The organism is Streptomyces sp. NPDC027185 (assembly GCF_055567035.1).
In genome coordinates, this window is record NZ_JBVHRF010000008.1 from 1 (window position 1) to 113,550 (window position 113,550).

General features: G+C 71.6%; 92 protein-coding genes and 5 pseudogenes (1 of these 97 only partly in view). 52 read left to right on the forward strand and 45 right to left on the reverse strand.

Annotation, left to right across the window (positions count from 1 at the left end; all coding sequences use genetic code 11):
* Positions 1-516 (reverse strand): annotated as a pseudogene (locus ACZ4M8_RS24275) (IS5 family transposase); the annotation flags it as partial.
* Positions 517-709: 193 nt separating this feature from the next.
* Entirely contained in the window at positions 710-1,459 is a 750-nt protein-coding gene (locus ACZ4M8_RS24280) for a TetR/AcrR family transcriptional regulator (protein WP_467610632.1), read from the reverse strand.
* 171 nt (positions 1,460-1,630) lie between these two features.
* Here ACZ4M8_RS24280 and ACZ4M8_RS24285 point away from each other — a divergent pair, with 171 nt between their 5' ends.
* Both ACZ4M8_RS24285 and ACZ4M8_RS24290 read left to right on the forward strand, forming a co-directional pair.
* On the forward strand, positions 1,631-2,221 hold the full coding sequence (locus tag ACZ4M8_RS24285) for an ester cyclase (protein ID WP_467610634.1): 591 nt from the start codon (positions 1,631-1,633) through the stop codon (positions 2,219-2,221).
* Between the two features lie 1,084 nt (positions 2,222-3,305).
* On the forward strand, positions 3,306-3,845 hold the full coding sequence (locus ACZ4M8_RS24290; RefSeq protein ID WP_467610636.1) for a heparin lyase I family protein: 540 nt from the start codon (positions 3,306-3,308) through the stop codon (positions 3,843-3,845).
* Between the two features lie 336 nt (positions 3,846-4,181).
* Here the strand turns inward: ACZ4M8_RS24290 and ACZ4M8_RS24295 are convergent.
* Positions 4,182-4,500: pseudogene (locus ACZ4M8_RS24295) on the reverse strand (DUF6009 family protein); the annotation flags it as partial.
* A 461-nt stretch (positions 4,501-4,961) separates the two neighbouring features.
* Between ACZ4M8_RS24295 and ACZ4M8_RS24300 the strand changes: the two are divergent.
* Positions 4,962-5,996: a chitinase gene (locus ACZ4M8_RS24300; RefSeq protein WP_467610638.1), complete on the forward strand. Its 1,035-nt coding sequence runs from the start codon at positions 4,962-4,964 to the stop codon at positions 5,994-5,996.
* Positions 5,997-6,174: 178 nt separating this feature from the next.
* Positions 6,175-6,612 (forward strand): annotated as a pseudogene (locus ACZ4M8_RS24305) (DUF4232 domain-containing protein); the annotation flags it as partial.
* A gap of 500 nt (positions 6,613-7,112) precedes the next feature.
* Here the strand turns inward: ACZ4M8_RS24305 and ACZ4M8_RS24310 are convergent.
* The 4 genes from ACZ4M8_RS24310 to ACZ4M8_RS24325 all read right to left on the reverse strand — a co-directional run bounded on the left by ACZ4M8_RS24310 (position 7,113) and on the right by ACZ4M8_RS24325 (position 11,966).
* Complete coding sequence (locus ACZ4M8_RS24310; RefSeq protein WP_467610640.1) at positions 7,113-7,505, reverse strand: PIN domain-containing protein; 393 nt, start codon at positions 7,503-7,505, stop codon at positions 7,113-7,115.
* On the reverse strand, positions 7,502-7,780 hold the full coding sequence (locus ACZ4M8_RS24315) for a hypothetical protein (protein ID WP_467610642.1): 279 nt from the start codon (positions 7,778-7,780) through the stop codon (positions 7,502-7,504). Before ACZ4M8_RS24315 ends, ACZ4M8_RS24310 begins: the two co-directional genes overlap by 4 nt.
* A gap of 1,762 nt (positions 7,781-9,542) precedes the next feature.
* On the reverse strand, positions 9,543-10,112 hold the full coding sequence (locus ACZ4M8_RS24320; protein WP_467610644.1) for a nitroreductase family protein: 570 nt from the start codon (positions 10,110-10,112) through the stop codon (positions 9,543-9,545).
* A 525-nt stretch (positions 10,113-10,637) separates the two neighbouring features.
* Positions 10,638-11,966: an aminotransferase class V-fold PLP-dependent enzyme gene (locus tag ACZ4M8_RS24325; RefSeq protein ID WP_467610646.1), complete on the reverse strand. Its 1,329-nt coding sequence runs from the start codon at positions 11,964-11,966 to the stop codon at positions 10,638-10,640.
* 456 nt (positions 11,967-12,422) lie between these two features.
* Between ACZ4M8_RS24325 and ACZ4M8_RS24330 the strand changes: the two genes are divergently transcribed.
* From ACZ4M8_RS24330 to ACZ4M8_RS24360, 7 genes are all read left to right on the forward strand, one after another.
* On the forward strand, positions 12,423-13,361 hold the full coding sequence (locus tag ACZ4M8_RS24330) for a ParB/RepB/Spo0J family partition protein (protein ID WP_467610648.1): 939 nt from the start codon (positions 12,423-12,425) through the stop codon (positions 13,359-13,361).
* Positions 13,362-13,720: 359 nt separating this feature from the next.
* Entirely contained in the window at positions 13,721-14,728 is a 1,008-nt protein-coding gene (locus ACZ4M8_RS24335) for an NAD(P)/FAD-dependent oxidoreductase (RefSeq protein WP_467610650.1), read from the forward strand.
* Entirely contained in the window at positions 14,725-15,024 is a 300-nt protein-coding gene (locus ACZ4M8_RS24340; protein WP_467610651.1) for a 2Fe-2S iron-sulfur cluster-binding protein, read from the forward strand. The genes ACZ4M8_RS24335 and ACZ4M8_RS24340 overlap by 4 nt, the downstream gene beginning before the upstream one ends.
* A gap of 44 nt (positions 15,025-15,068) precedes the next feature.
* Complete coding sequence (locus tag ACZ4M8_RS24345; RefSeq protein WP_467610653.1) at positions 15,069-15,821, forward strand: hypothetical protein; 753 nt, start codon at positions 15,069-15,071, stop codon at positions 15,819-15,821.
* 66 nt (positions 15,822-15,887) lie between these two features.
* Positions 15,888-17,777 (forward strand): ATP-grasp domain-containing protein, encoded by a 1,890-nt coding sequence (locus ACZ4M8_RS24350; RefSeq protein ID WP_467610655.1) that lies wholly within the window; start codon positions 15,888-15,890, stop codon positions 17,775-17,777.
* A complete protein-coding gene (locus tag ACZ4M8_RS24355) occupies positions 17,774-19,750 on the forward strand; it encodes an ATP-grasp domain-containing protein (RefSeq protein ID WP_467610657.1) in 1,977 nt (658 codons plus the stop codon). The genes ACZ4M8_RS24350 and ACZ4M8_RS24355 overlap by 4 nt, the downstream gene beginning before the upstream one ends.
* A 20-nt stretch (positions 19,751-19,770) precedes the next feature.
* Entirely contained in the window at positions 19,771-21,150 is a 1,380-nt protein-coding gene (locus ACZ4M8_RS24360; RefSeq protein WP_467610659.1) for an ATP-grasp domain-containing protein, read from the forward strand.
* A gap of 161 nt (positions 21,151-21,311) precedes the next feature.
* Here ACZ4M8_RS24360 and ACZ4M8_RS24365 read toward each other — a convergent pair whose 3' ends face one another.
* A complete protein-coding gene (locus tag ACZ4M8_RS24365) occupies positions 21,312-21,770 on the reverse strand; it encodes a winged helix-turn-helix transcriptional regulator (protein WP_467610661.1) in 459 nt (152 codons plus the stop codon).
* A 122-nt stretch (positions 21,771-21,892) separates the two neighbouring features.
* On the opposite strand from ACZ4M8_RS24365, the gene ACZ4M8_RS24370 reads away from it, so the two are divergent.
* Together ACZ4M8_RS24370 and ACZ4M8_RS24375 are read left to right on the forward strand one after the other, a co-directional pair.
* Entirely contained in the window at positions 21,893-23,101 is a 1,209-nt protein-coding gene (locus ACZ4M8_RS24370; RefSeq protein WP_467610663.1) for an MFS transporter, read from the forward strand.
* 276 nt (positions 23,102-23,377) lie between these two features.
* Positions 23,378-24,355, forward strand: coding sequence for a tellurite resistance/C4-dicarboxylate transporter family protein (locus ACZ4M8_RS24375; RefSeq protein WP_467610665.1), 978 nt, complete (start codon positions 23,378-23,380; stop codon positions 24,353-24,355).
* Positions 24,356-24,464: 109 nt separating this feature from the next.
* On the opposite strand, the gene ACZ4M8_RS24380 is transcribed toward ACZ4M8_RS24375, so the two are convergent.
* Entirely contained in the window at positions 24,465-26,081 is a 1,617-nt protein-coding gene (locus ACZ4M8_RS24380; RefSeq protein ID WP_467610667.1) for a helix-turn-helix domain-containing protein, read from the reverse strand.
* A gap of 70 nt (positions 26,082-26,151) precedes the next feature.
* Positions 26,152-26,373 carry a hypothetical protein gene (locus ACZ4M8_RS24385; RefSeq protein WP_467610669.1) on the reverse strand — a complete coding sequence of 74 codons (222 nt, stop codon included), beginning with the start codon at positions 26,371-26,373 and terminating at the stop codon, positions 26,152-26,154.
* A 399-nt stretch (positions 26,374-26,772) separates the two neighbouring features.
* Here ACZ4M8_RS24385 and ACZ4M8_RS24390 point away from each other — a divergent pair, with 399 nt between their 5' ends.
* Positions 26,773-27,669: an NAD(P)-dependent oxidoreductase gene (locus tag ACZ4M8_RS24390; protein WP_467610671.1), complete on the forward strand. Its 897-nt coding sequence runs from the start codon at positions 26,773-26,775 to the stop codon at positions 27,667-27,669.
* 219 nt (positions 27,670-27,888) lie between these two features.
* Here ACZ4M8_RS24390 and ACZ4M8_RS24395 read toward each other — a convergent pair whose 3' ends face one another.
* A complete protein-coding gene (locus ACZ4M8_RS24395; RefSeq protein WP_467610673.1) occupies positions 27,889-29,946 on the reverse strand; it encodes a phosphocholine-specific phospholipase C in 2,058 nt (685 codons plus the stop codon).
* Between the two features lie 278 nt (positions 29,947-30,224).
* Here ACZ4M8_RS24395 and ACZ4M8_RS24400 point away from each other — a divergent pair, with 278 nt between their 5' ends.
* Positions 30,225-32,894: an NACHT domain-containing protein gene (locus ACZ4M8_RS24400; protein WP_467610675.1), complete on the forward strand. Its 2,670-nt coding sequence runs from the start codon at positions 30,225-30,227 to the stop codon at positions 32,892-32,894.
* A 582-nt stretch (positions 32,895-33,476) separates the two neighbouring features.
* The gene (locus tag ACZ4M8_RS24405; RefSeq protein WP_467610676.1) at positions 33,477-35,348 is read left to right on the forward strand and encodes an ABC transporter ATP-binding protein; all 1,872 of its coding nucleotides are present in this window, start codon (positions 33,477-33,479) and stop codon (positions 35,346-35,348) included.
* Positions 35,349-35,665: 317 nt separating this feature from the next.
* Here the strand turns inward: ACZ4M8_RS24405 and ACZ4M8_RS24410 are convergent, their stop codons facing one another.
* Positions 35,666-36,202, reverse strand: coding sequence for a hypothetical protein (locus ACZ4M8_RS24410; protein ID WP_467610678.1), 537 nt, complete (start codon positions 36,200-36,202; stop codon positions 35,666-35,668).
* 406 nt (positions 36,203-36,608) lie between these two features.
* On the opposite strand from ACZ4M8_RS24410, the gene ACZ4M8_RS24415 reads away from it, so the two are divergent.
* Positions 36,609-37,505, forward strand: coding sequence for an aminoglycoside phosphotransferase family protein (locus ACZ4M8_RS24415; protein WP_467610680.1), 897 nt, complete (start codon positions 36,609-36,611; stop codon positions 37,503-37,505).
* A 120-nt stretch (positions 37,506-37,625) separates the two neighbouring features.
* Entirely contained in the window at positions 37,626-38,117 is a 492-nt protein-coding gene (locus ACZ4M8_RS24420; RefSeq protein ID WP_467610682.1) for a hypothetical protein, read from the forward strand.
* Positions 38,118-39,280: 1,163 nt separating this feature from the next.
* Here ACZ4M8_RS24420 and ACZ4M8_RS24425 read toward each other — a convergent pair.
* Complete coding sequence (locus tag ACZ4M8_RS24425; RefSeq protein WP_467610684.1) at positions 39,281-40,195, reverse strand: helix-turn-helix transcriptional regulator; 915 nt, start codon at positions 40,193-40,195, stop codon at positions 39,281-39,283.
* A gap of 86 nt (positions 40,196-40,281) precedes the next feature.
* Here ACZ4M8_RS24425 and ACZ4M8_RS24430 point away from each other — a divergent pair, with 86 nt between their 5' ends.
* Both ACZ4M8_RS24430 and ACZ4M8_RS24435 read left to right on the forward strand, forming a co-directional pair.
* A complete protein-coding gene (locus tag ACZ4M8_RS24430; RefSeq protein WP_467610686.1) occupies positions 40,282-41,073 on the forward strand; it encodes an SDR family NAD(P)-dependent oxidoreductase in 792 nt (263 codons plus the stop codon).
* Positions 41,074-41,276: 203 nt separating this feature from the next.
* Positions 41,277-41,405, forward strand: a complete 129-nt coding sequence (locus ACZ4M8_RS24435) for a hypothetical protein (protein ID WP_467610688.1) — start codon at positions 41,277-41,279, stop codon at positions 41,403-41,405.
* 127 nt (positions 41,406-41,532) lie between these two features.
* Here ACZ4M8_RS24435 and ACZ4M8_RS24440 read toward each other — a convergent pair whose 3' ends face one another.
* The gene (locus ACZ4M8_RS24440; protein WP_467610689.1) at positions 41,533-42,354 is read right to left on the reverse strand and encodes a helix-turn-helix domain-containing protein; all 822 of its coding nucleotides are present in this window, start codon (positions 42,352-42,354) and stop codon (positions 41,533-41,535) included.
* A 248-nt stretch (positions 42,355-42,602) separates the two neighbouring features.
* Here ACZ4M8_RS24440 and ACZ4M8_RS24445 point away from each other — a divergent pair, with 248 nt between their 5' ends.
* The 7 genes from ACZ4M8_RS24445 to ACZ4M8_RS24475 all read left to right on the forward strand — a co-directional run bounded on the left by ACZ4M8_RS24445 (position 42,603) and on the right by ACZ4M8_RS24475 (position 51,197).
* A complete protein-coding gene (locus ACZ4M8_RS24445) occupies positions 42,603-43,805 on the forward strand; it encodes an MFS transporter (protein WP_467610691.1) in 1,203 nt (400 codons plus the stop codon).
* Between the two features lie 416 nt (positions 43,806-44,221).
* Positions 44,222-45,196 carry an alpha/beta hydrolase gene (locus ACZ4M8_RS24450; RefSeq protein ID WP_467610692.1) on the forward strand — a complete coding sequence of 325 codons (975 nt, stop codon included), beginning with the start codon at positions 44,222-44,224 and terminating at the stop codon, positions 45,194-45,196.
* Positions 45,197-45,434: 238 nt separating this feature from the next.
* A complete protein-coding gene (locus ACZ4M8_RS24455; protein WP_467610694.1) occupies positions 45,435-46,385 on the forward strand; it encodes an acetoacetate decarboxylase family protein in 951 nt (316 codons plus the stop codon).
* A 21-nt stretch (positions 46,386-46,406) separates the two neighbouring features.
* Entirely contained in the window at positions 46,407-48,005 is a 1,599-nt protein-coding gene (locus tag ACZ4M8_RS24460) for a succinic semialdehyde dehydrogenase (RefSeq protein WP_467610695.1), read from the forward strand.
* Between the two features lie 182 nt (positions 48,006-48,187).
* Positions 48,188-48,790, forward strand: coding sequence for a TetR/AcrR family transcriptional regulator (locus tag ACZ4M8_RS24465; protein ID WP_467610697.1), 603 nt, complete (start codon positions 48,188-48,190; stop codon positions 48,788-48,790).
* Between the two features lie 320 nt (positions 48,791-49,110).
* Positions 49,111-50,070: an NAD(P)H-quinone oxidoreductase gene (locus ACZ4M8_RS24470; RefSeq protein ID WP_467610699.1), complete on the forward strand. Its 960-nt coding sequence runs from the start codon at positions 49,111-49,113 to the stop codon at positions 50,068-50,070.
* A 50-nt stretch (positions 50,071-50,120) separates the two neighbouring features.
* Entirely contained in the window at positions 50,121-51,197 is a 1,077-nt protein-coding gene (locus ACZ4M8_RS24475) for an NAD-dependent epimerase/dehydratase family protein (RefSeq protein ID WP_467610701.1), read from the forward strand.
* Positions 51,198-51,478: 281 nt separating this feature from the next.
* On the opposite strand, the gene ACZ4M8_RS24480 is transcribed toward ACZ4M8_RS24475, so the two are convergent.
* Entirely contained in the window at positions 51,479-52,135 is a 657-nt protein-coding gene (locus ACZ4M8_RS24480) for a GNAT family N-acetyltransferase (protein WP_467610703.1), read from the reverse strand.
* Between the two features lie 250 nt (positions 52,136-52,385).
* Between ACZ4M8_RS24480 and ACZ4M8_RS24485 the strand changes: the two genes are divergently transcribed.
* From ACZ4M8_RS24485 to ACZ4M8_RS24495, 3 genes are all read left to right on the forward strand, one after another.
* A complete protein-coding gene (locus ACZ4M8_RS24485) occupies positions 52,386-53,126 on the forward strand; it encodes a Type 1 glutamine amidotransferase-like domain-containing protein (protein ID WP_467610704.1) in 741 nt (246 codons plus the stop codon).
* Between the two features lie 77 nt (positions 53,127-53,203).
* Complete coding sequence (locus ACZ4M8_RS24490; RefSeq protein ID WP_467610706.1) at positions 53,204-54,604, forward strand: OFA family MFS transporter; 1,401 nt, start codon at positions 53,204-53,206, stop codon at positions 54,602-54,604.
* Positions 54,573-54,725, forward strand: a complete 153-nt coding sequence (locus tag ACZ4M8_RS24495) for an MFS transporter small subunit (protein ID WP_467610708.1) — start codon at positions 54,573-54,575, stop codon at positions 54,723-54,725. The genes ACZ4M8_RS24490 and ACZ4M8_RS24495 overlap by 32 nt, the downstream gene beginning before the upstream one ends.
* 637 nt (positions 54,726-55,362) lie before the next feature.
* Here the strand turns inward: ACZ4M8_RS24495 and ACZ4M8_RS24500 are convergent.
* The 13 genes from ACZ4M8_RS24500 to ACZ4M8_RS24560 form a co-directional block, all read right to left on the reverse strand.
* Positions 55,363-56,139 (reverse strand): GNAT family N-acetyltransferase, encoded by a 777-nt coding sequence (locus ACZ4M8_RS24500; protein ID WP_467610710.1) that lies wholly within the window; start codon positions 56,137-56,139, stop codon positions 55,363-55,365.
* Positions 56,140-56,376: 237 nt separating this feature from the next.
* The gene (locus ACZ4M8_RS24505) at positions 56,377-56,835 is read right to left on the reverse strand and encodes a hypothetical protein (RefSeq protein ID WP_467610712.1); all 459 of its coding nucleotides are present in this window, start codon (positions 56,833-56,835) and stop codon (positions 56,377-56,379) included.
* A gap of 608 nt (positions 56,836-57,443) precedes the next feature.
* Positions 57,444-58,208: a GNAT family N-acetyltransferase gene (locus tag ACZ4M8_RS24510; protein WP_467611299.1), complete on the reverse strand. Its 765-nt coding sequence runs from the start codon at positions 58,206-58,208 to the stop codon at positions 57,444-57,446.
* A 368-nt stretch (positions 58,209-58,576) separates the two neighbouring features.
* Positions 58,577-60,181 carry an ABC transporter ATP-binding protein gene (locus tag ACZ4M8_RS24515; protein WP_467610714.1) on the reverse strand — a complete coding sequence of 535 codons (1,605 nt, stop codon included), beginning with the start codon at positions 60,179-60,181 and terminating at the stop codon, positions 58,577-58,579.
* Positions 60,178-61,035, reverse strand: coding sequence for an ABC transporter permease (locus ACZ4M8_RS24520; RefSeq protein WP_467610716.1), 858 nt, complete (start codon positions 61,033-61,035; stop codon positions 60,178-60,180). Before ACZ4M8_RS24520 ends, ACZ4M8_RS24515 begins: the two co-directional genes overlap by 4 nt.
* A complete protein-coding gene (locus ACZ4M8_RS24525) occupies positions 61,032-61,985 on the reverse strand; it encodes an ABC transporter permease (RefSeq protein ID WP_467610718.1) in 954 nt (317 codons plus the stop codon). The genes ACZ4M8_RS24520 and ACZ4M8_RS24525 overlap by 4 nt, the downstream gene beginning before the upstream one ends.
* A complete protein-coding gene (locus ACZ4M8_RS24530) occupies positions 61,982-63,589 on the reverse strand; it encodes an ABC transporter substrate-binding protein (protein WP_467610720.1) in 1,608 nt (535 codons plus the stop codon). The genes ACZ4M8_RS24525 and ACZ4M8_RS24530 overlap by 4 nt, the downstream gene beginning before the upstream one ends.
* Complete coding sequence (locus tag ACZ4M8_RS24535; protein ID WP_467610722.1) at positions 63,586-64,428, reverse strand: class I SAM-dependent methyltransferase; 843 nt, start codon at positions 64,426-64,428, stop codon at positions 63,586-63,588. Before ACZ4M8_RS24535 ends, ACZ4M8_RS24530 begins: the two co-directional genes overlap by 4 nt.
* 13 nt (positions 64,429-64,441) lie before the next feature.
* Positions 64,442-65,701, reverse strand: a complete 1,260-nt coding sequence (locus tag ACZ4M8_RS24540) for an MFS transporter (RefSeq protein ID WP_467610724.1) — start codon at positions 65,699-65,701, stop codon at positions 64,442-64,444.
* Complete coding sequence (locus tag ACZ4M8_RS24545) at positions 65,698-66,756, reverse strand: mandelate racemase/muconate lactonizing enzyme family protein (protein ID WP_467610726.1); 1,059 nt, start codon at positions 66,754-66,756, stop codon at positions 65,698-65,700. The genes ACZ4M8_RS24540 and ACZ4M8_RS24545 overlap by 4 nt, the downstream gene beginning before the upstream one ends.
* Complete coding sequence (locus ACZ4M8_RS24550) at positions 66,753-67,850, reverse strand: PLP-dependent cysteine synthase family protein (protein ID WP_467610728.1); 1,098 nt, start codon at positions 67,848-67,850, stop codon at positions 66,753-66,755. The genes ACZ4M8_RS24545 and ACZ4M8_RS24550 overlap by 4 nt, the downstream gene beginning before the upstream one ends.
* Positions 67,847-68,713, reverse strand: coding sequence for a Rossmann-like domain-containing protein (locus ACZ4M8_RS24555; RefSeq protein WP_467610730.1), 867 nt, complete (start codon positions 68,711-68,713; stop codon positions 67,847-67,849). The genes ACZ4M8_RS24550 and ACZ4M8_RS24555 overlap by 4 nt, the downstream gene beginning before the upstream one ends.
* The gene (locus ACZ4M8_RS24560) at positions 68,710-69,966 is read right to left on the reverse strand and encodes an ATP-grasp domain-containing protein (protein ID WP_467610732.1); all 1,257 of its coding nucleotides are present in this window, start codon (positions 69,964-69,966) and stop codon (positions 68,710-68,712) included. The genes ACZ4M8_RS24555 and ACZ4M8_RS24560 overlap by 4 nt, the downstream gene beginning before the upstream one ends.
* Positions 69,967-70,129: 163 nt before the next feature.
* Between ACZ4M8_RS24560 and ACZ4M8_RS24565 the strand changes: the two genes are divergently transcribed.
* Entirely contained in the window at positions 70,130-71,620 is a 1,491-nt protein-coding gene (locus tag ACZ4M8_RS24565) for an alpha/beta hydrolase (protein ID WP_467610734.1), read from the forward strand.
* Between the two features lie 258 nt (positions 71,621-71,878).
* Here the strand turns inward: ACZ4M8_RS24565 and ACZ4M8_RS24570 are convergent, their stop codons facing one another.
* Both ACZ4M8_RS24570 and ACZ4M8_RS24575 read right to left on the reverse strand, forming a co-directional pair.
* Positions 71,879-72,727, reverse strand: coding sequence for an SMP-30/gluconolactonase/LRE family protein (locus ACZ4M8_RS24570; protein WP_467610736.1), 849 nt, complete (start codon positions 72,725-72,727; stop codon positions 71,879-71,881).
* Positions 72,724-73,497, reverse strand: coding sequence for an IclR family transcriptional regulator (locus tag ACZ4M8_RS24575; RefSeq protein WP_467610738.1), 774 nt, complete (start codon positions 73,495-73,497; stop codon positions 72,724-72,726). The genes ACZ4M8_RS24570 and ACZ4M8_RS24575 overlap by 4 nt, the downstream gene beginning before the upstream one ends.
* Positions 73,498-73,707: 210 nt before the next feature.
* Between ACZ4M8_RS24575 and ACZ4M8_RS24580 the strand changes: the two genes are divergently transcribed.
* From ACZ4M8_RS24580 to ACZ4M8_RS24615, 8 genes are all read left to right on the forward strand, one after another.
* Positions 73,708-74,862 (forward strand): mandelate racemase/muconate lactonizing enzyme family protein, encoded by a 1,155-nt coding sequence (locus ACZ4M8_RS24580; protein WP_467610740.1) that lies wholly within the window; start codon positions 73,708-73,710, stop codon positions 74,860-74,862.
* Positions 74,859-75,890, forward strand: coding sequence for a zinc-dependent alcohol dehydrogenase (locus ACZ4M8_RS24585; protein WP_467610742.1), 1,032 nt, complete (start codon positions 74,859-74,861; stop codon positions 75,888-75,890). Before ACZ4M8_RS24580 ends, ACZ4M8_RS24585 begins: the two co-directional genes overlap by 4 nt.
* Before the next feature lie 208 nt (positions 75,891-76,098).
* Positions 76,099-77,067 (forward strand): hypothetical protein, encoded by a 969-nt coding sequence (locus tag ACZ4M8_RS24590; protein WP_467610744.1) that lies wholly within the window; start codon positions 76,099-76,101, stop codon positions 77,065-77,067.
* A 1-nt stretch (position 77,068) separates the two neighbouring features.
* On the forward strand, positions 77,069-78,193 hold the full coding sequence (chvE, locus tag ACZ4M8_RS24595) for a multiple monosaccharide ABC transporter substrate-binding protein (RefSeq protein ID WP_467610746.1): 1,125 nt from the start codon (positions 77,069-77,071) through the stop codon (positions 78,191-78,193).
* Positions 78,194-78,243: 50 nt separating this feature from the next.
* Positions 78,244-79,779, forward strand: a complete 1,536-nt coding sequence (gene mmsA, locus ACZ4M8_RS24600; protein ID WP_467611301.1) for a multiple monosaccharide ABC transporter ATP-binding protein — start codon at positions 78,244-78,246, stop codon at positions 79,777-79,779.
* A gap of 8 nt (positions 79,780-79,787) precedes the next feature.
* Positions 79,788-81,086, forward strand: coding sequence for a multiple monosaccharide ABC transporter permease (gene mmsB / locus ACZ4M8_RS24605; RefSeq protein ID WP_467610748.1), 1,299 nt, complete (start codon positions 79,788-79,790; stop codon positions 81,084-81,086).
* Between the two features lie 172 nt (positions 81,087-81,258).
* On the forward strand, positions 81,259-81,711 hold the full coding sequence (locus ACZ4M8_RS24610; protein WP_467610750.1) for an NUDIX hydrolase: 453 nt from the start codon (positions 81,259-81,261) through the stop codon (positions 81,709-81,711).
* A gap of 272 nt (positions 81,712-81,983) precedes the next feature.
* The gene (locus tag ACZ4M8_RS24615) at positions 81,984-82,409 is read left to right on the forward strand and encodes a hypothetical protein (protein WP_467610752.1); all 426 of its coding nucleotides are present in this window, start codon (positions 81,984-81,986) and stop codon (positions 82,407-82,409) included.
* Positions 82,410-82,628: 219 nt separating this feature from the next.
* Here the strand turns inward: ACZ4M8_RS24615 and ACZ4M8_RS24620 are convergent, their stop codons facing one another.
* On the reverse strand, positions 82,629-84,242 hold the full coding sequence (locus ACZ4M8_RS24620; RefSeq protein ID WP_467610754.1) for an FAD-dependent oxidoreductase: 1,614 nt from the start codon (positions 84,240-84,242) through the stop codon (positions 82,629-82,631).
* A gap of 66 nt (positions 84,243-84,308) precedes the next feature.
* Here ACZ4M8_RS24620 and ACZ4M8_RS24625 point away from each other — a divergent pair, with 66 nt between their 5' ends.
* The 5 genes and pseudogenes from ACZ4M8_RS24625 (at position 84,309) to ACZ4M8_RS24645 (ending at position 88,052) form a co-directional block, all read left to right on the forward strand.
* Positions 84,309-84,875, forward strand: coding sequence for a helix-turn-helix domain-containing protein (locus ACZ4M8_RS24625; RefSeq protein WP_467610756.1), 567 nt, complete (start codon positions 84,309-84,311; stop codon positions 84,873-84,875).
* Between the two features lie 204 nt (positions 84,876-85,079).
* A pseudogene (locus ACZ4M8_RS24630) lies at positions 85,080-85,466 on the forward strand (aldo/keto reductase); the annotation flags it as partial.
* Positions 85,467-85,718: 252 nt separating this feature from the next.
* Positions 85,719-86,376 (forward strand): annotated as a pseudogene (locus tag ACZ4M8_RS24635) (SDR family NAD(P)-dependent oxidoreductase).
* A gap of 180 nt (positions 86,377-86,556) precedes the next feature.
* Complete coding sequence (locus ACZ4M8_RS24640) at positions 86,557-86,910, forward strand: hypothetical protein (RefSeq protein ID WP_467610758.1); 354 nt, start codon at positions 86,557-86,559, stop codon at positions 86,908-86,910.
* A gap of 308 nt (positions 86,911-87,218) precedes the next feature.
* Entirely contained in the window at positions 87,219-88,052 is an 834-nt protein-coding gene (locus ACZ4M8_RS24645; RefSeq protein WP_467610760.1) for a PIG-L family deacetylase, read from the forward strand.
* A 228-nt stretch (positions 88,053-88,280) separates the two neighbouring features.
* On the opposite strand, the gene ACZ4M8_RS24650 is transcribed toward ACZ4M8_RS24645, so the two are convergent.
* Positions 88,281-88,418 (reverse strand): hypothetical protein, encoded by a 138-nt coding sequence (locus ACZ4M8_RS24650; protein ID WP_467610762.1) that lies wholly within the window; start codon positions 88,416-88,418, stop codon positions 88,281-88,283.
* Positions 88,419-88,652: 234 nt separating this feature from the next.
* On the opposite strand from ACZ4M8_RS24650, the gene ACZ4M8_RS24655 reads away from it, so the two are divergent.
* Positions 88,653-88,796, forward strand: a complete 144-nt coding sequence (locus ACZ4M8_RS24655) for a hypothetical protein (protein ID WP_467610764.1) — start codon at positions 88,653-88,655, stop codon at positions 88,794-88,796.
* Positions 88,797-88,819: 23 nt separating this feature from the next.
* On the opposite strand, the gene ACZ4M8_RS24660 is transcribed toward ACZ4M8_RS24655, so the two are convergent.
* The 3 genes from ACZ4M8_RS24660 to ACZ4M8_RS24670 form a co-directional block, all read right to left on the reverse strand.
* Entirely contained in the window at positions 88,820-89,530 is a 711-nt protein-coding gene (locus ACZ4M8_RS24660) for a DinB family protein (protein ID WP_467610766.1), read from the reverse strand.
* A 374-nt stretch (positions 89,531-89,904) separates the two neighbouring features.
* Positions 89,905-90,678 carry a maleylpyruvate isomerase family mycothiol-dependent enzyme gene (locus tag ACZ4M8_RS24665; RefSeq protein ID WP_467610768.1) on the reverse strand — a complete coding sequence of 258 codons (774 nt, stop codon included), beginning with the start codon at positions 90,676-90,678 and terminating at the stop codon, positions 89,905-89,907.
* A gap of 155 nt (positions 90,679-90,833) precedes the next feature.
* Positions 90,834-93,029, reverse strand: a complete 2,196-nt coding sequence (locus ACZ4M8_RS24670) for an aldehyde dehydrogenase family protein (RefSeq protein WP_467610770.1) — start codon at positions 93,027-93,029, stop codon at positions 90,834-90,836.
* A gap of 32 nt (positions 93,030-93,061) precedes the next feature.
* Here ACZ4M8_RS24670 and ACZ4M8_RS24675 point away from each other — a divergent pair, with 32 nt between their 5' ends.
* Positions 93,062-93,454 carry a MarR family winged helix-turn-helix transcriptional regulator gene (locus tag ACZ4M8_RS24675; protein ID WP_467611303.1) on the forward strand — a complete coding sequence of 131 codons (393 nt, stop codon included), beginning with the start codon at positions 93,062-93,064 and terminating at the stop codon, positions 93,452-93,454.
* A gap of 365 nt (positions 93,455-93,819) precedes the next feature.
* On the opposite strand, the gene ACZ4M8_RS24680 is transcribed toward ACZ4M8_RS24675, so the two are convergent.
* Entirely contained in the window at positions 93,820-94,947 is a 1,128-nt protein-coding gene (locus ACZ4M8_RS24680) for an NADH:flavin oxidoreductase (RefSeq protein ID WP_467610772.1), read from the reverse strand.
* A 75-nt stretch (positions 94,948-95,022) separates the two neighbouring features.
* Positions 95,023-95,991 carry an alpha/beta fold hydrolase gene (locus ACZ4M8_RS24685; protein WP_467610774.1) on the reverse strand — a complete coding sequence of 323 codons (969 nt, stop codon included), beginning with the start codon at positions 95,989-95,991 and terminating at the stop codon, positions 95,023-95,025.
* A 234-nt stretch (positions 95,992-96,225) separates the two neighbouring features.
* Here ACZ4M8_RS24685 and ACZ4M8_RS24690 point away from each other — a divergent pair, with 234 nt between their 5' ends.
* The 3 genes from ACZ4M8_RS24690 to ACZ4M8_RS24700 all read left to right on the forward strand — a co-directional run bounded on the left by ACZ4M8_RS24690 (position 96,226) and on the right by ACZ4M8_RS24700 (position 98,374).
* Positions 96,226-96,765, forward strand: a complete 540-nt coding sequence (locus ACZ4M8_RS24690; RefSeq protein ID WP_467610776.1) for a SigE family RNA polymerase sigma factor — start codon at positions 96,226-96,228, stop codon at positions 96,763-96,765.
* The gene (locus ACZ4M8_RS24695; protein WP_467610778.1) at positions 96,765-97,460 is read left to right on the forward strand and encodes a hypothetical protein; all 696 of its coding nucleotides are present in this window, start codon (positions 96,765-96,767) and stop codon (positions 97,458-97,460) included. The genes ACZ4M8_RS24690 and ACZ4M8_RS24695 overlap by 1 nt, the downstream gene beginning before the upstream one ends.
* Before the next feature lie 89 nt (positions 97,461-97,549).
* The gene (locus ACZ4M8_RS24700; RefSeq protein WP_467611305.1) at positions 97,550-98,374 is read left to right on the forward strand and encodes a pectate lyase; all 825 of its coding nucleotides are present in this window, start codon (positions 97,550-97,552) and stop codon (positions 98,372-98,374) included.
* Positions 98,375-98,661: 287 nt separating this feature from the next.
* On the opposite strand, the gene ACZ4M8_RS24705 is transcribed toward ACZ4M8_RS24700, so the two are convergent.
* Entirely contained in the window at positions 98,662-99,267 is a 606-nt protein-coding gene (locus ACZ4M8_RS24705; RefSeq protein ID WP_467610780.1) for an AAA family ATPase, read from the reverse strand.
* Between the two features lie 167 nt (positions 99,268-99,434).
* Positions 99,435-100,016 carry a TetR/AcrR family transcriptional regulator gene (locus ACZ4M8_RS24710; protein WP_467610782.1) on the reverse strand — a complete coding sequence of 194 codons (582 nt, stop codon included), beginning with the start codon at positions 100,014-100,016 and terminating at the stop codon, positions 99,435-99,437.
* A gap of 86 nt (positions 100,017-100,102) precedes the next feature.
* On the opposite strand from ACZ4M8_RS24710, the gene ACZ4M8_RS24715 reads away from it, so the two are divergent.
* A complete protein-coding gene (locus tag ACZ4M8_RS24715; RefSeq protein WP_467610784.1) occupies positions 100,103-100,984 on the forward strand; it encodes an SDR family oxidoreductase in 882 nt (293 codons plus the stop codon).
* 271 nt (positions 100,985-101,255) lie between these two features.
* On the opposite strand, the gene sbnA is transcribed toward ACZ4M8_RS24715, so the two are convergent.
* The 5 genes from sbnA to ACZ4M8_RS24740 form a co-directional block, all read right to left on the reverse strand.
* Entirely contained in the window at positions 101,256-102,242 is a 987-nt protein-coding gene (gene sbnA, locus ACZ4M8_RS24720; protein ID WP_467610785.1) for a 2,3-diaminopropionate biosynthesis protein SbnA, read from the reverse strand.
* A gap of 36 nt (positions 102,243-102,278) precedes the next feature.
* Positions 102,279-103,331, reverse strand: a complete 1,053-nt coding sequence (sbnB, locus tag ACZ4M8_RS24725) for a 2,3-diaminopropionate biosynthesis protein SbnB (protein WP_467610787.1) — start codon at positions 103,329-103,331, stop codon at positions 102,279-102,281.
* Positions 103,328-104,332: a TauD/TfdA family dioxygenase gene (locus ACZ4M8_RS24730; protein WP_467610789.1), complete on the reverse strand. Its 1,005-nt coding sequence runs from the start codon at positions 104,330-104,332 to the stop codon at positions 103,328-103,330. The genes sbnB and ACZ4M8_RS24730 overlap by 4 nt, the downstream gene beginning before the upstream one ends.
* Before the next feature lie 208 nt (positions 104,333-104,540).
* The gene (locus ACZ4M8_RS24735; protein ID WP_467610791.1) at positions 104,541-107,018 is read right to left on the reverse strand and encodes a non-ribosomal peptide synthetase; all 2,478 of its coding nucleotides are present in this window, start codon (positions 107,016-107,018) and stop codon (positions 104,541-104,543) included.
* A gap of 73 nt (positions 107,019-107,091) precedes the next feature.
* Entirely contained in the window at positions 107,092-109,758 is a 2,667-nt protein-coding gene (locus ACZ4M8_RS24740) for a Pls/PosA family non-ribosomal peptide synthetase (protein WP_467610793.1), read from the reverse strand.
* A gap of 982 nt (positions 109,759-110,740) precedes the next feature.
* Between ACZ4M8_RS24740 and ACZ4M8_RS24745 the strand changes: the two genes are divergently transcribed.
* Entirely contained in the window at positions 110,741-112,240 is a 1,500-nt protein-coding gene (locus ACZ4M8_RS24745; RefSeq protein WP_467610795.1) for an amidase, read from the forward strand.
* Positions 112,241-112,294: 54 nt separating this feature from the next.
* Here the strand turns inward: ACZ4M8_RS24745 and pqqB are convergent, their stop codons facing one another.
* Positions 112,295-113,230: a pyrroloquinoline quinone biosynthesis protein PqqB gene (gene pqqB, locus ACZ4M8_RS24750; protein WP_467610797.1), complete on the reverse strand. Its 936-nt coding sequence runs from the start codon at positions 113,228-113,230 to the stop codon at positions 112,295-112,297.
* Between the two features lie 168 nt (positions 113,231-113,398).
* Here pqqB and ACZ4M8_RS24755 point away from each other — a divergent pair, with 168 nt between their 5' ends.
* On the forward strand, positions 113,399-113,550 hold the start of the coding sequence (locus ACZ4M8_RS24755) for a GNAT family N-acetyltransferase (RefSeq protein ID WP_467610799.1). The gene runs 349 nt beyond the window's last position; the window shows 152 of its 501 coding nt (coding positions 1-152); the start codon lies at positions 113,399-113,401; its stop codon lies beyond the right edge, outside the window.

Genomic DNA, 113,550 nt, shown 5'->3' on the forward strand with positions numbered 1-113,550 from the left:
CGGACTCCGCGAACGCGGGGTATCGCGTCGAGCAGGGGCATCAGTTGGGTGATGTCATGACGGTTTTTGCCGGTCAGCGAGATCGCCAGCGGTGTTCCGTGCCGGTCGGTGATCAGGTGGTGCTTGCTGCCCGGACGCGCGCGGTCGGCCGGCGAAGGTCCGGTGTGAGCCCCCCTTTGAGGGCCCTGACGTGCGAGCCGTCCACTGCCGCGTCAGCCATGTCCAGCAGGCCGGCCGCCCGCAATTCCGACAGAAGCACCTCGTGAAGACGGGGCCGGACACCGGCCTCGGTCCAGTCCCGAAGGCGCCGCCAAGCGGTCCCCGCTGCAAACGATCCTCTCCGCGGGGGCACTCCGCCCAGCTCACGCCCTTGCGCAGGACACACACGACGCCCCGCAGAGCAGCACGATCACCACCGGCAACCGGCCCGGATACCGACGCCGTCGCGGGAGGCCGAGGAGGAAGCAACGGCGCGACACGTTCCCACAGGCCATCAGGAACAAGACCATCGGACACCCGCAGAAGACTGCCGCCTCACACCCCAACGGCCGAGTCCCCACACAAACTCATTCTGAAATGACCAGCAAGGCCTGGAAGACGCCTCCGAAGCGGGGATGTGCCGTCGGCACCTACCGTATCGCTGAAATCGGATCGCCTGCTGAGGCACCAGCTCACGCGAGCCGGTGCCCCGGGGGCTCAGAGGCCGTCTTCACCCCGTGGCCAATTCCGACGACCGCCGGGCCCCATCGTCCGGGAGTCCGCCGGGGGCCTTGATCCTTTCCAGTACGAGTGCCGTGACGGCTTGGACGGTGTACTCGTACTCCGCGTCCCGGTCGAACCGTGCGAGAAGCGGTGCGGCTTCGGCCACATGAGGAAGACCGGAGTTTTCCAGTGTGTTCTGGCGCGCGGCGATGGCGCCCTCGTCTGAGGTGCCGAGTGCGGGGCCCGCCTGGATTTCTCGGAGCAGGGTGCCGATCAGTGAGGCCACGAGAACGCGCATCAGTTGTACGGATTCCTCGATCGGGCATCCTGCTGATCTCAGGACGCCCAGGAGCGCTTCGACCGGTGCGAGTCCTTCGAAGGAGGCGAGCTGGCGGGTCAGCACAAGGGGTGCGGCTTCAGGATGGAGGAGCGCGCGGCTGCGGAAGGCGTCGGCGATCGCGGGCAGATCGATACGTAGGTCGCCGGTCGGCGGCGGGATGGACACCCCGCCGAGCAGATGTTCGGTGACGGCATCGAGGAGGCCATCCTTGCCGTCGACGTGGTGGTAGAGGCTCTTCGCGTCGACGCCGAGGAATCGTGCGACGGAGCGCATGCTGACCGCAGTGACCCCGTCGGTGTCGATGACCTTGAGGGTGGCGTCGACAATCGCATCCTTGGAGAGTTGCGAGGTGCCCTTGGGGGGTCTACCTCGCCGGGCTCTGGCGTTGGCGTCCGCTGGTCGGGGCATGCCGTTCATCGTGCCGGAGCCGATTGTTTAAATCCACGCCGTGGATATAGTGGCGCGGTCCTTGCCGTTCTCCTCTTCCAGCGAACTGACCGGCGCCTGGACCCAAACTCGGCGCGAGACCGACGCTCACCACGGCGCGATCCGGCACGGCACCCAGCCCACCTGATCCAGGAGACAGACATGCCCGCCATCCCCGCCACCCCGTCACCTCCCGCCCGGTTCACACTGCCTGCCGAGAGCGTCCTGCGGGCCCGGGAGCGGATCGTGCTCGACCACTTCCGTGACGAGGTCCTCCAGGACTGGGACGCCACCCTCTCGACGTTCCCTCACCCGCGCTACGAGCTCATCGCGCAGATGCTGGTGCACGACGGTGACTGCGAGGTCCGCGACTACTACCGCGACACCCGGGCTGCCTTCCCCGACCAGAACCACGAACTGATCACCTTCAGACACAGTGCCGATGCGGTGATCGTGGAGTTCTGGCTCCTGGGCACCCACAACGGCTTCCTCGGCAAGATTCCGCCCACCGGGGCGAAGCACCGCACCCGGATGATGGCGTACTTCATCTTCGACGAGAACGAGAACCTGGTCACCGAGCGCATCTACTTCGACCAGCTCACCATCCTCAAGCAACTGATCGCGGGCCTCGACAAGCGCAAGCCCACCGGACTACTCAAGCTCTTCGGCGTCCTCAAAGGAATGCTCATCACAGCCGAGTCGAAGCCCGATCCGCGACTGTCGAACACCACCCCACCGAACCTCAGCACTTGAGGGGACCGAGGAGGCGGAGGGCCTGCGAGCCGGCCTCCACGGCCAACGGGAGCGCCGGGGAGGGCACGAGTCCTCACTCCCGGGCTTCCTCCCGCGCGGTCCGGAACCACCCTGGACGCCGGCCGATTAACGGGGCACTCCACTCGGTCTTGTACGGCGTCCTGAGGGCAGCGGCGCGGACCCTGTCGGGCTGGCGGCGTCGTTCAACGCGGCGCCAACACCGACCTCCACCCTCCGCAGACCGCACTGCCGTCCAGTGCGTCCACGGCCAGGCGGCCCAGCGCCCCGCCTGTATCCAGCTGCAGGACTCCAACGCGATGCAGGCTACTCCACGACGCGCCGCCGCTACGCTACGAAAGAAAGGAAATGCTCCGCATTTCCGCATTCCGGCGAAATCGGAATACCCGGCCAAAGGAGTTGTCTGGGTACCAAATTCTCTCCGTGATTCAGAAGGAATTTTCACAGGCCGTCACATAGCAGAAAGTTGACCGTGGCGGCACCGCCTAAGATACTGAGTACGCGTTACAGGGAGATCAACTTACTGCGCAGCCCTTCTGCATCTTCCAGTATCAAAATCTTAGGACTGTTTTCCTGGGTGCGGACTTCTTCGGACGGGCCGTCAAAAGCCCCTCGGGAGCATGGGCCGGTGACCACCGCCTGACGCCGGAGGAGGCCTACCGGGTCTCCGCGAGTTGCCGCATGCGCTGCGTCCGGAAGTCGAGCACATAAGGGGCCCACCGGATGTTTCCGGCGCACTCTCCACAGGCGTCACGCGCGACGGGTTGTACATCCCTCCATCATTCCGCCACACTTCCTGCACTCTGACACACAGTGCAATCACAGGAGCCCCATGTCTCACGCCCGGCCCGTGCGCAAGCCATCAGCAAGAGCGGCGGCGGCCTTCGGCATCCTGGTGGTTTCGGCCGCGGCCTTCCTCGTATGGCCGGCTTCGGCCGGCTCCGCCGCGAACGGCGCGCCCCAGGCGGCATCCGCCAAGGCAGGCGGGCGGGTGCTCTGGACCCCGAAAATCACCGCCGGCCGGAGGGCGTTTACCAGCGTCCAGTGCGCCACCGGCGGCTTCAGAGTGGTGCGCGACCTGGTCAAGGGCAAGGTCTGGCGCGCGCGTCAGCCCGGCGGTCAGGAGCGCTGCGAGGCGGTCGGGCCGACCTTGAAGCCCGGCAGCACCTTTTACCTGGGCTGGTCGTCCAAGGTCGACATCCGCGACAGCAAGAACCGGTACATATTTCAACTGAAGTGCAGTCCGAGCACCGGAACGGCCAACCACCCGGTTGAGCTCGACGCCTCCAAGGGCCGCATCCGCCTGCAGGCATGGACCCACCGCCACGTCGCGGTGCGGCTGTGGTCCGCCCCGGTCAAGAAAGGCTCCTGGCACTCCTACGTCCTGAAGATCCGTGAGGGCCGTACCAAGGGCACCGTCGAGTTCTGGTTCGACGGTGTCAAGCAGCGGTTCGCCAACGGTACGACGCGGTACACCGGCACCACTTACGACGGCACCAGGAGCTACCTCAAGTGGGGCTCCTACCACCGGTCGCGGCGCGACGCGACCCACTGGTTCACCTCGCCCCGCATGGCCACGACACGGGCAGCGGCCGCCGGTTCGTGATCCCCGCCTGACGCGGGACGGCACGGCTCGTGGCGCCGTCGAGTCCTCCGTATATGCCCTCGGGAGCGGGCCGGCTGTTTCGCCCGTATCGCCACGGCGAGTCGACTCCGGGCAGGCGGAGGTGTCCCTGAACCGAGCCGGCTGCGGGAGTGCGGCCTGCAAGAACTGGCGGCCGACCGGCGGTGCGTCGCCGGTGCGGAAGGAGTGGCCAGTCGCCGCGAACGCCGTCGGCCTGGTGGGCCTTCCCGGGAGTGCAGCGGAAGACTGTGCGAGTTCGTCGGCGACCTCCACGACGACATCCGCCGCCGGGCGCCCTTCGGTGCGGGCGCGGCCGTTGGGGAGCGTTATTCCCATTTCCCTCATGGCGTCGGAGGCCGGTCCGCCTTCTGCGTTTTCGGTCTTGTAGCCCTTGACGCGGGGGCTGACGGTGCGGGGGGCGACGGCTTCGGCGGGTGCGCCGGTGGCGTGGAGGCCGTGGGGACCTTCGTCGCGGTCGTGGGCCAGAAGACGCGGCGCAGGAAGGTGCCGGAGGTGCGGGAGGCTTTGGCGTCGGGGCCGAGGACGGCGGCGTAGCCGATGAGGCGGCCGTCGCGGTGCTGCGGGGGCGTCGGCGGCGGCTGGAGACACGGTCGAGATTTTGGCGTACGTAGTCAAGTGGGCGAGCCATTGCGGCAGTGGCGCGGAGGTGCGGCAGGTGCCGACGGGGGTGTAGGTGCCATCGTGGGTGGTGGGCCGGGGGCGACGATATCGCCGCTGCCGGCGAAGACCGATCCGCAGCCCCTGGCCTCCTCGGGGAGGGCCCGGAAGGCGGCGAACGGGGCGTCGGCCAGGCGCACTGCTCGGTGATGTCGTCGAGGACGTAGGCGGGGACCGCAGCGGTCAGGGTGTCCAGGGTGGTGGTGAGGGTCGCCTGGGCCGGCATGCTGTAGCGACGGATGGTGTGGATGCGGGCGAAGTCCTCTCGGTGCGGGCCGGGCCGTGCTTCGGGGATGTCTCAAGTGGGGCCGAAGCATGGGCGGTTGAGGTTGCGAGAGGTTGACGGAAGCCTTGGTCTAGTCCATTTACGGGTTGAACGGTCATGCCCCTCTCTTCCGTCCTGGAAGGACCGGACATCTGATGAGGAAGTCGATCCGTACAGCCCTGGTCGCGGCAACGGCAGTAGCCGGAGCCCTGTCCACCGCCGGTGTCGGTGTCGCCGACTCCGGCGGCGCGCCCCCGGCCGTCCGCTCCGGCGCGGCGGGGCAGTTCGCCCCGTACGTGGACATGAGCAACTCCGCCGCGAACATGCTTCACACCGCCATCACCGGCCATGGTGTGAAGACCTACACCGCTGCTTTTACCATCGGTGCCGGCTGCGACAACATCTGGGGGGACACGCTCCCTGTCGGCGACGATCCGTACACCGATCCGGAGATCGCCAAGGCGAAGGCGGAGGGCGCGGACGTGATCATCTCTTCCGGTGGGGCGAGTGGGGAGCCGTTGGCCTTCACCTGTACCGATCAGAGCAAGATCGACGCGGGGTACCAGAAGGAGATCACTGCCTACGGCACCACTTCGCTGGACTTCGATATCGAGGGTGCGGCCGTCGCCGACACCGCGGGCGTGGCCCGGCAGATGACCTCGATCAAGAATCTCAAGGCGGCCAATCCTGGGCTTACCGCCTCGGTGACGCTGCCGGTGCTGCCCACGGGGTTGACCGCTGACGGTGTCAACGTCCTGAAGGCCGCCAAGGCTGCCGGTGTGAAGCTGGACAACATCAACATCATGACGATGGACTACGGTCAGGGAACCGGTACCGATATGGGTGCCGCGGCGATCAGCGCGGGCAAGGCCACTTTGGCGCAGATGCGGTCCGTCGATCCCGGTTACACCTATGCCGACCTCGGGCTCACCCCGATGATCGGCGTGAACGACGACGGTTCCACGTTCACCCTGGAGGACGCCGCCTCGGTGGCGAGCTGGGTGAAGAGCAACGAGGTCGGCCGGATGTCCTATTGGTCCGTCAGCCGTGACCAGGCGTGTGGCTCGGGTGCGGGGGCGATGTCCCGGCATGGTGGCGGTGGTGTGCGGGCCGGGGTGGTGGGGGCCTCGCCGGTGTGCAGTGGCGTCGCGCAGTCGCCGTTCGCCTTCACCGATGCATTCCGGGGCTGACGTTTTTCTCTTGTCCCCCTTCCGGGCGTGCTTGGGAGGGGGGTTGAGGTGTCTGGGGAAGTGTGTCTGTGGAATGTGAGTGAGGTGTTCCAGGACGTCAGTGGGGGTGGGGAGGGTGGTGTGCACAGCGCGGGAACGACCCGGAAGTCCCGCTCGATTCGTAGGGGGAACCATGCGTATGTCCCGTCTTTCCCGGTCGTCCCGTATCCGTGCCTCCGTTCTGGCCGCCGCGACCGCCACGCTGGCGTTGAGTCTGACCGCTTGCGGCGGCGCCGACAACGCGAAGGGCGACGACGCGTCCGGTCAGAGCCGGTCCGCCACCGCCGGGCAGGACGTCACGGGCGGCTCCGCGCAGGCCAACAGCGGCACGGACACCAAGGGCCGGACGGAGTCGACGTCGGCGTCGGGCGGCAGCGCCGGTCAGCAGGCAGGTGTCGATCTGTGTGTCGGTGACGAGCTGCTGGTGACCGCCGAGCACGAACTGGCCGGCCAGCAGGGCGACCACCTGCTGCTCACCGCCGTCAACAAAGGCGACAAGCCCTGCCTGATCACGTCCTATCCCACCGTCAAGATCAACGGTGAGGGTGCCGCCCTGCCGCTCTCGAAGAAGGCCGACGGCGGCGACCAGCCGATCACCCTCCAGCCCGAGGACAAGGTCTACAGCGCCGTCAACCTCTTCGACTACGGCAAGGACAACCACACCGGCACCGGCCTCTCCCTCGCCCTCCGCGACAACAACGGCAACGAAAAAGCCCGCCTACTCCGTCGACGTCAAGGGCGACAAACCCCAATTCACCTACAACGAAGCCGACGTCCTCAACTGGAACACCAAGAAGCCCTACGACTTCTGAAACCTGGCCAGCCTCCGAGCCGCCTCAGACCTGGTCACCGGCGACCGGCTTCCGCCGGAGACCACGCCGTGCCCCGGCACGGCAGACAGTGCGGGCGGGAACCCGAGGGGGGTTCCCGCCCGCACCGCCGTTCCCGGCTCTCACACCGTCAGGTGCGGGTTCGCGTACACGGGCGTTCGCGTACCGCTGTGCTCGGGCCGGCTTTTCTTCCGGGGCGGTGCGGTGTCTTCGGGGCAGGTGGTCGGGTGGTGGGTGGCTCGGTGTGTCATCGGGGGGTGGGGCCGGGGATGACTTCGAGTTGCTGGGGGTGGTGGGGGTGGACGGTGGAGAGGAGGGCCGGTCTGTCCAGGCGTTGGGCCAGGGTGGTGTTGAGGGTGTGGGGGTTGTTGAGGAGGTCGCTGTCGATGGTGGCGATGTGGAGGGCTCCGGTGCGGGCGAGGGCTCCTAGGCGGGTGACGGCTGCGGTGGCGACGGCCTCGCCGGCGCGGGTGGTGAGCAGGTGGTCGAGTTCGGCCAGGACCAGGGGTGAGACGACGAGGATGTGGGTGCGGGTGAGGGCTTTCACGGCGCGTTCGTGGTTGTCGTCCGTGCGGTTGAAGGCGGCGAGCAGGACGGAGGTGTCGGCGACGGCGAGGTGCGGTGGGGGTGTGGGGGTCACCGGGTGAAGTCCTCGCGGAGGTGTTCGCGGGTGCGGGCGGACAGGTCGGTGGGGCCGTCGAAGAGGCCCCACTGTGTGGGTGGGAGTTGGTCGCCGATGGGGGTGGTGGGTATGGGGAGGGTGCCGGCGGCCCATTCGGTGGTGAGGGTTTCGGGGGTGCGGTCCAGGACGGCGGCGAGGTCGCGGAGCAGGGCGGCGCGGCTGCTGGTGACGGCGGTGCCGGCGATGATCTGCCGGTCGCCGGTCGGTGTTTCGTCGGCAGTCTGGTCGCTCACGGTGCTCTCCTCGGGTCGGTGTCTTCGGTGTCCGCACCGCGGACCGGTGTTCGGTGTTCGGGCTGTGGGTGGGCCTTCGGTGTCCGTGTGCGGGCCGGTGGCCTCGGTGCCCGTGTCGTGGAGTGGGTTGTCGACTCCTGTGCTGCGGGGCGGGGTTCTCGGTGGCGTGTCCGGACCGGTCTTCGGTGGTCGCGCTGTGGGTGGCCGGGCGGTTTCCCGGCTCGGGCCCTTCGTGCGGTGGCGTCCGCGGCGGTGGGCGGGTGCGGTGGCACGGCGTTCGGGGCGCCAGTACCGCCGTGTTTGGCAGCGCGCTGTCCGTACCGTACCGGCAGCGGCGGCGTGGAGGGGCGGTCCTGGGCCACTCCTGTGCCGAGCGTGGGTGTCTCGTCTGTCGGGGGGTGCCGTTGGCCGTGGTGACCTGCGTGTTTTCTGGGGCTGGGTGGTGGTTGGGTGGGCTGGGTGTGGCCGGATGCGGCGGGGGGTGGCTGGATTTGGGCAGGGTGGGGGTGGGGGCGGCAGAGCGGGGGGCGGTGGGGTTTGTGTCGGCTGTGGCTTCGTGGTGTTGTCCCGGCGGTGCTGGCGTTCGGGCCGGGTGCGGCGCGGCGCGGTGTGCGGCGGGTGGTGGAGCCGCGGGGTGCACGGGCGGGCGGCGGGCACGGCTGTGGTCTGGGTGTCCGTCACATCGTGGAGCACGCCCGGGGAGCCGGTGGTGATGCCCGTCTGCAGCAGGCCCGGGTCTCGATGTCCGGGTAGAGCGCGTGGGCCAGCCCCGTGAAGTCGTCGGTGGGCGGGCGGGCGGGTCTCGTCGCTCGTGTCAGGGCAGGTCGTGGCGGGGGGTGGGGCGGTCGCCTTGCGGTCTGCTGCGGGCTGCTCGTGGCGTGGGCCGCGTCCGGGAGGGGTGCGGGGCGTCGGTTCCGGTCGGCGGGTGGGCGGTGGCGCGGGGCTGGTGGCCGGGGTGCCGGGTGTGCCGGTGGTGGTCGTCACGGCGGGGTGGGCGTCAGCTGCCTGTGGTTCGTGGCTGTGGTTGCGCGGGGGTGGCTGCGCCGCGGCCGAGGTGGGGCCGGCAGTGGTTCGCCGTTGGGCGACGGGGGTGTGGCTCTTGGTGGTGGTCCCCGGGCTCTTGCGCCGGTGGCTCTTCGGTCTCTCACGCTCGCTGCCGACACGTGTTCCCGGTACCGGGTTCAGCCCTTGGCCTCTCCCCACGTCGGCCTGGCCACCACCACCCAGCCCTCCCCCAGCCTCCACCGGCGGCCATTTCCGGTAGCAGCATCGGGCTCCGGGCTTCACGTCGCGGGGAGGGGTGCCCGGGGCGCGCGAAGCGCAGTTCGTGGCCCGCTCGGAGCGCCCGGGGTGTCCAGGGTGCCCGGGGCGTATGACGTTCGACGTACGTCGTGGGGTACGAGGCCGGCTGCTGCGGGCGATGGCGAAGGGCCGGTGCGGTGCTGGTAGGCCGTCGCGGGCGGGGGCCGGTCGGCGCGCCGCCTGAGGCCGGTGCCGGTGCGATGGCCGCCGTGGGTGGTCCGGCCGGAGCGGGCGGTCGGCCAGTACGGGCGGACCGGCCGGCGCGGGTGGACCGGCCGGCGCGGGCGGGCCAACCGGAACGGGTGGATCGGCCAGTACCGGTGGGTCGGCCAGTACGTGCGGGTCGACGCGGGCGGGGCGGCGCGGGCAGACCGGCCGGCGCGGGCGGGCGGGCGGACCGGCCAGTACGTGCGGGTCGGCGCGGGCGGGGCGGGCGGGGCGGCTGTTTCGGGGTGGGGCGTCAGTTGGGGGTGAAGGCGGAGATCCGGTCGGTGATGTTCTCCGTTGCGCGGCGTTTCGGGGGGTGGGTCTGCTGGGGGGTGCCGATGTAGAGCCAGCCCAGGAGGCGTTCTTCTTTTCGCAGGCCCAGGGTGGTGCGGACCCGTTCGGACTCGGTGAATTTGCCGGTGCGCCAGATGCTTCCGAAGTCGCGGGCGTGGAGCAGGAGTATCAAGGAATTGGTCATGGCGCTGGTGGCGGCGAGTTGTTCCCATTCGGGGATCGAGGTGCTGCGGCTGTTTGTGTTCGGTGTGGGTGAGAAGACCAAGGTGGCGAGAAGGGGTGCTCTTTGTGGCTTGGCTTCCATCTGTTGTCGTCGGGAATCGGGCCCGGTGTAGTCGTCGGCGAAGCAGCGTCCCAGGGCGGTGCGGGCTTCGTCCCGTATCAGAATCCATCGCCAGGGTCGGAGTTTGCCGTGGTCGGGGGCTGTGGCGGCTGCGCTGAGCAGGTAGGCGAATTCCTGGTCGCTGGGGGCGGGTTCGGTGAGGTGGTGTGTGCTGCGGCGGGTGAGTACGGCGGTGATGACGTCCATGGGTTCCTCTTCTGCGTCGGCGTCTCGGCTGTTTCTCCGGGGTGTTCGCCATCGTGTGGGCGGATACAGCGGTGGTTGTGATGGTGTGTGTTCCCGGGGTGGTCGGTGCCGGTGGCCGGGTGTGCTGGTTCCGCGGTGTGTGAGGGCGGTGAGGGCGGGTGGCGTGTTTGTCGGTGTCCTTTGGCTCTTGTGGCCCGGTGTTCTTGCCGCTCTTGTCTCTTCGCGGTGTGTGTTTCTCGCGGTGTTGTGTTTCTCGCGGTTTCGCGGTGTGGTTTTTACGGGTGTCCGTGACCCTTGACTTTCCGTATCTTTCCGCTCTTTTCGCATTCGCTCCTTTTCGCGCTCCTTCCTTTTTCGCCCTCGCCTTTTTCTGTTTCTTGTTCTTTTTCGGGCCGTGGTCTTTTTCTGTTGTTTCTTCGTCTGTTGGTTCTGTGTTGTGTGGTGGTGAGTGGTGGTAAAGGTGGTCCGGCCACCCGGTCGCGGTGGTGCGGGTGGCGGGCGGGTGGCCGGGAAGCGGAGTGTGTATCAGGCGAGGGAGCGGATGACCTTGAGGGCGCGGTGGATGTCCTTGGGGAAGTTGACGATGCCGGCGGAGAAGCGGACGTGCGGGACCGCGTACGGTGTTCCGCTGGCGATGACGCGGTGGTCGCGGAGGGTTTGGACGACGTGCTTGGGCTGGTGGCCGCGGACGTCGAAGCAGACGAAGCCGGCGGAGTGCTGGGGGGCGCGGGGGGTGTGGAGGGTGACGTGGTCCATGTGGGCCAGGCCTTCCTTGAGCTGGCCGTTCAGGTCGAGGATGCGGTTCTGGATGCGGGTGCGGCCGATCTGCCGGTGGAAGCGGAAGGCTTCGATGGTGGCCCACTGGTGTTCGTAGGCGAAGAATCCGCCGGGGCTGATCCAGGAGGCTTCGGTGGGGCCGACCGGGGGGCGGTTCTCGCGCCAGGCGTCCTGGGGTTCTTTGGTCATGATGCTGGGGATGGTGGGTTGCAGGAGTGCCCAGTTCTCCGCCTTGGCCCAGACGATGCCGGTTCCGTGGGGGCCGAGGATCCATTTGTGGGTGCCGGCGGAGAAGAAGTCGCAGCCCATTTTCGCGACGTCTTCGTCGATGATGCCGAATCCGTGGACGCCGTCCACCACGAGCAGGATGCGGTCTGTTTCGTCGCGGTTGCGGTTCAGTTCCGCGAGGGTGTCGGCGATTTTTGCTATGGGGAGGCGGACGCCGGTGCCGGAGTGGACCCAGGTGACGCCGACGACGCGGGTGTTGGGGCGTATGGCGGCGCGGATGCGGGCGACGGCTTCGTCTTCGGAGAAGTGCAGTGATGATTCGTAGAGGGAGATTTTGCGGGTGCTGGCGCCCCACCTGTTGACGGCCAGTCGTATGGATTCGTGGTGGGGGTAGAACTCGTGGGTGGTGGTCAGGATTTCCTGGTCGGGCTTGAGGCGCAGGCCGTTGTAGATGAGGGCGAGTCCCATGGTGGTGCTGCTGGTGAGGGCGATTTCGTGGGGTTTTCCGCCGACGTATTCGGCGGCGGCGGCGCAGACTTTGCGCCAGATCATGTCCTCGTCGCGTTGGAACATGTTGTCGTCGAGGTAGTTGTAGGGGTTTTCGTCGAATGCCTTGCGGTATTTGGTGATGGCTTCGCGTACGGGGGTGGGGTTGGAGGCGAAGAAGAAGTTCGAGAGGTGTGCGAGGTCGGGGTCGAGGAGGAATTGCGCGCGGACGGATTTCCAGTCGTGGGGGTTGAAGGGCTGGGGTGCGGCCTCTTGCGCGGCGGCTTTTCCCGCGGCTCCCAGGGTCAGTGCGGAGGCTGCGGCGCCGGAGCCGAGCAGAATTTTGCGGCGCGAAAGAGACATGGTTTCTCCTTCAGGGGTAGGGGTGGTCGCTTATCTTCGGGGGAAGTTTCGCGACGGTGTGTTTGGTGTTTTGGGGGTGAGGTTCACTGATTAGCAGGGTGGGGTTCGGGGGGTCAAGAAACATTATCCGAAACCGACCATCGGGGATGTTTTATGAAACGGTGAAGGGGGGCCCGCAAACGGCGGATCGCTGTAACTTAATGAAATGTTGCGCCCTCGTGAACGGTCCGGGCGGGGGCTGCTGGTCGATACTCGGGGGCCGCCGGTGAAGGGTTCACAGGTCTTGACGGATCACTGCGGTGATCGTTAACTGGCCACCATCTACCCGTAATGTGAAAATATGGGGAGCGGTGGGTGCTGACATTGAGAGACTTATTAGGGACCGGAGACTTTTTAAGAACTGCGGCTCGTGATCTTGAGGCCATGGCGGAGGGCGAGTGTCCCGGAGTCCGTCTGGTGCCGGTCGATTCCCTGGTCGCCGCCGATTCGCCCCGGCTGGGCGGGGTGAGCCGGGAACATGTCGAGTTGCTCGCACAGGCAAATATCGAGCCGATCCTCGTCCACCGGGGCACCCGGCGGGTGGTCGACGGGATGCACCGTCTGCAGGCCGTCCGGCTGCGGGGGGAGCGGCTGATCCCGGTCCGGTATCTGGACGGGCCGGCCAGTGAGATCTTCCTGCGGTCGGTGGCGGCCAACGTCCGTCACGGTCTGCCGCTGACGCTGCAGGACAGAAAGGCCGCGGCGGTGCGGATCCTGGCCTCGCACCCGGAGCTGTCGGACCGTGCGATCGCGCGTATCGCCGGGCTGTCGCCCAAGACCGTCGGTGCCGTCCGCCGTACTTCGACCGAGGAAATTCCCCGGTCGAAGGTGCGGGTGGGGGCGGACGGCCGCAGCCGTCCGCTGGACGCGGCCGAGCGGCGGGAGGCGGCCCGCGCGTTCCTCGCCGAGCACCCGGGCGCCAAGCTCCATGAGATCGCCGCCAGCGCGGGGGTGTCGATCAGCACCGCGTGCGACATCCGCCAGCGTCTGCTGCGCGGTGAGCAGCCTGCCGCCCCGTCGCGTCCGCCGGCCGGGGAGGTGTCCCGGGCCGCGGACGCATCCGGCGCCGGGGGCGGGGACGGCGGGGACGGTGGTGGTGGGGGCCGGGTGCCGGGGCAGCGCATCGGGAGTCTGGCGAAGGATCCCTCGCTGCGGTTCACCGAGTCCGGGCGGGCGCTGCTGCGCTGGCTGAACGCGCGGGCGCCCGACCTGGAGGCGGGGCGGCAGCTGATGTCGTCGGTGCCGCCGCACTGTGCCGTCGCGGTCGCGAACCTGGCCAACTCCTACGCCCGGGAGTGGCAGCGGTTCGCCAGCGCCCTGGACCGGGCCGCCGACGGCGGCGGGGACGGGGCGTAGGCCCGGTCCGGGCGGGGGCGGCGTCGGACCGGCGGCCGACCGGCCGGCACCGGCCCTCTCCCCTTTTTTCTGGTCCGTACTTTTTCCGGTGGAAGTGGTGTTTCCTTCCTGTGTTTTCGCGGTCCGCCGGAATTCCGGGGGCTTTCGTTGACGCCGGTGCCGGGCCCTTGAATGATGAAATCGCACCCCGCGCTCGGCGGCCCTTGTTCATGTACGGGCCGTGCGCGGTGCCGTACGGATCAGCGTGAAATGCCGCAGGAGCTGAGGGAAAAGCATCCGGCGGCCACGGCCGGGAGGCCGATCCGTTTTCCGACCGCCGAAGGGGCCTGGAGTTCAGGATGGATCAAGCGGGAACTCGAGTGGAGACGAGCACGGATGTGGCCGTCGTCGGAGCGGGTCCGGCCGGCCTTTACGCCGCCTACTGCGCGGGATTCCGCGGGCTTTCCAGCGCGATAATCGATGCGTTGCCGCAGCCGGGTGGACAGCTCACTTCCCTGTACCCGGAGAAGAAGATCTACGACGTCGCCGGCCATGTGGCCGTCCGGGGCCGGGAGTTGATCGGCCAGTTGCTGGACCAGGTCGCACCGTTCGGGCCGCAGCACCTTCCCGGGCGGACCGCCGTGTCCCTGACCCCGGCCGGGGAGGCGGGTGAGGGGGCGGGGCGGGGCTGGGTGGTCGGGCTGGAGGACGGCGGGCGGGTGCGTGCCGGGGCGGTGGTGATCGCGGCCGGTCTGGGGCGTGCGGTGCCGCGCACGCTGGCGTGTCTGCGGCCCTGGGAGGGGCGTGGGGTGGCGCATCACGTGCCGCGCCTGGAGGCGCACCGGGGGCGGGATGTGGTGGTCGTGGGCGGTGGTGACAGTGCGGTGGACTGGGCGCTGGCGCTGGCGCCGGTGGCGCGGTCGGTGACGGTGGTGCACCGGCGGTCGGTCTTCCGGGCCCATGAGCACAGTGTCCAGCAGATGTGTGCGGGGGATATCCGGGTGCTGACCGAGGCGGAGGTGACCGGTGGTGAGGGGCGGGAGCGTCTGGAAAGGGTGCGTCTGCGCCGTGGTGGGGGCGGCGGGGAATTGACGTTGCCGGCGCAGGCCGTTGTCTCGGCGCTGGGTTTTATCACCTCTCCGGGTCCGATGGCGCGGTGGGGACTTCGGACCGAGAGCCGCCGTGTGGTGGTGGACGGGGCGATGCGGACGAATCTGCCGGGGGTTTATGCCGTGGGCGACATCTGTACGTACGAGGGGCGGGTGCCGCTCATCTCGGTGGGTTTCGGGGAGGCGGCGACCGCGGCGAATCATGTGGCTCTCGCGTTGTGTCCGGGTTCCCGTCTGGCGCCGGAGCATTCCACCGACCGCGAGGCGTCATTGTCATGACCCTGAAGAAATTGACGGTTCTTCCGGCCGGGACCGAGATCTGGTTGCCCGGCGGATCCCCTCTGACCGAGGTCGAGTACGAGTGTCCGCAGCAGCTCATCCCGTTCGGCTGCCGCTCCGGGGCGTGCGGGGCGTGCGTGATCGAGGTGCTGGAAGGTTTCAGTGCCCTGGGTGAGCCCGACGACGACGAACTCGACTTCCTCGAAGACCTCGGCCGGACCGGCGGCGGCCACCGTTTGGCCTGCCGGTGCCGGCTGGGCGGCGACGCGACCGTTCGCGTCGCCGACGACACCTGAACCACTGACACCGCGAATTCCGGACAACCACGAGAAAGGCCATCATGCCGAACCGCGTGATCAACGCCGGCTACGGGGACCGCACCCCGTTCCTGACCGCGTCCGCCTCCGCGAAGCTGCGCGCCGAGATCGACGAGCAGCTCGACCAGCAGGTCCTGGAGTGGTACGCCAACGTGCCCGAGGCCGCGCACCTGGAGGGCAAGAACGTCGACTCCGCGTACTACAAGCGGAACCTGATCGAGACCGCCTGGCGTATCCGGCTGCTGCGGGTGGCCGAGGCCAAGGCTCTGGTGGAGGTCGCCAAGCGCAGCCCGGAGGCGGCGCAGGTGTGGGCCAACTACGAGCAGGAGGAGATGCTCCACGACGAGCTGTTCATCAGCGACCTGGAGAAGGCGGGGGTCTCGCGCGAGCAGTTCCTGGCCACCGAGCCGTACCTGTCGACCAAGCTGCTGGCCGGCTACTTCTCCTACCTCCTCGACCACGAGGGTCCCCTCGGTGTCGTGGCGTACTCCTACCTCGTGGAGTACGTGAACGTGAAGCTGGAGCCGAAGAAGCTTCAGGCTCTCAAGGGGTCGATCGGCGAGGACAACATCGGCGGCCAGATCAACCACTCGCACACCGACATCAACGACGACCACCCCGGTGAGGTGTGGGCGGCGGTGCGTCATCTGCTGCGCGGCCAGGACGACATCGACGCGTTCAAGCGGTACCTGCGCGAGCACCAGACGGTGCTGGCGCAGTACTTCGAGGAGCTGTACCTGGACACCATCGCCAAGGCGGAGAAGCAGGCCGCCTGATCTTTCGTCCTCGGCGGGGGCGCGGCGCGGTCGCGGCGCGTCCCCGCCCACCGGTGAGGAGGCCGGATGAGCTTGGAAGACGCCCCTGGAGTGCTGCTGCTCAGCCATGTCGGGTTCTCGTTCGTCGAAGACCTCGCCGGCGCGGTGCGGGCTCGCGGGCTGAAGGTCTACGTGATCAGTTCGCTGCCGGAGCCGGGGCATCAGCACGCGCGGCCGCAGGTGCTGGCGGGCCTGGCCGACGAGGTCAAGGTCACCGGCGGGCACGTGCTGGGCCCGCGTGAGGTCGACGGCTTCCTCGACGAGCTTCAGGCCGCGGGCGCTGCGGTGCGGTGCTGTCTGACGGTCTGGGAGGGCTACCGGCACCTGATGGCGCTGGCCAACGCCCGGCTGGGGGTGCCGGACCTGCAGGAGAAGCAGGCGCTGGCGCTGCGCGACAAGCTGACGGTGCGCAACCGGCTGGCGGATGCGGGGCTGAGCCGGGGCCGGGCGGCGGTGCTCACCCCCGCGACGCTCGCCGCGCGGCGGGAGGCGGGCGGGCGGTACTTCGTCAAGCCGGTCAGCGGCATCGCGTCGTTCGGGACGTTCCCGCTGACCGCCGCCACGACCTGGGCCGACCTGGAACGTATCGCCGCCCAGGCACGTGCGGACACCGTCTACGCCAGCGCCTTCGCCACCGGCCCCGGCGACACGGACGACGCGGACGCGGCGGACGACGCGGACGCGGCGGACGCGCGGTCGGGCGCGGCGGGCACGGCAGGTGCGGCGGGCACGGCAGGTGCGCAGTCGGGCGGGACGGGCGCGGCAGGTGCGCGGTCGGGCGGGACGGGCGCGCGTGCGGTGAGCGGGGCGGCGGGAGCCGCGGCGGAGGCGGGGACTGCCGTGCGTGGCACCGGCGGCCCCGCCCACCGGGACACGCACCGGGGAACAGGCCGGGACGCGGACGGGACGGACCAAGGGACGGGACCGGACACGGACCTGGGTACGGGACGGGACGCAGACCAGGACGCGGGCCCGGGAACAGGCCAGGGCGCGGGCCACGGCACGGGCCGGGGCGCGGGCCTGGACGCGGGCCTGGACGCGGACCGGGACGCGGACCTGGGTACGAGACGGGACGCGGGCCCGGGAACAGGCCAAGGCGCGGGACGGAGCGCGGGCCAGGATGCGGGCCTGGGCGCGGACCAAGGCGCGGGCCACGGCACGGGATGGGAAGCGGGCCGGGGTGCGGAGGTTCCGGTGCGGTTCCTCGTCGAGGACTACGTGCCGGGACGGGAGTTCAGCTTCGAGGTCATCGTCGTCGACGGCGGGCCGCAGGTGGTGGCCGTGCACGAGAAGTGCGAGGTGACCGAAGCCGCCGGCACCGTCCTGGAGAACGCCTGCGTCAGCCCTCCCACCAGCCTGACGCGGAGCGAGACCGCCGCGGGCCTGGCATGGGTGGGCAAGGTGCTGCAGGCACTGGAACTGACCTGGGGCTGCTTCCACATCGAGGCACGGCACCACACCCGCGGCTGGGACCTGATCGAGATCAACCCGCGCGTCGGCGGCAGCCTGATCTCCCCCAGCGTCGCGGCACTGACCGGCGGCCCCGGACTGCTCGACCTGTGGCTGGACTCCCTCCTCGGCGCCCACCGGCCCGCCGCCCTGCGCACCACGCTGGAGAAACTGTCGTACACGGCCGACGGCACGGCACCGGGCGGACAGGCGACGTTCTTCCGCGTCTTCTTCGCCGACCCCGGCACCCTGACCCGGGTGGAGCTGAACCCCGCGCTGCGGCCACGCCCCCTGGTCGCGCAGATCCTGCTCAAGGCCGGTGACACCGTCGAGCCGTCCTCACGGGAGGTGTTCCTCGGCCAGGTGCTGTGGCGGATGGACCTCGCCGGCCGCGAGGCCGTCCTCGCCGAACTGATGCCCGCCTCCGAGCAGGCGATCGAGGTCACCTACGAGGAGGGACAGGCATGACCGCCCCGCTCTTCCTCATCGTCGACTACAACCTGAGCCGGATCGACGAGGTCCGCCACCTGAGCGACCACGCACGCCAGCGCCACGGCGCGCGGGTGATCCTCATCCGCGCCGCCCCCACCGCAGCCGACCGCGCACTGGCCGACGAGGTCATCGACCTCGACCCGCTGCGCGACGACTTCGCCGAAATGGGCCTCAAACTGCTCGACGGCCGGCGCGAGCACATCGCGGCAGGCGTGGTCTTCTCCGACAACGCCGTCCGCAGCGGCGCCGAACTGCTGGCACGCCTCGGCGTCACGGTCGACGCACCACACCTGGCGGACGGAGCGTTCTCGAAGTTCCGCTACCGGCTGGGCGAAGCACACGTAGCACCACTGCTGGCCACCCAGCGGATCATGGTGCCCGCCTTCGCCGAGATCGCCTCACTCGGCCAACTCCGCGCCTTCGCGCAGCAACACCCCGGCGGATTCGTCGTCAAACCCTCCGCGGAAGGCAACAACCGCGGCGTGGTGGTGGTACGGCCCGGCGACGACCTGACCGACGCGTTCGCCGAAGTCCTGCCCTACCTCGAAGGCGGAGTGATCTGCGAGGAGCTCATCCCCTACCGGCGGGAATACTCCTTCGACGGCATCGGACCACTGTCGTTCCTGACCGAAAAGATCAGCGCACCGGGCCGGTACCCCGTCGAGATCGCGCAGGTACTGCCCGCCGTACTCGGCGAACACGAACGCGCCACCCTGGAGCGCGCCGGACGCTGGGCGAACGCCCTCGTCGGCCAGTGCGACGGACCGTTCCACAACGAGATCAAACTGAGCGAGGACGGCCTGCGAGCCGCGGTGGTCGAACCCAACCGCCGCCCCGGCGGAATGAAAATCTGGTCCCTGGCACGCTGGGTATACGGCATCGACCTGCACCATCACTGGGTCGACACGGCCTTCGCCACCGGAACCACCACCGGCATCGGCACCAGCACTGCCGCTGACGCTGACGCTGACAGCACAGCCACCGGCACACCTGCCGGCAACACTGCCGATGCCACTGACGGCAACACTGACGGTGCCGCCTCCGGTACCACTGACGGCAACACTGACGGTGCTGCCTCCGGTACTGCTGCCGACACCACCGACAGCACCTCTGCCAAGGCCCCTCCCGGCGCCTTGGCCGATGCCACTTCCCGCACCACTGCCAGCCCTGCCGCCGGAACCACCGACGGCGCTGACGGCACTGTCGGCGCTGCTGCCGATGCCCCTCCCGGCATCACCGCCGGCACCGCCCCCGGCACCGCTGTCGGCACTGCTGCCGCAACCACCGACGGCACCGGCCTCGACGCCCCCTCCAGCACCTCTGCCGATGCCACTCCCCGCACCACTGCCGACGCCACCGCTGCCGCAACCACCGACGCCACCGGCCTCGACGCCCCTCCCGGCATCACTGCCGGCACCACCAGCACCGCTGCCGGTACCACCGACGGCACCGCTGCCGACGCCCCTCCCGGCGCCACCACCGGAACCGCCCCCGGCACCACTGCCAGGGCCACCACCGGCACCACTGCCGACACCACCACCGGCATCACTTCCCGCATCACTGCCGGGGCCGGTACCGCTGCCGGTGCGGGGCGGCTGGTGGCGGGCTGTTCGGCTGCGACGGTGCTGCTGGGCGTCAGCAGCGACCGGTCGTTCGCCCCGGACGACATCACACCCGGCGCGCAGCCCTTCGCCGAGGCCGTGCGGGCCACCGCCGCCCAACTCTCCCTCACCGCGACGGAGTTGGAGGTCACCGCGTTCTCCTGGCTCTCACCCGACCGCCGTGACCTGCACGCCGTCGCCCGGGACAACGCGGACTTCGCAGCCCAGGGCTGCGTCGTCCTGCACGCCCGGCACACCGACATCCGCACCGTCGTCCACACCCTGCGCACCGCCTGGCTCCACGCCCTCGACCGGGCCCTCGCCCCCGCCGTCAGGAAGGCCTCATGAAAATCCTCATCCTCCACCGCGTGCCCTACTTCAAAATCGAATACGCACGGGGGATCCCCCACGACCGCCACGAAGTCACCTACTTCGGAACCGACCAGGCCCTGGCCACCCTCCCCGACGACCTGCCATGCGAACGCGTCCCCCGACCCGGCACCGGCACCGCCTTCGACGAAGCCCGCCGCTGGCTGACCGCCCACCCCCGCACCTTCGACCGGATCATCTCCATGTCGGAGTACGAACTCCTCGACGCCGCCCGCCTACGCGCCCACCTCGGCGTAACCGGCGCACAAGTGGAACAGGTCACCCTCACCCGCGACAAAGTGCTCATGAAACAAGCCGCCCACAACGCCGGCATCCGCGTCCCACGGTTCGCACCACTCCAAGACCTGCTACAACCAGGCGCACAAGCCCCCTGGCAAGGCCGCACCGTCCTCAAACCACACCGCGGCGCCTCCAGCGAAGACGTCCTGGTCTACGACACCCCCCACCAAGCCCTGACCGCAGTCACCGAACGCCGCACCGGCATACCCGCCCTCGACACCGGCACCGGCCGAGCCGACTTCCAAGCCGAAGAATTCATCACCGGCCCCATCCGCCACTTCGACGGCCTCATCCAAAACGGCCAACTCCTCCTGCTCACCGCCAGCCAATACATAGGCACCTGCCTCCACTACGCCCAAGGCCAGCCAATCGGCTCCTACCACATCCCCTACGACACCCCCACCCGCACCTGGGTCACCCGCGCCCTCGCCGCCACAGGCATCCACAACGGCAGCTTCCACCTCGAAGCCATCGCCCCCGAAAACAAACAAACAACGAAGACAAAAGAAACAAACCAGGACCAGACGAACAGACAGAAACAGGCAAACAGACAGGACCAGACGAACGGGCAGGACCAGGAAACAAGGCAGGACCAGGAACAGACAGAAGAACTGGTCTTCCTCGAAGTAGGCAACCGCGTCGGCGGCGCCGACGTCGTAGCCACCGTCGAACTCGCCACCGGCATCCACCTCCCCACCCACGAACTCCGCATCCACCTCGGCGAACCCCCCACCCTCCCCCCACCCCCCAACAACCCCCACCACCACGGCTGGTTCGCCCACCCCGGCCACCACCTACCCGGACACACCTACCACCGACTCGACGGAACCGAACCCTTCCGCACCAGCCCCCACACCCTCACCTGGAACGAACTACAACCCGGCACACCACTCCCCCACCACATCACCTACCAAGCCGGAGAAACCATCCTCACCGGCATCATCGCAACCCCCACCCCCCAACAAACCCACAACTGGATCACCCACCTCTTCACCACCCTCACCCTCCACACCCACCCACCCACCCCCACAACACCAGAAAAGCCGCGCCCGCAGCGCAAGGAGATTCAGCGGCGGTAATTCACCACCGCCGGCCCGGCCGCCCCACGGAGCAGCGCCGCCGGGCACGCAACAGTCGACCGCGGTGCGCGACGGACGAACGACCGCGCCCCGGGACCCGCGACGGACACCCGAGGGCGGCGCCTCCCTGCCGGCCCCGGAGAGCCGGGCCCCGCGCCGTACTACGCAGGCTTCTGCACGTGGGTGGTGTCGACGCCGAGCGCGACGCCGTCCGCTCCGGTCGGCGCGACTTCGGGGACCGGGACGCCCTGCTGGTCAACAAGGGTCGAATGGGCCTCATCAGGGCCGAAGGCATGACGCTCGCCCCACTGCCGCAGCGTGAGGATGGCCGGGAAGAGGTCACGGCCGGCGTCGGTGAGGACGTACTCCTGGCGGCGGCCCGTGGGGGTGGGGCACTGGGCGAGGAGTCCGTGGGCGGTGAGTTTGCGCAGGCGGTCGCTGAGGATGTTGCGCGCGATACCGGTCCGCCGCTGGAACTCGGTGAACGACCGCGCCCCGTCCATCGCGTCACGGACGATCAGCAGGCTCCACCTGTCCCCGACGAGGTCGAGCGTGCGGGCAACGGGACAGCCGGGGTCGGTCCAGTCGGGGTTCGAGGCGCGCAGGGTGGTGCGCGACATGAGACCTCCTACGGGTTGCGGTTCAAAACCATCATGCCCCACCCGGTAAAGAGTTGCAATCTGCTACCAAAATGCCGTACGGTCATTTCAGTTGCAATCTGCTACTGGATGGATGATGCGCAATGGACAAGTGGCGACGGTTACTCCTCGCGGTGGTCTGCGGTGTCGCGGTGGCGAGCGTCTACGCCGCGCAACCTGTTCTGGAGGTGATGGGACGCGATCTCGGCGTGCCGCCGGATCTCACCGGATGGATCGTCTCGGCCGCGCAGTTCGGCTACCTGATCGGGCTGCTGCTGCTGGTGCCGCTCGGTGACGTGGTCGCCAACCGGCGCCGGCTCATCGCCGTGCATCTGGCCGTCACCGCCGTCGGCATGATCCTGACAGCGGCCGCGTCATCCCCCTGGATGGCCTTCGCGGGGCTCGCGGCGGCCGGACTGTTCGCGGTCGTCGTACAGACCGTGGTCGCCTACGTCGCCTCCGTGTCGCCCCCCGCCGAGCGGGGACGGAACATCGGCATCGTCACCTCGGGTGTCGTGGTCGGCATCCTGGGTGCGCGGGTCATCACCGGCGCGATCGCCGAAGTGTGGGGCTGGCGGGGCATCTACATCGTGCTCGCGGTGCTGTCGCTGGCGCTCGCCGCCCTGGTCGTGACCGTCCTGCCGCCGGAGGAGCACACGCACCGCGCCGCCGGATACGGGCAGGCCCTGACCTCGCTCGGCCAGCTCTTCGGTCAGCGCCTCTTCCTGACGCGCGGACTCATCGCGTTCTTCCTGTTCGCCTCCTTCGGCACCTTGTGGAGCGGCCTTTCCCTGCCGCTGGCGGCCGCGCCCTGGCACCTCGGCGAGAGTCAGATCGGGCTCTTCGGCCTCGTCGGACTCGCCGGCGCACTCGGCGCCGCACGGGCCGGCCGCTGGGCCGACGCCGGGCGTGCGATTCCCGTCACCGGTATCGCGCTCACCCTCCTCATCGCCTCCTGGGCCGCCATCGGGCAACTGCCCTGGACGCTGTGGCTCCTCGTCATCGGCATCGTCGTCCTCGACTTCTCCGTCCAGGCCGTGCATGTCAGCAATCAGCACCTGCTCACCAGCGCGCACCCCGATCGCACCAGCAGTGCCATCGGCGGCTACATGCTCTTCTACTCGCTCGGCTCCGCCCTCGGCGCGGCGGCGACCACCTCCCTCTACACCCACCACGGCTGGGGCGCCTCCAGCCTTCTCGGCGCCGCCTTCGCCGCCTGCGCCCTCATCATCTGGGCGACCAACAGGAAGTTCCCCGACGCCCACGCCTCCGCGGACACCGCTGCTCCGCAAACCCAGAAGGCACCCGCGTAGGAGCACACCGCACCCCCCGGAAGGCGGCACAGCCTGCGGCGTCCGCACCCGGCGGACGCCGCAGTCGCGCCCACGGGCCCGGTGCGGCTCCGGAGTTCGGCACGAATCGGGGCGCCGAGCAGAACGAAATAGCAATTGTCCGTAATTGCGCGATCAGTTGAGGCGTACGTGCGCCGGGCCGCCGTAGCCGGAAAGAGGCCGGATCGCCGGGTTCGCCCCTCAGTGGTGATCAAAGGCGTACTGGCACGGCGGCGGTGATCCCGCTGTGATGGACGCATGACAGAGCAGCGTGACGCGTGGTGGACCGGCCTGCCTCCAGCGACCGGGGCGGCGGTGATGGCGACCGGCACGCTCTCCGTCGGGCTGCACCTCACCGGATTCGCCGTGCTCTCCTCCGTCGCACTCACTCTGGCCACCGCGCTGTGGCTCCTGCTCGCGGGGGTCTTCACCGCGCAGCTTCTGCGGCGCCGGGACCACTGGAAGAGCCAGACCCGTACCCCGCCCGCTCTCACCGCCGTGGCCGCCACGACGGTTCTCGGTGTGCGCTACGCGCTCCTGGGCGCGACCTCGCTCGCCGCGGCGTTGCTGCTGGTCGCCGCCCTGCTGTGGCCGGGGCTGCTCGGCTCGGCCCTGCGGCATGTGACGCGGCGTGCGCCGGGTTCCGTGTTCTTGGTCTGTGTCGCGACCCAGGGGCTCGTCGTACTCGCCGCCGTCCTCACCCCCGCGGTCGGCGGCTGGCTCGCTCGGTCCGCGGCGGCGGTCTTCGTCCTGGGGCTCGTGCTGTACGCGGGCGCGCTGGTCCGGTTCGACCTGCGTCAGATCGTGACCGGTGCGGGCGATCACTGGGTGGCGGGCGGGGCCCTGGCGATCTCCACGCTCGCCGCCTCCGAACTCGTGGCGACGCGGGTGTGGTCGGGCGGCGCGGCTGCGGCGTTGCGGACGGCGGACTCCGTTCTGCTCGTCCTCGCCCTCGCCTGGTACTCGGTGCTCCTGTGCGCGGAAGCCGTCCGCCCGCGTCCGGCGTACGACGTCCGGCGCTGGTCCACCGTCTTCCCTCTCGCGATGACGGCGATGGCCACCCTCACCGCCCCGGCCACCGCCACGCGCCCCTGGCTGAACGTCCTCGGCCACGTCCTGTTGTGGGTGGCCGCAGCCGCGTGGCTCCCGGCCGCGTACGGGCTGCTGCGCGCTCTCGTCCCCGCCCTGAGGTGCGCGGGACGGCAGGGCGGGGGCTCCCGGGCGGAACGGTTGTGAATCGGCCGGGCGCCGACGGCACGTACTGCGGTTCCGCGTCCCGGTAACGGCGGAGTTTCTCCCGTCATCGGGAATTCGGTTTTCCACGGCGCCGCCGCGTTCTCCGCGGCTATCGCCCCTGTGTCTCTTTCTCCTGTGCCGTGTTCTCCGTGGCGTCCGTGGCGGTGCCGGCGGTGTAGACGTCCTTGACCTTGACCTCGGTGACCGCTCGGCCTTCGGGGAAGACGCGGCGCCAGTCGCCGATGACGTGGAGCTCGTCGGTGCCCATGGCGCGTACGACGGTCAGGCCCTCTTCGTGGGCCTTGAGCGCCTTCATCCAGAGGTTGGCGAACGCCTGGGAGCGGATGAGGTGCATCCAGTCGGGGCGGTACAGCTCCCGGTTGTAGTTCGACTCCCCCATGGTGGAGACGAATTTCGCGTACATCGCTTTGACGTATTCGAGTGTGACCGGGTCGTCGGTGGCGATCGCGGTGTCACGGGCGTCCTTGAGGACGGTGCGGAATTTCTCCAGGAGATTCTCGGTGGCGCCCGAGGTGTAGGACTCGTGGATCTCGGGCGGGTCGCACAGGCCGTATTTCGGGCCGGAGAGGCGCTGGAGGAGGCGCAGAGTGGGTTCGGTGACCCAGAGCGGGCCGGGCTCGTCGCGCTGGCCGAGGGGGTTGGGGAGGGTGTCCCCGTGAGCCCAGTGCGGTGGGGTGACGAGGTGGACGCCGGCGCGGCGGCGGTCGTGGTGGAAGCCGGTGGAGTGTTCCAACTGGCCGATCGGCAGGTGGGTCTTGAGGGCGGAGAGGTACGCGCCGTTGATGTCGAGCGCGGTGACCTGGTGTTCGCCCGGCGGGAGCGCGCGGCGGGTCCACCTGGGGCGGGCTTCCCAGATCTGGTCGGGGCCACGGGACGTCTGCTTCTTGAGGATGTCCGGCATCCACGGGTGCGCGATCACGTCGTAACGGGCGCCCTTACGGGTCTCGTCCAGCAGCGCCATCGCGTCCGGGATCGCCTTCCTCACCAGTGCCGCCGTGGCCGCCTCGACGTCCCCGTCGTGCTGGGCGAGTGCGGCCCGGACCGTACGGCCGATGAGGTCGGCCGGCCCGGACGACGGCTGGAAGGCGCGGTGTGCCGGAGCCTTGGCCTGGTGCCCGGAGTGCTGTGGGGGGCGGCCGTGCCGCGGCGCGGGTTCGCGGCGCGGGGTGGCGGGGGCCGCTGCCGGTGGGACGGGGCCGGGGGCGCAGTCGGCGGCGTCGAGGTGCTGCGGGAAGCCGGCGACGCGGTGGGCCGCCGGCCGGCCGCACAGGACACAGGGTTCCGGCGTGGCCAGGGTCTCGACGTCGTCGCAGCCGCCGGCCTCTGCGGTGTGGTCGCCGTGGTCGTCGTGTCCGGTGTCTTCGCCGTCGTGTCCGGTGCGTTCGTCGTCGTGGGGGGCGGGGGCGGAGGAGGCATGGTCGGGGTCGTCCGCCGGGGCGCGGGTGTCCGGCGCCGGGGTGGGCGGGGTGAGTTTCGTGGCGAGACCGTCGAGGAGGTAGGCGTACTTCGCGCGGGTCGCTCCGGCGGGGTCACGGCCGGATTCCCAGCCGGTGACCGTGGAGGGGCTGACCCCGAGGGTGCGGGCCACCTGCGCTTTCGACAGTCCGGCCTGCTCACGGAGGGCGCGGCGGGTCGCGGCGTCGGGAAGGTGGGCCTCGGGGGTGAGGGAGGCGAGCAGGGAGTCGATCGCGTCGAAGTCGCTCATCACTGCACCTCTTCCGTGGCGGCGCGCTTGGCGCGACGGCGTTCGGCGAGGGCCGGGGTGACGGTTTCCTTCACCGCTGTTCGCCCCAGCCGGTGATCCGCGCCGCGCGTCCGATCCGTCCGTGGGCGGGACGGCCGGTGACGGGGTCGCGGGCGAGGTAGGCGCGCAGGGCGCGGGTGACGCGGTCCTCGGCGGCTCTGAGCGCTTCCACCGCCGCGGCGAGTTCGTGTGCGTCATCGATCACCGGATCCGACATGACGTTGATGCTGTCAATTATCGGTGTGGTGGTCAAAGTGGGGATGGTCGTGGGTTTGGGAGGGGCGGTACGGGGTGTTCCGCGGCGGGGTTCCGGTGCGTTTCGGCGGCGCGGGCCTCGCGGGCTTGCCCGGGGACCGGGCAAGCCGCCGCGCTCACCGCGGCGCGGCGACCGGCCGCCGCCCTTCCCGGATGTTCCCGGTTCCCTGCGCGGGCCCCGAGCCGGAAACCATCGTCCCGTCCCGAAGTACGGAAGATATTCAATCGGGCCCACCGGAAGACCCCACCCCTGTAGTTTTTTTGACGGAACTCCCGCCTGCCCGGAGCACGTCATGGGCGTCCCCGGAGAACGCGAAATGCGAAGCGTCTCCGGCGTCGGAAAAACACCTTCCGCGACCCGAACCACACCATCGCGGGAAACTTTGAGGAGGATGAATTGGGCGACACGGAAATCCAGGCCAGGGAATCGGTGAGCGTCATCGGGCTCGGCATGATGGGCCGGGCACTGGCAGGGGCCTTCCTCGGGAAGGGCCACGCCACCACCGTGTGGAACCGCTCGGCGGCCAAGGCGGACGAACTGGTCGGCCGAGGAGCGCTGCGGGCGGATTCGGTCTCCGCCGCGGTGGCGGCGAGCGGGGTGGTGATCGTGTGCCTGTCCACCTACGAGGCCGTGCACACCGTGCTCGCCGAGGCCGAGGACGGCCTCCGGGGCAAGACGCTGGTGAACCTCACCTCGGGTACTCCGGCCGAGGCCCGCGAGACCCAGGCATGGGCGGCCGAGCGGGGCATCGCGTACCTGGGCGGAGCCATCATGGCCATCCCGCCGATGATCGGACTCCCCCATGCGCTGATCTTCTACGGCGGGGAGAAGTCCCTGTTCGACCGGCATGAGGAGACTCTCCGGACGCTCGGCGGCCGGGCCACCCACCTGGGGACGGACACCGGCGTCCCGATGATCTACGACGTGGCGCTGCTGGGCATCCTGTGGTCGACGCTGGCCGGCTATCTCCACGCGCTGGCGCTGGTCGGGACGGAGCAGGTGGCGGCGAAGGACTTCCTGCCGTACGCGACGGCGTGGGTGGAGCATGTGGCCCTGCCGAGCATGCCGGGCAAGGCGGAGGAGGCCGACGAGGGCACCTACCCGACCGAGATCTCCAGCCTGGACGTCAACCGGGCGGCGATCGCGCACCTGGTGGAAGCCAGCGTGACGCAGGGCATCAGCCCGGAGGTGTTCCTGCCGATCCAGGCACTCATCGAGCGCAGGGTGGCGCAGGGACACGGGGCGGACAGCCTCGGAAGCCTGATCGAAGCCATCCGTCATCCGATCGACTGAGGCCGGCCGGCGGTTCTCACACAGAAGTTCTGCGAAATGTTCGGCCCGAGGGAATATTCGGGAAGGTCTCGTGTGCGAACGGAAAATCCGGTCGCGCACGAGACCTTCTTCTTTTCCGGGCAGTCCTGAATTCTTTCGCGCCGGGCGGGGCGCGGCAGGGATCGGGCCAACGAATTTCCGGCCCGCGCGGCCTCCCCTCCCCCGCCGCGTCCCCGCCCGTCAGCCGGTGATGATCGCCGGATCGCTGACGCCCGGTGTGCCGTTCTCCACGTGGCCGGCGAGGCGGCGCAGGTAGGAGGGGTCGGCCTCGCTGGTGAGGGTCAGGTCGTACCAGCGTTTCGCGGTGGTGAGGTCCGCGGTGTGCCGGGCGGTGCCGCCTGCGGGGACCGTGAGGGTCGCGGTGGTGTCGTCGTAGGCGTTGGTGAGGGTGAGGCGGCAGTCGGTGGGGCCGGGGTTGGTGAAGGTCAGGGTGAGGTTGCCGGTGGGGGCGTCGTGGCGGGCGGTGACCTCGGGGCCGGTGGTGGAGCCGGTGCCCTTGAAGGTGCGGAGGAAGCCGTTGGGGCCGAAGACGGAGAGGTCGTAGGCGCCGTGGGAGTAGGCGGTGTTCCAGGTGTCGGAGAGTCGCTTGCCGGCGTGGGTGGTGTAGGTCCAGGGGCCGTCGGTGCGGTTGCCGGCGGTGACGGTGAAGCAGGCTCCCGCGGTGTCGCCGGCGCCGAAGGTGAGGGTGTACCTGCCGGTGTCGGGGGCGGCGCTTCCGTCGACCAGCGGTGCGTACGGCAGCGGTCGGGCGGGGCGGGAGCCGGGTTCCTGCACGGGGAGGGCGGGGGTGGCGGGCGGCTCGGGCACGTAGCTGTCGTGGCGGTCCTTGTCCGGCGGCTCGTACGCGCCGGTGCCGGGCAGGGCGGCGGGGGCGGTGTCCTGGAGACTGAAGTCGAAGGCGGAGGTCAGGTCGCCGCAGATGGCGCGTCGCCAAGGCGAGATGTGGGGTTCTTCGACGCCGAAGCGGCGCTCCATGAAGCGGATGACGGAGGTGTGGTCGAAGACCTCGGAGCAGACGTAGCCGCCGGTGCTCCAGGGGGAGATGACGAGCATCGGGACGCGCTGGCCCAGTCCGTAGGGGCCGGCGGCGTAGGTGGCGTTGCCGGGGAAGTGGTCGAGGGTGGTGTCGACGGTCGAGGCGCCCCGGTCGGCGGAGGCGGGCGGGAACGGCGGGAGGACGTGGTCGAAGTAGCCGTCGTTCTCGTCGTAGGTGAGGAACAGCGCGGTCCGGCTCCACACGTCCGGGTCGGAGGTGAGGGCGTCGAGGACCTGGGAGACGTACCAGGCGCCGTAGTTCGCGGGCCAGTTGGGGTGTTCGCTGAAGGCTTCGGGGGCGGCGATCCAGGAGACCTGCGGGAGGGTGCCGGCCTGGACGTCGGCCCTGAGCTGGTCGAAGTAGCCGTCGCCATTCTTGGCGTCGGTGCCGGTGCGGGCCTTGTCGTGGAGGGCGTCGCCGGGGCGGGCGTCGCGGTAGGTGTTGAAGTAGAGGAGGGAGTTGTCGCCGTAGTTGCCGCGGTAGGCGTCGTCGATCCAGCCCCAGCCGCCGTCGGCGTTCAGCCCGTCGCCGATGTCCTGGTAGAACTTCCAGGAGATTCCGGCCTGTTCGAGACGTTCGGGGTAGGTCGTCCAGTCGTATCCGGCTTCTTCGTTGCCGAGGACGGGACCGCCGCCCTTGCCGTCGTTCCCGGCGTGGCCGGAGAAGAGGTAGTAGCGGTTGGGGTCGGTGGCCCCGATCATCGAGCAGTGGTACGCGTCGCAGATGGTGAAGGCGTCGGCGAGGGCGTGGTGGAAGGGGATGTCCTTCCGGGTGAGGTGGGCCATCGTTCCGGTGCCCTTGGCGGCGATCCACCGGTCGTATCTGCCGTCGTTCCATGCCTGGTGGCCGCCGGCCCAGTCGTGGTTGAGGCCCGCGATGAACTGCATGCCGAGGTTCTCGGCCTCCGGGTGGTAGGGCAGCAGGTCCTTGGTGCCGTCGGACTGGTGCCATACGGGTTTGCCGCTCGGCAGCGTCACGGGGCGGGGGTCGCCGAAGCCCCGTACGCCCTTCAGCGTACCGAAGTAGTGGTCGAAGGACCTGTTCTCCTGCATGAGGACGACGATGTGCTCGACGTCCTTGAGGGAACCGGTGGCCCGGCGGGCCGGTATGGACGCCGCGCGGGCGATGCTGCCCGACAGGGCGGCCAGCCCCGCGGTCGCGCCGGCTATCTGGAGGAACCTGCGGCGGTTGAGCTCTGGCATGGTCCTGGACCTCTTGGTGTGGGGGTGCGCGCCGCCGCGCTCGGGCGGTGCGGGGTGGGACGGATGAGCAGAGTGTTCCAAGAGGAACGGGGCGGCGGGAAGGGGGCGGCGGGGCCGGTGACCGGGCGTCGAGGCCCGGTGGAGGGGCGGCGCGTCCGGTGCCCGCGGACGGTGATCCGCCCGGGGCCCCGGCTCCGTCCGGCCGGGCGATGCCCCGCGGGTGATCGGCCATACTCGGTCCGCACGGTCGGGCACGGCGTTCGGGAGGGGACTGCCAGATGGATCCGTCGGTCATCGGGGCGCGGCTGGGGGCGGCCGTACTCCAGCCGCTGGTGCGCAAGTTGCTCGTCACGGAGGGGCCCGGCGCGGGAGGCGTCGAGCGCCCCGTACGGCTGTCGGGGTGGCTGTCCTTCCGCGGCGAGAAGAGGCGGCTGAGCGAGAAGGATCTGCACAAGCTGGCATCGGAGCTGGTCCGGCGGGCGGTCGAGCCACTGCCGGCGGGTGACCGGCCCGCCCCGGAGGAGGCTGCCGCCACCGCGCACGCCCTGGCCTTCACCCTGCACGCGCTCGGCGATCTCGACATGGACGACGTCCAGGCCGTCGAACTGGGTGCGGACGAACTGGCGGAACGCCTGAAGGAGAAGGTCCCCCCGTCCACCTTCCTGTTCCTGTCGCAGGACGCCGAGGTCCTCCATGACGCCGTGCTGCGGGTGGCGTGCCGCCACATTCTCCACTTCTTCACCCAGCGCTCCACGTTCGTGGCACGCACCCTCGTGGAACAGACGCGGCGGCAAGGGCTCCTGCGCGGGGACATGGCGACGCTGCTGGACCGCGTCCCCGGCGTCGGCTCCCAGGACGCGGAATTCGAGGCCCGGTACGCCGAACAGCTCATCCGCCGGCACAGCGAGTTGACGATCTACGGGCTGGATCTGCGCCATGCCCGTGAATGGCAGCTCGACACCGCGTACATCTCCCTGGAGACCGAGACCCGGCAGGGCCCGGCGGTCCCCGTTCCCACCGAGCGCATTCTGGCCGGGCGCGACCGGGTCCTGCTGCGCGGTCTGGCCGGTTCCGGCAAGACCACGCTGCTGCAATGGCTGGCCGTGTCCACCGCGCGCGGGGAGCTCCCGGACGAACTGGTGGCGCTGCGCGGCCGCGTCCCGTTCGTCCTGCCGCTGCGGACCCTCGCCCGCGGGAGGCTGCCGCGCCCGGCGGATTTCCTGTCCGCGGTGGGCTTTCCCCTGACGGAACCCGCGGGCTGGGCGGAGCGGGTGCTCACCGCCGGTCGCGGACTGCTGCTCGTCGACGGGGTGGACGAGGTCCCCCACGACATGCGCGAGGCCACCCGGCAGTGGCTGCACCAGTTGATCGTCTCCTTCCCGGAGCGGAACCTCTGGCTGGTCACGACGCGCCCCTCGGCGGTCCAGGACGACTGGCTGCAGACGGACACGTTCGAGGAACTGTCCCTGATGCCCATGACGGAGGAGGACATCGCCGCGTTCATCCGGCGCTGGCACACCGCGGCGCGCGCCGGGGACGGACCGGCGCAGGCGCTGCTGACGGCCGTCCGCACCAAACCGGACCTGGGCCGCCTCGCCGTCAACCCCCTCATGTGCGGTCTGCTGTGCGCGCTCCACCGCGAGCGGCACGGGTTCCTGCCCGAGGACCGCAAAGAGCTGTACGACGCCGCCCTCGCCATGCTGCTGGAACGCCGCGACCTCGAACGCGGGATGCACCGCCCGGGTGATCTCCGGATCGGGAAGGAACCGCAGATCGGGCTGTTGCAGCGCCTCGCCCACTGGATGGTCCGCAACGACCGCTCCGAGATGGGCCGCGACGACGCCCACGCCGTCCTCGCCGCCCACCTGCCCTCGATGACCCATATCGACGCCGGCGCCGAGCGGGTCCTCCGCCACCTGCTCGACCGCAGCGGCGTCCTGCGGCAACCCACCGCCGACACCGTGGACTTCATCCACCGCACCTTCCAGGACTACCTCGCCGCCAAAGCCATCGTCGAGGCCCGCGACTTCCCCTGGCTGGAGAACAACGCCGACAACTCCCAGTGGGAGGACGTCATCCGCATGGCCGTCGCCCACGGCCGCCCCGAGGAACGCGCCCGCATCCTGCGCGGGCTCGTCCCCGTCCTCGGCGACACACTCCCTCACGAGGAGACCAGCGCCGGACGCCCCCAACTGCGCTTCCAACGCGCCCGCACCTCCGCCGCGACGAAGCCCGCCCGGGGGCGGCGGCTGCCGCTGCGCCGCATCCTGCTCGCACGGTCCTGCCTGGACCACGCGCCCGAGGTGGACTCGGTGCTCCAGGACAGCATCATGCTGCTCACCCGTGACCTGCTGCCGCCGGGTACCCCCGGGGCCGCCCGGCGCCTGGCCGAGTACGGCGGGTCGAATGTGATCGCGATGCTGCCCGGCCCCGACCATCTGGACGAGAACCAGGCCGAGGCATGCGTCATCACCGCCACCCGGCTCGCGTCCAACGCCTCCATCGCCTACCTGACCGGCTTCCGGACGCATCCCTCACTGGCCGTACGCCGGCAACTTGCCTGGTCGTGGCACCGTTTCGACTGCTCCACCTACGCCGAGGAGATCATCTCCCACCTCCCGGAGGACGACGAGCTGTACTTCACCGCCGCGAGCACCGAACATCTCCGGGCGCTGCGCGCGATGGGCGGCCGCGCCCGGATCCAGATCCTCGGGACCCACCACCCGGGGGACCTCGCCGCGCACCTGTCCCCGGAGCGGCTCACCCATCTGTGGCTGCGTGAGGGTTACACCACCGTCTTCCGCAGCATGAACTGGCTCGCCCGCTTCCCCCTCCTGCACACCCTCGTCCTCCCCAAGCCCCCTCACCCGCTCGACGCCCACACCATCCCCGACTCCGTGAGGATCACCTTCGCCCACCGCGACGACCCGGAACCGCTGGGGGCGTAGAGGGGGCCGGCGGTACAGGGCGGCCCCGGACGGGTCGTACGGAAGGGCAGCCGTCCGCCCGGCAACTTCACCCGCGACAAGCGGGGTTGAGCGCGAGGCTGGGTGATGGGGCCGGACAGTTCCCGTCCGTCGGACGGATCAGATCCGCCCGGACCGGGACCCTCGGCGTTTCGGTCACGGAGGCGGCGGAGGCGATCCCCGTGGGGCAAGGGTCGGTGTATCGGGAACGAACACCTTTTCGCTCCGTTGCAGGGTGTCTGCGCCGTCCGAAACACATGTGTTCGAAAGGCCGGGGGGTCTCGTTGGACGCCGTGACAGCTCGACACCTCGTCCGGAGGACGCCATGCATCCCACACCTCGCCTCAATCAGCGCCGCCCGGTGCCCGTGGCGGAGCCCCTCACGGTTCCGTACGGCACCGACGCCGTCCGTGCCCCGGCACGCCTCCCTCGGAGGTGGGCGGTATGAGCGGGGCGGACCATGATGCGGCCCGGCCGGTTCCGGAGCCACGCACCGCCCCGGCCGGGGCGCCGGGTGGCTCCGGCGCGGCGTCCGCTCCGGAAGCGCCCGGTCCCGAGACGACGATGCAGTACGTGGATGTGACCGGCAGCCGGGAAGCGGCCGGGCGGTCGATCCGGATGCGGGACATGGCCCGGCGGCTGCCGCGGCTGGTGCGGCGGTCGTTGGCGCTGGCCTGGCGGGTGGACCGGGCGGCGACCGTCGGGCTCCTGGTGTGCCAGGCGGTCGCCGGGGTGATGCAGGCCCTGGGTCTCGTCGCCATCAGCGGCACCCTCACCGCGTTGCTGACCAGCGGCGACGTCTACCACCGGCTGCTCGACGCCTGGCCTTCGGTGGCCCTGCTGGCGGGCGCGTCCGGGGTGCGTGCGCTGTTGGGGATCACGGTCACCTGGCTCGCGTCGCGGCTGCGGCCGCTCATGTCGCGGGAGGCCGAGCAGATGCTGCTGGCGGGCTGCGCCGAGGTGGAGCTGTCGGCGTACGACGAGCCCTCCTTCAACCGTGACCGGGAGGCCGCCGACCGCGGGGCGCAGGTCACCGGCGATCTGATCGACGAGGGGCAGGACCTCATCGCCTCGTCGGCCTCGTTCCTCGCCGGGGCCGTCGTCCTGGCCGGGGTGCATCCGGTGCTTCTCCCGCTGCTGGTGGCGGCGAGCCTTCCGCAGGCGCTGGCGCAGGTGAGCGCCGCCCGCGTCCGCTATCTGGCGAATCTGCGGAGCAACGGCGCCAACCGCATGCTGTCGGTGCTGCGGTGGCACATCTTCACACGGGAGGCCGCCGATCAGATCCGGGCCGGCACCATGGCCGCGTTCCTCTCCCGCCGCTACCGGGACACGGTCGGCCGTATCAACCGTGAGGACCGGGCCGCGGCCGACAAGGGCGCCCGGATGTCCCTGGTCGGGGCGGTGTGCGGCGGGGTGGGCTCGGCGGTCGTCTGGGCGGCCGTGGTGTTCTTGCTGGCCACCGGACGGATCAGCGTCGGGCACGCCGGGACCGCGGTCTTCGCGCTGCAGACGGTGGGACAGGCGGTGCGCGGTCTGGTGAGCGTCGGCGCCCGAGCGGTACGCACCGGCCTCTACATGGACGACTGGAGCGGCTTCCTCGACAAGGCCGGCGGATTCCGGATGCGGCGGGGCGCCCACCGTCCCGGGCCGCCGGCGAGGATCGAGGTCACCTCGGTCACCCACCACTACGCCGGCAAGGACCGACCCGCGCTGTCCGACGTCTCTCTCACCCTGCGCCGGGGCGAGATCACCGCGCTGGTGGGGTTCAACGGTTCGGGGAAATCGACCCTGTCGAAGCTGGTCAGCGGCTTGTATCTACCCAGCTCGGGGCAGGTCCGGTGGGACGGGCTCCCCACCGGCGACGCCGACCCGCAGGCACTGTGGCAGCAAGTCGCCCTCGTACCGCAGGAGTACGCGCGGTGGCCGCTGAGCGCACGCGAGAACGTCACGCTCGGGCAGCCCTCACCGCGTGGTGACGCTGCGGTGCGGGAGGCGTGCGAGGCTGCCGGGGCCGATGAGGTGATCGCCGGGCTCGGCGCCGGGCTCGACACCCTCCTCGCCCGTGAGTGGCTCAACGGTGAGGAGTTGAGCGGCGGTCAGTGGCAGCGCATCGCCCTCGCCCGCGCCTTCTTCCGCCGGGCGGGCCTGCTGGTCCTCGACGAACCGACGGCCAATCTGGATCCGCTGGCCGAGTTCCGGATCTTCCAGCGGCTACGGGCCCTGGCCCGGCATCAGGTGGTGCTGCTGGTGACCCACCGGCTCACCAACCTGGCCGTGGCGGACCGGATCGTCGTCCTCGACGGAGGCCGGATCGTCCAGGAAGGCACCTACCGGCAGCTCGCCGAGGAGGAGGGACTGTTCCGGGAGTTGCTGGCCTGCCAGATCACCGCGGACACGGCGCGCGGTGACGACGACCGGCACGGGGCGCCAGCCTGAGCCGCCCAGACGTCTCCGGGCTCCGGCCCTCCGCGGCGTGCTCCCGGCCGTGTTCCCGGCCGTACCGCACCTGACACTCCTCGTACCGGCGGTCCTTCCCGGGGCCGCCGGTACGGGTGGGGCCAGCCCCTCCCCCACATGTGACGGAAAGGTGCCCCGTCCGTCTGAAGGGCGTCCGCCCGGCGCCGTCCGCAGACGTCCGGGCCGGCCCCTCGGCGGCGGAGCCGACCCGGACGCTTTCGGCCCGGCCGTCCAAGAAGGGCCGTCGCGGCGGGCGGTGGCGCGCCTGAGGCGGTGGAGGCGCCGCTCGCGGTGGGTCATTCCTCGTCCAGGCGGGTCAGCGCTTCGGTGACGAGGCGGGTGGCGAAGGTGCGGTCGTCGGTGATGCGGTTGATGTACTCGGCGAGGAGGAAGGCGGTGGCCTCCAGGGGGTTCATCTCCGCCTCGGTCCAGTAGCCGTACTGCTTGCGCCACAGGTTGGGGCTGAGGTCGAGTGCCGCGGCGACGAGGAGTCCGGACATAGTGGGGATGGCCTCCGGGCGGATGCTCCTGGTCATCATCCGCATCGTCGCCACGAGGTGGGGCACCACGTACTCGATGACGTCCTTGTCGTGCTCCTCGTGGGCTCTGCGCAGCCACTGCATGAACATGTAGATGAGCGTGCAGGCGCCGTCCAGCACCTCATCGGCGCCGTCGGGGCCCATGGAGGCGGCCAACCGGTCGCTCAGGGCGCGCTGTTCGGGGTCGTCCTCTTCCGTTCTGTCGTAGATCGACTTGAGCCGGGAGTCGATCATCAGAAGCGCCGTACCCACGTCGCCCACCGGAGCGTGTTCGGGGCCGCAGAGCGAAGACACAGATTTCCTCCCCCGCCGCGCGTGGACAGCGCAGCGTAATCTCACAGTAACCGGCTGACACCATCCCGCCGGTGCCGCTCCGGGAGACGTCCGGGGCCGCATGCGGCACAAGCCCCGAAACGTGACGAAACCGTTCCGACACAGCTGCGGCCCCCGGTACGTCTGTTCGGGCTCCAGGGGCCGTCGGCGGACCGTGCGGGGCGCCCTGGAAAGCGAAACACTTCCTCGCCTTCGTCGGCATAGCCGCAACCCTCATCACCGACCGCCGCCTCACCGAATCAAACGGCGTCTCAATCCTCTGATCTGCAGCTCTCCGAACCGAATTGGTGAGGCCCGAGGGATCACCGCGAGATGTTCCGGTGAGCGAGAGTCCGCTCCGTCTGACGCGTTAGTACTGTGACTTCGCATGACCGACACCGAGACCGAGATCACCGCGGACCTGGTCCGCGACCTGCTGCGGGAGCAACATCCGGACCTTGCTGGGCTCGCCATCCGAGAGGTGGCGGGCGGATGGGGCAACCAAATGTGGCGCCTCGGGGACGACTTGGCCGTGCGCATGCAGCGCATGGACCCCACCCCGGAACTCCAGCTCAAGGAACGGCGATGGCTGCCCGTGCTGGCCCCGCGCCTGCCGCTCCCGGTGCCGACCCCGGTGCGGTTCGGTGAACCGTCGGCGCGTTTCCCCAAACACTGGACCGTGATGACGTGGGTTCCCGGCGAGCCGCTGGACCACGGCTCGATCAGCCGCGGCGCCCACGCGGCCGACACGCTGGCGGGCTTCCTCCGGGCGCTCCATGCGGAGGCGCCCGCCGAGGCGCCGACCGCTACGGACCGCGGTGCCCACCCCCGGAACTGCACGGACGGCTTCGAGAACTTCTTCCAGGCCGTAGCACCCGACGATATCGCCGCAGACGTCCGGGCCGTCTGGGACGGCGCCGTTGCGGCCCACGCGTGGGAGGGCCCGCCGGTGTGGGTGCACGGCGACCTCCATCCCGCGAACGTCGTCGTCTCGGACGGAACGCTCTCGGGCATCGTCGACTTCGGTGACATGTGCGCCGGCGACCCGGCGTGGGACCTCGCCGCCGCGTGGACGCTGCTACCCGCGGGCACGGCTTCACGGTTCTTCGACAAGTACGCACGTGCAGACGAGTCGGCGATCCGGCGTGCCCGTGGGTTGGCCGCCATGAAGAGCCTCTTCCTGATGCTCATGGGACAGAACGGAGACCGGGGCCTTCCCGGCGGCAAGCCGAACTGGGGACCTGCAGGCCGGGCGGCACTTGATCGTGTTCTGAAGGGCGTTTGACGCCCACTTCTCGGAACTTGTTCTCGATCTTGGTTGAGGGGCGGGCGGCAGCCCACCTTCGCGGATTCATCGATCACCACGCGTGGTGGGAATGCCAAGGTCCACGGGCGCATGCCGCCCATGGGCCTGATCAGCCTGGCTGAGCCTCTCCTCGGAGCCGGCCAGGCTGATCCGGAGACCTTCGACCTCGCCGAGCCGGCCTTCCCTCTCAGCCATGCGCTCGGCACGATGGTCAAGGACTCCTCGGGGCGTAAGCGCTTCAGCCAGATCATTCCCAGGAATTCGCCACTGCCCTGGAAGGAGCACAAGCGCTATACGCCGCAGAAGGATCACGCGCAGAAACTGTCCGTGGAGATCTGGGAGGGAGGCCCGGACAAGGAGCTCGCCCACCGCGACAACGTGCAACTCACCGAGCTCACCCTCATGTACCCCACGCCGCGGGTCCGCGACGAGTCCCGCTTCGACCGGGAGTACACGTACGGCTCCAACGGCCTGCTCCACCTCAAGGTCACCCTGGAGCACACGGGCGAGGCCGTGGTCGACCAAGAGGTCGAGTGCTTCGGTTCGGGTGGCCCACGCCCGAGGTCCGAGAGGAGCTGGACCGCCTGCTGAAGAACACCTCGAATCCGGGCCCCCTCAGGTCCACCGCATCGGCCGCGTGCACTCGCCCCGTTCCCACGCCGCCGAAGGCGCGATCGGTGCCGCTCGACGGTGGCCCGCACGCCCTGGTCGTCGACGGATCCAACCTCGCCTGGATGCCGTCCGACACGAAGCTCACTGCACCGTCTGCGGACAAATGCGCGGCATTCACTCCGTCTCCGCCGACACCCTCGTCCGCGGTCCCTGCCCTGCACCACACCGGACGCCGAACTCTGGCGCCCCTGACGGACCTGCGGACAAGCTGAGCGACTGCACGCGCCCGGTCCGTGCCCTCGCTGCACTCTCAAGCAACGGCTCCACGAGTCCTCGGCGACGGCTCCGTAACCCGCAGCTGCAGTCCCTCCGCGATGCCCTGGCCGGCACCGAACGGGTTGGCACCGTGATGCGCTGGCGCTCCAAGGGCATCGTCTCCACCGTCCTGTCCGATCTTGGCTCCGGTCGCCATCCCCTCCCACCAGGCCCTGGACCAACTCCCTGAAGGCAAGGTCGTCGAGCACATCCGCAGAGTTCTCGTCGCCACCTCGGTCCTACCCAGGCAGGACGAGCAGATGGTCCGTCTCGAACGGCAAGTGAAGAACCTCGTCGCCTCCCGCACGACGGCCGAGGGGCGGAAAATCCTGCACCGGAGGGACCGCCGGGCCATCGATTTACCCTCGCGGCGTGGAGTACGGGAAGTCGCCGAACGCTGCTACGACCGTGGGGTTTCCGGGACGCCGCATCGGAACGGTCGGGCTCACGATGGTCCCGCCACACGCCGGCCCCGCTGTCGGCCAGGGGCCAGCAGCCGGGCTGAGCGCGCAATGCCCCGTACCCTTGGACCGCCCCCGGCGGTCGGCCGCAGACCGGGCAGGAAGCGGCACGTGCCCCCTGGCCGCCCTGGGGCGGCTGCTGGCCGACCAGGAGACACCGATGCACCTTCGCGTCGCCGGCGTCATCGTGAACACCGCCACCACCCGGCCTCCCGCTGACTCTTCTCCCCGGCCGCCGCGCGGGCCGGCCGTTCCGCCCCGGCCGCCTGTCCGCGCTCCTCGACAAGGTCGGTATCGGGTTCCCCGGGGTCCGACGACCGTTGAACACGGGAGCTGAATAGGGGAGCCCACCGGTAAACCGAGGTCCTATACGCCGGGTATGCGCCCATTGGAGAGTGGATCAGGCGCTGACCTGCTACTGAAGCCGGGCACGTCCATCTGCTGAGTGCCGACGACGGACAGCAGACGCAGTGCCTCTGCCGACGGCGAGCCGGGGGCGGCGGTGTAGATGACGAGTTGCTGGTCCCGGTCGGCTATATCCAGGACGTCGCAGCTGACGGCGACGGGGCCGACGAGGGGGTGCTCGAAGGTCTTGCAGAGGGTGGGGCGGGCGGTCACCTCGTGGGTGGCCCAGAGCCGGGCGAACTCCTCGCTGCCGGCGCGGAGCTCCTCGACCAGACCGGCCACCTCCGGGTCGTCGGGGTAGCGAGCCGCTGCGGCGCGCAGGTGGTGGGCCGAGGTCCGGGCGAACTCGTCCGCGTCCGAGACGCCGTACAGCCGTCGTCCGTGTCGGTGCGGGCCGAGGAAGGCACGTCGGATGAGGTTCCGGTCCCGGCGCGAGAGGGCGGAGAAGTCCTCCATCAGGGCGGCGGCCAGGTCGTTCCAGGCGATGACCTCGTACGTCGCGGACATCACGATCGCCGCGGCCTGCGGCAGCCGCTGCAGCAGGTCGACGATGCTCCGCCGTACCTCCCGCGAAGGCCCCGGCAGCGGTCCGGGCGGGGCACCGGCGAGGTGGTGGAGATGATCGCGCTCGGCGTCCGACAGTCGCAGCGCGCGGGCGAGTTGAGCCAGCACCTCGCGGGAGGGGCGTGGGGCTCGGGCCTGCTCCAGTCGCGTGTAGTACTCGGTCGAGATGAACGCCAGCTGCGCCACCTCCTCACGGCGCAGCCCCGGGGTGCGGCGGCGCACCCCGGCGGGCAACCCCACGTCGGCGGGGGTGATGCGCTCGCGCCTGCCGCGCAGGAAGTCACCGAGCTCTCGTCGTACTTGTCGGTCCATCTCCCCAGTGTGCGCGGTGCCGAGGTGCCCAGCCAGGTACTGCCGGGGCCTGGATGAGCGGGGCGGCCCGGCACAGGCTCGTCGGCATGAACAACGCACCGATCACGTCCCTCACGACTTCAGGGCTGCTGACCGACAAGGTCGCCTTCCTCACTGGTGCCGGTCGCGGCATCGGCGCCGCATCAGCGCGGCTGTTCGCCCGGGAGGGCGCCCGGGTGCTCCTCGCGGCACGCACGGAGCCCCAGCTCAAGGCGGTGACCGAGGAGATTCGGACGGCCGGAGGCACCGCGGACTACGTGGTGTGCGATCTGGCCGACCCGGCAAGCGTCCGTGCCGCCGTCAACCGGTCCGTGGAGCTGTACGGCCGACTCGACGTGGCCTTCAACAACGGCGCGACGGGGCAGCCGCCCGGCCCGATGGACCAGCTGTCGGAGGCCGATTTCGACCGCGTCTGCGCCGTCGATCTCAAGGGCCCGTGGCTGGCCATGACCGCGGAGATCGCTGCCATCCGCGCCACCGCGAAGCGCGGAGCCATCGTCAACACCTCCAGCGTCGGCAGCCTGATGGGCAACCCCCAGCTGCCCGCGTACGGCGCGGCGAAGCGGGCGGTCAACAGCCTCACCGCATCGGCAGCCGTCACGTACGGCCCGGAGGACATCCGCGTCAACGCCATCGCGCCCGGCACCACGCTCACCGAGATGCTGCACGAGTGGGATGAGAAGTCACCCGGCACCATCGAGCAGCTCAACGCCCGGACCCCGCTGGGCCGCGCCGCCGATCCGGACGAGATCGCCCAGGCCGCGGCCTGGCTCCTCAGCGACCGCTCCTCCTACGTCACCGGCACGGTCCTCCGGGTCGACGGCGGCATGCGCGCCTGAGGGACGTCTGTCATCAGGCGGAGGATCGAGGTGCCGGGGCGTGACTGCGTCCGGGCACCCGCGTTCGCTGCGTCTCCGCGACCGGCAGCCATGCCCGGCTCGGGCGACACCGCGCCACCTACCGGGCCGCCCCGCCCGGCCCCGTCTCCCGCCGTGCCCTCGGAGACGGTCCGGAGCTGTCCGGCGCCTGGGCCGACCACATCGTGCTCCAGCTCCTGCCCGCCCTCACCGCCCGGTTCGGCCTGGCGGGTCTGGTGACGGCGTTCCCGCTGGAGGAGCATGCCGCCGCGGTCGCCGACGGATCGGTGATGAAGGCGGTGCTGACGTCCTGACACCAGGCGTCCGGGCACCGCGCGGCACCTGACACCGCGTGTGCCGGAGAGGACGGCCCGGCAGTGGCACCCCGCCGCGGCCGGGCCGTCGTGCCTGTCCGCCGTACAGGCAGCCCGTGGCGCCGGGTCATCCGGTGAGCGCCCGCAGCGCCTTCTCCGTCGCCGGGTCGTCGGGGAGATAGGCCAGCAGATGGTGGCCCGGCTCGTCCACGGCGGCGAGCTTGACGTAGCGCAGCCGCAGATCACCGGCGACCGGATGCCGGAAATGCCGTACGGCGGGATGGAACGCCGAGGTCTCCCGGCGGTCGTACCAGCGGGCGGCGTCCGGATCGGCCAGCAGTTCCTCGGCGACCTCCGCGTACCTGCCGTCCTCCGGATGCCGCGCCGCCTGCGCCCGGAACTGCCCCAGCAGACCCCGCGCCTCCGGCTCCCAACTGGCCAGCAGCGTACGGGCGGGCTGCCAGCGGAAGACCAGCCACAGCAGATTGCGCTGCTTGGGAGCGAGCCGCGCCAGATCGGTGAGGAGCGCGGTGTACCCCGCGTTCCAGGCCAGCAGGTCCCAGTGCGGATCGAGCACCGCCGCCGGATTCGGCGTCAGCGAATCCACCAGCGACAGCAGATTGCGCGACACCCAGCCGGGCGGACGCCCGGTCCGCGGCGGCTGCGCCACGAACGACAGCACGTGCGCGGTCTCGTCGGCGTTCAGCCGCAGCGCCCGCGCCACCGACCGCAGCACCTGTTCCGACGTCCGCACCCGGCCCTGTTCCAGCCAGGCGTACCAGGAGCTGCTGATCCCGGCCAGTTCCGCGACCTCCTCGCGCCGCAGTCCGGGCGTACGGCGCCGGGGCGAGCCGGGCAGCCCCGCATCGGCAGGCGCCAGCCGCTCACGGCGGGAGCGCAGAAACGCGCCGAGTTCACGGCGCGGTCCGCCGGACCCGTTGCCGTACATCCGCCGGCTCCTCCCCCGCCGTCGACCGCCCCGGGGCGGAACACCGTGCCCGCAGGGTGTGAGCAAGGGTAATCGGCTGCGGGACCACGCGATCGGCCCGTGGTGATGGGCTGGAGGTGCCGGGCCGACAGCACCGGCAGGCACGGACACAAGGAGAGCCGGGCGGCCACTCCTCGCAAGCCGCTGGAGACAGAGCCCCATCAGCCACACCCGGCCCTCCCGGGCCGACCAACAACTCACGGAGCCCCATGGACACCACCGACCCACCCCCGGCCACCGCCACGTCGCCCCGCGGCGCGAGCGCCCCGCCGATACCGGCCGCCGCGCTGCGCCTGCTGCGGACCGCCGGTTTCGTGAGCAACTTCGACCGCTTCTGCATCACCCCCATGGTGCTGCTCATCGGCGCCCAACTCGGCGCCCCGCTGCCCACGGTGATGCTCGCGGCCAGCGGCTACTTCCTCGCGTACGGCCTGATGCAGCCGGTCTGGGGTCTGGCGAGCGACCGGCTGGGGCAGGTGCGGGTGATGCGGCTCTCGCTGGCCGGGGCGGCCGTCGCCGCACTCGCCTCGGCAGTGGCACCCGACCCGACGGTGCTGATCGCGGCCCGCGCGGCGGCCGGGGCGTTCTTCGCCGCATCCATCGCCGCGTCCATCACCTACGTCGGGGACACCGTGCCCGCCGCGGTCCGCCAGCGCCCGCTCAGCGAACTGATGACCGCGTTCGCCCTGGGCACCGCCGTGGCGACCGTCATCGCCGGGGCACTGGCGCACTACGTCAGCTGGCGCCTGGTCTTCGCGCTGCCGGGCCTGATCGCCGCCTGGCTGACGGTCGCCCTGCGCCAGCTGCCGGAGCCGCCACGCGAGGCACCCGGTGCGCTGCTCGCCCCGTTCCGCGTCGTGCTGCGCTCCCGCCGGCAGTGGTACGTGATGGCCGTCGCGATGCTCGAAGGCGCCGTACTGCTGGGCTTTTTGACCTATGTCGCGCCGGCGCTGGAGGCCCAGGGCGCCTCGGCGACGCCGGCCGGTGCGGTGTCCGCGCTGTACGGGGTGGGCTCGATGTCCGCGGCCCAGATCGTCAAGCGGCTGGTGGGGCACTGGACGCCGGTGTGGCTGATCGTGGCCGGCGGAGCGCAGATGCTGGTGGCCTTCGGCCTCGCCGCCGCCAGTACGTCGGTACCCGCGCTGGTCGGATGCACCCTGCTGCTCGGCGGCGGCTGGTCCTTCATGCATTCCACGATCCAGTCCTGGGCCACACTCCTCTCCCCGGCGGCCCGCGCCACCGGCGTGGCGATGTTCGGTCTGGCGCTGTACGTCGGCAGCGCGCTGGCCAGCGCCCTCGCCGCCCAGCCGGCCGAGCACCACGCCTACCGGGCCATGTTCCTGACAGCCGCGCTCCTGACGCTCCCGCTCACCATCGCCGCAGCGGTGGGCCGCGCCCGCTACCGCGGCTGAGCGCCGCGCGCCCACCAGGGACCACGACGAAACCCTGCCGGGTAGCTCCGGCAGGTTCCGCCATGCGAAGAGGCCCACCCGCCTCTGCACGTCGCCTGGTCCGGCCTGCGAACGTCTTCACCGGCCGCCACGTGAACGCACCGAAGGCCCACGCCGCGCCGACCGCGGTGGGCGCGGGCATCGGCCTGGGCTGCGCCGCGGCGGTCTGGCCTGGATCGCCCCCCACCGCCGTCGACGCCGCATCCGAGCGGTCGGGCAGGACGGATTACCGCTCGCACCGCACCCGCCCCGCGCGGTTGCGCCCCGCGAAGGCCGTAAGACGATGGATGAGGTGAGTCCCGCCGGGGCCGGGTCGACGGGGGCGTGGCCTCGGGACGTGCGAGCGGGTGCTGGTGCGCCCGCGGAATGGAGTGGCCATGTCCGGTCTTCCGCCTCCGATCACCCCGTACCTCGAACAGGCCGCGAGAGAGCTTGCCGAGGCGACGGATCCGCATCCCCGTATCTACGAGGTGCCGCCCGAGCAGGGCCGGGAGATTCTGCTCGGGCTGCAGAGCGGCAGCGGGGTGGAGCGTCCGGACGTCGACGAGGAGTGGGTCGACGTGGACGCGGGCGAGTGGGGCACCGTCCGTACCCGCATCATCCGGCCCGCGGGGGTGAGCGGGCCGTTGCCGGTGGTGTTCTACATCCATGGCGCGGGCTGGGTTTTCGGCGACGACAGGACCCACGACCGGCTCTTCCGGGAACTCACCGTGGGCGCGGGCGCCGCGGGCGTCTTCCCCGTCTACGACCGGGCGCCGGAGGCCAAGTACCCCACGCAGGTCGAGCAGAACTACGCGGTGGGGCTGTGGGTCCTGGAGCACGGCGCCGAACACGGCCTGGACACCTCGCGCATCGCCGTCACCGGTGAGTCGGTCGGTGGCTGCATGGCGACGGTCTTCGCGCTGATGAACAAGGAGCGCGGCGGTATCGGTCTCAAGGCGCAGGTTCTGCTGTACCCGGTGACCAACGCTGACTTCGACACCCCTTCCTACCTGCAGTTCGCCGAGGGGTACTACCTCACCCGGGACTCCATGAAGTGGTTCTGGGACGCCTATACCACCGATCCCGCCCAGCGCGCCGAGGTCCATGCCTCCCCGCTCCGGGCCTCCCTGGAGCAGTTGCGGGGACTGCCCACCACTCTGGTCATCACCGATGAGGCGGATGTGCTCCGCGACGAGGGCGAGCAGTACGCGAACAGGCTCCGCGAGGCGGGCGTCGACGTCACCTCCGTCCGGGTGGCCGGCATGGTGCACGACTTCCTGCTGCTGGACAGCTTGCGCGACACCCGCGCCGCCAACGTCGCCCGCACGCTCGCCGTCGATGCCCTGAGGAAGGCGCTGCACGGCAGCTGACCCGCGGCGGCGGTGCCGTACCGCCAGGGCCGCGGGGACGCACCCGGAGCCGGACGCCCGCGTGAGGTGGGCGCCCGGCTCCGCTGTCTTCCGAGAGCTGCCGCCCGCCGGGACGGTACGGCGGGAAGGCCCTGCCGGGTCGGCGCGGGAGACCCGCCCACGAGAGTGTTGACGGTGCTTACATTCAGAATTACCCTCATGTGGACACCGCTAACATTCCTCCGAGGGAGCCACACCGATGCCTACGCGTACACGTACGTCCACGTCCACCCCCGTGCCCACGCCGCAGCAGGAGACGATCGAGGTCGAGCTGGGCGGCCGTACGGTCACCGTCCCGAAGGGCGGTCTCTACGACCGGTTCCGGATGGACACCGATCTCGACGAGGTCGCCCGTGATCCGCGCGTCAGCGGAGTGGACTTCTTCCGGCGCCTGCCGAAGACCCGGGTCGACTCCCCCATCGGTCCCACGCTCACCCCGAACTTCTACTACCGCGTCTCGACCGCCCGGCTGACGATGCTCGCCCGCTCCCGGGCGATCCGCGGCCGCCTGCCCGAGGAACTGGCGCCGCTGGAGGTCGCGCCCGGACTCGGGCTGATCTCGGTGATGTTCTTCCGCTACGACGTGTGCGACATCGACTTCTACACCGAGGCGGCCGTCGGCATCGCGGTGAAACCGGCCCGGCACGGCAGGCTCGGCTTCTTCGACCTGGTCGCCGCCCTCAAGAACGAACACCTCGACTCCTACGTGCTGTCCCTCCCGGTGAGCACGGAGATCGCACAGGTCCGCGGCCACGACGGCTACGGCTTCCCCAAGTGGGTCACCGCACTCGACGTCGGTATCGACGCCCACCGCACCACCGCACGCGTGGCCAACGACACCGGCGGCACCGACCTGTCCCTGTCGGTGCCCACACCGGCGCAGGACATTCACCGCAGCGGCGAGCGGGTCTCCTCGCTCACCTCGTACACCTCGATCGGCGGCGCCTGGCACTCGACCCTGAGCCAGACCCACGTGCTGTCGGCGGGGACCGCGCGCTTCCCGCGCGGCGTCGCCCTCCGGCTCGGCGAGGGCCGCATGGCGGACGACGTGCGCTCCCTCGGACCGGTCAGGACCGTACAGCTCGACGTCATGACCGAAGGTCAGGTCGCGCTGCACATGCCGGTGCCCACCTCGGTCCGCGGCCGGTAAGAGGAACAGGAGCCCGTTGCCATGATCACCGACCACGCCACCCCGCCCACCGCCACCCGCGGCCCCGGCCTGCCCGACTCGCTGACCCCGGCCCGGATCGAGCGGCTGGCGGCTCGCGTCGCGGCCGCACCCGGCGCCGGGCGGGTCACCACGAAGGCCCCGTACACCGGGGCCCCGCTGGCCGACCTGCCGGTCTCCACCCCCGAGGACGTGGAGCACGCCTTCGCGCGCGCCCGGATCGCGCAGCGGACCTGGGCCGCCACCTCGCTGAGCCGGCGCAGGAAGGTCTTGCTGCGCTTCCACGATCTCGTCCTCGACCGGCAGGACGAGGCGCTGGACCTGATGCAGGCGGAGAACGGCAAGACCCGCCGCGACGCGTACCTCGAAGTGCTGGACACCGGGATCACCTCCCGCTACTACGCGCGCAGCGCCGCCAGGTATCTGGCGCCCAAGCGCCGCCGCGGCGCGATCCCGGTGCTCACCCACACCACCGAACTGCGCCACCCCAAGGGCGTCGTCGCCATCGTCTCGCCGTGGAACTACCCGCTGAGCATGGCCGCCGGCGACGCCGTAGCGGCACTCATGGCCGGTAACGCCGTCGTCCAGAAGCCCGACACCCAGACCGCGCTCACCGCGCTGTGGGCCCGGGGTCTGATGGAGGAGGCGGGCCTGCCGGCCGGGGTGTGGCAGATGGTGGTCGGCCGGGGCAGCTCCCTCGGCGGCGTGCTGATGGACAACGCCGACTACATGATGTTCACCGGTTCCACCGCGAGCGGACGCCGGATCGCCCGGGACGCCGGCGAACGCCTCATCGGCGCCTCGCTCGAACTCGGCGGCAAGAATGCCATGATCGTCCTCGACGACGCCGACATCGAGAAGGCCGCCGAAGGCGCCGTCGCCGCCTGCTTCCCCTCGGCCGGTCAACTCTGCGTCTCCATCGAGCGGTTGTACGTGGCCGAGGAGATCCGTGACCGGTTCGTCGACGCGTTCGTCGCCCGCACCCAACGGCTCAAGATCGGCGCCGCCTACGACTACAGCTGCGACGTCGGCAGCCTCACCAACCGGTCCCAGCTGGACACCGTCACCGCGCACGTCGCCGACGCCGTGTCCAAGGGCGCCACGGTGCTCGCGGGCGGACAGGCACGACCGGACCTCGGGCCGCTGTTCCACGAGCCGACGATCCTCACCGGTGTCACCCCGGACATGACGCTGTACGACCACGAGACCTTCGGCCCGGTCGTCTCGGTCCACGCCTACCGCGACGTCGAGGAGGCGATCGCCCTGGCCAACGCGTCGCCGTACGGACTGAACGCCAGCGTCTGGAGCCGCGACGGGGCGCGCGGCCGGGCCGTCGCCGCCCGCGTCCACGCCGGCACCGTCAACGTCAACGAGGCGTTCGCCGCGGCGTGGGGAAGCATCGACGCCCCGATGGGCGGCATGGGCGACTCCGGGCTCGGCCGCCGCCACGGCGCCGACGGAATCCTCAAGTACACCGAGCCCCAGACCGTCGCCCACCAGCGCGTCCAGGGGTTCACCCCGCGGGCCGGCATTCCGCCGGAGACGTGGGCCGGTCTCCTGACGGGAGTGCTGAAGGCGCTGAAGGCGGCCGGTATGCGCTGAAGCGCACACCGGCGGGCGGCGCGGTTGCGATGGCCCGCGCCGTCCCCGCGGACGCGGCCACGGGGGCCTGCCCGGCCCGCGCCCCACCTGATCGCCTCGCGCGTTCCACGTCACCTAAGATGTATGCATCGTTTACATGGAAGAAGGTATGTAAGCGCCGCACAGACGAGGGAGCGTGACCCATGCCGCAGACCAGCGGCTCGTACCACCACGGCGATCTGCGGGCGGCCTGTCTGAGCGCCGCGCGGGAGCTGCTCGAAGAGGGCGGCGGCGCCGGACTGTCACTGCGGGCGGTGGCGCGGCGGGCCGGCGTGTCGGCGACGGCCCCCTACCGCCACTTCCCCGACCGGGAGGCACTCGTCTCCGCGGTCGCCGCGGAGGGCTACCGCGAACTCGCCGGCTCCCTGGCCTCGGCACACCCCGCGCCGGCGACCGCCGACGACCTCGCCGCCGTCGCCGTCGCCTACGTACGCTTCGCGATCGATCATCCGGCGCTGTTCCGGGCGATGTTCGCCGAGCCCTGCGACCCGGACAACGAGGAACGCGTCCGCGCGACCACCGCCATCACGGAGTACGTCCTCGACATCGTCCGCCGCGCCTTCCCCGACGCCGAGCCGGCGAACGCCCTGGCGACGGCGGTGTGGGCCCTCGTCCACGGCCTGGCCTTCCTGCACCTCGACGGCAAACTCGACACCTCCACGCCCGAGATCGTCGCCGGTCAGGTCGGCGCCGCCGTCCACGCGATGCTCGCCGCCTCACGCGCGACGACCCCGTCGCCGGAGTGAGCGGACGCCGCACGCCGACCACCCCGCCCCGCCCTTCGGCGGGCGCGGCGTAGCCACCCTCACCCCGCCCCGCAGGCGAATGTTGACACTGCACACTCTCCACCCGTAATGTGTGGACTGTAAACATTCGATCGCTGGGGCCTCGTACCTCGCTGGGCATTCAGAGCAATAGCTCTCATTTCGCCCACCTCTCGGTAGGGTGTGCGTCACGCCGCAGTACCCATTCCGCGCCGGAAGGCCGGCCCCCGGCAGGTGCGCGTCGATCGCACCGTCCCGGACACCCGCGAGAGCCCTCGCCCCAGCCATGTGAACGGAGCGCCATGAAGGCTGTGTCGATCAAGGAACCCGGCGGCCCCGAGGTCCTGGAGTGGACCGAGGTCGAGGACCCGACGCCCGCCGCCGGTGAGGTGGTCATCGAGGTGGTGGCGAGCGCCCTGAACCGCGCGGACGTCATGCAGCGGCAGGGCCTCTACCCGCTGCCCCCGGGCACCTCGCCGTACCCGGGCCTGGAGGTGTCGGGCCGCATCAGTTCGCTCGGCCCGGGGGTGACCGGATGGCAGGTGGGCGACGAGGTCTGCGCCCTGCTCACGGGCGGCGGTTACGCGCAGCGGGTCGCCGTCCCCGCCGGGCAGCTCCTCACGGTGCCGAAGGGCATCGGCCTGGTCGAGGCCGCGGGTCTGCCCGAGGTCACCGCCACGGTCTGGTCCAACCTCGTCATGACCGCCGGACTGAAGAAGGGCGAGACCCTTCTCGTCCACGGCGGGATGGGCGGCGTCGGTACCACGGCGATCCAGATCGCCAAGGCGCTCGGCGCCCGCGTCGTCACCACGGTCGGCGGCCCGGAGAAGGCCGAGCGGGCCCGGGAGCTGGGCGCCGACGTGGCGATCGACTACCGCACGGAGGACTTCGCCGAGCACGGCCCCTACGACGTGATCCTCGACGTCATCGGCGGGGCCTACCTCGAACGCAACATCCGCTCCCTGGCCGCCGACGGACGCCTGGTCGTCATCGGCCTGCAGAACGGCCTCGAAGGCCAACTCAACCTCGCCGAACTGGTCTTCAAGCGCATCTCGGTGTACGGCACGACCCTGCGCACCCGGTCCGCGGCACAGAAGGCGGACATCGTCGGCGAGGTCCAGCGGCACGTGTGGCCGATGATCGAGCGGGGCGACGTACAGCTGCTCGTCGACCGGACCGTTCCCCTGGCCGAAGCCGCCGAGGCCCACCGGCTGATGGAGGCCGGCGGTCACGTCGGCAAGATCCTCCTGGTGAACGGCTGACCCGCGCCCGCCTCCCCTTCCGCACACCGCGGGAGAGCGAAAGGAAGCTCATGGACACCCAGCTCGGCCTCGGCGGCGTCCCCGTCGACACGAGTGCGCCGGTCCTGGTCACCGGAGCCACGGGCTACGTGGCCGGCTGGATCGTCAAAGCCCTGCTCGACGCGGGGGCGACCGTCCACGCCGCGGTCCGCGACCCGGGCAGCACGCACAAGGTCCAGCACCTCCTCGACGCGGCCGCGTCCTCACCCGGGACGCTGCGCCTGTTCGCGTCGGACCTGCTGCGCGAAGGCTCCTACGCCGAGGCGATGCGGGGGTGCCGGATCGTGATCCACACCGCCTCGCCGTTCGTCCGGACGGTCAAGGACCCGCAGCGTGATCTCGTCGACCCGGCCGTCCGGGGCACCCGCAACGTCCTCGGCACCGCGAACGAGACGGCCGCCGTCGAGCGGGTGGTGCTCACCAGCTCCATCGCCGCGATGATCGGCGACGCCGAGGACACCCTCGCTCTCCCCGGCCGGAGGGTGACCGAGGAGAGCTGGAACACGACCTCGTCGCTGACCCACGAGCCCTACAGCTACTCCAAGACCCTGGCGGAGCGGGAGGCGTGGCGGATCGCCGAGGCCCAGGGCCGCTGGCGCCTCGTCACCGTCAACCCGGGGCTGGTGATCGGCCCCGCCCTGAACTCCGCCCCGACCAGCGAGAGTTTCACCATCGCCCGGCAGTTGACGAGCGGCCGGATGCGTTTCGGCGCACCCCGCGTCGCGCTGGCCGTCGTCGACGTCCGCGAGGTCGCGTACGCGCACCTGGCGGCCGCGTTCCTGCCCGAGGCCCAGGGGCGCCACCTGGTCGTGGCGGAGAGCACCGACATCGTCGACCTCGGCCGCCGGCTGCTGCCCGCCTACGGTTCACGCTTCGCACTCCCCCGCCGCGGCCTGCCCAAGACCCTGGCCGTCGCGCTCGCCCCCGTCACCGGACTGGAACGCGACTACCTGCGCCGCAACATCGGCTTCCCCCTCCGCACATCCACCGCCAAGAGCCGCGAAGCCCTCGGCGTGCGCTACCGCCCCGCCCAGCACTCCATGGAGGACATGATCGAACAGCTCGTGCGGTCCGGGACGCTGCGGTAGAGCGCGTACCGGAAGCGTTGCGGCGGCGGACGTGCCGTAATACTTCCGGGGGCGTGCGGCGGTTCTTCGTCCGCGATCCCAGCGGGCAGGTGCTCAACGTGCTGGGCCACCGCTGACGGACCGGCACCGCCGCGCCCGGAGCTTCGGCGTGACTCACGCAGGGCAGCGTCCAAGGTGCGCATGAGGTGGGCAAGGCGGCTTTCGCCCGTCGGCGCGAACGGGAACACCTGCCGCCTGCCGGCGCCGTGTGGAGCCGTTCTGGAGGTCAGACGCCGGGTGTGTCAGAGCCGTATCGTGGTGAACAAGGTGGTTCCGTGCACGGCATCCACTTCCTTCCGATCGGTCTCGGTGAACCCCACCTTGGCCAGTACTCGGCGAGAAGCGGTGTTCCAGTCCCAGACCGTGGCCCACAGACGTTCATACCCGGACGATCGCGCCCATTCCACAACCGCCAACGACGCCTCGGTCGCGTATCCCTGACACCAGACGCGGCGTAGCAGCTCGAATGCCAGTTCCGGCTCCCGTACCGCCCCTCGCCCGTTGTCGACCAGTCCGCAGTAGCCGATGACGTCGCGAGAGGTCTTCCGCTCGACCGCCAGCAACCCGGCCGACCACACCTTGTCGGTACGGATCGAATCCTCAAGCTCCGCAACCGTGGGGTGTCCGTCCGGATCGATCCGCCGGTGCGGCGGCACTCGTGGATCACGTTCGGTCCACAGTTCACGCTGGACGACAGCCTCGTCCACCCGCCACGGCCTGAGCAGCAGGCGACTCGTCTCGACCACAACTTCGCTGCCCGGCGCGCCAACTGTCATGACAGAAACCCTTTCACGGATGAACGCGCTGCCGTGCGCCGGGGCGCGGTCCTGCCTGGGAAAACCGTCGGCAAACGCTGTCCTGGACATCGACGAAGCCAGTTGTACGACCTGTTTCACCATTGATAGCGGGATGGAGAGGACAGCCGGGCCGGCCGCATGCACCTGGCCGCTTCGCTCCGGCGGGCCGGGCACCGTCCTGGCCGTCGCACCAGGACGCCGTCCGCCGTCCGCTGTCGGCCCTGGCCGCCTGCCCTGGACGGCCGGCGCATCGGGCCATCAGAGGAACTATTCGTTTGCGGTCGTAGCCGATGGCTCGGCACGGTTCAGGGCATCGTGCGCGTTCGGCTTCTGATCTCAAGGAGGCGCCCTCGTGGCTGTTGTTCCGGAACGTCGGCTGGCTCTCCTCGGAGGCGGTTTCTCCACCGACGCCGACGGTCTCCTGGATGACTGGGTGCTCGATCAGGTGCCCGTTGCTCGCCCCAGGGTGTGCTTCGTCCCGACAGCCAGTGGCGACGCCCCCGCCTACATCGAGCGGTTCTTCGGGGCATTCCGGTCACGTTCCTGCGAACCCGGCGTCTTGCGTCTCTTCCGGCGGGAGCTCGATGACGACGCCCTGCGCACGTTCCTGCTCTCTCAAGACGTCATCTACGCAGGCGGGGGCAGCACCGCGAACATGCTGGCGGTCTGGCGCGCGCACGGCGTGGACCGGCTGCTTCGTGAGGCCTTCGACCGGGGGACCTTGCTGTGTGGCATCAGTGCTGGTGCCAACTGCTGGGCCGAGGGCTCACACACCGATTCCTTCGGACCGCTGACGCCTCTCCCGGACGGGTTGGGTCTGCTGGCCGACTCGGTGTGCCCGCACTACGGCAGTGAGCCCGGCCGGCGATCGTCCTATCAAGCGGCCGTGGCACATCGCGCGCTACCGGCCGGCTGGGCAGTCGAGGACGGCGTCGGCGCCCTCTTCACGGACGGCCTGCTGACGGACTCCGTGACGCGCACACCTCAGGCCCGCCTGTACCGGGTGGAGCCCGGTGAGGGTGGCGGAGTCAAGGAACAAGCCGTGGAATGCCGCCTGCTCGTCGCACCGCGGCAGCCGGCTTCGTCCGCATGAAGTGGTGAGGGGGCGGCCCGGCCCGGTGCGGGTCAGGAACCTGTTCAACCGCAGGGGATCTTCGTAGGGTGCCGGGCATGACGTCGCCCGGATTCCTCGCGCGTTCACGTACCCTCGCTCCGCCCGGTTGGAGCCGGTGGCTGGTGCCGCCCGCCGCGCTCTCGGTGCACCTGCCGATCGGGCAGGCGTACGCGTGGAGCGTCTTCAAGCCGCCGCTCGAATCGTCGCTCGGGCTGTCGGGGACGGCGAGCGCGCTGCCGTTCCAGCTCGGGATCGTGATGCTCGGGCTGTCGGCGGCGTTCGGCGGGACGCTCGTCGAACGGCGGGGGCCGCGCTGGGCGATGGCCGTGTCGCTGGTCTGCTTCTCGTCGGGGTTCCTGCTCGCCGCGCTGGGCGCGTACACCGGACAGTTCTGGCTGATCGTGTTCGGCTACGGCTTCGTCGGCGGTATCGGGCTCGGCATCGGCTACATCTCCCCCGTCTCCACGCTGATCAAGTGGTTCCCCGACCGCCCCGGGACGGCCACCGGCATCGCCATCATGGGCTTCGGCGGCGGTGCGCTGATCGCCTCGCCGTGGTCGGCGCGGATGCTGGCGTCCTTCGGGGACGACAGCCGGGGGATCGCGGCGGCCTTTCTCGTGCACGGGGTGACGTACGCCGGGTTCATGGCTCTCGGTGTGCTGCTGGTCCGGGTGCCGCCGGAGGGTTGGCGGCCCGCCGGGCGGGGGCCGGCGCGTGCGGAACGGTCGCCGCTGGTCACCACGGCGCAGGTGTCGGCCCGCAACGCCGTACGGACGCCGCAGTTCTGGTGCTTGTGGGTGGTGCTGTGCATGAACGTGACGGCCGGCATCGGCATCCTGGAGAAGGCCGCCCCCATGATCACGGACTTCTTCGCGGGCACCCCGGCCGCGGTCGGCGCCTCCGCCGCGGCGGGCTTCGTCGCCCTGCTCTCCCTCGCGAACATGGCGGGCCGGCTGCTGTGGTCCGCCGCCTCGGACATGATCGGCCGCAAGAACGTCTACCGCGTCTACCTGGGTGTCGGCGCGCTCATGTACCTGGTGATCCGGCAGGCCGGGGACGTCTCGAAGCCGCTGTTCGTCTGCTGTGCGCTGGTGATCCTTTCCTTCTACGGGGGCGGCTTCGCGACGGTCCCCGCGTATCTGAAGGACCTGTTCGGCACGTACCAGGTCGGCGCCATTCACGGACGGCTGCTGACGGCCTGGTCCACCGCCGGCGTCCTCGGCCCGCTGATCGTCAACCGGGTCGCCGACACCCAGAAGGACGCGGGCCACTCGGGCCCCGGCCTCTACTCCCTCTCCCTCGGCATCATGATCGCCCTGCTGGCGGTGGGCTTCGTCGCGAACGAACTGATCCGCCCCGTCCATCCGCGCCACCACGAGCCCGCGCCCCGGACCGGACACCACCCCGCACCGAAGGAGACGGCCGATGACGAACCCGGCCCCCGGCACACGCCCTGACCCCGAGCCCCCCTCCCCTCGCCGCGCCCTCACCCTCACCGTCTGGCTCTGGGTGGGCCTGCCGCTCGCCTACGGGCTGCACGAGCTGATCAGCAAGGCGACGCAGCTCTTCACCGGCTGAGCGGCCGGGGGCAGATCCGGTACGGCAAGGGCCTCGGCCGGGCTCCCTTCCTTTTCAGCACACCGAGATGGGCTTCGTGGGGGCGATCACGTATTTTCCGTAGAACCACCCTTTCTGGTTTGTTCCGATGACTCGCCCGTAGACCCAGGTGGGTTCATCGTGCTTATTTACGGCCCAGCACCAATGGTCAATGCTTTTCCCCTTGCCGACCTGCCCCAGGGCCGCACATTTACTTGAAGGTCCTCCGCGGCGAATGACGGTGGTCCGCGTCGTGCTGCGGGCCTTCATCTTGTGCGAGTGCTTGTGACCGCACTTCGCCGCAGTCTGCGCGGGTGCGCCGTCCGAGGCGGAGGCGGCGGGGGCGCCCACCGGAGAGGTTGCGAGGCAGACCGTCGCCGCTGCGGCGAGAGCATATTTGACCGTGCGCAAAACCATTCCCTTTCCACAAGAAATCCCGCTGCTGCCGATCTCTGAAATATGTCATCGAATGGAATCAGGTGGCAGCCGCATCACTCAATTGTCGTCAGCTCCTCCCCCAAGGGAGCAGAGGAATACGAGCCAAGTGGCGGCGGGCGGTCAGCTCTCGTCGGGCTCGTCCCCGTATGCGCGGGGAGCGGTCCTGGCAGTTCCGAGGAGGTCAGCGTACGTACGGGGTGGTGGTGGCCAGCGGTACGAAGCCGAGGCGCCGCAGGATCGGGCGGCTCTGGTCGGACGCGTCGACCTGGAGGTAGCGGTAGCCGTGTGCGGCCGCGATACGGGTGCGGAAGGCGACAAGGGCCCGGTAGACACCCCGACCGCGCCACTGTGGAACCGTGCCCCCGCCCCACAGGCTCGCGAAGGACGTACCCGGGTGCAACTCCATCCGTGCGGCGCTCACCGGTATGTCACCGGCCATGGCGACGACCGCGGGAGGCGAGCCCGTGGCCAACTGGCTGAGCAACAGTTTCCGGTGGTGCGGCCGGGCTTCGCCGAAGGCTCGCTCCTGCGCGGCCACCGCGAGCTCGACGCCGGCGGCATCGGTCACCGGGAGCAGGCGGACGCCCTCGGGCAGTTCGACGCTCGTGGGCAGGTTTTTGATATCGGCGACCATCAGCGTCTCCTCGGGCTCGGGTACGAATCCCGCTGCCCGCAGCCGCCCGGGGAGGTCGGCAGGCTGGTCATGTCCGTACAGCTTCCACTCGAACTCGCGCCCGAGTGAAGTGAAGTACTCCACCTGTTCCGCGATGGCGGCGTCTGCGGTGGTTTCGTCCAGATCCGACCAGACGACCGCGTTCCAGCCGTCGGCGTCTGCGCCGATATGGCGTACGACGCGGCCGGTCCGCTCGACCCGGGCTCCTGGCCCATCGGCCTGGATGTCCAGTCGCATCTCGCGATCGAAGAGCGCCAGCAGCGGCGGCGGTGTGTCCTGATTCATCCGCTCACTTCAGCACCACCGGGGGCGCGGGGCAACGGAAAAAGACCGGACGGGGTCGGCCCGCCCTGAAGCGGGGCCGAGTGCCGGCGAGGGCGGGGGCGAGGGCGATGAACCGCGTCCTGGACGAGGCCGGCATCGAGTGCCCGGAGCCCGTCGAGTCGGCCCCGTGGCGAAAGATACGGACGCCCCGCCCTTCGACTCCGGGAGGCAGGGCGTCGTCGTACCTACCTCACGCACTCACGTCTGGCACTGCTTCGTCGCGGCTCCGCTCCAGTTGCTCCACGCCCCGCCGGCCGGCCTCACATGTACCCGGATCTCGGCGGTGACGTTGACGGGGCCGCAGACGCGGTCGGAGTTGCCGATCTCGATCGGGCCGATCGTGGACCTGCGCTGGACGGCCGTGCGGCCGTTGCCGAGCTTGACCCAGTGGCCGCCTTCACGGGCCCGGAAATACGCCTCGTAGTCGACGTAGGTGGCGTGGGCCCGGGAGTTGGTGATGACGGCGTGGGCGGTGATGTTCCGCATGAAGACGTGGCCGTCCTTCCACCGTTCTGCGGAGACGCAGCCCTGAGCGCCGATGTTCTGGGTCGAGACGGCGCCTCCGCAGGCAATGGCGGCGGCGTGCGCGTCTGCCGGCAGGGCCAGCGCGGTCAGCAGGGCTGCTCCTGCTGCGGCGGCGAGCCGTTTCCGTTTCATGGGTTCCTCTCGGTCGGGATGTACCGAGGAGCAGACTGCCAGTCGGACCATGCGCCGGTACTCATTCCCTGCAGATGTGCGGCGGTCGGCATCCCGGCCCTCCACGGCTCCGGTGGTCAGCGGTGCGCTCCTTGCGGACGCCGACGGTGACCGCCGCACGCCTGCGCCGCGTCAGCCTTCCCGTCCGGGAACAACCCGGCGGACGAACCGGGCCCCAGGACGCGCTGACGCACACCGGCCGTCCCCGCCCGCAACCGGAACGCCCGCGCCCTTCCTCCGTCGCCGCGCGGCCCTGATCACCCGGCGGGCGGCCCACGGCGGTTGCGCGACCCGCACAGCGACGGCGGGACGGACGACGGCGAGGACGAGCAGCCGCATGACCAACGGCCGGCAGCAGTTCGGCCCGGCGCCCCCACCTATGACTTCGAACGGGACCGCCTGTGCGCGGCCCAGCACGTGACCGCCTCGTAAGGAACCGAGCTGTGGCCGCGGGATACGACACGCTCGATGGCCGCTACGAGGCCACTGTCCTCGTAGCGGCCCTCGATGAGCGGCTGTGACCGGTCCGTTCATCGATGGCGGACGGACAGCCCGTGGAGTCTTGGCGGTCAGGGGGTGATGGCATGTTCGACGAACTGGCCGCAGGCGCGGAACCCCAGGCGGCGGTAGACGGGCTCGCCGTCGGCCGACGCCTGCAGGACCGCGATGCGGTGGTCCCGCTCGCGGGCCGTGCGGAGGGCCGCGAGCGTGATGGCACCGCCGTAGCCGCGCCGGCGGTGGGCGGCCAGGGTGGAGATGTTGTAGATGCCGGCGACTCCCGCGTGGTGGAACACCTCGGCGGAGCAGACCGGACGGTCTTCCACGTAGCCCACCAGGTACCGGGCCGGGCAGGTCGCGGCCAGTGCCTGCGGGGCGGATCGAGCGAAGAAGCCGCGGACGGTTTCGGCGGGCGGGTTCCAGTTCGCGGCGAGGACCGTGGCGTAGTCGGCGAGCTGCTCGGGCGTGGTCACGATGCGGATGTCCGGTCCCGGGACGGCGGGAGGAGGCAGGGTGTCGTCCAGTTCGGCCCACATCGCCGTCTCGCGTTCAGACACCGGCAGACCGGCCGCCGTCAGGCGGGTGGTGAGGTCCAGCGGTGTCGAGGCCGGCCCCACCCACCAGGAGAAACGGCGGCCGGTGCCGGCCAGTGTCCCAGCGGTTCCGGCGATGCGGGCCGCGGCGCCGGCGGCGGTGAAGCGGGCCGAGGCAACGATGTTGAACGTGTCGTCGTCCAGGCCGCTGTCCGCGATCAGGAGGTCACCCGCCTCTGTGACGGTCGCGCCAGACATACTCCGGTGCAGGTGACAGGCGTGTTCCGCCAGGTTCCGTTCCATCCTGTCCGTCACGTCGGCTTCATCAAAGGAATGATCATTCATAGCGGTTGATCCCAGCACGACCGGACGAGGAGCGCATGTCACTTCAGGCGATGCCACGGCGGTGACCGGCACTTTCGATATACGCCCTGGCAGCGTTCTCTCAGCCCCCCGGCGTCCCGGCAGGTCGCGGCTCGGCGCGGAACGGGCGCAGGGGTTGAAGGGCGCGCTCCCGGCGGACGGTCTCTTCTGCCCCCTTGGCGCAGTCGGCGAAGGAGCCGACCGTGGAACGGCTGATGCGCTTTCACGGTGCACGCACCGGTGCCCCTGCGCGCATGCGGCGCACAGGGGCACCGGTGCGTCCGAGCCGCTGCATCCGCGAGGGCTCATCAGGCTCCCGGTGAGACCGTCCCGGCCGCCAGGCGTGCCGTCGTCTCCGTGAGGGAGACGGTGAACGGGTGCTGCGGCTCGGTCAGTACCCGGTCGGCCGGGCCCTGTTCGACCAGCTCGCCCGCGTCCATTACGGCGATGCGGTGGGCCGGACGTGCGGTCTCCAGATCGTGGGTGATCAGCATCAGGCACATCTCCGGACGCTCGCGGAGCAGATCCGTGAGGGCGTCGAGGATGCCGCGGCGCGTGACCGCGTCGAGGCCGGAGGTGATCTCGTCACAGATCAACACCCGGGGCCGGGCCAGCAGGGCGCGAGCCAGGGCCGCCCGCTGGAGTTCGCCGCCGGAGAGTTCCGCGGGGAGGCGGTGGGCCGTTCCGGGCCGGAGGCCGAAGCTGATCAGTGTGCTCAGCGCTTCCCGGACGGCCTGCGGACGACCGGCGCCGCGCAGGCGTACCGCGGTGCGGGCGACCTGGTCGAGGACGGGACGGTGCTCGTCGAAGGCGGCCCGCGCGTCCTGGAAGACGTACTGCACGGCCGCCAGCTCCGCGCGGCTGCGGTGCCGTACGCTGCGCGGCAGCGGGGCGCCGTCAAGGCGGACCCGGCCGTCGTGGTCACGGTGGAGCCCGGCCAGGCAGCGGGCGAGCGTGGTCTTCCCCGAGCCCGAGCGGCCGACGACCGCCAGCGACTCCCCGGGGTGCAGGGCGAGTTCCGGCACCCGTAGCACCGCAGGGGCACCGCCGGCGCCGTCGCGGTGGCGCGCGGTGAGATCGCGTACGTCCAGCACGGCCCGCCCGGTGCCGGGCGGAGGCCGGTGCCCGGTGGGTGACGACCGGGCATCGAGCAGGTGGCGGGTCCCTTCGTGGCGCGGTGTGTGCCACAGGCGCCGGACCGGGCCCGATTCCACGACCCGGCCCGCCCGCATGACGAGGACCTCGTCGGCGAGTGCGTGCACCACGTCGAGATCATGGCTGAGCAGCACGACCGCGACACCGCGTGCCGCCAGCGCCGCCAGTTCCTCGACGATGCGGTTCCTGGTCAGCGCGTCCTGGCCGGTGGTGGGCTCGTCGGCGACGACGACACGGGCGCCGAGCAGCAGCGCCTGCGCGAGGACGACGCGCTGCTGCTGGCCGCCGGACAACTGGTGCGGGTAGCGCGGCAACAGGGCCTCGGCGTCCGGAAGCTGGGCGTCCGACAGCGCCCGCAGGACGCGTGCGCGCGCCGCCGCCCGGCGCCGGCCGCGGGGCAGGACGCGCACCTGGGTGCGGGCGATGTCGTTCAGCAGCGCCGAGACCCGGCGGGCGGGGTTGAGGACGGCCGCCGGATGCTGGGGCACGTGGCCGACCGGGCCGTCCCCGGCCACGCGGACGTCGCCAAAGACCCGGGCACCCGGCGGGTACGCGCCGAGCAGGGCGAGGCCCGTGGTGGTCTTACCGCTGCCGGAGGGCCCGACGAGCGCCGTCACCTTGCCGGGCAGCGCCCGCAGCCGCACGCCGTCCACGATCGCCCGGCCGCCGATCTCCACACGCAGGTCCCGGATCTCCGCGGCGCAGGCCGGCCCGGCGCCGGTGGCGGTCGGCGCGGTCGTCTCGTTCCGGTCGGTCACGTCCGTGGTTTCCTCTCTCCCCGGCGCCGGCCGGGCTTGTGGAGTGCCGCGTCGAAGAGCAGGTTGCTGCCCATGGTCAGCGCGACGATCAGCAGGGCGGGGACCACCACGGCCCAGGGCTGCACGAACAGTCCGGTGCGGTTGCGGTCCACCATCACCGCCCAGTCGGCGGCGTCCGGTGCGACGCCGACGCCGAGGAACGCGGCGGTGGCCACGAGGTACAGCACGCCGGTCAGCCGGATGCCGGCGTCGGCGGCCAGGGTGCGCAGTATCGAGCGGCCGACATGGCCGACGGCCGTACGCCACCAGGTCTCGCCCTGCATGCGCAGGGCCTCGACCGCCGGGCGCGCCGCGGCTCCGGCGGCGGCCGACCGCACGATCCGTGCCGCGTCCGGGACGTTGACCACCGCGACGAGCAGGGCGAGCCCGGCGGCGCCGGGTGTGAGCACGGCCGCCACGAGGAGGATCAGCAGCAGGGACGGCACCGCCAGCACCACATCCAGCGGCCGCATCAGTGTCTCCTCCAGCCAGCGCCGGTGGGTGAGCGCGGCGGTCAGGCCGAGGGGCAGCGCCACGAGGTAGGCCGCGGCCGTCGCGGCCAGCGCGGTCAGCACCACCGGCCGGCCGCCGAGCAGGACCTGATCCCAGACGTCACGGCCGACGAAGTCGGTGCCCAGCCCGTGTCCGCCGCCGGGTGTGAAGGACGCGGTCCGCGCGCCCGGCCCGCCCGCGAACACCGGTCCCAGGACGGCGAGGACGAGCGGCACCGAGAGGACAGCGGTCCCGAGGGCGTAGCGGCCCGCGCGGCGCGGCCGTACGCCCGCGCGGAGAGCGGATACGGAGGGGCGGGTCACGCGGCCACCCCCGCCCGGGGTGTGAGCCGGTGGGCGGCCAGGTCGGCGCCGAGGTTGAGTGAGACGGTCAGGACGCCGAACACCACGGCGAGGCCCTGCACCACCGGTACGTCGCGTTCGGCGACGGCGTTGAGCAGGACGGTGCCGAGTCCGGGGATCACGAAGAGGGCCTCCACGACGATGACGCCGCACAGCAGCCAGTCGATGGTGCGGGCGAGTTGCTGGACGGCCGGGGCGAGGGCGTTGGGCAGGGCGTGGCCGTAGCGGACGCGGGCGCCGCCGACGCCGTAGCGGCGGGCGTGCACCGTGTACGGCGCGGCCAGGGCGTCGGTCATGCCGGCGCGGACCAGGCGGGCCAGCGAGCACACGGGGCGGGAGAGCAGGACGAGGACGGGCAGGACCAGCGCCGCGGGGTGCGCGAGCAGGTCGCTGCCGTAGCCGACGGCGGTGGGTGGGAGCCAGCCCAGGCGGAGGGCGAAGACGGTCACCAGCAGTACTCCGAGGGCGAATTCCGGGACGGCGTGGACCGCGAGCGTCAGCGAACTGATCAGCCGGTCGACGAGCCGCCCTTCGTGGCGGGCGGCCAGTACGCCGAGGCCGAAGCCGGCCGGGACGAGCAGGGCCGCGGTGAGGGCGGCCAGCAGCAGGGTGGGCCCGAAGCCGTCGGCCAGGTACTGGCTGACGGGCCGTCCGGAGGTCACGGAGGTGCCGAGGTCGCCGTGGAGCAGGCCCGCCGCCCACTCGCCCAGTCGCTCGTACGCCGGCCGGTCGAGGTGCATGGCCTCGCGGAGGGCCGCGATACGGGCGGGGTCGGGCTGGTCGCCGGCGAGGGCGACGGCGGCGTCGCCCGGCAACGCCTCGGTGAGCGCGAAGACCAGCAGCACCACGGCCACGGTCTGTACGGCGCCGAGGAGTACCCGCCGGACGACGAAGGAGCGCAGTCCCCTCACGCGAGCCACACCTTGTCGAAGCGGGCCCAGTCGAGCGTGTTGGCGGGCGCCTGACGGTCGACCCCCTTCACCGTGCGTGCCGTTCCCAGGATCCAGTCGGCGAAGCCCCAGATCAGGAAGCCGCCTTCGGTGTACAGGCGGCGCTGCATGCGCGCGTACACGGCTGCGCGGTCCTTGCTGCCGGGGGTGGACTGCGCCTGCCGGTAGAGGGCGTCGAAGTCCTTGTGGTGCCACGCGGTGGCGTTGGTGGTGGAGCCGGTCAGCAGCCGTTGGGAGAGATGGGCCTCGATGGGCATGGCTCCGGAGCGGTAGCAGCACAGGGTGCCGGAGCCGAGGATGTCGCTCCAGTACGTGTCCTTGCTGCCCGTCCTGACGTCGATGGTGACGCCCGCCTCGGCGGCCTGGTCGCGGAAGATGCTCGCGGCCTCGGTGAATCCGGCGGCGACGGCCGAGGTGTCGAGGGTGACCTTGAGGTTCTCGGCGCCGGCCTGCTTCAGCAGGGCGCGGGCGCGGCTCAGATCCTGCTCACGCTGGGGGAGGCCGTCCGCGTAGTACTCGTAGCCCTTGCCGAACAGGTCGTTGCCGATCTCGCCGGCGCCGGAGAGGGCGCCGGCGACGAGTTCCTCGCGGTCGGCGATGAGGAAGAACGCCTGGCGCACCCGCTTGTCGTCGAACGGGGCCCGGTCGGTCTTCATCGCGAAGCCCTGCATGGCGCTGTTGCGCAGCCGGACGATCTCGATCTGTCCCCTGCCTTCGTGCGCGCGGGCGGTGGTGGGGGCGAGTTCGTGGGCGTACTCGACCTGTCCGCCGAGGAGCGCGTTGACGCGTGCGGACTCGTCGTTGGCGATGACGAATTCGATCGCGTCGAGGTGCGGGGCGCCCTCCCAGTAGTCGTCGTAGCGGCGGAAGACGGCTGAGCGTCCGGGGGTGAAGGAGACGAAGCGGAAGGGGCCGGAGCCGATCGGACTCCGGTCGAAATCGGTCGCGTTCCTGGGGACGATGTACGCGCCGGACGCGGCCAGGATGTTGGGGAATTCGGCGGTGGGGCGCTTGAGGACGAATTCGATGCCCCGCTCACCGGTGGCGCTGCTCGCGTCGAGGTCGATGGGTTCCAGGGAGGCCCTGGCGCGGAACGCCTTCTTCGGGTCGGCGATCCGGCGGTAGCTGTACAGGACGTCCTGGGCGGTGACGGGCTCGCCGTTGTGGAAGGTGGCCTCGCGCAGGGTGACCTGCCAGCGGTCCAGGGCCTTGTTCGGCTGCCATTTCGCGGCGAGGCGGGGGCGCGCGGACAGGTCGGCGCCGTGGTCGGCGAGCTTGTCGAAGAGCGCCTTGGCGCGGGCGACATCGGCGAAGAGGTTGGCCAGATGGGGGTCGAGGGTCTCGCTCGCGCCGCCCCCGGCGAAGGCGGCGCGCAGCCGCCCGCCCCGCCGGGGCCGGCCGTCGCCCGTGCCCGTGCCGTCGTCGGAGCCGGGCCCGCCGCAGCCGGTGAGCGCGAGTGCGCCGAGCGAGGCGGCGCCCGTGGCGGCGAGGAAGCCGCGGCGGCGCAGTCCCGGGAAGGGGTGTCCGGCCGGTGCGGGGAGAGGGTGGGCGGATTCTTCGTTCATGCGGGTGTCCTGGTGGTGTGGAGGGGGCACGGTGCCGGCTCGGTGAGCCGGGCGACGACGTGCAGCCGGTCGGCGTCCGTCGCCTCGCCCGGGGGCATGCCTTCTCGCCAGGGCGGCTCGGTGCGCGGGCCCGGACCGTCGTGCAGGTCGAGGACCTCGAAGCCGTGCGCCGCGAGGAGACGGCGGAGTTCCAGCGGGAGGAGCAGCCGCCAGGCGGAGCGCTGTCCGACGGGCGGGGATCCGTCGTCCGCGGTCCATACGCGGGTGCGGCGCAGCAGTTGGGCGGTGCGGTCCACGGTGAGTGTGGTGGTGGACCGGTAGACGGTGCCGCGCCAGGTGAACTCGTGGACGGCGGGGGTGTCGAGCAGGTCGGTACGGCCCAGGAAGTAGGCGCCGTTGCGCATCTCCGCGACGAGCAGGCCGCCCGGGGCCAGCGCGCGGCGGCAGGAGGCCAGAAAGCCGTCGAGCTGGGCGTCGGTGTGGCAGTACAGCAGGGAGCTGTCCAGGCAGACGACCGCGTCGAAGACGCTTCGGCCCAGGTCGAACCCGTGCAGGTCGGCACGGACGTACGCGGGTCCGGGGTGGTGGGCGCGGGCGTGGGTGAGCATCGCCTCGGAGAGGTCGGCGCCGGTCACCGTCCGGCCGCCGCCGTGCAGGTGGGCGGCGTCGCGGCCGGTGCCGCAGCCGATGTCCAGCACACGTGGGCCCGCGCCGTACCGCCGCAGGCGGTCCTCCGTCCAGCGGGCGGCCAGCCGGTCGGCGTCGGGGAACCGGGCCTCGTACAGCTCGGGGTTGTCGGTGAGCAGGTTGTGCGTGTCCTCGGTGGCGGTGCGGGTCATGTCGTCTCCTTCCTCAGGCCGCCGCCGTCAGGGCCGGCCGTGGTGTCGCCGGGAGCGCGTCGCGCCGGTGCAGCCAGGCCACGCCGCACGCGGAGGCGAGACCGAACAGGGCGCAGCACGCCCAGGGCAGCCAGGGGGCGCCGCGTTCCCCGGTGTCCATGGCCCACCCGACGGCGGTGTTGCCGGCCGCGGCGGTGACGCCGGAGACCGCGTAGAAGATCCCGTAGTAGGTGCCGGTCAGCTCCGTGCGGCCGAAGCCGGGGATCAGCTCCAGCACGAACGGCTGGGCGATCATGACGCCGAGGTAGAGCAGGAGGGCGCCGAGCAGGACGGGCAGCGCGCGCAGCACCGCATCGGTGGGGCCGTCCGGGGCGCCGGGGCCGTCTGCCGCCAGCGCCGGCGGCAGGAAGGACAGCGCCATCACCACGAGTCCGGTGCAGATCCAGCGTGCCCGGGACCCACGGCGTTCGAGGGCGCGGGTGAGGCGCAGTTGCAGGGTGAGGTTGGTGACGGTGCCGACGAGGAAGACAAGGCCCGCCGCGCCGTCCCAGCCGGTGGCCCGCCGGGCTCCGTCCGGCAGCAGCAGGTAGAGCTGGTTCTGCAGGGTGAACATGCCGACCATGGCGAGCGCGAAGGCCAGGAAGGCGCGGTTGCCGAGGACCTCGCGCCAGTCCGCGAGGACGCCGCCTCCGCCCGGCTCCGCCTTGCGCGCGGGCAGGACGACGGCCTGGGCGACGGTGAGCACGGCGAAGATCCCGGCGGCGGTCAGCGCGGAGGTGCGGAAGCCGACGAGCAGCAGTGCGCCGCCCAGCAGCGGGCCGATCAACGCGCCGGCGGTGGCGAAGACGTTGAAGAGGGCGAATGCCTCCGCCTTGCGCTCCCCCGCCTCCTGCGCGAGGTAGGCGCGCACGGCCGGGTTGAACAGGGCACCGGCGAGCCCGCTGAGCACGGAGGCGGCGAGCAGCACGGCCGGCCCGTCGCCGAGCGAGAACAGTGCGAACCCCACGGTGCGCAGGGCGCAGCCGGCGATGATGACGCCGCGTGCGCCGAGCCGGTCGGAGGCGGAGCCGCCGATGAGGAACAGGCCCTGCTGGCTGAGGTTGCGGACGCCGAGGACGATCCCCACGACGGCCGCCGACATGCCGAGGTTCTGGCTGAGGTGGGTGGCGAGGTAGGGGACGAGGAGGTAGAAGCCGGTGTTGACTCCGAGCTGGTTGGCCAGCAGGACGCGGACGGCCAGGGGGAATCGGCGCATCTCGTGCCAGATCCTCATGCCTTCTCCTCCTTTGGACCGCGCCGCCGGACTCCCAGCCCCGGCAGCTCACCCGCCCGTACGAAACCGTCGGTGCCGCCGATGCCGGTCCACGGGTCGTGGGCGAGCAGCAGGTGTCCGTCGAGGTCGGCCCAGCGGGCGCGGTCGACGAGGTGGACGGCGGGTGCGAGGCCGAGGCTGCTGGCGGTGAGGCAGCCGAGCATCAGCGCGGTGCCGCTGCCTTCGACCGCTTCGGCGATGCGCAGGGCCGCGTGGACGCCGCCGCACTTGGCGAGCTTGACGTTGACGCCGTGCACCCGTCCGGCCAGGCGGCGGGCGTCCTCAAGGCTCACGGCGTCCTCGTCGGCGATGACCGGCAGGGGTGAGCGTGCGGCGAGCGCGGCGAGCGCCTCCGGGTCGCCAGGCGCGAGGGGCTGTTCGACGGCCTCGACCCCGAGTTCCGCGAACCGGGGCAGCAGGGCGCCGGCCTGGTCCGGGGTCCAGGCGCCGTTGGGATCGAGGAGCAGGCGGGCCCGGCGCGCGGCGTCGCGGATGGCGCGCACCCGCTCCACATCCTCCTCGGGGTCGGGCGTCCCGGCCTTGACCTTGATGATCTCGAATCCGCTCGCGGTGAGGCGGCGCGCCTCGGCCGCGGCGTGCACCGGCGAGGTGATGCCGATGGTGCGGGCGGTGGCGGCCACCGGGGCGGTGGCGGCGCCGAGGAGCCGGTGGACGGGGCTGCCGGCGCGCTTGCCGGCGAGGTCGAGGAGCGCGGCCTCGACGGCGGCGGTCACGGCCGGCGGGTTCTCCTCCCCGGCGAGTTCGCCCGCCCGCAGGGCGTCCAGCGCGCTTTCGGGGTCGCCGAAGCGCAGAAGGTCCGTGGCCGCGTCCGCGAGGAGGCGTCCGAGCGTGCCGGCGTCGAGACCGTAGTAGACGCTGGTGACGGCCTCGCCGTGGCCGCGCGAGCCGCCGTGTTCGACGGTCAGCCACACGGCGTCGCGGGTGGCCATGGTGGAGCGGGAGATGCGCAACGGCTCGGCGAGGTCGAGACGTACGGTGCGCTGGGTGGCCTTCACAGTGCCTCTTCCTGAGGGCGCGGGGGTGCGGGGGCCCGGAGCGGATCGGTGACGCGGGTGCAGCGGACCCAGCCTTCGGCCTCGGCCGCACGGGGGTGCGGTATCTCCAGGGGGCGAGTGGCTGCGGTGGACGGGGCGAGGCCGTGCGCGGCGAGGAAGTCGTCGTCGTAGACGGTGCCGAGATAGCGGTGCGGGCCGTCGGGGAAGACCGTGGCGACCTGCGCCCCGGGGTGGGTGCGGGCCGCCCAGGCGGCGACGCGGGCGACCGCGCCGGTGCTCCAGCCGCCGCTCACGAAGCTGCTCCGGGCGAGCCGCCGGCAACTGTCCACGGCCTCGGCCGGGCCGACCCAGTGGATCTCGTCGAAGGCGTCGTAGGCGACGTTGCGTGGGTGGATGCTGCTGCCCAGGCCGCGCATCAGCCGGGGACGGGCGGGCTGACCGAAGATCGTGGAACCGGTGGCGTCGACGCCGATGAGACGCAGGTCGGGCCAGTGTCGCCGCAGCGGAGCGACGACGCCCGCGCTGTGGCCGCCGGTGCCGACGCTGCACACCAGGACGTCGAGGTGGTCGAGCTGGGTGATGAGTTCGGCGGCGAGGGAGGCGTAACCGGCGGTGTTGTCGGGGTTGTTGTACTGGTCCGGCCAGTAGGCGTCGGGCAGTTCGGTGAGCAGCTCGCTCAGCCGGGCGAGGCGAGCGGCCTGCCAGCCGCCCTCGGGTGCGGGCCGGTCGACGAGTTCGAGGCGCACCCCGTGGGCGCACAGCAGCTGCCGCATGGACGGCTCCAGTTCCTGGTCGCCGACGAGCACGACCGGGTGGCCGAGGGCCTGCCCGGCGAAGGCCAGGCCGACGCCGAGGGTGCCGGAGGTGGACTCCACCACCGGTGCGCCGGGCCGCAGTTCACCACGTGCCCTGGCGCCCCTCAGCATCGACTCGGCGGCCCGCGCCTTCATCCCGCCGGCTGCGAGCCCTTCGAGCTTGGCCCAGAATCCGGGGTGGGGCCCCGGCAGATCAGCGGTGACGCGCACCAGTGGTGTACGGCCGAGCAGGGCGAGCAGCTCCGGGCGGGCGGTGGGCCGTGCGGCGGTCGCGATCATATGTGGACTCCTTGACAGGAGTTGCCGTGCGGCCCCCTGTAGCGGTGGACGACTCCGGCGCCGCCGTCGAGCCAGAAGAAGGGGTACGGCTCGGCGCACACCGCGCTCACACCGTGGCCGAGGAAGCGGGGCAGCACGGCGCTGCCGGTCTGCGCGAACATCACCAACTGCTTGCCGTGCCGCCGCGCATGCCGCCGCAGCGGTTCGAAGGTGCCGTTGCCCAGCGTCATCCCGGACACGAGCAGCGCCGCGCAGCGGCCGGCCGCCGCGAGCGCGTCGGTGACGACCGGCTCGCCCCACTCGGTGGTGCCGCCCTTGAGGTCGCACGGGACGTACCGGAGGCCGCGGGCGCGCAGCGCCTCCAGGAGGGAGTTGACGACTCCGATCACCAGCACGGTGGCTCCGGGCGGCAGGTCGATCAGCTCGGCGACCGCGTGCGCCCGCGCCCGGGACTTCTCCAGCGACGATCCGGCGGGCAGCGGGAAGGGCTGCGCCCCGCTCTCCGGGCCGTGCGGGGCGGCGTGCATCAGATAGGCGTCCAGGGCGGCCACTCGTACCGGCGGCAGCGGATGTTCCAGGAGCCGGGCCACGTCCGCGCCCACACAGTCGTCGAGCGCGCTGTCGGGCAGTGTGCCGGGCTCGACCGCGCAGGAGCCGACCGCTTCGCCCAGACGCAGGCTGAGCACTTCGTTGCGGTATCCGGTGCCGCGTCCGTCGTGGCGTACGGCCTGCCGGGTGGTGAAGGCCACGGTGATCCGCCGGGTGGCCGGGTCGGGGCCCAGCTCTCCGGCGTGAACAGCGCCGACGAGGTCCGCGTACGTCGGGTACGTCTCGTACGCCGGCGCGCCGGTGACGGCGATCATCGGATCACCAGCCGCGTCCGCAGCCCGGCCAGCAGGGACTCGACGCGGTCGCGGGCCCCTGGCCCGTCGGCGTCGCCTGCCATGACGTGCCCGAGGTACTCGCTGTTGCTGCCCGCCGCCTTCACCGTCTTGCCGGGGTCGGCGAGCTGCACCTCCAGGACGCCGGGTGCGTCCCGCAGTTCGCCGCCGTCCAGCGCGTGCAGCGTGCCGGCGGTCTGCGGCACGAGAAAGCCGATGGCGGCGCTGCGCAGTCCGGTGTCCGTGCGCCGCAATCCGGGCCGGCGGCCCAGTGCGACCTCCACGCAGACCGCCGCGAGGTCGATGCCGGTGACATGGCGGATCAGTTCGGTGATGCGGTTCCCGGCGGGGCGCGGGTTGACCTCGACCACGCGCGGTCCGCCGGAGGTCAGCTTGATCTCGGTGTGCGCCACGACGCCGTCGGCGAGTCCGAGGGCCTTCAGGGCGTGCCGCGCGGTGCGTCCGGCGGCTTCGGCGTCCTCGGGCGTCAGGGCGGCGGGGAACATGTGGCCGGTCTCGATGAAGGCGGGGGCCCCGCCGACGCTCTTGTCGGTCACGCCGACCACGTGGACCGTTCCCTCGTACGAGACGGTCTCGACACTCACTTCCGGACCGTCCAGCAGTTCTTCGAGCAGGACCACGGGCGCGCGCCGCTGCCCGCGCGCATTGACCGGGACGTTTGCCAGCGTCCGGTGGAGAGCGGCGAGTTGCGCCTCGTCGTCCACCCGCCGTACGTACATACCGGCGCACAGGTCGACGGGCTTGGCCACCAGCGGGTAGCCGATCTCCCGGGCGGCGCCCGCGATGTCGGCCCATTCCTCGTGCACGGCGAACCGCGGGCCGGGCACTTTGGCATCGCGGAGGACGCGGCGGGTGGCGTCCTTACGGCAGGCGTTCGCCACGGCTTCGGGCCCGGGGCCCGGCAGACCGAGCCGCCCGGCGATCCGCGCCACGGCCGGCAGGTAGTAGTCGCAGGACGTGATCACCCCGTCGAATCCCCATACCGCGTGCAGACGCTCGACTTCGGGCAGCAGGGCCTCGATGTCGTTGGTTTCGGCGGTGATGACGTTGCGGGCCCCGAGCAGCGGGTGCGTCGTCCCTTCGGGCGCGGAGCGCAGGTAGTGGTGCAGGTCGCGGGTGAGGAAGGTGAACGTGTGTCCGCCCTCCCGTATCGCCCGCGGCAGCAGCCGGCTCATGGCTCCGACCCAGCTCTCGACCACCAGCAGATGAGCCACAACTCCCCTTCCGGGCTTGGACTTCGGGTACGGGCAGCCGGGCGCCCCTCGGGAGAGAGGGGGCGGCTTGCCCGTCGCACACTTTAACGATAATCATTTTCATTGTCATTTCGCGGCCGTCCCCCACGCCGCCCCCTTGTTCACCGAGCCCCCGGAAGGCCCCGTGTCCACTCCCCTACGGCGCACCGCCGTGCTGTGCGCGTTGCTGACCACCATCGGCCTCCTCCCCGCCGCCCCGGCCCGAGCCGCCGACCCGACGCCCCCGCTGCGCTTCGGCGCCTGCCCCGGCTCCCTGCCGGAACCGCCCGCCCCGGAACACCTCGCGTGCGGGCGGCTCCGGGTTCCGCTCGACTGGGACCACCCGCGCGGGCCGCACATCGAGGTGGCCGTCTCACGGATACGCGCGTCGGGCTCCCCCGGCGAGCGGCGCGGCATCCTGCTGGTGAACCCGGGCGGACCGGGCGGCTCCGGACTCTCCTACGCGGTCACCAAGCGGGCCAAGCTGCCGCGGAGCGTGCGACGGGCGTACGACGTCATCGGCTTCGACCCGCGCGGAGTCGGACGGAGCGCCCCCGTGAACTGCGGCCGGATGGGCGGCCTCTTCACCGGCCCAGGCGCGGACCCCGTCCCTGTGGGCGGCCCGGCGGAGAAGAACTACCTCACCGCACTGCGGGAGACGGCCGGCGACTGCGCCACGGGCGCCGGCGCGGCACTGCCCCACCTGTCCACGGAGCAGACGGCGCGGGACATGGACGCGATCCGCGCCGCACTCGGCGAACGCCGGACGAGTTTCCTCGGCGTCTCCTACGGCAGCTACCTCGGCGCCGCGTACGCCGCGCGCTTCCCGCACCGCGTCGGCCGCATGGTGCTCGACAGCGTCGTGGGCCCGTGGGACTGGTACGACTTCGACGTCCTCCAGAGCCGCGCGCTGCTGCGGCAGCGCGACACCTTCTTCACCTGGACCGCCGCGCACGCGGACCACTTCGGCCTCGGCGGGAGCGCAACCGCCGTACGCCGGGCCTACCTGCGTGTGCGCCACGGACTCGCCCGGCACCCCGTGGACGGCTTCGGGCCCGCCGAGTTCGACCGCGCCGTCTACCGCGCGCTGGGCCGCACCGAACGCTGGGCCGGCCTCGCCGAGGGCCTGCGCCACCACCTGGACACCGGGCGCCCCGACGGGCTCCGCCCCACCACCGCCCCCGACGGCCCGGACGCACGCAACTACGAAGCGGCGAACCGCGTCGTCAAGTGCGCCGACTCCCCCGCCCCCACGCCCCGCCGGATCCTGGCGGACATCCACCGCATCCGCCGGCTCGACCCGCAGCCGGTCCTGACCGGCATGGAGGCGTCCACCTGCGCCTACTGGCACCACACAGCCGACCGCCGCACCCCGCTCGGCAGCCCCGGCGCCCCACCCGTCCTGCTGGTGGCCTCCGCGCACGACCCCGTCACGCCCATCGAGGGCGCACGGCGACTACGCCGGCTGCTGCCCGGCTCCCGCCTGATCACGCTCGGCAACGACTATGCGCACGGCGTGTTCGCCAGCCGGGGCAACGCCTGCGTGGACGACACCGTGGCCGCCTACCTCGTCAACGGCACGACACCGGAGGCGGACGTCAACTGCCACGGCCCCGGACTGCCGGACGTACCGTGACAGCGGCAGCGGCAGCGGAACAGCTTCCTCAAAAAGTCGTCGGGACGGGCACGTCGCGCCCCGAGTCGGGCAACCGGCCCGAGGAGAGGCCCGCCTCGCCTGCCCCGTCCGGCCAGGGGCCGTGGGCCCTGCGCGGCCGGACCACCGTGCGCCGCTGCGTACCGCCCCGGGAGCTGGAACCGGAGGTGGACAGCGGCGCGCCGGGGACGGCCCGACCGGCGCCGACCCGCGCCCCGGCGGACCCTTGCGGCTCCCGGCTCACCCGGCGAAGGGCGGGCTTTCGACGCCCTGGCCCGCGTCGGGCAGGACCAGTACCGAACCGGCCGGCGGGCGGGGCCGGTCGAGGCCGGTGCGGGCCGTCGTGATGTAGAGGTCCCGCAGTCCGGGGCCGCCGAACACGCACGCGGTGGGCCGGGCGACGGGCAGCGGCACCGTACGGTCGAGCCGGCCGTCGGGGGTGTAGCGGCGGATCTGCCCACCGTCCCAGAGGGCCACCCAGACGCAGCCGTCGGCGTCGACGGTGAGCCCGTCGGGGAATCCGGCACCGGGCTCGATGTCCGTGAACGCCTTCCGCTCCACGATGCGCCGGCCTTGCGCGTCGGTGCGGAGCACATCGATACGGCGGGTGGGGCTGTCGACGTGGTGGACGCGGCTGCCGTCGGGGCTCCAGCCGGTGCCGTTGCTGACCGTCAGGTCCCCCAGGAGCAGGGTCGCGGTGCCGTCGGGCCCGATCCGGGTGAGGGTGCCGCCGCCGCGCGCCTCGTCGTACCGCATGGTGCCCGCCCACAGGGAGCCGTCGGGGGCGACGGCGGCGTCGTTGCCGCGGCGGCCCGGCACCGGGTCGCGGTGCAGCCAGGAGAACGCGCCGTCGGGGCCGTACCGGCCGATGCCGTCGCGGAGGTTGACGACCAGGCCGCCGCCCGCGCGGGGTTTGGCGGCGCCGACGTGCTGTTCGGTGGCGAGGACGGTACGGCGGCCGGTGGCCGGGTCGAAGGTGTGCACGCGGGAGCCGAGGATGTCCACCCAGATCAGTCGCCGTGCGGCCGGGTCCCAGGTGGGGCCCTCGCCCAGCTCGGCCTCGGCGCGGACCGCGAGTTCGGCCCTCACCGGCCACCCCGGTGACCCAGGCTGAACGAGAGGTCGGCGGCGCCCTTGGCGGCCAGTTCGGTCAGCTCGCGCTCCCGGTCCTCGCTCCAGCGGACCATCGGCACGGAGATGGACAGGGCCGCGACGACGGTGCCGGAGCCGTCCCGTACGGGCGCGGCGACACAGCTGACGTCGGGGTTGGCCTCGCGGTGCTCGACGGCGACGCCCATGACCCTGACCGTGGCGAGCTCCTCGCGCAGCGCGTCCGGGCCGGTGATGCTGTTCGGGGTGAGCGCGACCAGTTCCCCGCACTCCTCCAGACGGGCCTCCAACTCTTCCTCGGGCAGCGAGGCGAGCAGCATCTTGCCGACGGAGGTGCAGTGTGCCGGCAGCCGGCGGCCGACGGCGGAGACCATGCGGACGGCATGGATGGAGTCGACCTTGGCGACGTAGATGACGTCGACGTCCTCCAGGATCGCCACATGCACGGTCTCGTCGCAGGTCTCGGCGACCTCGCGGGCGACCCGCTGCCCTTCGGCGGCGATGTCGAGCTGCTCCGCGTACCGGCTGCCGAGCTGGTAGGTGCGCACGCCGAGGCGGTAGCGGCCGGGCTGTTCGGGCACCGGGACCAGATACGACCGGGCCACGAGCGTGGTGACGAGTTCGTGCACCGTGGTGCGGGGCAGCCGCAGTCCGCGCACGATGTCGGGCGCCGAGAGCGTGCCGTCGCCCTCCAGGAAGAGTTCCATGATGTCCAGCGCCCGGGTCACCGCCGGAACGAGTCGGCCCATGACCGCTCACCCACCCCTTTGCTCGTTCGTCATTCCGGCACATTGCCGAAATGACGAACACAGGCTACGCACAGGTCACTTCGGCGGGCAATCGTCCGTCGGTAATCCCTCTCCGCACCACCCGTTGACACCCCTCGGACTGCCTGTTTACGTTCACGCCACGATCCCGAACGGTTGACGAAATACCGAACAGGCGAGAGGGCAACTGCCTTGCGCATCACCGGAATCAGCACCCACGTCGTCGGAACTCCCTGGCGCAATCTGACCTATGTACGCGTCCACACCGACGAGGGCCTGACCGGCGTCGGCGAGACCCGCATGCTCGGCCGCACCGACGCCCTTGTCGGCTACCTGCGGGAGGCCGAGGCCAACCACATCGCCGGCTCCGACCCCTTCGCCGTCGAGGACCTGGTCCGGCGCATGAAGTACGGCGACTACGGACGGGCCGGCGAGATCGTGATGTCCGGCATCGCCGTGGTCGAAATGGCCTGCTGGGACATCAAGGGCAAGGCGCTCGGGGTGCCCGTCTGGCAGCTCCTCGGCGGCAAGGTCACCGACCGCGTCACCGCGTACGCGAACGGCTGGTACACGACGGAGCGCACCCCCGAGGCGTACCACAAGGCCGCTCAGGAGGTCGTGGCGCGCGGCTACCGGGCCCTGAAGATCGACCCGTTCGGGACCGGCCACTTCGAGCTGGACGCGGAGCGGTCCCGGTACGCGGTCTCCCTGATCGAGGCCGTACGGGACGCGATCGGGCCGGACACCGAGCTGATGCTGGAGATGCACGGCCGGTTCAGCCCCGCCACGGCCGTACGGCTCGCGCGTGAGCTGGCGCCGTTCCACCCGGCGTGGCTGGAGGAGCCGGTGCCTCCGGAGAACCTGAAGGCGCTGAAGAAGGTCGCCGAGCGGGTGGACCTGCCGGTGGCGACGGGCGAGCGCATCCACGACCGGATCGAGTTCCGCGAACTGTTCGAGGACGGGTCGGCGGACATCATCCAGCCGGACGTCGGGCACATCGGCGGCATTCTGGAGGCCCGCAAGCTCGCCGCCACCGCCGAGACGCACTACCTGCTGGTGGCGCCGCACAACGTCGGCGGATCCGTGCTCACCGCCGCCTCACTCCAACTCGCCGCCTGCACACCGAACTTCAAGATCCTGGAGCACTTCAACGACTTCGCGGACGCGGAGATCAAGAAGGTGGTGCGCGGCGCGCCCCAGGTGGACCCGGAGACCGGCTGCTTCGAGGTGTCGCACGCGCCGGGCCTCGGCGTCGAACTCGACGTCGACGCGGCGGCCGAGTTCCCGCAGCAGCAGGCCCGCTTCGACCTGTGGGCGGACGGCTGGGAGCGGAGGAAGCCCGCATGACCGCCGGTCACCGCGCCGCCGGCCGGTCCCTCGTCGTCGACCGGCCGGGCACCCACCGCCTCATCCGCGGTGACGTGCCCGGCCCGGGGCCGGGCGAGGTCCGCGTGCGGATCGCCGCGGCCGGCATATGTCTGAGCGACCGCGAGGTGTACGACGGCCACCGTGACGCCGCGTACGTCCGTTATCCGGTGGTGCCCGGCCACGAGTGGTCCGGCACCGTCGAAGCCGTGGGCGAGGGCGTGGACGCGGGGCTCGTCGGGCGCCGCACGGTCGCCGAGGGCTTTAGGGCCTGCGGGGTCTGCGCGCGCTGCCGGTGCGGGGAGACCAGTCTGTGCGACGGCGGGTACGCGGAGACCGGGTTCACCGAACCGGGTGCGTTCGCCGACCACCTGGTGCTGCCGGCCCGGCTGTTGCACCTGCTGCCGGATGACGCGGACCTGCGCGCCGCCGCCCTCCTCGAACCCTCCGCCGTCGTCGCCGCCGCCGTGCGCACCGGGCGCCCCGCTCCCGGCGAGCGGATCGCCGTGGTCGGCGCGGGCACCCTCGGCCTGCTCGCGGTGCAACTGCTCGCGGCGTCGTCACCGGGCGAGCTGACCGTGATCGACCCGCGGGCGGCGCGCGGCGAGCAGGCGCTCGGCTTCGGCGCGACCGCGGCGCACACGCCCGAGGCGGCCGCCGACCTGGAGGGCCGCTTCGACCTGGTGGTGGAGACGGCCGGCGCGCCGTCGACGGCCGCGGCCTCCTGCCGGCTCGCCCGGCGCGGTGGCCGGGTGGTGCTCACCGGGATGTTCACGCCCGGCGCCGAGGGCATCGACCCGGTCCATCTGTCGCTCAGCCAACTGGAGGTGCGCAGCGTCTTCGGCGCCCCCTCGGCAGCCTGGTCGGACGCGGTACGGGCGTTCTCGCTCGGTCTGCTGCGGCCCGCGGCGCTGATCACGCACGAGTTTCCGCTGGAGGGATTCGACGAAGCGATCGCGCTGGTCGGCAGCGGGGACGCGCACGTCGGGAAGGTGGTGCTCCGGCCTTAGCCCGGGTCGCGGCGCACGCGTCCTCGCCTCCGGCGGTGTACCGCGCCCGGGTTGCGCCCCGCCCCCGCCTCATCGGTCTGCGGCCCCGTGCCCGCCCGCCGGTCGGGCCGGGAGGCGTCCGGCCGCGGGCACCGGGCGGGGTCCGGGCGCCCCATCCCGTACACCCACCGATCCGAACACCATCCGATATACCGAACATTGGAGTGCCGTGACCGACCCTTCCGTTCCGCGCAGCCCCGGTGCCGCGGCCCTCGCCCGCATCGGGCACCCCTCCCCCGGCACCGACCCGGCCGACGCCTCGCCGCACACGTTCCCGGACGGGGGGACCTGGCGTACCGAGATTCCCTCGGTGGAGGGCCCGGAGGCGCTGGCCGCCGTACTCGCGGAGAGCGCGCGGCTCGACGTGCCGATCCACCGGATCAGCCAGGGCAGCGGCGTGTGGATGCTCACCGACGCCGAGATCACCGAGATGGCGGAGTCCTGTGCCGAACGGGACATCGAGCTGTGCCTGTTCACCGGGCCGCGCGGCATCTGGGACACCGGTGCCGCGACCCGCACCGACTCGGGGGGCGCGGGGCCGCGGGCCCGCGGCCACGACGCGTTCGCGGGCTGCGTCGAAGACGCCGTGCGCGCCACCGGGTTGGGCGTCACGTGCCTGCTCGTCGCCGACGAGGGCGTGCTGTGGACGCTGCACCGGATGCGGGCCGCCGGGGTGCTGCCCGCCGGTACGACGTTCAAGGTGTCCGCGCTGATCGGTCCGGTCAACCCGGCCTCGTACAGCGTCTTCGAGCGGCTCGGCGCCGATTCCCTGAACGTGCCGTCCGACCTCACGCTCGCCCACGTCACCGAGATCCGCCGGGTCAGCCGCGCCCCGATGGACCTGTACGTCGAGGCGCCCGACGACCTCGGCGGCCACGTCCGGATGTACGAGGCCGCCGAGCTGATCCGGCGCGGTGCCCCGCTGTACCTGAAGTTCGGGCTCAGCAAGTCGCCCGGGATCTATCCCTACGGCGCCCAGCTGCGGGAGGCCGCTCTCGCCGGCGCCCGGGAACGGGTGCGGCGCGGCCGGCTCGTCCTCGATCTGCTGGCCCGGCTCGGTGCGGACGGCGGGATGTCGCCGCTCGGCGCCCGCTCCCCGGGCGCACTGCGGCGCTTCCCCCTGCCGGAAGGAGACTGATATGCGCACCCTCACCCGCCGAGCCGCGGTCGCGACGGCCGTGGCCGGGCTGCTCGCCCTGCCCCTGGCCGGCTGTGGCCAGGAGGCACTCGGCGGCAGCCGCTACAGACCGAAGAACGGTGAGGTCGTCACCGTCGGCCTGGCGATGCCCACCAAGTCCTCGGAACGCTGGATCGCCGACGGCGAGAACATGGCGAAGCAGTTCCGCAGGGCCGGGTACCTGACGGATCTGCAGTACGGCGACAACAAGGTGGAGAACCAGGTCGCGCAGATCGAGAGCATGATCACCAAGGGGGTCGGGCTGCTCGTCGTCGCCGCGATCAACGGATCGGCGCTCTCCGACGTCCTGGAGCAGGCCGAAGAGGCGGGCATCCCCGTGATCGCGTACGACCGGCTCCTCCTGGGCACCGGTTCGGTCGACTACTACGCGTCGTTCGACAACGAGCGGGTCGGGCGGCTCCAGGCGCAGTACATCGTGGACCGCCTCGGCCTCGGCGCACCGCGCAGGCCCGCCGAGGGCGGCAAGGCTCACCGCATCGAGCTGTTCGCGGGGTCCCCGGACGACAACAACACCCAGTACTTCTGGAACGGCGCCATGAAGGTGCTGCGCCCCTACCTGGACAGCGGGCAGCTCGTCGTGGGCAGCGAGCAGACCACCATGGCGAAGGCGGCCACGCAGCTCTGGAGCGGTGAGACCGCGCAGAAGCGCATGGACGACATCCTCACCAAGAGCTACGGCCAGGAACGTCTGGACGCGGTGCTCTCGCCGTACGACGGGATGTCGATCGGCGTCATCTCGGCGCTGCAGAGCGCGGGGTACGGCACGAAGAGCCAGCCGCTGCCGGTGGTGACGGGGCAGGACGCGGAGCTGGCGTCGGTGAAGTCGATCATCCGGGGCGAGCAGACGCAGACCGTCTTCAAGGACACCCGCAAGCTCGCGAAGCAGGCCGTACAGATGGGCGACGCCGTGCTGACCGGCAAGAAGGTCGAGGTCAACAACACCTCCGAATACGACAACGGTGTGAAGACCGTGCCGTCGTATCTGCTCGACCCGGTGAGTATCGACCGCAGGAACACCCGCCTCCTCGTGGACGAGGGGTACTTCACGGCGGGACAGCTGAAGTGACGGCGTCCGAGGCCCGCGGGGACGCGAAGGGCGCCGCGCCGGTGCTGCGGATGCGCGGCATCACCAAGACCTTCCCCGGCGTCACAGCGCTGAGCGACGTCGACCTGACGGTGCGCGCCGGTGAGATCCACGCGATCTGCGGGGAGAACGGCGCGGGCAAGTCGACCCTGATGAAGGTGGTCAGCGGTGTGCATCCGCACGGCAGCTACACGGGCGGTATCGACTTCGAGGGTGAACCGGTCGCGTTCAAGGACGTCCGCGCGAGCGAACGGCACGGCATCGTCATCATCCATCAGGAGCTGACGCTCGTCCCGTACCTGTCGATCGCGGAGAACATCTTCCTGGGCAACGAGCGGGCACGGCGCGGCTTCATCGACTGGAACGGCACCCTGCGGCGCGCCGCTCAGCTGCTCTCCCGGGTCGGCCTGCACGAGAAGCCGCAGACACCGGTCAGTGAACTGGGCGTCGGCAAACAGCAGCTGGTGGAGATCGCCAAGGCTCTCGCGAAAGAGGTGAAGCTGCTCATCCTGGACGAGCCGACCGCGGCGCTCAACGACGAGGACAGCGCCAAGCTCCTCGATCTGGTCCTGGAGCTGCGCGAGCAGGGCATCGCGTGCATCGTCATCTCGCACAAGCTGAACGAGATCCGGGCCGTCGCCGACTCGGTCACGATCCTGCGCGACGGACGGACCATCGAGACCCTGCCGGTCCGTGAATCCCGGGACGGGAAGGCGGAGGTGAGCGAGGACCGGATCATCCGCGGCATGGTCGGCCGCGATCTCGACCACCGCTACCCGGAGCGCACCCCCTACACCGGTGAGGACGCGGGCGTAACCGTCCTCGGCATCGCGGGCTGGACCGTGCGACACCCCGTGGATCAGCACCGCACGGTGGTGGACGACGTGTCCCTGACGGTACGGCGCGGCGAGATCGTCGGCATCGCGGGCCTGATGGGCGCGGGCCGCACCGAGCTGGCCATGTCCGTCTTCGGCCGCAGCTACGGCAGATACGTGGCGGGGACCGTCGAGGTCGACGGCCGGCCGGTGCGGACCAGGACGGTACCGGCGGCCGTCGCGGCCGGGCTCGCGTACGTCACCGAGGACCGCAAGCAGTACGGCCTGAACCTGATCGACGACATCAACCGCAACATCTCCCTGGCCTCCCTGCCGGGCATGGTGCGCCGGGGCACCGTCGACGCGCAGCACGAGCGGTCCGTCGCCGAGCGCTACCGCAGGACGATGAAGATCAAGGCCCCCACGGTCCATGAGCAGGTGGGGCGGCTCTCCGGCGGCAACCAGCAGAAGGTCGTCCTGAGCAAATGGATCCACGCCGATCCGAAAGTGCTGATCCTGGACGAGCCGACCCGCGGGATCGACGTGGGCGCGAAGTCCGAGATCTACACCGTCATCGACCGGCTCGCCGCCGAGGGCAGAGCGGTACTGATCATCTCGTCCGAGCTGCCCGAGTTGCTCGGGATGTGCGACCGGATCTACACGATGGCCGAGGGCCGCCTCACCGGTGAGGTCGCGCGGGCCGACGCCACCCAGGAAGTCCTGATGCGCCACATGACCCTGAACAGAAGCTGAGGCCGGCCATGACCACCACGACCACATCGCCCGAGGAGGCGGCCGGCGCCGGGACGCCCACGCCGTCCACCGGCGCCCTGCTCCTGCACGGGCTGCGCACCAACATGCGGCAGTACGGCATGCTCTTTGCACTCGTCCTGATCGTGCTGCTCTTCGGATTCTGGACGGACGGCGCGCTCCTTCGCCCCGGCAACATCTCCAACCTGCTGCAGCAGAACGGCTACATCCTCATCCTTGCCATGGGCATGATGGTCGTCATCATCGCCGGGCACATCGACCTGTCGGTCGGTTCGGTCGCCGCGTTCGTCGGCGCGGTGTCGGCCGTCCTGATGATCGAACACCATCTGCCGTGGGGACTCGCGCTGGCCGTGTCACTGCTCATCGGGGCGGTCGCGGGCGCCTGGCAGGGCTTCTTCATCGCCTGTCTGGGCATCCCGTCGTTCATCGTGACGCTCGCCGGAATGCTGCTGTTCCGCGGGCTCACACAGATCACCCTCGCAGGGCAGTCGCTGTCCCCGTTCCCGGAGGGATTCCAGAACCTCGCCAAGGGCGTGTTCCCGGAGGCGGGACCGGCCTGGTCGGTCCCGCTCCCCTTCGAGCTCCATCTGGACCTGGGCTTCATCGAACTGCGTACGGAAACGATCGGCCCTTACCACAACCCCACACTCCTGATCGGGCTCGTCGTCATCGCGTTCCTGCTGGTCCGTGAGGTGCGTGACCGGCGCCGTCAGCGTGCGTACGCACTGGACGTGCTGCCCCGAAACATCTGGATCATGAAATGTGTGGCGCTCGTCGCCGCGGTGCTCGCGTTCACGCTGACCCTGGCGAGCTGGCACGGCATGCCGGTGATCATGCTGATCGTGTGCGGGCTCCTGCTCGGCCTCGGCCACGTGATGCGCAACGCGGTGGTCGGCCGGCATGTGTACGCGCTCGGCGGCAACAAGGCCGCGGCCAAGCTGTCCGGCGTCAAGGACACACGCGTCACCTTCCTGGTCTTCGTCACCATGGGCGTGCTGGCGGCGCTCGCGGGCTGTGTGTTCGCGGCCCGGCTCAACTCCGGTACGCCGCAGGCAGGTCTGAACTTCGAGCTGGAGGCCATCGCGGCGGCGTTCATCGGCGGCGCATCGATGAGCGGCGGCGTCGGCACGGTGCTCGGCGCGATCACCGGCGGCCTGGTGCTCGGCGTGCTGAACAACGGCATGAACCTGGTGGGCGTCGGTACCGACTGGCAACAGGTCATCAAGGGCCTGGTGCTGCTCGCAGCGGTCGGCGTGGACGTGTGGAACAAACGCAAGGCCGGGTCGTGACTCTTCCGGTTCGCCCCTCGGCGTCCTGCTCCGGGCCGCCTCGGCACACCCGTCCTGCGCATCGACACCCGCGCGCTCACCCCCTCGGAGGTCGCAGCCCGTATCGCCGGTGCCCTGCCCGAACCGCCTGTACCGTCGGGTCCCTGAACGCACCGACGACACCGCAGGAACCATGAGCCCCGAACCAGCGCAGCCCGTGATCGACACCCACGTCATCCTCCGCGACGGCGACAAGATCCTCTTCTCCCGGCGCGGAGGGCCCTACGGCTACGGCCGATGGCACCTGCCGTCGGGCAAACTCGACAAAGGTGAACCCCTGACCAGCGGTGCCGCCCGCGAACTGTTCGAGGAAACCGGCCTCCACGTCGACCCCGCGCACCTGCGCCTCGTCCAGGTGGTGCACCACAAACAGAACGCCACCACCGAGCGCATCGGCTTCTTCTTCGAAGCCACCGCATGGGCCGGCGAACCCGTCAACCGCGAACCCGACAAGTGCCTCAGCCTCGAATGGTTCTCCGTACACGAGCTGCCCGACGACATCATCGAGTACCCCGGAGAAGGCATCGAAAGGTACCTCGGCGGCTCATCCCCTCTCGCCGAACACGGATGGGCCGCCACCGCCTGACACCACGGGGCGCGGTGGTACGTGCGTACCGCCGCGCCCCGTACCGCCGCGGCTTCGCCCTTCACAGCCCGCCGAACCACACGACCTCGGAATCCCGGCCTCCCGACGCTCACGAGTCACGTGTGGTGCCGCGTGGGTCCGCTTCTGCCTCTCGGGGCTGAAGTTTCTCGGGTGCAGGCTGGTAGGTATCGGCTCTTGTGGGGTTGTGAGCGAGCATGCAAGCATTTGCTCAACTGGCCCACTGACCAAGGGCCGTGGAAGAAGGAACGGGGATGTACAAGACTTTCCGGCGCGCACTGTTCGGCGCGCTCGCAGCCGGCGGACTCCTGCTCGGCACCACAGGCGTCAGCGCGGCCCAGCCGTCCGGGAGCGCGGCGGCACACGCGCCCGGGACGCCGCTCGCCGCACAGACCGCGGCGTACGCGAAGGTGTATCTCAACACCGCCCGGACGCAGTGGACGCACTACACACCGGACGCACGGAGCAGCAGCCACGCCGGCACGCTCAACGGCGGCCGCAACTACTTCTACTGCTACGCCGAGGGCGAGTACTACAAGAACGATGCCAGCGGCTGGACCAGCGCCTACTGGCTGCGGACGGACGACGACACCGGGCACCGCAACGTCTACGTGAGCGACACCAACCTGGACCAGTACGGCTGGTCGCACTGGGTGAACCTCTTGCCCCGCTGCCAGTAACGGACGGCGGACACCGAACGGACCGGGTTCGCCGAAGGCGAGGGGTCTCCCGCCTCTTCGATGAGCCGGGCCCGGCCCCCAGTGCCGGCAGACCGGCAAGGTCCATACGCGTCGTCCGAGTGCACGTCACCGCCGCCGCCGCGCGCTGTCGCCCACGCGGCCCGCGTCCGTGCTCCGGCACGGACGCGGGCCGTTGCCCTTTTCGCCGGTGACGCCGGCTCAGCTCACCCGGCGGGCGCGCAGCACCCGGTCATCGACGTGGTGGGCAGCGCTGGCCGCGCCCAGAGGGCGGGGGCGCTTGTCGTCGACCTCGATGGTCCAGCCGGGCGTGGCCTTGATCGCGGTCACGAAATCGTCGATGTGCAGGTAGGCGTCGGGGTCGAACGGGCGGTGCCCGTGCTGCGGGTCGCGCATCGCCTCAAGGTCGTGGCTGAGGACGACCAGGGATCCGCCGGGGGCGACGGCGTCGAGCACATTGTGGACGCCGCGCAGGTCGGGGGTGCGCGGGATCGACGCGTACGCCGCCGAGACGAGGCCGAACCCGCCTTGCGTCGCCCCCTGGACGAACGGCTCCCGGGCGTTGGCGTCGGCGAGCACACAGGTGACAGGCAGGTCGCGCCGCCGGGCCTCGGCCCGGATCCGGTCGAGCGCGCGCGAGGAGATGTCGCTCGCGGTCACCTCCCAGCCCTGCTCGGCCAGCCAGATCGCGTCACCGCCCTCGCCCGCGCCGACGTCGAGCGCACGGCCGACGGGCAGGTCGGCCACTTCCGCGACCAGCGAGCCGTTCGGGTTGCCGCTCCAGATCGGGTCGCCGCAGTAGCGGTGATCCCAGTCGGTGACGGAGGCGGACGGGCGGGCCGCGGTGCGCACGTCCTCGGCGGCGAGACTCATCGCGACGGCGCCCCCGACGCGGCTGCCGTGGGCGGCGGCCGGGAGCATCTGCAGGCCGGGGTCGGTGATGCTGCCGGCCGCGTAGACCCCGTCGACGGCGGTGGCGCCCGCCGCATCGGCCTCGATCACCTCGCCCATGCCGGTCGGGTGGGGCGAGGGGTGCAGGCCGAGTCCGGTGAACGGCTCGGCGCGGGGCGCGAAGCGCGGGGTGATCAGGATGGTGTCGGCGCCGATCGTCGAGCCGTCGAACAGCTCGATCCCGGTGAGGCGGCCGTCCGCACCGGCGAGGACACGGTGCGCGGTGGTGGCGAGGCGGACGTCGACACCCGCGGAGACGAGGGTGGCGACCCAGGATTCGTCGGCCTCCACACTGTCCGCGACGAGCACGGTCAGACGCGCGGACAACTGCCGCAGCAACGGCGTGACGTGCGCCAGCCCCAGCGGGTGGGTGACGATCTGGACGAGCCGCTGGTCGCGGGCCTCGTAGCCGTGGCAGAACGGGCAGTGGATCACCGTCTTCCCCCAGTGGTCCGCCAGCCCCTCGATCGCGGGGAGGTCGTCGACCAGGCCGGTCGCGACGACGATCCGGCGGGCGACCACGGAGAAGCCCTCGGCGAGTTCGACGAGGAAGTGCTCGCCGTCCCGGGCCACCCGCACGGCGCGGCCGGACAGCACCTCGCCCCCGTAACGGCGTACCTCCGCACGACCGGTGGCGAGCAGCTCCGCCGGGTCCGTGCCGTCGCGTCCCAGGAAGCTGTGCATGTGCGCCGCGGGCGCGTTCCGCGGCTCGCCGGAGTCGACCACGATCACCGAGCGGCGCTGCCGGCCGAGTTGCAGGGCGGTGGCGAGGCCGGCGGCCGATCCGCCGATGACGGCGACGTCGCAGTGGCGGGTGACGGTCGGAACGGCAGGTGCGCCGGGGGCGGTGTGGTGAGGGCTCATGTTCTCCACCGTAGAAAGCTCTGGCGGTATGTGCCAAACTCCTTGCGGAATTCGCAAGGAGGAACCGTGAGTCAGCTCTCCGACATCGAGCACATCGTCCGGGCCCGGCTGCGCAGCCTGCGCACCACGCTCGGGCTCTCCCTCGACGAGCTCGCCGCGCGCACCAACCTGAGCCCTTCGACGATCAGTCGCGTCGAGACCGGGAAGCGCACCATCAGCCTCGACGTACTGCTTCCGCTCGCCGCCGGCCTCCAGGTCGGCCTGGACGCACTGCTCGACGTGAGCGACAACGATGACGTGATCATCCGCCCCACGCCGAGCCGGATCGAGGGGCGCACGACATGGGCGCTGAGCAGGCCGGACAGCAGCACGGTCGCGGTGAAGATGCTGGTCGAGCCCACCCCGGACCGACCACGGCAGCGGGTCCACCCCGGCCACGACTGGCTGTTCGTGCTCAGCGGGCGGATCCTGCTCCTGCTCGGCGACCGTGAGATCACCGTCGAGGCCGGCGAGGCGGCCGAGTTCGCGACCATGACCCCGCACGCGTTCGCCGCGGTCGACGGCCCGGCCGAACTCCTGATGATCTTCGACCGCGACGGACAGCACGCGCACGTGTACCACGGGAAGGAATGACCATCGGCGGGCCCGCCCCGGTCCGATGCGGGTGGCGCCGCCGGCTCACCGCGCGGCCGGACGGCTCCGAGGCCGGCCTCCGGCGCCGGCGGCGTCGCGGCCCTGCGCCACCGCGGTGATCATGACGGCGCCCCGCGTGGCCACCGATCCGCGGACCGGCCGGAGCCTCCGTCGCCGGACGACGCCGGCAGGGCGGCCGTGACGCGCCGCGCCCTGCCCGCGGACATCGTGTGCGTGCAGAACCCCTACAGCCTCGTGGCCCGCGACGACGAGGAACTGCTGAAGCTCTGCGCCGAGAAGCAGATCGCCTGGGTGCCCTACTTCCCCCTCGGCGGCGCGATGCCGGGCCTGCCCAAGGTGACCGACGAACCCGCCGTGATCGCCACCGCCGAGCGCCTGGGGTGCACCCCGGCCCAGATCGGCCTGGCCTGGCTGCTGCACCACAGCCCCCGGACACTCCTCATCCCCGGCACCGCCACCACCCGCCACCTCGAAGCCAACCTGAAGGCCGGCGCGATCACTCTCGACGAGGAGGCCCGCGCCCTGCTCGACGCGATCCCCGCACGGCCGGCCGGCGCTCCGCACCCCTGACCGGCCCGGCCCCCGTCTCCTCCGTCACGGCCGTCCTCATCCCCGTCCGGCCCTGGCGCATCGACGCGGACGGCGGCGAAACCGGCCTCGCCTCCTCGTGCGGCTCCCCCGTTCCGCGCCCGGCGGGACGGCGACGGAGCGCGGCGCGCCGCCGCCGCCTGCCTTCATCGGAAGGCACACTCCTCTTCCTTCATGAGAAGGCACACTCCCACCGGTCCGGCCGCCTGAGCCGGAGGTCCCGAAAGGCCCCTCATGAGCAAGCTCGCCGCCCACCCCGGCACCGCCGTCCGCACCGGCACCGCCGACCTCTCCACCGAGGAAGGCATCGACGCCCTCGCGGCGATCTGCGCCACCCAACCGCTGGACATGCTCGTCAACAACGCCGGCGTCTCCCGCTACATGCCGCTCGCCGATCTGCCCGCCGACAAGGCCCGCGAACTCGTCAACGTCAATCCTCGCGCCCACCCAGCTCCTGCGCGCCGCGGTGGGCCCCCTGCAGCAGCGCGGCACCGGCACCCTCCTCAACGTCGCCGGCATGATCGTCTTCTCCGGCCCCGCCGACAAGAGCGTCATGCCCCGCCGGGCCGTCTACGCCGGAACCCTGGCCTACCTGGTCGCCATGGGCCAGACCCTCGCCGCCGAGGTCGAGGACTCCGGCGTCACGGTCGGCGTGGTCTGCCCCGGCGTGGTGGCCACCGAGTTCCATTCCTCGCAGGGTCTGGACATGAGCACCGTCCCCCGCATGAGCGCCGACGACCTCGTCACCGGAGCCCTGCGCGGCCTGGAACTCGGCGAGACCGTCAGCGCCCCCGGCGTCGAGGACCCTCAGCTCCCCCAGGACGTCTTCACCGCCGACCTCGCCGCCTTCGGCAGCCAGTCCCCGACCCTCGCCACCCGCTACACCGGGTAACCGCCGTCCCTCGGTTCACCCGACGGGCCTCTGGAGCGGGCTTGAGGAAGGCGGGTGCGGTCCGGCGGGAGGCGGGCCCTCCCTGCGGCTCCGTGGCCCCCGCCGTCTGCTGCGTGTTCGTTCTGCGGGACGTCATGGAGGGTGGGGAACTCGTCCGGTCAGGGGCGCGTCCGTAAGGGCATGGGCAAACGTGTTGAGTCGACCGGCGCCGTCGGTTTCCTGCTGGCGGTCGCCGCCGTGGTGGTCGGGTCGGTTCTGTGGCGGTACGGGGCTCTGCCTGGTCTGCGTGGTGGCTTCGAGGGCGAGCGGGACTGGAGTCTGCTCTACGGGGAGTTGCCGGCCATGCTGTGCGGATTCCCTGCGGTCACGTTGGTGACCTGGCGGTTGTCCAGGTCTCTTCTGAGCCGCCGGGCCGGGTGGGGCACACGGACCGTGGTGCCGGTGGTGACGGCTTGCCTCGCCGTGGCCGCGCTGGCTTGGGCGAGTGTGACGTGGTTGCACCTCCGTGTCGCGCCTTTCGTACACCCCGAGTGAAGCTCCCGCCGTCGGCCGTCCGTGCCGGGCCCGCGCTGCGTCGGCGCCGCGGAACCAACACCGACGTCCAGAGAAACGCGGCGTTCCCGGGCTGCTGGGTGTCCTCGTTCACGTCGGAACGCCGGTGCGCCGAGGCGAATCGATCACACCGGGAACATCCGGCCCCGTCGGGGCTGTTGCATCAGCCGACGCACCGACGTCGAACACGGACACCACAAGGTCATCCGCCTGCCGGAATCCGGGCCCAGGATCGTGGTGGGTTCACCGCGCCCTCGGGCCATGTCGTATCACCACTGGAGGACTTGTACATGACTGACCGGCCCTTGACGCTCATGGCAGTGCACGCCCACCCCGATGACGAGGCGACCAGCACCGGAGGAGTCCTCGCGCGGTACGCGGCGGAGGGCATGCGCACGGTTCTCGTGACGTGTACCGACGGCGGTTGCGGTGACGGACCGGGAGGCGTCAAGCCGGGCGACTCCGGGCACGATCCGGCAGCCGTCGCGTCGATGCGCCGTCAAGAACTCAAGGCGAGCTGTGAAGCCCTGAAGATCAGCGATCTGGAAATGCTGGACTATGCCGACTCCGGGATGGTGGGCTGGCCGAGCAACGACGCCCCCGGGTCCTTCTGGCAGACCCCCGTGGAGGAAGGCGCCGCCCGGCTGGCGGAACTCATGCGGCACTACCGCCCCGATGTGGTCGTCACGTATGACGAGAACGGCTTCTACGGTCACCCCGACCACATCCAGGCCCACCGCATCACGATGGCGGCGCTGGAGAGCACGGGGCTGGCATCGAAGGTGTACTGGACGACGATGCCCCGCTCAGCGATGCAGCGGTTCGGGGAGGCCATGCGCGAGTTCGGGGAGGACATGCCGGAGCCGGATCCGGCCGAGGCCGCCGCGCCGGCCGAGATCGGCCTCCCCGACGATGAGATCACCACATGGGTGGACACCACCGCGTTCAGCGGTCAGAAGTTCGACGCGCTGGCCGCGCATGCCAGTCAGGGCGAGAACATATTCTTCCTCAAGATGGGCAAGGCGAGGTTCGGCGAGCTGATGGGCACGGAGACGTTCGTACGTGTCCAGGACACCACCGGCGCGGCCGTACCCGAGAACGATCTCTTCGCCGGACTCCGCTGACCCGCCGGTCCGGCCGAGACCCGGGAAAACTCCTCGCCCGCACAGCACCATCGTGCACGTCACACGCCCGGAGGCTCCCCCGCACGTCCCGCCTCCGGCAGCCACGGGCACGCGCTGCGCATCGTCGCCGCCACAGGTCAGGACCGGCAGCCCAGGCCTCCCCGGAACACACACCGGGGAGGCTTCTTTCCGTAGGCGGTCGTGCCGGGCGGCGATCAGGACATGCCGTCACGTCAGCATGGGTGCCCGGTTCTTGTGGGCCCGGTGGATGCCCAGGCCGGTGAAGCCGATCCAGACCGGAGTGATCAGACCGACGAGGGCATCGGCACCCCACCCGTCGACGGCGTAGCAGTGAGTGGCGTCCATGCCGAAGTAGAGCGATGGGGTGGCCAGCAGGTTGATGGCTGCGACGACGCGGGCACCGCACAGGGTCCACCGGGGGCCATCGGTGGCGCGGCCGGCGTGAACTGCTGTGCGGCGCGGGCGAATCCGAGGAAGAACATCGCGATCCACAGGTGTGCGATCGGACCGTGAGCCCATGCCATGGCGGCCGGGCCGGGCGTCCACAGCCACCACGGACCGTCGAGATGAGCGCGGAAGATGCCCATCAGCAACCAGACGATGATCTGCACGGCGGTCGCGAAGGCGGCCATCGTCGTGAATCCCGTGCTTCTCTCCACAGTTCAGGTTCACGAGGAAGGCCGCCCTCACACGTTGCGTTCGCTCCGAGGAGTGGCCACGTGAGGGGCCGGTGCCGAGGAGCCGGCTCAGCGTTCCTGCATGTCGAGGTCGCGGACGCAGAACCCGTGGTGCAGCCAGTTCTCGTTCAGCACCACCCGCAGGCAGTCGGCCACCGGCTTGCCCTCGGCGTACGGCGGCCAGCCCGGTCCTGCGGGCACGGGAGCGACTGCGGACAGCTCGTCGACCGTCACGGTCGCCAGCCAGTGCTCCAGCTCGGCGGATTGTTCGTCTCGCACGGCCAGTACCTCGTCGAGGCCGGGGGCCGCCGCGGGATCGAGGCCCTGTTCCTCCTGATCGGGCACGGAGTCGGACGCCAACCCGATCCCGGTGAAGGGCCGGGTCGATCCCAGGCAGCAGCGGCGGAACCACGAGTCGTGTACGAACACCAGGTGGCGCAGGGTCTCCACTGCCGACCACTCGTCTGCGACCCGCCGGTGCTCGGAGCCCGCGGGCATCGCGCGGAGCCGCTCGATCGTCCCCGCCCAGCCATCACGGAGCTGTCGATGGGCTTCCCGCAGATCGGCCGGGTCACTTGAGCGCATCAGCACCCGAACCGGATACCGCCGGTCGAGTTCGGCCTCGACGTAGGACGTCACCTCCACGCCGTTGACCACCAGGTTGCTGACGAGTCCGTCGATCACGACGTCCCGCATCACCACGCCGATCAGCCGGGCGCGGGTCAGGTCGCACTCGCGGAACTCCGCGTCGGCCAGGTCCTGATCTTCAAAGCTCACCATGCCGAGCATTGTGTACCGGCGGGTCGGCACCAGGCGGGCGTCCGGAAGGAGAGGGCCATGCCCGGGGCGCCCGAAACGTCGTTCGAGGCCGGAGGTCAAAAACCAAGGAGTTGTTTTCTCCGGTGAGGCGGGGACGGGCGGTGCGGGGTGCGGCTGTGCCGACGACGGCGAGAAGGTGCTCCGCTGTGTCTGCGTGGCGTCGGTCAAGGCATCTGCGGCCGTTCAGCCAGGACACCGTTCCCGCCGCGGCCCAGCGGTGGCGGCCGAGCCGCCGCGAGAGTTCGGCGCCTTGCGGACGGTGCGAGGTGATGCCGCGTTCGCGGAGCCGTCGCCGCAGGTGGGCGTAGTCGGAGCGCTTGTCGGCGACGTGCTCGTCAGAACGCGGTGTTGGCGAACCAGTGGGTCAGCAGGTCCTGGTTTCCCTCGTAGGCGACGGCCTCGGCGGTGTGCCGGCGGCGGCCGTAGAGCGCCAGCAGGAGGTCGGGCGCGGTGGCGTGGACGGTCGCGTCCGCGGTGGTGTCTGCCGCGATGTCGGCCGGGACGGTCCCGAAGCCGTCGGGGCGCAGGCGGACGCACCAGGTGGCGTTCGCGTCGGTGGTGCGGAAGCGGATGGTCTCCCCGGCGCCGTGCAGGTTGGCCACCTTGGGGGCGAAGGCGGTGGCGAAGGGGAGGTTGACGAGGAACTCGTCGATCCCGTCGGCCGCGAGCGCGCGGTCGATCGCGGGCCGGAGCCCGAGGGCCAGTTCGGCGTCGGCCCGGTGCACCAGCGTCTCGAAGAGCATCCGGCGCGCCCAGAAGCGGGCGTGCCGGTCGGCGCCCCACGCCCACATCGGCAGGTCGGGGTCGGTGGCCGCGAACGCGGCGGCGGCCACCGCCGCGCTCCGCTCCAGCCAGCCGGGGTAGTCGTCCGGCCCGGCCGGCAGGTGCAGGTCCACGTCACGGCTGCGCGGGGGTTCCTGGACGCGTGCGTGCAGCAGGGCCGCGAACCAGCGTTGCACACCGCCGGTGTGCCTGATCAGGTCGGCCAGGGTCCAGCCGGGGCAGGTGGGTACCGGGGCCGTCAGGTCGGCGCCGCTGAGCGCCGTGGTGAACGCGGCGGTTTCGGCCGCCACGGCCGCGCGGTGGTCGATGGGGTGGTGGAGGGGCACGGTGTGGTTCCTGTGGGCGGGGCGGATGGTGAGCGGTCCGGAGCTGTCCGCGGGGCGGGGGCGGAAGGGCCCGGGGCATGGCCACGCCCCGGGCCCTTCCGCCCCCGGCCCAGGCAGACGCTGGGCCGGGGCGGCCGGAAAGGCCGGTCGGGCGGCTAGATCAGCGGTTTGTCGAAGACCGCCTTCGTGTGGCTGAACGTCTCGATGGAGTACTCACCGTGGTAGCGGCCCATACCGCTCTCCCCGACGCCTCCGAACGGCAGCTCGGGTACGCCGAGGTGGGAGACGGGCAGGCCGAAGGCCAGGCCGCCGGAGGAGGTTTCCTGCGTGAGCCGCTGCTTGGTGTGCTCCGAGGCGGTGAAGGCGTACAGCGCGAGCGGCTTGTCTCGTTCGTTGATGAAGGCGATCGCGGCGTCGAGGTCGGGCACGGTGATGATCGGCAGGATCGGGCCGAAGATCTCCTCCCGCATCACGGGGGCGTCCGGGGAGACATCCGCGAGCACGGTGGGCGCGAGGTAGCGACGCGCGCGGTCGTGGTCGCCGCCCGTGACGACGCGTCCGGAGCCGAGCAGGGCGACGAGCCGGTCGAAGTGCCGTTCGTTGACGATGCGTCCGTACTCGGGCTCGGCCGCCGGGTCGGCTCCGTACGCCGTGCGGACCGCGCGGGCCAGCTCCGTTTCGAGCTCCGCGGCGGTGTCGCCGACGGCGAGAAGGTAGTCGGGGGCGACGCAGGTCTGGCCGGCGTTCTGGAACTTGCCGCGGACGATCCGCTGTGCGGTGGCCGCCAGGTCGGCGCCCGGCTCGACCACGACCGGGCTCTTGCCGCCGAGTTCGAGCGTCACGGGTGTGAGGTGCTTGGCCGCGGCCGTCATGACGATCCGCCCGACCGTGCCGTTGCCCGTGTAGAAGATGTGGTCGAAGCGCTGCTCCAGAAGCGCGGTGGTCTCGGGGACGCCGCCCTCGACGACGGCCACGGTGTCCCGGCCGAGGTAGCGGGGCAGCAGGCGGGCCAGCGCGGCCGAGGTGGCCGGGGCCAGTTCGCTGGGCTTGATCATGGCGGTGTTGCCGGCCGCGAGGGCTCCCACCAGCGGGGCGAGGGCCAGCTGGAGCGGGTAGTTCCACGGCGCGATGATCAGCGCGACGCCGAGCGGATCGCGGACCACCCGGGCTTCGGCGGGGCGCAGGGCGTCGGGAACCGCGGCCGGCCTCGGCCGCAGCCACTCCTCCAGGTGCTTCACCGTGTGGTCGAGTTCGTGGAGGGTGAAGCCGATCTCGGTGCGGTACGCCTCGGTGCGGCCCTTGCCGAGGTCGGTGTGGAGCGCGTCGAGGAAGACGTCGGCCTGCTCGGTGAGGAGCGTGCGCAGGGCGCCCAGCCGGCCGAGACGCCAGGCGAGCGGCTTGGTGCGGCCGGTGTCGAAGGTGGCGCGCAGCCGGGCCGTGAGTGTCGCAGGGTCGGTGGAGAGCGCGTCGACGATCGACCGGGCGAGGGCCGCGGAGGAACCCGGGTTCTGCCCGGTGAACAGATTGCGGTCCGTCACGGTGTGCGGGGTGAAGGGGGTGGCCTCGGAGAAGTCGGCGCCGAGCGCGGTCAGGCGGTCCTGGACCAGCCACGGGGCCTTGGCGGCGAGACCGACCGCGGCTTCCTCCGCGTTGGTGAAGGAGGTCATCCGGTAGCCGGTGAAGGGCCAGCTGCCGTCCTCGCGGCGGGCGGCGAGGAGCGCGGCGGGGGCATGGCAGACCACACCCAGCGGCTTGCCCGAGTCGAGTGTGCGGGTCAGGAGCCGACCGGATGCCTCGTTGACCGCGAGGTCTTCCATCGGGCCGTGGCCACCGGGGTAGAAGACCAGGTCGTAGAGGTCGGGGTCGATGTCCTCCAGCGTGGCCGGAGCGTGGAGCGTGTCGTGGATCGCGTCGAGGTACGCGCCGATGACGGCGGCCCGCTCCGCGCCGCCGTTGGACGCCGGGCTCAGGCTGCCCCGGTCGACGGGCGCGGGGACACCGCCAGGGGTGGCGAGGGTGATGTCGTAGCCCGCTTCGCGGAATATCCGGTGCGGTTCGGCCAGCTCTTCGGCCCAGTAGCCGGTCGGGTGCGGGGTGCCGTCGGCGAGCGTCCAGTGAGTGGCGCCGGTGACGACGAAGAGCGCGGAGGGCATGCGGTGCTCCTGAAGGACGTGGGGCGGTGTGCGGCCGGGAGACTCACGGCAGAGAGGTTGAAGCCTTACATGGTTGAGGTCTTCAAGCGCTATGTGAAGGTAGACCTCAATGGTTGAGGAAGTCAAGTATTCTCCCTTAGAATGCAGCCATGACCCGCAGGAAGCCGCCCACATCGCCCTCGGCGCCACCGCCGGCATCCCCCGCGTCCGCGCCTACGCCCGTGCAGCTGATGGACCAGCTCGCGCAGGCCGCGTCGCTCTACTACCGGAACTTCGCCGCCGTCGCGGCGGAGCGTGACCTCACCCTGATGCAGGGCAAGGTGCTCGGCCTGCTGCGGCGGCCGATGCCGATGCGGACCCTCGCCGACCTCCTGGCCTGCGACGCCTCGAACGTCACCGGCATCGTCGACCGCCTGGAGGCGCGGGGTCTGGTGCGCCGCGAGGCCAACCCCGCCGACCGGCGGGTCAAGAGGGTGGCCCTGACCGAGGAGGGCGAGGAGACGGTACGGCGGATCCGCGCCGACCTGATGTCCGGCCTCACCGGGCTGGAGAGCCTCGGCGAGGAGGACCGGCGCTCCTTCCGGCGTCTGCTCGAAGAGGTCTTCCCTGCCATTGCCGCCTGACGGCCGGGCCCGGCCGCAGAACACAGGGCGGCTCGCCGACGGAATGCCGTGGCCGCGTCAGTGGATACTCGCCCGCTCACCGCCACCGGCATCGACGCCTCCTCTCCCCCCGCCACTGCCGGCTCCCGGAGACCGACGGCCCGGCTTCATCCGCGCCTTCACCGGTGGCGGCGCAGCCGTCGGCAGCATCGGCGCTGAATGATTCCCCGTGTTCCCTCGCCCGTGCCGGACACGCACGGCAGGAGGGCACCGGTGAGAACACCGGTGCCCTCGCGTCATGTGGGACTGCTGTGGCTGCCACCGTGGCTTCGCCGACGGCGGGGAGCCGTGCGGATCCGGTCCCGCGGGCGGGCCCGGCCGGCTCGTCAGCTCAGCGTCTTCAGCGCCGCCGCGTCGTACGGCTTCAGCTCCTCGAAGCGGTTCCCCAGGACCTTCGCGGCCCACTGCGGGTCCTGGAGCAGGGCGCGGCCGACGGCGACGAGGTCGAACTCGTCGCGCTCCATGCGGTCGAGGAGGTTGTCGATGCTGCCGAGCGCGGCGCCCTCGCCCGCGAACGCACGGAGGAAGTCGCCGTTGAGGCCGACCGAGCCGACGGTGATGGTGGGCCGACCGGTGAGCTTCTTCGTCCAGCCGGCCAGGTTCAGGTCCGCGCCCTCGAACTCCGGGAGCCAGTAGCGGCGGGTGGAGGCGTGGAAGGCGTCGACGCCCGCCGCGGCGAGCGGTGCCAGGATCGCCTCGAGCTCCTCCGGCGTCTCGGCGAGCCGCGCGTCGTACGCCTCCTGCTTCCACTGCGAGTAGCGGAAGATCACCGGGAATGCGGGCGATACGGCCTCGCGTACGGCGGCCACGATCTCGGCCGCGAACTTCGTACGGGCCACGAGGTCGCCGCCGTAGGCGTCGGTACGGCGGTTCGTCCCCGCCCACAGGAACTGGTCGATGAGGTAGCCGTGGGCGCCGTGCAGTTCGACGCCGTCGAAGCCGATGCGTTCGGCCGCCGCGGCTGCCTCGGCGAAAGCGCCGATGACATCGTCCAGATCGCGCTGGGTCATCGCCTTGCCGGCGTTGTCGGTCCCGTCGACGCCGATACCGGAGGGGCCGACGACGGGGGCGTCGGCGTAGGGCGCATCGCCCGGCTTGCGCACCATGCCTATGTGCCACAGCTGCGGCACGATCGTGCCGCCCGCCGCGTGCACGTCCTCGACGACCTTCGCCCATCCGGCCAGCTGCTCCACACCGTGGAAGCGGGGCACGCGGTCGCTCTGCCCGGCGGACTCGTGGCCGACGTAGGTGCCCTCGGTGACGATCAGGCCCACCCCTGCGGCGGCGCGACGGGCGTAGTACGACCGCACGTCCTCACCGGGGACGCCGCCCGGGGAGAACATACGCGTCATCGGTGCCATCGCGATGCGGTTCGGAACGGTCAGGCCGTTCAGCGTGACGGGCCGGGACAGGATTCCGGCCGCGCGGGAGGCGGAGGATGTGGAGACGGTCATGGAAGTGTCCTACCTGTTGATGTGGGTCTGAACTGGTTGTTCGTAAAAGATCATCTGCCCCGGGGCGGCCGGGTCTCAGCCCCGCAGTTCCGTCAGGAACTCGATCAGTGCGGTGTTCACTTCCTCGGGCCGCTCCTGCTGCGTCCAGTGGCCGCAGCCCGGAAGCACGATCGGCTCCCGCCGCAGATCCGGCATCAGCTCCGGGAGCTTCGCGATGAGTTCGGGCGTGCCGGGGAATGCCGGGACGAGGTCGCGGTCGCCGTACAGGTACAGCGCGGGCGGGCTGACGACCGCACCGTGCCAGGCGGCGGTCAGCTCCCAGTTGCGGTCCAGGTTGCGGTACCAGTTCAGGGCGCCGGTGAAACCCTGGGCGTAGCTCGCGGTGAGTTCGTCGAGATCCTGCTCGGTGAGCCAGTCCGGCAGCACTTCGGGGTCGGTCATGTCCGCGAGCCAGCCCCGCGACGGGTCGGTCACCAACGCCTGGTCGGGGCGGCCGGCGTCAGGGGCGTCGCCGGAGGCGGAGTAGAACAGCTTGCGCAGGGTGAGGCGGGTGTCCTCGGCGAACTCGGCGTCGGCGACGCCGGGCCGGTCGAAGTAGTTCCAGTAGAACCGCCCCGCGAACCGCTCCTGCATGGCATCGAGCGGCGCACGCTCCCCGCGGAACGGCGGCGGGACGCTCAGCCCCGCCACCCCGCGCACGACGTCGGGCCGCAGCAGCGCGGTGTGCCAGGCGACCGGCGCGCCCCAGTCGTGCCCGACGACGAACGCCTCCTTCTCCCCCAGGGCGTGGATCAGTCCGATCACGTCCCCGACCAGATGCAGGATGCTGTACGCCTCCACGGCCTCCGGATGCTCGCTACGGCCGTATCCGCGCTGGTCAGGGGCGACCACCCGGAACCCGGCCGCGGCCAGCGGGCCGAACTGGTGGCGCCAGGAGTGCCAGGACTCGGGAAACCCGTGCAGCAGCACGACGAGCGGTCCCTCGCCCTCCTCCGCGACGTGCAACCGGATGCCGTTCACGTCCATCATTCGATGCTCAACCATGGAGCGAAACATACTCCTGCGCATTACACCCAGCGGCGCGGACGCCCCGTGAGGACGGCGGTACCTGATCGGTACGGAACAGACACCAGAACCTCGCCGGCGTCGGCCGCCGACGGCAGTCCGGTGGGGTGGACGAGGGACAGGCCGGGGCCGGGTGGCGCTCGTACGGACGTTCCCCCTGTGGTAGTTACTGTCAGGTATGGCGTGTCCGGGGCTCGTGGAGGGAGTGTTCTCGTGGACGAAGATGCGGCCGGGCGCGCCGGTGCGGCCGTCGAGTTCCGGGTGTTTTTCGAGCGTCATTACGAGGAGCTGTCCCGGCTGGCCTGGCTGCTGACAGGTGATCGGGAAGGCGCCGACGATCTTGCGGCGGACGCCCTCGTCGCGCTCTGGGAGCGCTGGGAGCGGGTGCGGGCGGCCGACCACCCGGCGGCATACGCGCGCGGCGTCGTGGCGAATCTGGCCCGCAGCCGCATCCGCAGCGCGGTCCGTGAGCGGCGCCGTGTCGCCCTGTTCTGGTCCCGGTTCCCGGAGCAGGCGGAGGGTCCCGATGTGCCGGCGGTCGTCGATGTGCAGCAGGCGCTGCGGTGCCTGCCGTTCCGTAAGCGGGCGTGCGTCGTGCTGCGGCACGCTGTCGGTCTCTCGGAGCGGGAGACCGCGCAGGCCCTGGATATATCGGTCGGTACGGTCAAGAGCCAGACGTCGAAAGGTATGGCGCAGCTGGCACGGCTGCTGGGGGCGCGTGCCGCTTCGGATCTGATGGGCGGGAGGGCCTGATGGAGGAGTTGCGGCGACGGCTGGAGGAGACCGCGGCAGAGCACCGTCCCGACCGGGAGCGCATTCTGGCGCGCGTGGAGCGCGGGATGGCGGCGGTCCCCGCCGGGCCTGCGGGGACCCGGCGGCGCGGGGCCGGGCCGTGGCTGTCCATAGCGGGGGCGACCGCCGCCGTGGCCGGGGTGCTGGTGGCCGGCTGCCTGGCGATGACCGCCGTGCCGGCCCCTCATGAGCACGGCGATCGGCCCGTACGGGTGGTCCCGCCCGCCCGCAGCGGCGCCGCGTCGCCCCTCCCCCGTACCGAGGACGGGCCGCTGTGGAGCGACGGCTCGGTCGACCCGCACGGCAACGCGTTCTGGGCGCAGAGCAATGTGACCCTCAAGACGGCGCGGGCGCTGACCGCGCTCACCGTGGAACTGCGCATCGCACGGACCGCGGAGGTGAGACCGACCGGCTCCTGGCGCACCCTGCCCGCGGGGGACTTCACCGCCACCACGGAAACCGAAGGAGGTTTCCTCGTCTTCCGCTGGGATCTGAAGCCGGGCCGCACCGTTCCCGCGGGCAGGCATGTCTTCGCTGGTCAGTACGGTCATGCGCAGGGCGGCCGGGACGCCGGGGCGGACGGCTACACGGCGCGTGCCCGGTCCGGCGGCGAACGGTTCGCGGTACACGGCGACTTCGCCGCGCATCCCGGCTGACACATCCGTCTCCGGCCCGGCAACCTTTCCCGGCTCCGTGGCGACCAGTTGACGCAAGGGTTCCTCCCCCACACAGGAAACGGACCATGATGTCGACTTCTCAGCGGCCCAACGGCCGCCACCGCAGATCGTTCCTCCGCCGCCGCGCCGTTCTCGGTGGTTTCGCCGGCCTGGCCGGACTCACGCTCGTCGGTGGCGCGCTGCTGACCAGCGCCGGCGCCTCTTCCGCGTGGCCCACACCTGCCGGCAGCCGTCCGGTCGACCGGACCATCGAGGTCTCCGGCACGTACGACGGCGGGCTTCAGCGCTTCTACGGCAGTGGCGATCTCGGGGGCGGCGGCCAGGGTGAAGGGCAGGACGCGCTGTTCGAGTTGAAGGACGGCGCGGTGCTGAAGAACGTCGTTCTGGGGGCACCCGCCGCCGACGGCGTCCACTGCCAGGGAAGCTGCACCTTGGAGAATGTGTGGTGGGAGGATGTCGGTGAGGACGCCGCCACCTTCAAGGGCACCTCGCCGCAGGCGACCTACACGGTGTCCGGCGGCGGTGCGCGGAAGGCTTCCGACAAGGTCTTCCAGTTCAACGGCGCCGGCCGGCTGACCGTCAGCGGTTTCCAGGTCGCCGACTTCGGCAAACTGGTCCGCAGCTGCGGCAACTGCTCGAAGCAGTACCGGCGCACCGTCAGCGTCACCGACGTGGACGTGACCGGCTCCGGCACCTCGCTGATCGGCGTCAACAGCAACTACGGCGACACCGCGACGCTCCGCGGTATCCGCATCCACGGCGACAGCGGCAAGAAGATCAAGCCCTGTGTGCGCTACACGGGCAACGACTCCGGCGACGAGCCGGTCGAGACGGGCAGCGGCCCGGACGGCACCCACTGCCGCTATGCGCCCGCCGACATCTCGTACGACTGAGGTCCGCGAGGTACGGGACCGGGTACGGGCCCTGGCGTCAGCGCGGGGCCCGTGCCCGGGGGTGCCGGGAGCGCCCGGCGTGCGCGCCGGGACCGTGCCGTCACCGGTGCGGTTGTCGCCGGTCACCGCGAGGTCGCGGGCGCCCCAGGACTGCCGGTTGCCGGACATGGGTCACGAACGCGGAGCGGCCGCGGTGAGGTTCGGGGAGTCCGCGACGGACCGAGTGCCTCGGCTTCCCCCTCGTTTCCGCCGTTTGCCTCCCGTCGGCCGTCGTCCGCCGGGCGGGTTCAGGCGATGGTGCCCTCGGACCAGGCCCGTTCGAGGATTTCGTCGACCGTCTCGTCGGTGGTCTGCCGGGAGGTGTCGAGCCACAGTCCGATCCGGGGCGTGCTGTCGCGGAGGACTCTGTCCAGGTCCTCGGGCTGCCAGTCGGGCCCGTAGCCCGTCTTGCCGCGCTGTTCCTCCCGTTGCGCCACGACTTCCGGGGCGGGCGCCAGCACGATGACGGCCAGCGGACGGCTCTTGATCATCTTGGTGATACCGGGCAGGTGCTCGCCGAGCAGGACGTCCTGCAGGACGACGGTGAACCCGGCCGCGGCGTAGGCGTCGGCGGACGCGGCGGCCAGCCGGTGCCGCAGCCGCAGCTGGGCGACGGCCTCCGGTGACGCCTCGGCGGTCATGTGTACCCGCCCGTTGACGATCATGCGGCGGAACACGTCGCCGCGCACATGCACCGACCGCGGCAGGCGTGCGGCGAGAGCCTGGGCGACGGTCGACTTACCCGCGGCCGGGATCCCCGAGACGACGATGACGCCGGGCGCCCCGTCTCCGGTGACGGTGGTGGGGTCGGTGGTCGGCTCGGTGAGGTTGTCGCGATCGGTGTCGTCGGTCATGGGTGGACGGGATTCCCCTCTGTGTGGGCGCGGGCACCGCGTGCGGCGCTGGCGGACGCGGTGCTCGTCCGTACGGGAACGGGGCGGCCGGGCCTGGCCCGGCCCGGGGGTGCGGCCGGGTGCAGAGTGGGCCACCGGGGCAGCGGCGCCGGACGGTGCTCGTCCGGTCAGCCCAGGGATGTGCTCGCCGCACGCAGTTCGTCCAGGGCCGCCAGGGCGTACCCGGCGAGCTCACCACCCTCGGTGCCGCGGTCGCCCTCGGCCCATTCGGCGTACCCCCGTTTGAAAGCGAGCACGCCCAGCTCGCCCGCGAGAGCCGCGGTCGGATCGGGTATGCCGCGGGCGAGAAGCGCGGTCTGCATCGCGGCCGCGAGACTGACGGTCTTGAGGGCGTCGCGCTCCTGCAGCTCGGCGCTGGCGGCGACGGCCGCTTTCAGACGGGGGGCGAGCTCGCGGCTCATGGGGCCCATCGCGGTCGAGGCGCGCTCAAGACCGGCAGCGACCGCTTCGAGCGGGGTGGCATCACCGGGCGCGTCGGCAATGCCCTCGCTCAGCAACCGGCTCAGCGTCTCCTGCCCCGCGACCAGCAGTTCGCGCTTGTCGGGAAAGTACCGGAAGAAGGTGCTCTTGGTGACCCCGGCACGCTCGGCGATCTGCGCGACCGTCGTGGCGTCGTACCCCTGCTCCGTGAACAGGTCGACCGCAGCCACGACGAGGCGTTCACGTGCACCTGGTTCCCATCGGCCCATGGGTTCAGCATATTCGATGGGACTCTTGTCCCATCACCTTGGTAGAGTGACGGGACAAGAGTCCCATCACTTCCGGGAGGGTTTCCATGCGCGTCTTCCTCACCGGCGGCACCGGTCTGATCGGTTCCGCCGTCGTCGCCGAACTCCTCGGCAACGGCCACACCGTCCTCGCGCTCGCCCGCTCCGACGTCTCCGCGCAGGCCGCCGAGGCAGCCGGCGCCGAGCCGCTGCGGGGAGGACTCGCCGATCCGGACGTCCTGCGCTCCGGCGCCGCCCAGGCCGACGGGGTCATCCACCTGGCCTTCGGCAACGACTTCAGCAGCCCCGAGGCTCTCGCCCGGAACGTCGCCGAGGAGACCGCCGCCCTCACCACCCTCGGCGAGGAGCTCGTCGGCAGCGACCGCCCCTTGGTCACCGTCTCGGGTACGCCCTGGGTGCCGGGCCGCGCCTCCACCGAGGCCGACCCGGTGCCGACCGACGGACCGGTCGGCGGCCGCGGCCGCACGGTCACCGCGATCCTGGGCCTGGCCTCGCGCGGGGTCCGGAGCACGGCCGTACGCCTGCCACGCACGGTTCACCACAAGGGCACGGGCGGGTTCGCCGGTCTGCTGACCGACATCGCACGCCGGAGCGGGGTCTCCGGCTACCCCGGCGACGGCACGCAGCGCTGGCCCGCCGTCCACGCGCTCGACGCGGCCGTTCTCTTCCGGCTCGCCCTGGAGCAGGCGGAGGCCGGTACCGTCTGGCACGCCGTGGCCGACGAGGGGGACGAGGTACGGGACATCGCGGCCGCCATCGGCCGACGGCTGGACCTGCCGGTCGAGTCGGTACCGGAGGAGACCTACGGCCCGCTCGGCCCGATCTTCAAGGCCGACCAGCCCTCATCCAGCACCCGCACCCGCCAGGCGCTCGGCTGGGAGCCGAAACACCCCGCCCTTCTGGAGGACCTGGAGAACATCCAGCCCTGATCGGCGACCGAGGGTTCTGGCGTGTCCGGGTCACACCCGGGATGGGTCACACCCGGGGATGAGGGGCGGCACCGGGGAGCCGGAAGGGCGGAGTGGGGTGGCGTTCTCCCGGCACGGCGGAACGGCAGGTTGACCGGGCCGGCCGGAGCCGGCCTGCCTTCCGAAGAGTGCTGCGGCTCGTCGGCGGGCCGTTACGGAAGGGGTGGGGCGGGTGGGTGCCGCCGGGCCCGGGGCCCCGTCCCGGGGCCGGGCGGGGGCCGTCCGGGAGGGGTCAGGCCGATTCGAGGTCCGGGGCGACCGGGTCGGGGCCGAGGACGTCCTCGCCGTAGAGGGCGTGCAGCCAGTTGGTCTGGTAGATGGTGTCCAGATAGCGTTCGCCCAGGTCAGGGGCTATGGCCACGGCGGTGAAGCGGGGGTTGCCGTGGTGGGTGAGCCAGGTGGTGGCGCCGCTGACGACGGTGCCGGTGGAGCCGCCGAAGAGGAAGCCGCGGCGGGCCAGGCGGTGGCAGGCGCGGACGGTGTCGGCCTCCTCGACGTGGATCACCTCGTCCACGTACTCCTCATCGAGGAGGGCGGGGCGGACGCCGGAGCCGAGGCCGGGGATCATGCGGCGGCCGGGTTCGCCGCCGAAGGTGACCGAGCCGGTGCTGTCCACAGCGACGATCTTCACCGCGGGGTGGCGTTCGCGGAAGTAGCGGGCGCAGCCCATCAGGGTGCCGGTGGTGCCGGCGCCGACGAACAGGACGTCCAGGCGCGGGAAGTGGTGGGCGATGCCCGGTGCGGTGGTGCGGTAGTGGGCCTTCCAGTTGTGGGCGTTGGTGTACTGGTTGAGCCAGACGTACCGGTCGTCGGCGGTGCACAACGCCGTGACGTGGGCTATCCGGGCGCCGAGCAGGCCGCCGGTGGCCGCGGGTTCGGCGATGATGTGGACGCGGCCGCCCATCGCCTCGATGAAGCGGCGGGCCGAGAGGTTGCAGCGGGCGTCGGTCACGCAGAGGAAGCCGTAGCCCTTGCCGGCGGCGATGATGCTGAGGGCGGCGCCGAGGTTGCCCGAGGAGGATTCCACGAGGACGGAGCCGGGTTTGAGGGTGCCGTCGCGTTCGGCCGCCTCGACCATCGCGGTGGCGGCCTTGAGTTTGATGGAGCCGGCGAAGTTGAAGCCCTCGCACTTGAGGAAGAGCGGGTGGCGCACGATGGGCCGCAGGTCGACGTAGAGGTCCTCGGCGTTGAACTCCGCGGGCCCGGTGATGATCGTCATGCGGCGTCCCTCCTCGGCGGCAGCGCTCCGGCCCGGTCAGCCATGGCGGCGCAGTTCGTGGAAGAAGTCGTCGACGCGGTGGAGTTCGCCGGCGCGGGCCACCTCGTCGTAGACGTACCGGCCGACCGCGAGGTCGAGGACGCCGAGGCCGAAGGGGGAGAAGATCACGGTGCGGTCGGCGGGGACGGTGAGCCGGCCGGCGGTGACGTCGTCGAGGGTGCCGGTGAGGAAACCGCGGTTGCCGGTGAGCTGTTCGGCCAGGTGGGGGGAGGTTTCCGCCTTGAGGCAGTGGTCGATGTCGTCGACGATGTTGGCGGCGGTGAGGAGGATCTCCGGGGCGAGGTCGCGCAGGGAGATGTGCAGGACCAGCGGGTGGTGGGCGAACCACGCCGCGTCGTCGACGTGCGGCCTTGCCGCGACGGTGGCGAAGACGACGAGGTCGCTGGTGCGGATGAGGTCCTCGGCGGCGGGGTGGACGGTGACCGGGCCGGCGCCGGACTGTTCCAGGTAGAGGCGGAATCCGGCCGCGCTGTCGGCGGAGAGGTCGTGGACGCCGACGTGGTCGAACTCCCAGCCGGTCTCCGCGAGGAAGGTGTGGATGTAGCGGGCGATCAGTCCGCTGCCGAAGAAGCCGATGCGGCGGGGACGGAGGCGGCCGCGGCTGAGCCGGTCGGCGGCGAGCGCGGCGGACGCCGCGGTCCGGGTGGCGCTGATGATGGAACTCTCCAGGCAGGCGAACGGGTAGCCGGTGTCGTGGTCGTTGAGGATCAGCACCGCGGAGGCGCGGGGGAGGCCGGCGCCGACGTTGGCGGGGAAGCTGGAGATCCACTTCATCCCGTCGACCGGGGCGCCGCCGCCGAGCGAGGCGGGCAGCGCGATGATGCGGGAGGTCGGGCGGTCGGGGAACGTCAGGAAGTACGAGGGCGGGTTGACCGAGTGGCCGTCGCCGTGCAGGCGGTAGGTGGCTTCGACGAGGTCGACGATCTCGGGTGCCCGGCCGGTCAGGGCGCGTTGGACCTGGCTGCCGGGGATCACCGCGAAGGATGGTGCGGGGGCGGCGGGGCGGCCGGTGGGCGGGTGGGCGGTCATACGGCGGTCACCTCGATGGTGGGCGAGCAGTCGGTCAGGGACACCCGGTCGGCGAGGGCGACCAGGATTTCGCGGGGGCCGTGGAAGGGCTCCCGGCCGTGCGCGGTGCGGATGTTGTCGACGAGCAGCAGGTCGCCGGAGCGCCACGCGGTGTGGCGGGTGTGGGCGCGGTAGACGTCGTCGATCAGATCGACGGTCTCGGGTTCGAGCGGGTCGCCGTTGCCGTAGCGGGTGTTGAACGGCAGCCCGTCGGGGCCGTAGCTGTCGATGAGGTAGTCGCGGATGTCGGGGTCGAGCGTCCATTCGTTGAGGAAGGCGATCTGGTTGAACCAGCAGCGGCGGCCGGTGACCGGGTGGCGGACGACGGCGCTGCGGCGCTGACGGGTCGTCAGGGTGCCGTCGGGCTGCCAGCGGTGGGCGATGGCGTGGGTGTGGCAGTGGCGGGCGACGGCGGCGCGGTCGTCGGTGCCGAAGGCCTCGGTCACGGAGGCGCCGATCTCGCCGTTGTAGGTACGGGTGAGCAGCCAGCCCTGGCGGGTGAAGCGCCGGACCAGCCGGCGGGGCAGCGCGTCGAGGACGGCGCTCGCGTCGGCCACGGTCGTCGCGCCGCCGTCCTCGGGCGCGGTGAGGCAGGCGAAGAGCAGCAGACCGGGGAACTCGGTGGTGTAGCTGAGTTCGTGGTGGGCGCACATCTGCTGGTTGGGGGGCCACGGGGTGGTGGTGTACGTGCCGGAGCCGCGGGGGGCGCGGGGGGCGAAGCTCTCGGTCTCGGCCATCAGGTCGTCGGCGAGGGCGGTGAGGACGGCGGTGGTGGTGGCGGCGTCGCGCAGGCCGAGACCGCGGACGAGGAGGGCGCCGTGGTCGGTGACGAGGGCGCGCAGCGCGGCGCGGTACCGGGCCGCCCAGCGCGCCGGGTCGCCGCCGGGTTCGGCGATCAGCAGCGGTGGGCGGCCGGATCGGAGGAGGGGTGCGGGCAGGGGCGGGGCGGGGGGCGATGCCATGGGGCCTCTTCTCGTGGGGTGCGGGGCGGGTCCGTGGGTTCGTGGTGGCGCTGCCGGTGGCCGGGGCCCGGCCGGGGCGGGGCCGTCGCGGTGGCGGGCGGGGCGGTCGTGGGGTCGGTTCCGGAGGCGTCGTGGCGGTCGTGGCGGAGCGGGTCGCGGGCTCCCGGCGGATTGCCCTCCCCGCCTGCGGCCGGGGCGGAACGCCGCGTCACCGCAGGTCAGGGGCCCGGTTGTCGTCGAGGAGGGTGGCGAGGTCGGCGAGGACGGGGCGGTGGACGACGTCCTTGAGGGTGACGGCCCGGTCGAGGGCGATCACGAGTTTCACCGCGGTGAGCGAGGTGCCACCGCCGTCGAAGAAGTGGTCGTGGCGGCCGACGGTGTCCTCGGGGACGCCCAGGGCCGTGGCCCAGGCGCGGGCCAGGCGCCGTTCGGCGGGGGTGTGCGGGGGCCGGCGGCGTTCCGTCCCGGGGGCGGGGCGGTCGGCGAGTGCGGCCAGGGCCCGCTTGTCGGTCTTGCCGTTGGCGGTGAGCGGCAGCCGGGCGTGCCAGTGGAAGGCGGTCGGCACCATGTACGCGGGCAGCGAGCGGCCCAGGTGGGTGCGGAGGGTGTCCGGTTCCAGGGGGCGCGGGCCGGTGCAGAAGGCGACGAGGTGTTTGCTGTCGCCGCTCACCACGACCGCGCCGTCGTGGACACCGTCCACCCGCAGCAGCGCGTTCTCGATCTCGCCGAGTTCGACGCGGAAGCCGCGGATCTTGACCTGGGCGTCGCGGCGGCCGAGGAACTCCAGTTTCCCGCCCGGCAGCCACCGGCCGATGTCGCCGCCCCGGTAGAGGCGTTCGCCGGGGCGGTGCGGGTCGTCGCCGAAGGCGAGGCGGGTGCGTTCGGGGTCGTTGACGTAACCGCGGCCGACGCAGACGCCGGAGAAGACGATCTCGCCGGGGGCGCCGAGCGGTACCGGCTCCAGGTGCTCGTCGGTGACGTAGACGCGGGTGTTGGGGACGCAGCGGCCGAGGGGGACGCGGTCGCCGTCGGGGGCGCGGTCCATCACCTCGTGGTGGGTGTCGTCGGAGGTCTCGGTCAGTCCGTAGGCGTTGACGAGGCGGATGCCGGGGTGGGCGGCGAACCAGCGTTGGACCAGGCCCTTCTTGAGCGCTTCGCCGGTGGCCGAGACGCAGCGCAGGTCCGGGAGGGGGCGGGGGGTGCGTTCCAGGTGGGTGAGGACGGCTTCGAGGTAGGAGGGGACGACCTGGAGGACGGTGACGCGGGCGGTGGCGAGGGTCTCGACGAAGCGGGCCACGTCGAGGATCACCGGCTGTTCGACGAGGTGGGTGCGGCCGCCGGTGAGGAGGGCGGCGACCAGTTGCCACAGGGAGATGTCGAAGCACTGGGGCGCGGTCTGCGCGACGACGTGGCCCTCGGCGATGCCCAGGTCGGCGATCTTGGCGTAGAGGTGGTTGAGGAAGCCGGCGTGTTCGCACAGCGCGCCCTTGGGTTCGCCGGTGGAGCCGCTGGTGAAGTAGAGGTAGGCGAGTTGGCCGGCGGCGACCCGTACGCCGGGGTCGTGAGCGGGGTGGCCGGTGGCGAGGGCGGTGTCGATGCCGAGGGCGCGGAGGTCGGGCAGGAGGGCGCGGGCCCGGTCGAAGGTGGCGGTGGCGCCGGGTTCGGTCAGGGCGAGGCGGCAGCCGGCGCGGGTGAGCATGGCGGCGATGCGGTCGGGCGGGAAGTGCGGTTCGACGGGGAGGTAGACGCCGCCCGCCTTGAACACGGCGAGGACGGCGGCCATCCAGTCGAGGGTGCGTTCGGTGACGACGGCGACGACGGCTTCCCGGGTCAGGCCCTGGGCCAGGAGGGCGTGGGCGAGGCGGTTGGCGCGTGCGTTGAGTTCCCGGTAGGTGAGGTGGCGGTCGCCGTGGACGGCGGCGACGGTGTCCGGGTGGGCGCGGGCGCGTTCCTCGAAGAGTTCGTGGAAGCGGCGGTCGGGCAGCGGGCGGTGGGGGCCGGCCAGTCCGTCCAGCTGGTAGCGGCGTTCGGTGTCGGAGAGCAGACTGACGCGGCCGTACGGGGCGTCGGGGTCGGCGGCGAAGTGGGTGAGGGCGGTGCGGTGGTAGCCGGCGATCCGGGCGGCGCTCTCCGCGTCGAGCGCGTCGGTGCGGTGGCGGGTCCGCAGCCGGGCCCCGGCGCCGTCGCGGAGCACCGAGACCCGCAGCACGCTGGTGCCGAGCGGGTCGCCGCCGTGGCCGTACGGGTCGAGTTCGGCTTCGAACAGGACGGTTTCCAGGCCGAGTTGTGCGGCGAGGCGGGGTACCGAGCAGTGGCGGTGGGCGGCGGTGTCGGTGAGGGTGCGGGCGGCTTCCCGGGCCAGTTCGCGCCAGGTGACGGGGGTGGCGGAGAGGCGGCAGGGCAGGGCGGGGCCGGGGGCGGCGGTGGTGCAGCCGGTGGTGACCTCGCGCTCCCCGGCGAGGGCGGCGAGCACCCGGCTGTGGGCGGCGAGCCAGATCGCCTCCGGGGGGACGCCGTGCTCGCCGCCCCAGCGGTCGAGCTGCGCCATGAGGTCACCGGGGAGCGTCAGGTCGTGGGTGGCGAGGCCGGGGACGGGTTCGGGGGCCCATCGGGGGACGGCGGTGAAGCCCCCTCGGGTGAGGACGGTGCGCCAGTACTCCCGGTCGGTGCCGGTCGGTCGTGTCATGGGTTTCCCTTCCTGCCGCGTGGTGCGGGCACGGCGGAGCCGCGGGGTGTGCGGGTGGTGGGCCGACGGCGGGTCAGCGCGGGGCGGGTGCCGGGGCGGTGGCGCCGGGGTCGCGGGGGCGGGGCGGTGGCGGTACCGGGTGGCGGTCGGGGTCCGCGGGGGCTGCGGGGTTGCCCGCCCAGTGGGCGTACGCGGGGACGTCCTCGCCCTTCATCAGGAAGGAGTCGGCGCCGAGCACCGCGCCGGGTCCCATCGTCACGCCGTAGTGGACGAGGGCGCCGACGCCGAGGGTGCAGCCCGCGGCGAGGACGGTGTGGTCGGACTTGTAGGTGCCGTCCTCCTGGGAGTGGCACTGGATCTTGCTGCCGGCGTTCAGGGTGCAGTCGTCACCGATGGCGGTGAGGGTGCGTTCGGTGAGGACGCAGCCGTCGTCGAAGATCCGGCGGCCGGTCCGGACGCCGAGCAGCCGCCACAGCAGGCTTTTGAACGGGGTGCCGTTGAGGGCGTTGAAGTGGGTCTCGGGCACCTTCCACAGGCGTTCTTGGTGCCAGAAGCTCCGGTCGTAGATGGAGCTGACCTCGGGGCGCAGGGGGCGGAAGCGGGTCAGGCACCGCTCGACGAGGGCGTAGTAGAGGGTGGTGTACGCCATGGCGGCGACCAGGAACACCGATTCCAGCAGGGTGCCGGTCAGGTCGTCGTCGCCGGTGGTGACCAGGGCCAGCAGGAGGAGGCCGTGGAAGTGGGCCCAGCGGATGAGGAGGAACAGGGCGATGGTGCGGAGGTTGTAGCGGTTCTTCGCGGCGAGGCGGTCGCGGAAGGTGTCGCCGGTGCGCAGGTGGTCGAAGCGGGCGTCGCGTTCGACGGTGCGGGGGATCTCGAAGCTGGGTGAGCCCAGGAGTCCGACGCCGGTGCGGATCTCGCCGTCGAGCGGGACCATCGCCTTGGTCGCCAGGAGGCAGTTGTCGCCGGTGCGGCCGCCCGCGGGGTAGGCGATGTAGTTGCCGAGGAAGTTGCGGCGGCCGATCGCGGTGCGGGTGACGCGGAAGGACGAGCCGGAGTAGTCGGCGTTCATGAGGGAGAGGCCGTCGGCGATCATCGTGCCGCTGCCGACGGAGCTGAGGAACGGTGAGTCGTGCTGGACGAAGCAGCCGAAGTTGGAGCCGGTCTGTTCGGTGCGGGACAGGTCGTACCCGAGTCCTCGCAGGTAGGGGACGATGTAGCTGCTGTCGCCGAAGAGCTGGGTGAAGAATTTGACGTTGGTCAGGCGGACGAGGGCGCGGTGGGCGCCGTGGCGCAGGCCGTACAGCGGATAGACCGTGCCGGGGGTGATCGCGCGGCGCAGCAGGCGCGGGACGGTGAGGAGCACGGCCAGGCCCAGGGTGACGGCGCCGAGGAAGAGGGTGCCGGAGAGCAGCAGGGCGTTGAGGTGGAAGACGGCGGAGGCCGGGGACTGTTCGTCGAGGTCGCCGTGGCCGCCGATGACCGGAAGTCCGGTCCACAGCAGGGAGAGCAGCGAGAGGGTCAGCGGGATGCCGATGAGCAGGGTCCTGGCGAGGTCCGCGGCGCCGGAGGCGGCCCGGCGCAGGGTGCCGCAGGGCCTGGGGGCGACGCGGACGTGGTCGATGTCGGTGGGGCGGGCCGGGGAGCCGTGCCAGCGCTGTCCGGCGGGAACGGTGTCGCCGCGGCGGAGGGTGGAGGTGTGGCCGAGTTGGGCGCCGTCGCCCATCGCGGTGTCGATGTCCAGGACGGTGCGTTCGCCGACGAAGGTGTCCCGGCCGAGGGTGACGGGTCCGGTGCGGATGCGTCCGGCGTGGGCCCGGTAGCAGAGGAAGAAGGAGTCCTTGCGGATCACCGAGCCGGCGCCGATGGTGAGCAGGTCGGTGCAGACGGGGAGGGAGCGGGAGAGGATCGTGACGTGGCGTCCGATCTTCGCGCCGAGTGCCCGCAGGTAGAGCGTGTGCAGGGGGCTGCCGACGAAGAGCAGTACGGGGTTGGCGTGCACCAGGACCTTGACGATCCAAAAGCGCAGGTAGGTGGTGCCCCAGACGGGGAACTCGCGGGCCGTCCACCGTCCGACGAGCAGCCATTTGACCAGGACGGGGAGGGCGCTCAGGCCGGTGAACTCGGCGGTGCCGAAGGCGACCGCCCGGCCGTAGCGGGCCAGGGGTGACGGGGCGTCGGCGACCCAGGTGTAGCCGCGGGTGGTGGCGGCGGCGATGAGCCAGGAGTAGCCGAGGAAGAAGGCCAGTTGGGCCGCTCCGCAGGCGACGTAGCGGGCGGTGGGGTGGGCGGGCGCCGGGGCGGCGGGTTCCTCGGGCGGGGCCGGGGGGCCGGTTTCGGCGGGGGTGGCGGGGGCGGTGTCGGCGCGGGCCGCGGCGAGGGCGGCGACGGTCGGGTGCCGGTAGATGTCCTTCATCGAGACGGCGGGCAGTTCGCCGCGTTTCCTGACGCGGGCGCAGAAGTGCGCCATGACCAGGGAGTCGGCGCCGAGGTCGGCGAAGAAGTGGCTGTCGGCGGGGACCCGTTCGGTGTGCAGGACCTCGGCGAGGATGGCGGCGAACACCGTCTCCAGCACGGCTGTGGCGGCGGTCCGGTCGCCGGGGGGCGGGGGCGGTCCGGTGGTGGCCGTCGGTGCGGTGGTGTCCGGGGCCGTGGTCGGGGCGGTCGCCGGTGCGGCGTCGTCCGGTGCGGTGGTGTCCGGGTGGCCGGGGGCGGTTCGGGTCGGCTCTTCTCTCCCCACGTGAACTCCTTGAACGCGTCGTGCCCGTAGGCGCGGGCGGGGTGCGGTGGCGGGCGGGCCCGGGGGTGGTGGTGTCCGGGGCGCCCGGGGGTGCGGTGTGCTCCGGGGTGCCGGCCGGTTCCGGGGGCCGGCCGGGCGCCGGTCCCCCGCGCTCCTGCGGCTCACCGGTGCGCGCCGGAGCCCGGTGAGCCGGGTGGCCGGCGCCGTTCGCGCGCCGCTCGCTCTTCCTTCCGCACGGCTCCCCCTTTTTCCCGTCCCACCGAAGGGATCGTTGAAGAACGTAGAACTCTCCCGCTCCCCCGAACCAGCCGTGTGCAGGCCACAAAGGAAATCGGCCCGTGGCAGGCTGCGGGGAATCATCGATCCGTATCGGAATATCCGCCGCGCCGTCCCGCGCATTTCCGTTCAGGGCGTTCGCCACCTGCGGGTCTCTCGGCTCTCCGCAGGGCGGCTCGGCCGGTTCACGCACCTTCCGGTCTCCGCGCGCAAAGCATGTAAATGCTACTTATCGGGCGTACGGAAGGGGGCCAACGGGGCAATTGTCGCGATGTGTGGCGGAGGTCGGTGTCCGGCAGCCGGACCGGCGGCGCACCGGACTGGCGTGAACCGAGCGGCGCGCCGCGGGGCCCGGATAAAGAATTACCCTGGTCCCGGTAATGGCGCGCCGCGCTCCGGTGAATGCGCCCCGCAGAGCGCTCCGAGAATATTCTTATATTCCTCTCCGGAATTTCCCCGCGGCCGTATCACTCGGCACACCGCGCACCGCACCCACCGGAATGCACTTCCTTTTCCCGGGCCACAAAAAGGCCACCGGATCCCGCGCCTCTCTCCCACGCCGCGGAAAGCGGCGCGCTCGCGCCGTCACCGGGCGCGCCACCGCGCGCGGACGGCGCGGCGGGTACGGGCGCCGCGCCTCTACCGTGGGCGGCACCGCGCCCGCGGCCACGCGGGCGCGGCGGCACGACCGAGAGAAGAGGCAGAGATGACGGTTCATCAGGCCACGGACGACGGACGGGCACCGGACGGGACGCGGGTCCCGGACGACGAACTCGCCTGGCTGGACGCGACGGCCCAGGCGGACCTGGTCCGCCGCGGCGTGCTGTCGCCGGCGGAGCTGGTCGAGGCGGCGATCGCCCGGATCGAACGGCTCGACGGCAAGCTCAACGCGGTGATCACCCCGCTCTTCGAGAAGGCCCGCGCCGCGGCGGGCTCGGCCGCGCTGCCGGACGGCCCCTTCCGCGGCGTCCCCCTGCTGCTGAAGGACGTCCTGGGCCACTCCGCGGGCGATCCCGTGCACAGCGGGATGCGCGCGCTGCGCGACCGCGACTGGCGCGCCACCGAGGACTCGACGCTGACCACGCGCTTCCGGGCCGCCGGCTTCGTCATCTGCGGCCGGACCAACGTCCCGGAGCTGGCCACCAGCGTGACGACGGAGCCGCTGGCCCACGGCCCGACCCGTAACCCGTGGGACCTGACCCGCTCCCCCGGCGGTTCGAGCGGCGGCTCGGCGGCGGCGGTCGCCTCGGGCATGGTCCCCGTGGCGCACGGCAACGACATGGCCGGGTCGATCCGGATACCCGCCGGTGCCTGCGGACTCGTCGGGCTCAAGCCCACCCGCGGCCGCACCTCGCTGGGGCCGCGGTTCGGCGAGTTCTGGGGGCCGGTGACGCACGAGCACGTCCTGACCCGGTCGGTCCGCGACTGCGCGGCGGTGCTGGACGCCACCGCGGGCCCGGCGCCCGGCGACCCGTACACCGCCCCGGCCCCGCACCGGCCCTTCCGCGAGGAGGTCGGCGCCGACCCGGGCGCGCTGCGCGTCGGCTTCCGTACGGTGGTGCCGGGCGGCGGCGGGCCGGCGCACGCGGACTGTGTGGCGGCGGTCGAGCACACCGCGCGGCTGCTCGGCACGCTGGGGCACCGCGTCGCCCCGACGGCGGCGCCCGCCCTGGACGCCCCGGCCCTCTTCGAGACGCTGCCGACCGTGTTCGCCGCCGTCCTCGCCTGGGAGCTGGAGCAGTGGTCGCGGCGGATCGGCGAACAGCTCACCCCCGGCGATCTGGAGCCGATGAACGCGGCGCTCGCGGAGGCGGGCGGCGCGGTCACGGCGGCGCAGTGGCTCTCCGGTGTGCAGACGTGGCAGGAGTGGTCGCGCGAGGCCGCCGCCCTGTGGGAGAGCGAGGTCGACGTACTCCTCATGCCGACCTCGGCCGAGCCGCCGCTGCCGCTGGGTGAACTGGCGCCGACCGCGGGGGAGCCGATGGAGCTGGTGGCGCGCGTCGCCGAGGGCATCGCCTTCACCATGCCGTTCAACCTCACCGGCCAGCCCGCCGTCTCGCTGCCCCTGTACCGCAACGCCGAGGGCCTGCCGATCGGGGTGCAGCTCATCGCGGCCCACGGCCGGGAGGACGTGCTGTTCCGGCTGGCGTCCCAGCTGGAGGAGGCCGCACCGTGGGCGGGTGACCGCCCGCCGTTCTCCGCCTGACGCCGGTGTCACGGGCCGGGGCGGTTCGTCGCGTCCGCCCCGGCCCCGTGGCCGTCACACCGTCAGCTCCGCGCCGTCCGCCGGGATCTCCACGCCCGCGCGCCGCACCTCCTCGGCGGCGGCGGAGGACGGGTCCAGGAGCGGGTTGGTGTTGTTGAAGTGGGTGTAGAGGCGGCGCAGGCCCGGATGGCGGGCGAGGCGGGCGAGGGTGCCGCCGGGGCCGCCGACCGGCAGATGGCCCATCAGCGACTGCCCCGCGTCCCGGGAGCGGACCGCCTGCCCCAACTCCTCGGCGCTGAAGAACGTTCCGTCGAGGAAGGCGCAGGTCACCGAGGCGAGAAGGGCGTCGAGCCCGTCGGGCCAGGTCGCGAGGCAGGGCGCGTGGAGCAGCGCGCCGCCGGTCGCCGGGTCCTCGATCCGCAGTGCGCTCACCCAGGGGAGTCCGGGGCCGGGGTCCGGGACGTACTTGGGGGCTTTCGTGCCGACCGGGTGGAGGGTGGCGGTGAGGCCGCCGGAGAGCGGGAAGGCGGCGGGAGCGGCGCGCCCCGTGGCCGCCGCCCCGGGGACGGTCCCGGCGCCGGTGTCCTGCCACCGCCAGGGCGCGTAACGGTCCAGCAGGCCGCGCAGCGGCAGGGCCGTGGTGAGCGCGGTGTGGACGGGCGTCGCGGCGTACACCGTCAGATCCGCCCCGCCGCGCAGCACCGCCAGCCCGAGGGTGTGGTCGACCTCCGCGTCGGTCAGCAGGACGCCGCGCACCGGGGTGTCGCGCGGCCCCGGCCCCCCGCCCGGCAGGGCCGCCGCCTCCAGCTGCACCCGGATGTCCGGTGAGGCGTTCAGCAGCCACCAGTCGCGGCCGTCGCCGCTGACGGCCACGGAGTCGTGGAACCGCGGCGGCAGCTCCCCGCGGCGGCACCGGGCGCACAGCGCGCATCCGCAGTTCCACTGCGGGAACCCGCCGCCCGCGGCGGTCCCGAGCACCTTCACCCTCATCGACACCCTCCCCTTCTCCGGCACGCACCGGGCGCCGCCCCGCGGACGCGGGGCCTCGCCGATCGCCGGGGAGCCTCCCCACGTACGGGCCGGCCGAACACCCCGGCGGGTACGGGCGGTCGGGCACGGGCTCACGGGGCGGCGGCGCGGTGCGGGTAGGGTCGGCCGGTGCCCGAGCTGATGCGGCTGCACCGCAGCCATGCCCCGGCGGTCCTCGCGTTCGAGCGGGCGAACCGCGCCTACTTCGCCGCCTCGGTCCCCGACCGCGGCGACGCCTACTTCGACCACTTCACCGACCGCTTCGACGCCCTGCTCGCCGA

Bases quoted from the DNA above. Each gene is read 5' to 3' on its own strand.
- ACZ4M8_RS24280 (WP_467610632.1), bottom strand. From the start codon at position 1,459: ATGAACGGCATGCCCCGACCAGCGGACGCCAACGCCAGAGCCCGGCGA.
- ACZ4M8_RS24285 (WP_467610634.1), top strand. From the start codon at position 1,631: ATGCCCGCCATCCCCGCCACCCCGTCACCTCCCGCCCGGTTCACACTG.
- ACZ4M8_RS24300 (WP_467610638.1), top strand. From the start codon at position 4,962: ATGAGGAAGTCGATCCGTACAGCCCTGGTCGCGGCAACGGCAGTAGCC.
- ACZ4M8_RS24320 (WP_467610644.1), bottom strand. From the start codon at position 10,112: ATGGACGTCATCACCGCCGTACTCACCCGCCGCAGCACACACCACCTC.
- ACZ4M8_RS24325 (WP_467610646.1), bottom strand. From the start codon at position 11,966: ATGTCTCTTTCGCGCCGCAAAATTCTGCTCGGCTCCGGCGCCGCAGCC.
- ACZ4M8_RS24340 (WP_467610651.1), top strand. From the start codon at position 14,725: ATGACCCTGAAGAAATTGACGGTTCTTCCGGCCGGGACCGAGATCTGG.
- ACZ4M8_RS24345 (WP_467610653.1), top strand. From the start codon at position 15,069: ATGCCGAACCGCGTGATCAACGCCGGCTACGGGGACCGCACCCCGTTC.
- ACZ4M8_RS24350 (WP_467610655.1), top strand. From the start codon at position 15,888: ATGAGCTTGGAAGACGCCCCTGGAGTGCTGCTGCTCAGCCATGTCGGG.
- ACZ4M8_RS24355 (WP_467610657.1), top strand. From the start codon at position 17,774: ATGACCGCCCCGCTCTTCCTCATCGTCGACTACAACCTGAGCCGGATC.
- ACZ4M8_RS24365 (WP_467610661.1), bottom strand. From the start codon at position 21,770: ATGTCGCGCACCACCCTGCGCGCCTCGAACCCCGACTGGACCGACCCC.
- ACZ4M8_RS24370 (WP_467610663.1), top strand. From the start codon at position 21,893: ATGGACAAGTGGCGACGGTTACTCCTCGCGGTGGTCTGCGGTGTCGCG.
- ACZ4M8_RS24375 (WP_467610665.1), top strand. From the start codon at position 23,378: ATGACAGAGCAGCGTGACGCGTGGTGGACCGGCCTGCCTCCAGCGACC.
- ACZ4M8_RS24380 (WP_467610667.1), bottom strand. From the start codon at position 26,081: ATGAGCGACTTCGACGCGATCGACTCCCTGCTCGCCTCCCTCACCCCC.
- ACZ4M8_RS24395 (WP_467610673.1), bottom strand. From the start codon at position 29,946: ATGCCAGAGCTCAACCGCCGCAGGTTCCTCCAGATAGCCGGCGCGACC.
- ACZ4M8_RS24400 (WP_467610675.1), top strand. From the start codon at position 30,225: ATGGATCCGTCGGTCATCGGGGCGCGGCTGGGGGCGGCCGTACTCCAG.
- ACZ4M8_RS24405 (WP_467610676.1), top strand. From the start codon at position 33,477: ATGCAGTACGTGGATGTGACCGGCAGCCGGGAAGCGGCCGGGCGGTCG.
- ACZ4M8_RS24415 (WP_467610680.1), top strand. From the start codon at position 36,609: ATGACCGACACCGAGACCGAGATCACCGCGGACCTGGTCCGCGACCTG.
- ACZ4M8_RS24420 (WP_467610682.1), top strand. From the start codon at position 37,626: ATGGGCCTGATCAGCCTGGCTGAGCCTCTCCTCGGAGCCGGCCAGGCT.
- ACZ4M8_RS24425 (WP_467610684.1), bottom strand. From the start codon at position 40,195: ATGGACCGACAAGTACGACGAGAGCTCGGTGACTTCCTGCGCGGCAGG.
- ACZ4M8_RS24430 (WP_467610686.1), top strand. From the start codon at position 40,282: ATGAACAACGCACCGATCACGTCCCTCACGACTTCAGGGCTGCTGACC.
- ACZ4M8_RS24440 (WP_467610689.1), bottom strand. From the start codon at position 42,354: ATGTACGGCAACGGGTCCGGCGGACCGCGCCGTGAACTCGGCGCGTTT.
- ACZ4M8_RS24445 (WP_467610691.1), top strand. From the start codon at position 42,603: ATGGACACCACCGACCCACCCCCGGCCACCGCCACGTCGCCCCGCGGC.
- ACZ4M8_RS24450 (WP_467610692.1), top strand. From the start codon at position 44,222: ATGTCCGGTCTTCCGCCTCCGATCACCCCGTACCTCGAACAGGCCGCG.
- ACZ4M8_RS24455 (WP_467610694.1), top strand. From the start codon at position 45,435: ATGCCTACGCGTACACGTACGTCCACGTCCACCCCCGTGCCCACGCCG.
- ACZ4M8_RS24460 (WP_467610695.1), top strand. From the start codon at position 46,407: ATGATCACCGACCACGCCACCCCGCCCACCGCCACCCGCGGCCCCGGC.
- ACZ4M8_RS24465 (WP_467610697.1), top strand. From the start codon at position 48,188: ATGCCGCAGACCAGCGGCTCGTACCACCACGGCGATCTGCGGGCGGCC.
- ACZ4M8_RS24470 (WP_467610699.1), top strand. From the start codon at position 49,111: ATGAAGGCTGTGTCGATCAAGGAACCCGGCGGCCCCGAGGTCCTGGAG.
- ACZ4M8_RS24475 (WP_467610701.1), top strand. From the start codon at position 50,121: ATGGACACCCAGCTCGGCCTCGGCGGCGTCCCCGTCGACACGAGTGCG.
- ACZ4M8_RS24480 (WP_467610703.1), bottom strand. From the start codon at position 52,135: ATGGTGAAACAGGTCGTACAACTGGCTTCGTCGATGTCCAGGACAGCG.
- ACZ4M8_RS24490 (WP_467610706.1), top strand. From the start codon at position 53,204: ATGACGTCGCCCGGATTCCTCGCGCGTTCACGTACCCTCGCTCCGCCC.
- ACZ4M8_RS24495 (WP_467610708.1), top strand. From the start codon at position 54,573: ATGACGAACCCGGCCCCCGGCACACGCCCTGACCCCGAGCCCCCCTCC.
- ACZ4M8_RS24500 (WP_467610710.1), bottom strand. From the start codon at position 56,139: ATGAATCAGGACACACCGCCGCCGCTGCTGGCGCTCTTCGATCGCGAG.
- ACZ4M8_RS24505 (WP_467610712.1), bottom strand. From the start codon at position 56,835: ATGAAACGGAAACGGCTCGCCGCCGCAGCAGGAGCAGCCCTGCTGACC.
- ACZ4M8_RS24510 (WP_467611299.1), bottom strand. From the start codon at position 58,208: ATGGAACGGAACCTGGCGGAACACGCCTGTCACCTGCACCGGAGTATG.
- ACZ4M8_RS24530 (WP_467610720.1), bottom strand. From the start codon at position 63,589: ATGAACGAAGAATCCGCCCACCCTCTCCCCGCACCGGCCGGACACCCC.
- ACZ4M8_RS24535 (WP_467610722.1), bottom strand. From the start codon at position 64,428: ATGACCCGCACCGCCACCGAGGACACGCACAACCTGCTCACCGACAAC.
- ACZ4M8_RS24540 (WP_467610724.1), bottom strand. From the start codon at position 65,701: ATGAGGATCTGGCACGAGATGCGCCGATTCCCCCTGGCCGTCCGCGTC.
- ACZ4M8_RS24550 (WP_467610728.1), bottom strand. From the start codon at position 67,850: ATGATCGCGACCGCCGCACGGCCCACCGCCCGCCCGGAGCTGCTCGCC.
- ACZ4M8_RS24555 (WP_467610730.1), bottom strand. From the start codon at position 68,713: ATGATCGCCGTCACCGGCGCGCCGGCGTACGAGACGTACCCGACGTAC.
- ACZ4M8_RS24575 (WP_467610738.1), bottom strand. From the start codon at position 73,497: ATGGGCCGACTCGTTCCGGCGGTGACCCGGGCGCTGGACATCATGGAA.
- ACZ4M8_RS24585 (WP_467610742.1), top strand. From the start codon at position 74,859: ATGACCGCCGGTCACCGCGCCGCCGGCCGGTCCCTCGTCGTCGACCGG.
- chvE (WP_467610746.1), top strand. From the start codon at position 77,069: ATGCGCACCCTCACCCGCCGAGCCGCGGTCGCGACGGCCGTGGCCGGG.
- mmsA (WP_467611301.1), top strand. From the start codon at position 78,244: ATGCGCGGCATCACCAAGACCTTCCCCGGCGTCACAGCGCTGAGCGAC.
- mmsB (WP_467610748.1), top strand. From the start codon at position 79,788: ATGACCACCACGACCACATCGCCCGAGGAGGCGGCCGGCGCCGGGACG.
- ACZ4M8_RS24610 (WP_467610750.1), top strand. From the start codon at position 81,259: ATGAGCCCCGAACCAGCGCAGCCCGTGATCGACACCCACGTCATCCTC.
- ACZ4M8_RS24615 (WP_467610752.1), top strand. From the start codon at position 81,984: ATGTACAAGACTTTCCGGCGCGCACTGTTCGGCGCGCTCGCAGCCGGC.
- ACZ4M8_RS24620 (WP_467610754.1), bottom strand. From the start codon at position 84,242: ATGAGCCCTCACCACACCGCCCCCGGCGCACCTGCCGTTCCGACCGTC.
- ACZ4M8_RS24640 (WP_467610758.1), top strand. From the start codon at position 86,557: ATGGGCAAACGTGTTGAGTCGACCGGCGCCGTCGGTTTCCTGCTGGCG.
- ACZ4M8_RS24645 (WP_467610760.1), top strand. From the start codon at position 87,219: ATGACTGACCGGCCCTTGACGCTCATGGCAGTGCACGCCCACCCCGAT.
- ACZ4M8_RS24650 (WP_467610762.1), bottom strand. From the start codon at position 88,418: ATGGACGCCACTCACTGCTACGCCGTCGACGGGTGGGGTGCCGATGCC.
- ACZ4M8_RS24655 (WP_467610764.1), top strand. From the start codon at position 88,653: ATGCCCATCAGCAACCAGACGATGATCTGCACGGCGGTCGCGAAGGCG.
- ACZ4M8_RS24660 (WP_467610766.1), bottom strand. From the start codon at position 89,530: ATGGTGAGCTTTGAAGATCAGGACCTGGCCGACGCGGAGTTCCGCGAG.
- ACZ4M8_RS24670 (WP_467610770.1), bottom strand. From the start codon at position 93,029: ATGCCGGCGGTGGCGCCGAGGGCGATGTGGGCGGCTTCCTGCGGGTCA.
- ACZ4M8_RS24675 (WP_467611303.1), top strand. From the start codon at position 93,062: ATGGACCAGCTCGCGCAGGCCGCGTCGCTCTACTACCGGAACTTCGCC.
- ACZ4M8_RS24680 (WP_467610772.1), bottom strand. From the start codon at position 94,947: ATGACCGTCTCCACATCCTCCGCCTCCCGCGCGGCCGGAATCCTGTCC.
- ACZ4M8_RS24685 (WP_467610774.1), bottom strand. From the start codon at position 95,991: ATGGTTGAGCATCGAATGATGGACGTGAACGGCATCCGGTTGCACGTC.
- ACZ4M8_RS24695 (WP_467610778.1), top strand. From the start codon at position 96,765: ATGGAGGAGTTGCGGCGACGGCTGGAGGAGACCGCGGCAGAGCACCGT.
- ACZ4M8_RS24700 (WP_467611305.1), top strand. From the start codon at position 97,550: ATGTCGACTTCTCAGCGGCCCAACGGCCGCCACCGCAGATCGTTCCTC.
- ACZ4M8_RS24705 (WP_467610780.1), bottom strand. From the start codon at position 99,267: ATGACCGACGACACCGATCGCGACAACCTCACCGAGCCGACCACCGAC.
- ACZ4M8_RS24710 (WP_467610782.1), bottom strand. From the start codon at position 100,016: ATGGGCCGATGGGAACCAGGTGCACGTGAACGCCTCGTCGTGGCTGCG.
- ACZ4M8_RS24715 (WP_467610784.1), top strand. From the start codon at position 100,103: ATGCGCGTCTTCCTCACCGGCGGCACCGGTCTGATCGGTTCCGCCGTC.
- sbnA (WP_467610785.1), bottom strand. From the start codon at position 102,242: ATGACGATCATCACCGGGCCCGCGGAGTTCAACGCCGAGGACCTCTAC.
- sbnB (WP_467610787.1), bottom strand. From the start codon at position 103,331: ATGACCGCCCACCCGCCCACCGGCCGCCCCGCCGCCCCCGCACCATCC.
- ACZ4M8_RS24730 (WP_467610789.1), bottom strand. From the start codon at position 104,332: ATGGCATCGCCCCCCGCCCCGCCCCTGCCCGCACCCCTCCTCCGATCC.
- ACZ4M8_RS24735 (WP_467610791.1), bottom strand. From the start codon at position 107,018: ATGACACGACCGACCGGCACCGACCGGGAGTACTGGCGCACCGTCCTC.
- ACZ4M8_RS24745 (WP_467610795.1), top strand. From the start codon at position 110,741: ATGACGGTTCATCAGGCCACGGACGACGGACGGGCACCGGACGGGACG.
- pqqB (WP_467610797.1), bottom strand. From the start codon at position 113,230: ATGAGGGTGAAGGTGCTCGGGACCGCCGCGGGCGGCGGGTTCCCGCAG.